Below are 113,488 nucleotides of genomic sequence, written 5' to 3'. Positions count from 1 at the left end.
AACAGTAACTGCCGGAAACGCATCGGGCGTAAATGATGGCGCTTGCGCATTGCTTATGGCTTCCGAAGCGGGAGTTAGGCAACATTCCTTAACTCCAAAAGCACGCGTTGTTGCTATAGCAGCAGCAGGCGTCGCTCCTAGAATTATGGGCTTTGGCCCATCTCCAGCAGTCAAGAAGGTATTGAGTAAGGCCGGGTTAAAGCTCAGTCAGATGGATGTTATTGAATTGAATGAAGCATTTGCATCTCAGGCCTTGGCCGTGACACGAGATCTCGGCCTTCCTGATAACGCTGCCCATGTTAATCCAAATGGAGGTGCAATTTCTCTCGGACACCCCTTAGGAGCATCGGGTGCGAGATTGGTTACTACATCAATGTATCAACTCATTCGCACTAATGGTAAGTACGCACTTTGCACTATGTGTATTGGTGTGGGCCAGGGCATTGCATTAATTATTGAAAGAGTTTAGGAGCTTTAATGAGCATTGCACATATTAATGGAATTGATGTTTTTTACTTGACCGATGGCGATCCACATAAGCCAGTAATTATTTTTTCAAATTCCTTAGGAACCGATCACTCTATGTGGGATGGGCAGTTAGAAATTTTGAGGCGCGATTTCTACCTCATTCGATATGACACTAGAGGACATGGATTAACTGCCACCCCAAAGGGACCGTACACGATAGAGCAGTTAGCAAATGATGTATTGGGTCTGCTTGACTACCTCAGTATTGATAAAGCAATGTTTTGTGGAATATCCATGGGTGGTCTCATTGGCCAATGGTTGGCCATCCATGCGCCACAGAGAATAGAAGCTTTGGTGATTGCCAATACAGCGCCAAAAATTGGTACAGAGGCCGCATGGATTGAAAGGGCTGCACTGGTCAGAAAGCAGGGGCTAAGCATAATTGCCGAATCTGCGCCTTCGAGATGGTTTTCACCAGAGTTCTTTGGGCTATATCCGAAAGCAGTGAATGAATTGCTAGTGAATTTAAAAAATATGAATCCAGAAGGGTATGCCAGCTGCTGTGAAGCGCTTGCAGTAGAGGACCTCAGGGAGAGTATTTCAAAGATCACCATTCCAACACTCAATATTTCTGGCACTAAAGATCCAGTTACCACTTTGAGCGATGCCCAATATATTCAGTCTCAAATTCAACATTCACAACTAAGCGAAATCTCTGCATCTCATATTTCAAACATTGAGGCAGAAGATGAATTTAACAATGTATTAAAGAAATTTTTTGCAAACTTACCAAAAAAAGAATTGGAGATACAAAATCATGAGTCAAATTGATGTTCATAAACTAATAGATGAGGCGAAATTTAGTAAATTCCATTGGGGTCTACTATTTTGGTGTGGTCTTATCATTATCTTTGATGGTTATGACCTTGTAATCTACGGTGTCGTTTTGCCCAAGCTAATGGCTGAATGGCAGTTATCACCAATGCAGGCCGGTACATTGGGTAGCTATGCATTATTTGGCATGATGTTTGGAGCCATGTTCTTTGGGCCGCTTTCGGATAAGATCGGCAGAAAGAAAACCATTGCAATGTGTGTCACATTGTTTAGCCTATTTACCTTTATTAACGGGTTTGCTGAAAACTTAACCCAGTTTGGTATTTGTAGATTTATTGCTGGTCTTGGTATTGGCGGTGTAATGCCAAACGTGGTTGCATTGATGACCGAGTATTCTCCAAAGAAAATTCGCAGTCTACTCGTGACAATTATGTTTAGCGGCTATTCTGTTGGAGGGATGTTATCTGCCGGAGTGGGAATTTTCTTGATTCCTACCTATGGCTGGCCTTCAGTTTTTTTCGTTGCCATTATTCCATTCTTGCTGCTACCAATCATTCTTTACTATCTGCCTGAGTCACCTGGCTTTTTGATTAAATCGAATCGGAACTCTGATGCTGGAAAAATATTAAAAAAAATTGCCCCAGAGCGCGGCACCTTGCTTTCTAGCGAATATATCTATCCATTAGGTAAGGCCTCTAGCTCTGTACCTTTGGTGTCATTGTTTAAAGATGGTCGCGTGTTAAGTACTTTAATGTTCTGGACTTCATTCTTTATGTGCCTATTAATGGTTTACGCCTTGGGATCTTGGCTGCCAAAGCTAATGAACAAAGCTGGCTATGAGATGGGTTCAAGCCTAATGTTCTTGATGGTGCTAAACATTGGCGCTATCTTTGGAGCGGTTGGAGGTGGTTGGCTGGCTGATAAGTTTCACCCGCGAAAGGTACTTACCATTTTCTTTATTTGTGCTGCCGCTTCAATTAGCCTCTTAGGTGTCAAGAGCCCATTCATTGTGTTGAATCTCTTAGTTACAATAGCAGGTGCAACCACAATTGGCTCTCAAATCTTACTCTATGCCTATGTTGCGCAATACTACCCATTAAAAATTCGTTCCACTGGTATTGGTTGGGCCTCAGGAATTGGTCGCGTTGGTGCCATTTTGGGTCCAGTACTAGGTGGCACATTACTAAGTCTGAGCTTGCCATTGGAATTTAATTTCTACGCATTTGCCATACCTGGCGCTATTGCTTGTATTGCAATATCTCTGGCCGGCAGAAAGGGTCACGATGGCAAATAAAGCCAAATTCAGTTTCTCCACCATAGCTCTAGGAATAGTATTGGTGCTTCTGTGCTCTGGGGTAGCGAGTGCACAGGAGTGGCCTAATAAGTCCATTAAATGGATTGTGCCATTCCCACCTGGTGGAGCAATGGACGTTATCGCTCGTGCATTAGCGGATAAGTCTTCCAAGTCTTTAGGTCAGCCCATCATCGTAGAAAACAAACCAGGCGCCGGTGGAAATATTGGTTCAGAGTTGGTTGCACGTGCCGAGCCTGATGGCTATACCTTATTAATTACTTCTATTGGGATGGCAACTAATAAATTTTTGTACCCCAAATTGACCTATGACCCAGTCAAGGATTTCTCACCCGTCAGTTTAATTGCAATTGTTCCTAATGTATTGGTGACTAATTCAACTCAGCCTAATGTCAAAAATGTTTCAGACGTGATCGCTAATGCTAAGGCAGAGCCTGGAAAACTCAACTATGCCTCCGCTGGTAATGGCACTTCAATTCATTTGGCTGGAGAAGTGTTTACTTCTATGGCGAAAATAGACATGCAACACATTCCCTACAAAGGTAGCGGTCCCGCGGTAACGGATCTGATTGGAGGGCAAGTGAACTATATGTTTGATAGCATTACTTCAGCTAAACCTCATATAGCATCAGGTAAGCTAAGGCCACTTGGTTTAACTACCTCAAAGCGCTCAAAGTCTTTACCTGGCGTACCCACGATTGCAGAATCTGGATTGCCGGGATATGACGTCACTCCGTGGTTTGCAGTTTTCGTACCAGCAAATACTCCAAAGGCAGTTGTACAAAAATTAAATACCACATTAATTGCGAGTATGGGCTCTCCGGAGGTGAAGGAGAGGTTTGAAAACAATGGCGCAGAGCCCATTGGATCCTCTCCTGAGGAAATGAGTCGATATTTAAGTAAAGAAATTGATCGCTGGGGTAAGGTAATCACCTTAAATAATATTAAGGCGGACTAGATGAAGTATTAGGTGGTTGTAAAAATGGAGTGAGTGCTAGGTTACTTTTGCAATGCCATCTGCGAGATTTGATTCAATAAAAACTCTAATATGCTTTAGTAATGGAGGGTCTGAGCGATTTGCGATGGTAACGAATCCAAATCTAGCTGTTGCATTAAGATTTGGCGTAATTTTTAACTCATGTAAATTAATTGCTGCCCGCCGAATGGCTAAAAGCACCACATCACTCTTATTGGCTATATCCACTAAGCTCGATATTTCGCTGCATTTAATGTTAATCAGCTTTTCTAAGTTTGCATTTACCCCGTATCGATCTATGAGAATGCGCTCCACTTCATCGCTAAGCGGGGTAGAGGCTACGGGATATTTTTCTAAATCCTTAATGCTAACTTTTTTCATTTGAGCCAGTGGATGATCTGGTCGACACATGAAGGCGCCTGGTGTTTCATAAATAATTTCAGACTTCAGGTCTATTGCGGGCTTTAAAGATCTGGAGTCAATCACTAAAGCATCTAATTTTCTGGATCTTAATGATTCCACCAGCATGTCCGTTGTGCCGCGCACGACTTCAATGTGAAGGTGAGGGTAATTAATCGCAATATGTTGAAGAAGAGGAGTCATGAGGATGGCTCCTGGCCCAGATCCCATTCCTATTCTCAACTTGCCGGTCAAGCCTTTTGTGAAACTCTTGTTAGTACTTTTTAACTCTTTGGCTAAATCTAGCATAACCTGAGCGCGATCGAAAATCTCCTCGCCTAAGACGGTTAGAGCACTATGTCTTCCTTGTCGGTCAAATAATTTCCCCCCTAATTCTTCTTCGAGAGATTGGATGCTTCTGGTTAGGGCGGGTTGGGTTAAAAATAGATTCTCAGCAGATTTAACGAAAGAACCTGTTTTTGCCAGTTCAACCATGTGTTTTAGCTGTGTAAGGGTCATTTTTAAGGATTTATAACTATTACTTTAATTAATACATTTTAGTATAAGAATGCATTAGACATTAATAATTCTTATACCTAGAATGACTTAACTTATCTAGTGGGGTGTGCCATGTTGAATGTTCTTAAAATTGCCGGTTTGCTAATTTCTAGTCTAGTTTTGATGGGCAGCGCAAATGCTGATGTCTATCCAAATAGACCTGTTAGCCTATTGGTTCCCTATCCTGCAGGTGGAGTTTCCGATGTTATTGCGAGGATCGTGAGTCCCGCTCTCGCCAAAAAAATGGGCCAACCCGTGATTGTTGAGAATATTGGCGGGGCTAGCGGCGGAATTGCTGCTCAAAAACTTTTAAATAGTCCTGCTGATGGATATTTAGTGATGCAGGGCTCCCCGAATGAATTAATTCTTGGGCCTCTAGCTAACTCAGCAATTAAATTTAAAAGCGAAGATTTTCGATTGGTTCAAATGATTGGCTCTGCGCAAATTGCCTTTTTAGTACGAGGTGATATGCCGGTTAAAGATGTCGATTCATTTTTGGCATTTGCAAAGAAATCTGCACAAGAAGGCAAGCCATTATCTTATGCAAGTGTAGGCCCAGGTTCTTTTTATCACCTCTTGGGCGAACAATTATCTAAGACAACGAATATTCCGATGACCCATGTTCCTTATAAGGGGGCGGGTCCTGCGTTACAAGATCTTATGGGTGGACAGATTGATTTCTTCTTGGCTCCCTATGGCAAGTCTTTTGATGAGTTAGGTAAGCAAGGAAGAATTAAAGTGCTCGCTATGCTGAACTCCAAGAGATTGGATAGCGTCAAAAATTATCCAGCCATTACGGAAAGCAAAGGCCTTAAAGAATTTGTTTATTCAATCTGGACGGGCTACTTTGTAAAGAAGGAAACTCCAGATGCCATCGTTCAGACTCTAAATACTGCTATTTCAGAAGTGCTTGAAGAGCCCACCGTTAAGGCGGGCCTTGATGCCAATAGCTTATTGATTGCAAAACCACTTTCATTAAATGATTTAACGAAGATTTATGGCGATGGTACGGCTCAGTTCAGAGCGATTGCTAAATCAATCAATCTTCAGCCTCAGTAACGTATTTCAAAAAAATCTTAATTCCAATGAATGCAATGAATGATCAAGCGCTTGAAGAATTCATCTCTATTAGAAGAGATATTCACCGGCACCCAGAGTTGGCATTTGAAGAGCTTCGTACAGCGAAGCTTGTAGCTGAAAAGCTTAAAGAGTTTGGCTATGAGGTATTTGAGGGCATTGGTGGAACTGGGGTTGTCGGCGTTCTGAGATGCGGCGAAAGCCAGATTTCCGTTGGTCTTCGTGCTGACATGGACGCATTGCCAATTGAAGAGAAAAGTGGCGCTTCTTGGAGCAGTAAAAATCACGGCGTGATGCATGCTTGTGGACACGATGGTCATACAGCCATGCTATTAGCAGCTGCAAAAGACATTGCCAAGAATAAAGATTTTGATGGCACCGTGAACTTAATATTTCAGCCTGCTGAAGAAGGTGGTGGCGGTGCGTTGCGAATGATTGAGGATGGCTTATTTGACCGCTTTCCTTGTGACTCCATCTTTGCCATTCACAATATGCCAGGCTATCCGGTAGGGCACTTTGTATTTCGAGATGGTTCTGCTATGTCCTCAAGCGACTATGTCTCGATCAAAATTCAGGGTGTTGGTGGTCATGGTGGTTTGCCACACAAGGCAAGCGATCCAATCGTTGCTGCGTCATCTATCGTCATGGCGTTGCAAACGATTGTTTCAAGAAATACTGATCCGCAGCAAGCAGCTGTTATTACGGTTGGAGCGTTTAATGCTGGTCATGCAAATAACGTGATTCCATCCCAAGCAAATCTAGAGCTGAGTGTCCGCGCTTTAGACCCTAAGGTTAGGGCGGATCTTGAGCGTCGCATTAAAGGACTTGTCCTTGCCCAAGCGGAGAGCTTTGGCTTAACTGCAGAGATTGAATGGAAAAAGGGATATGCCGTTTTAGTGAACTCTTCTGCTGAAACAGAGTTTGCTAGAAATGTTGCCGCTGGAATATTTGGTGAAGAAGGGATTACGCGTCAAGGACCGGCTCTTACAGGGAGTGAAGATTTTGCATTCATGCTAGAGCGTGTTCCCGGATCCTACTTATTTATAGGGAATGGCGATACACCAGGATCTTGCATGGTGCATAACCCGGCATATGACTTTAATGATGGAAATATTACAGTTGGAGCGCGTTTTTGGAGTGAGCTAGTTAAGCAATTTTTGAAAAATTAGTCCTGAGATCTTATTTCACTATACATACCTTTTAAGTATGAAATAGATACCAAATGAGTCTTGGACTAATCAAAAACTCTTATTTAGAGTTGATTTATCCGAAAGTAATACGTAACAGATATAGCTAATTCGGTGGAGCTTCGAAAGATTAATGTGCAGTTTCGGGGTGAATTAGCGAAACCTTATTAAAGAATTGGCAGTAAAGGTATTGAAATCACTCTCGGGAGAGATTGCATAGAAGTTATATGCAACGCCGAAGGAGCAACCGCCCCGGAAACTCTCAGGCAAATGAACCGAAGTGATTATGTGAACTCTGAAAAGATATTGAGGATTCGTCAATCAGTATCACCAAACGAGCAAGCAGATATGAATTATCTGTGAATCTCTTAGGTCTAAAACAGAGGGGGCCTCTCTGGCTTTTGCTGAAGGGAAATCTTGACATTTTAGATTTGCAAGAAGTAGTTCAATTAGGAGAAAGTAAGAAATGAAAAAGTCGCTATTATCGATTGCAGCCCTAACAGCTGTTGCTGGTGCAGCTCAAGCGCAATCCAATGTAACTATTTATGGTATTTTGGATGCTGCTTACATCAATCAAAAGTCAGATGGCTCTGGTGAGTCAACAACAGCAAAAGCTTCCAATAGCATTATTGGGCAATCAGCTGAATCACCAAGTCGTTTAGGGTTCAAAGGTACAGAAGATCTAGGTGGCGGTATGTCCGCATTCTTCACCTTTGAAACAGGTTTGCAACCATCTAATGAAAATGCATCTACTTGGAATAACCGTCAATCTTTCGTTGGTTTGAAGAAAAATGGTTTAGGTAACTTTGCTGTGGGTACTCAGTACACACAAGTGTTTAATGCGCTGGCTGCAAGTGACGTTGGTCAAGCAAATACCATGATTGGTAGTGCTGTATATCCATCATCATCAATTGGTCAGCTTGGAAATCCTGGTGCCGCTCCTTTTGCTGCTGCAGGTGGACCAGGCAATACATCTGATGGCTTAACTGTCCGCACTTCAAATACATTAACTGTTCAATCAGATAGCTTCAGCGGCGCAACCCTGGGTGCTATGTATGTCCAGAATGGCACAAGTGTTTCTCCTACAAATACAACATCAACAACAGTAAACCACACTGGTTGGGGCGTTAAGGCTGACTATACTTGGGACAAGTTATATGTAGTTGCTGCAGTTAATCGTTTGAAGTCATACGATCTTGTACCAGGCCTTAGTTTGACTAACCCAGCTCCTTCGGGCTGGACAAAAACAGCTGGTGGTGTAAATACACAAGACAACCAAGCATATGCCGCAGTTACCTATGACTTTGGCATCTTGAAGGCTTACTTACAATATGTAAATCGTAAAGATACAAGCACAGTGAGCACTAATTACTATGCTCAGCGCCGTGCACAACAGATCGGTGTTCGTTCTTACATTACACCAACGATCGAAGGATGGGCCAATATCGGTAATGGTCGCGTAACTTCATTCGGCGCAAGCAACCCATCTGCTAATTTTGTAGCGTGGCAAGCTGGCTTGAACTACTATTTATCTAAGCGTACAAATCTCTATGGTATCTATGGTTCAAACAATTTAAGCTCGGCTGCTCCTGTAAATCCAGCTCTAAATGCATCTGCATTTGCTTTGGGTGTTCGCCATACTTTCTGATTTAGTTAGAATTTGAATTATTAAGTGTAGTAGAGGTAAGTATCCCTACCATGGCAACATGGTAGGGATTGCAAATAGTATAGTTTTTGTAATATCGGGAGAGATTGCATAGAAGTTATATGCAACGCCGAAGGAGCAACCGCCCCGGAAACTCTCAGGCAAATGAACCGATATTGCTTATAAACTCTGAAGAGTTGTTGGCTTAGTCAGCCAATACACCGAAGGAGCAAGCAGTCATTTAAGGCTGCGAATCTCTCAGGTCCAGAACAGAGGGGGCTTCTATGGCGTATGCCTAAGAATAACCTCGACGTTTTAAGGATCTTGAAATGAAATCATTTGTCATCATTGGTGGCGGCATCACAGGCGTCACAACTGCATACGTATTAGCAAAGCGCGGATTCGACGTCACTTTAATTGAGCGTCATCGTTATGCGGGTATGGAAACCTCATTTGCAAATGGCGGCCAATTATCTGCCTCGAATGCAGAGGTATGGACACATTGGTCAACCATCATGAAGGGAATGAAGTGGGTATTTAAAAAAGATGCACCACTCCTTATTAACCTCAAGCCAGATTGGCACAAAGCTTCATGGTTCGCTGAGTTCATTGCCTCAATTCCAAACTATAAAAGCAACACCGTTAAAACAACCCATATGGCTATAGAGGCGCGCAAGCATTTGTTTGCTTGGGCTAAGCAGGAAGGTATTGATTTCGATCTAAAGCGCGAAGGAATACTGCATATATATAGAGACAAGGCTGGGTTTGATCATGCAGGCAATGTCTCAAACATGTTGAATGAGGGTGGTTTAGGGCGCGTTGCTTTAACACCTCAGGAGATGAAAGAGGTAGAGCCAACCTTAGCTGGAAAATACTATGGTGGCTATTACACAGAAAGTGATTCAACAGGCGATATTCATAAATTTACCTTTGGCCTATCTGAGGCTGCCGCAGGATTAGGTGTTAAAACTATTTATGAGCATGAAGTAAGTTCTGTTCAGTCTGATGGTAATCGTGTGAATTTAACGCTTACTAAAGACGGCATATCTAATGAACTCGTATTTGATAATGTTGTTGTTTGTGCGGGTGTTGGCAGTCGCAATATTGCATCCCAATTAGGTGATCGAGTCAATGTTTACCCGGTAAAAGGATACTCAATTACAGTTAATTTAACTGACAAAGCTAGTCAAGATGGTGCGCCAAATGTAAGCCTTTTAGATGATGAAACAAAATTGGTTACTAGTCGTCTTGGAGTAGATCGCTTCAGGGTTGCGGGCACCGCAGAATTTAACGGCATCAATCGCGATATTCGTTCTGATCGCATTAAGCCACTAGTAGATTGGGTTAATCAGTGTTTCCCTGAAGTGAGCACGCGTTCAGTAGTTCCTTGGGCTGGTTTACGCCCAATGATGCCAAATATGATGCCTAAGGTAGGCAAGGGAAATAAGGACAATGTCTATTACAACACTGGTCATGGACACTTAGGCTGGACTCTATCTGCATGTACTGCTGAAATGATTGGCGACCTTATCCAGTACGGAGAAAGTGCAAACAAAGCAACAGTTATTCCTGGATTTCAATTTTCATAAGACTTTATGCATTAAATCCCCAACTTTTGAAAGTAGTTGGTAGTAGTTAAAAGCCTCCTTCGGGTGGCTTTTTTTCGTTAGCTGCCCCTCGCTATATAAGCGTTACTTTAAGTAACGCTTATCAATCTTCAAAGAAGAACTTTGGAACAACGAAGTGCTAGATGGTTGCTCCAAAATTCTTGTGGTTTTCGAAACCAAAGAGTGAGCTAGCTCTTCTAGTAAATGAGTGAATTTGCTTACACATTTGCTTACACACCGACACTGACCACCCGCAGAGCCCCTGTTTATATGGTTCTATCATGGGCTTCTGCTCTCATAAGAAAGAAGCCCTAGGGGTCTTGTAGTTAAGACCTCAATAGATTCAAGAGGTTAGTGGTGAATTTGGTGGTTAAAATTCACTACACACCACTTACACACCAGGGCATTTTTCATGGTGTGTAGTAAATGCGGTTTTTATGTGGTTTTAAGTAGTAAAACATCCCTCAAAAGGTGTGTAGTAAAAACAGTTTTAGGGCCTATAGCTCAGTTGGTTAGAGCAGAGGACTCATAGCGAAAGTTGTACCTTATGTTTGGAAACTGCATAAGGGATGGTGTCAAATTCGGAGAAAGCTAAGTTCAGTAATGAATACGCTAACGCCGAGCGAAGCTTAGTAAGAAATTACTTTGAACGTGTAGAGACTAGACGGCACCCATCTAAGTTCAGATGTTAAGTTTGAATATGATGAAGGCATAGTCCAGGGAGTAGCGAAAGCTACACAAACCGGAATCCTTTGGTCCCAGGTTCAAGTCCTGGTGGGCCCACCAATGAAATCAAGGTACGTACCGGACACATGCTTTACGTCCGGTACCGACCACATGGTTTACACATTTACCAATCACATCCCCAATACTTTGGGACCAAATGGGTTTTCTAGGGCTTGTACCCTTGAAGACTCCATATCAAAGTAAGCCATATCGTAATCCATAAAGCTCACTAACCACACGTCTTCATCGACTTGTCGCAGGCCCACGTCATGACCAGCGAACACAGTACTAAAGTGAATCTTCTTGCCATCAAGACAGATGCGCCCACAGTTGGTCACGGTCACTGTTTTGTCGTGGAAGGGGTAACTCACATCGGGCAGCCCTTCGTATTTTCGGGTCGAGGGGGTATAGAGCTGTGCCGGTTTTTTCATCTCCAGTGCTTGATGGGGCCGCTCATAGTTGTACTCATAGATAAAGTCTTCGAACTTATCTTGCTGTTGCAAAAGTGTTTTGGCAGGGGGTTTAGTCGTCGCTTGCTTGAGCGTTAAATGCATGCGTTCATGGCGACCATTTTGCTGAGGATTGCCGGGCTTGATGCGCTCAATACCAATGCCTAAGCGCAACCACCATACCGATAGACTACTTAAACCATAGAGCGCATTAGCGCAGGCAAAGGGCACGCCGTTGTCTGAGCGGATGGAGCCTGGCAGCCCATACTCTTTAAAGAGTTGCTCAAAGACCGTAAAAGCCTGCGCTTCACGAGTACTCTCCAAACCTTCACAGCAAATCAAAAAGCGAGAGGCATAGTCCGTTACGGTTAAGGGATAGCAGTACCGCTTATTACCGAGCATAAATTCGCCCTTGTAATCCACGCACCATAGGGCATTGGGCTCTTTGAGATCGGATAAGTTGGTCCCGGTAAGCTTGGGATGGCGGCGCATCCGTTTCTTCTTCACTAGACCATGGCGATCGAGAACGGCATGTACCGTACTCTTGGCAGGCAGTGCCAGTTCTGGATAGTGGGTGTGCAATCGTTCTCGTAATTTAGGAGCGCCCCAGGTCGGGAACTCCTTTTTGAGGTTCACGATCAGTTGCTCGACCTGGAAGGGCAGCCGATTGGCTTGCCTAAAGGGCCTTCTTGATCGATCCGTAAAGGCTTCTAAACCACTGTCTTTATAACGATCAATGATTTTATGGCCAGTGACTCTGGAGATTCCAAACTCCTGGCACAGGGTAGTAATTTTCTCGCCATCGAGGTAACGCGACACAAATTTGAGCTTTTCATCCATCTTCGTACTTTCATTCCACGGCATAGAGTGGTCCCTCCTATGCCAAAAACTGTAAAGTATGTGTCCGGTATAAAGTGTTAACTATGTGTCGAGTCGTACACAAACCCTCATCAGAAATAGTGGGGGTTTGCTATCCCTTGAGGAAAATCACCAACTTTCTGGACTAATGGGTATATTAGTCGTTTTACAAACTAACACGAGAGTTCTTAATGCATCTTATAAGGTTGCCTTTAATTTGTATTGTCTTTCTAGTGAGTGGATGGGCTAATGCGCAAAGTTATCCTGATCGACCTATAAGGATAATTGTTGGATATGCTCCAGGTGGCGGCACAGATCTGGTCGCAAGAGCAATAGGACCCTCTCTTGGTAAGGTTTTGGGGCAGCCTGTAATCATTGAGAATAAGCCCGGGGCTGGAGGTTCGGCTGCAGCTTCCTATGTAGCGAAAGCTAAACCAGATGGATATACATTGCTAATTTCTAGTGCGAGTAGTGTATTAATTTACCCGGCCCTTAACTCAAAAGCAGACTATCGACTATCAGAGTTGGCGCCCATTTCACAGATCACCATAGCTCCCTTAGTGCTAGCAGTAAATAAAGATTTGGGAGTCAAATCCATATCTCAGTTAATTGAGCTTGCTAGGTCATCGCCAGGAAAGCTCAACTTTTCAAGTTCTGGAATTGGGTCAGGCCCCCATTTTGCGGGAGTACTATTTAATGAGGTTGCTAATGTAAAAATGACACATATTCCTTTTAAGAGTGGGTCGTCTGCCGTAGTCTCTGTAGTTGGTGGAGAGTCTCAACTAACATTTGCAACTACACCAACAGTGATGCAGTTGATCCGCTCTGGACAGTTGCTTGGTCTTGCGGTAACAAGTAAGGAACCTTCTCCATTAATGCCGGGTTTACTCGGAATGAAGTCAGCTGGTTTGCCTAATTATGAAATCTATCAATGGAATGGTATTTTTTCTCCTGCAGGTACACCCCAAGAAATTATTAATAAAATTTATTCTGCTTTAAAAGTTGTCATGGCTGATTCTTCAGTTAGGCGCTCGCTGGAAGCGGAAGGTACTGAGGCTCTAGTATCCAGCTCGCCAGCAGCATTTGAAGCATTTCTAAAAAAAGATGCTGGATTTTGGAGCCGACTGATTGTTGCGGGTGGAGTCAAGGCTTTTGATTAATTAAACTAATTTATAAAGAGAAGAGCGATGCAGGCATTTGATGGAATCCGCATTCTTGATGTGACCAGAGTTTTGGCCGGTCCTTATGCTTCATACCAATTGGCATTATTGGGCGCAGATGTTATTAAAATTGAGCCGGTAGTTAAAGGTGAGTCTACGCGTTGGCGCTCTGAAGGCGACGCTCAATTGGGTAACATGGGGATGTCCCCATCATTCTTAACTCAAGGAGCAAATAAGCGATCCTTGACACTTAACCTCGATAGTAAAGAGGGCCAGGAGATTTTTCTAAAACTAGCTGCTACTGCAGATGTCATTGTGCAAAATTTACGCACAGGCTCAATGGAAAAAAGAAATCTTGGCTACGAGCAAGTTTGCAAGGTAAGGCCAGATATTATTTACTGCTCTATGACCGGCTATGGAAGAACAGGACCAAAGGCGCGCTACCCCGCATATGACAGCGTGATACAAGCGGCAGCAGGATTTATGAGTATTACTGGCACCCCTGAAAGTGGGCCTCTAAAGTCAGGACCACCTGTGGTGGATTATGCAATGGGTCTGGCAGGCGCATATGCCATATCCGCAGCACTTTTTCAGCGCTCGCGTAATGGTAAGGGACAGCATATTGATATTTCAATGTTAGATAGTTGTATGGCTTTAATGTCTAGCATCTTAACTACGTATGTGAATACTGGAAATCCACCTACCCTTAGGGGAAATGAGGCCCCAAGTAGATCTCCTGCTTCAACAACATTTAAAACTGCAGATGGCTTACTTGCTATTGCTATTAATGAGCAACATCAATTCGTCCATTTACTTGAAGCTATTGGGCTAGGTGCGATGCTGAGTGATGAGCGCTTTAAAGATGCTGCAAGCCGAAGAGATCATACTGAAATATTGCGCGCTGCAATTCAGGGGGCATTATTTAAGGATTCTGCATGTAATTGGGAGTCAATCATTAATAATGCTGGCGTACCAGCTGCTGAGGTATTAACTATTCCAAGGGTAATGGAAAGTGCCCAAGTTATAGACAGACAATTTTTTGGTGAGTTCTCACGGGATGACAGTGGTTTGGGTCGAAATATTCGAGTACCAAAATCTGCATTTCAGTTTCAATCTGATGGACCAATGTTAAATAAAGTTCCACCACGAGTTGGCGAGAATGTAGATGAATTACTCGGAGAGTTAGGGTTCACACCTGAAAATATTGCTGAGATGAAAGCTAGAGGGGTGGTTTGAATTTTAGGAGAACTTCATAAGCTCTCAGGTTTTAGCAATGAGCTCAAGTCCTAATGGGTCAACTAAAAAATACCAACCTTAAGGTTGGTATTTTTTTGAGTGATATCTTCAATAAGTATTGCTGGAGTGTGGTCGAGTGAACTTGTCCGCTTAAGTTTAAGAGTAACTCTTGCCTGGTCTGTTGCACTGCATTAATTAATCAGACGAATTATTTAGTGTTAAATTGACGTTTGCCTATAGCTAGAGAAAAAAGAGCAATTCGCAGATAGGTTCAAGTGATATATCAAAGTTTATTCATAGAAACAATTTAATAGTGATTCGCGATAGGAGATTTTATGAGTCAAAAGCCAATTATTGGCTTAATGCTAGGTGATGTAACTGGCATTGGTCCCGAGGTTGCAGTGAAACTTCTTGCAGACTCATCTGCGCACGAGCAAGCTCGAATCTTGGTGGTAGGAGATTTAAGGGTTCTTGAGGTTGGTATGAGCGATTCTAAAATTCAGCTGACTGTTAATGTTGTTGAAAATGTAGATGAGATCGACTGGTCAAAGCCAGGAATTCAAATGCTCGATTTGAAAAATATCGATCCTGCCGTTATCCCACGTGGTGAGACATCGATTGAGTCAGGCCGGCTTACTGGTGAAACGCTTAAGGTTATGACTGATTTAGTGCATGACGGAAAGATAGATGCTGTTTGTTTTGCCCCTCTCAATAAAGGTGCGCTCAATAAGGGTGGCTGGAAGTATCGAGATGAGCATGAAATGTTTGCCAAATGGAATGGCCATGAAGGCTATTACGGCGAAGTTAACTTAATTAAATTATTTTGCACATTCCGAGTTACTTCACATGTCAGCCTTCGTCAGGCGGTTGATCTAGTCATTCCAGAGAGAATTGAGGGGGCGCTCAGATTGGCTCATGAAACTATGCGTGGTCTAGGAAAGGCAAATCCGCGTATCGGTGTTGCTGCTTTAAATCCACATAATGGCGAAGGTGGTTTATTTGGCAGTGAAGAGATTGAGATTATTCGGCCTACTCTAGAGCGCTTACGCCAAGAAAATCTTCCTTGTGAAGGCCCATTTCCATCAGATACCGTTTTTTTGAAAGCGCGTGCAGGCGATTTTGATGCGGTGGTGATCATGTATCACGACCAAGGCCAAATTGCGACAAAGTTACTTGGCTTCTCAGAGGGGGTAACTTTGACGGGCGGTTTGAAAACTTTGTATACAACCCCATCCCATGGAACTGCATACGATATTGTAGGCAAAGGTGTTGCAAACGTTGGAGCTATGAAAAGAGCATTTGATGTGATTGCTAACCTTGCGACAGCAAGAAAGAATCAATAAGAAGAACTTCATATGTCTAGAAAAAAAATACACACCCCTACTGATGTCGAATCTTTAGAGTTTGATGAACTCATTCCTTACACCCAAAAGTTAATGGAAGGCTTTAAGCCATTTAAGCTTCCAGGCGATGGAGTCAATATTAATGGCGTTATTGGGGGTAGCGGACCACCTTTACTATTAATACATGGCAATCCACTAACGCATGTAACTTGGCATAAGGTGGCGCCAACCTTGGCTAAACACTACACGGTAGTAGCTATCGACCTTCGAGGTTATGGCGATAGTGATAAACCGTTGGGCGGTGGAGATCACTCTGCATACTCATTTCGCACTATGGCAAATGATGCTGTCATGGTGATGAATCAGCTTGGGTTTGACCAATTTCCAGTAGTGGGTCATGACAGGGGAGCTCGGGTTGGTTTCAGGATGTGTTTAGATCATCCCGAAAAAGTCACTAAATTTATTCCCTTAGATATTGTGCCTACACATGAGGTGCTTAATAACGTAACTATGGGATGGGGACTTGAGTCCTACCACTGGTTTTTTATGGCGCAAAAAGAACCTTTCCCTGAAAAGTTAATATGTAGCGATTTAAATTATTACATCAATTACAAATTAAATAAAAAAGGGGTTGGTTTAAAAATCTTTACACCTGAGGCGCTTGCTGAGTATGCTCGATGCACAACCCCGGAGCAAATTCATGCTATTTGTGAGGACTACCGTGCGACGGTCTCCATCGATCTGGAAATGGATACCGCAGATCTAGGTAATAAAAAGATTGCCTGTCCCGTAATGGTTCTATGGGGAAGTAATAGCCATTGTGGGCGACACTTTAAGCCGATTGCTGCTTGGGGAAAATGGGCTGATGAGCTCGAGGGTACTGATATTCCTACTGGGCATTACCCGCAAGAAGAGCGACCAGATTTGATTTATAAAGCCATTCGATCTTTTATTGGATAAGTTATTAATCGCATCACTTAAAGCCAATATGCTCATTAGACTCTTGCTTGTTTTCTTCCTCTATTGTTTTGCCTTGCATGTTGATGCGCAGGAAGTTTATCCAAGCAAACCCATTCGCTTATATGTCGGCTTTGCACCTGGAGGTGGTACAGATATTGCAGCAAGAATCATTTCGCCTTATCTCTCTAAGGAGTTGGGCCAGCCAGTAGTGATTGAAAACAAGCCCGGTGTAGGTGGTAATATTGCTACAGAAATTATTTCTAAATCGCCGCCGGATGGGTATTTGATTATGCTCAGTTCGGTGGGCCCTCTGGCCTATAGCCCTCATATTTTTAAGCTTGGGTATGACCCATTAAAAGATTTAACCCCGATAGGATTAGGTGTGACCTCCGGTAATGCATTAATCATTAACCCTCAGCAGTTAAAGGCAAAAACATTGGCCGACTATGTGGCTATTGCTGAAAAAACACCAGGTGGATTAGCATATGGCAGTTCAGGTGCTGGAAGCGGCGGGCATTTGGCCGGAGAGTTATTTGCAGCAACAGCAAAAATTAATTTAGTTCATATTGGTTATCGTGGCGGCGGCCCTGCTATTAATGATTTGCTCGGCGGTACTGTTCCTTCCCTCTTTGCAACAATCATTACGGCTAAGCAATTAGTCGAGTCTGGCAAGGTAACTGCATTGGCTGTGACAAGTCATTCTCGCTCTAAAGCATTGCCCAACGTTCCAACCATTGCTGAGTTAGGGTATCCAGGTTACGAGGCTGCAAACTGGTACGCATTTATTGCACCCCCAAAGACACCCGCAGCAATAGTAAATAAACTCAATAATGCAATCAATAAAGCACTTAGAGATCCTCAAATAAAAGAGCGTTTGTTACAACAAGGGCTGGATCCAACACCATCTAGCCCTGAGGAGATGGCAGTGTATCTCAAAAAGGAATACACACTTTGGGGTGGCGTGATCGCTAAGGCTGGTATTAAGGTTGATAACTAATTTTCAGCATGACCTTGTAGGTTAGATATTTCTAAAAAATGGGTGCAACAATTATGGTTCATCGGTACTACCCCTTTTTATTATTGACATTTTCATTACTATTTTCAACAGTTAATGTGTTGGCCGCTGAATTTCCTATAAAGCCAATAAAGATCATTGTTCCTTTTTCGCCGGGCGGTGGTTCAGATGTCATCACCAGATTATTAGCGGAAAAAATGGCTGCAGATTTGGGCGTTTCTGTGCTGGTAGAAAACAAGCCAGGAGCTTCCAGCATTATTGGTACCGATGCAATGGCAAAGTCTCCGCCGGATGGCTATACGATTTTGATGACCAATCGTGCCATCACAGTAAATCCATGGTTATTTAAGCTGCCATACGATACCGCAAAACTAACCCCAGTTACTCAGCTAGTAAGCTCCCCTTTATTGTTAGTATCCAGTACCTCAGCTCCCTTTACTAATCTTAAAGAACTGATTGCTTACGCGAAGGCAAATCCAAAAAAAGTCAGTATTGGAAATTCTGGGGTTGGTCAATTACCTCATTTGGCTGCTGTTTTATTTGAGAAATCTAGTGGTTCTGAAATCACGATGGTTAATTACAAGGGTAGCGGGAGCTCGGTTACTGATCTTATCGGAGGTCAAATTGATCTTTCATTTGGGACTGTTCCATCCTTTATGCAGCAAATTAAAAATAAGACGCTTATCCCTCTTGGGGTTTCAAGCTTGACTCGTAATGCAGCTTTACCATCCACTCCAAGTATTAGCGAGATTCTTCCTGGATTTGAGTTATTAAGTTGGTTTGGATTTTTTGCCCCTCCAAATACTCCTAAGCCGGTTGTAGATCGGTTGTATCAGGCGATCAATAAAGCCTTTATAAATCCTGAATTAAAAACCAGATTAAATGATGAGGGCTTGGAAATCACAGCTTTAAAGCCTGAGGCCTTCAGCAAAGTATTTATGGCAGACCTTGCTTATTGGCAAAAATTTGTTAAAGAAAATAATATAAAAGTTGAGTAATTACTATTTCAAATTTTTTCTCATCACTGCCTGTAAATCTAATTCGCATGATTGCTTGAGTTAAACCGCCTACTAAAAGTATCTAAATTAGAGAAATGAATTTACGTTTTACTCAATTTAGCACCCCAATGTATTGGAGTGCATTGCTTATATTAAGCATCTTACTTTCATTCTGTTTAAATCTAGGTCATTTTCCTGCTGCAATTTTGCTAGCTTGTATGTTTTCTGCTATTTTGTTATCCACTCATGGGGCGAAGTTGTTTATTCCAAAGTGGTATTTTGCGTTAGCCCAGGGCGTTATCGGTTGCTTAATGGCTCGTAGTCTACAGCCGCAGGCGCTTAATGCCCTTGTACATTATTGGCCTATTTTCGTGATCGTATCCTTAGCTGTATTTTCAGCTAGCGTGGGATTGGGGTGGCTCTTGATGCGTCGAGGTATTTTTCCTGGCAGTACCGCTGTTTGGGGCTTAGCTCCTGGAGCCGCCGCCGCAATGGTGATGATGGCAGAGTCTTATGGGGCGGACGTACGATTGGTAGCTTTCATGCAATACCTACGTGTGGCTATGGTTACCACAATCGCAGCAATCATTGCCCACTTTTACACGTCAATGGGAGTGATGCAAGTATCAATCCCAACTCATTGGTTTGTAGAGGATGGCTTAAACTTGGCAAAAACCTTGATTATTGCAGTAGGTATTTCGACAGCGGCATATAAGTTGGCTATACCAGGTGGCTCAATGTTCTTACCCATGATGCTAGCAACTGCATTGCAGTATTTTGGTTTGCTTGTCATTGAGTTGCCATTTTTATTATTAACTGCCACCTATGCGATCATCGGGTGGAGTATTGGATTGCGTTTTAATAGCGCTATTTTGAAGCATGCATGGCAATCATTACCCCAAGTATTGATTGCGATCAGCGCTTTAATAATATTGAGTGGATTGATTGCTATTGGATTATGGCGTTTGGCAGATTACGACTTATTTACCTCCTATTTAGCATCAAGCCCAGGTGGTGCAGATTCAATTGCAGTCATCGCAGCTACAACTACTGTAGATACTAGTTTTGTAATGTCTATGCAGTTATCTAGGTTTTTATTTGTTTTAATATTTGGCCCCATTGTTGCAAAATTTGTAGCGACCAAAATGGCATAAATTTGCGACATTTAATCAGTTCTGACCCTTAACTTCCAAATACGCTCCTTTGGTCCCAGGTTCAAGTCCTGGTGGGCCCACCAGAAAAGCAAACCCTCATCAGTAATGGTGGGGGTTTTGTTTTTGGGTAACCTTTCCAGGGTTAAGAGCTTGCTTTGGAGTAGGGGGATTAATCCAACGCAATGGTAAATTTAGTGCCACAATAAAACTTATCACTTTCATTGGGATATACCGTGCTTGATTCGCTGATATATAGCCGCATTCAATTTGGTGCAAACATTTCCTTTCATATTTTATTCCCGACAATTTCAATTGCATTGGGCTGGTTCCTCTTTTATTTCAAGATTCAACACAACAGAACTGGATTGGATTTCTGGCAAGAGGCATACCAATTCTGGATAAAAATCTTTGCCCTGACTTTTGCTTTGGGTGTCGTGAGTGGTATCACGATGAGTTTTCAGTTTGGTACAAACTGGCCCGGCTATATGGAAACAGTTGGTAATATTGCTGGCCCATTATTGGCTTACGAAGTCTTAACAGCGTTTTTTCTGGAGGCAACTTTCTTGGGCGTCATGCTCTTTGGTGCAAAGCGTGTTTCGCAACGGGTGCATACGTTGGCTACCTTTCTAGTAGCCTTTGGTACTAGTCTTTCTGCTTTCTGGATTATTGTTTTAAATTCATGGATGCAAACCCCTCAGGGGTTCATCATGATTGATGGCAGGGCACATGCCGCTGATTGGATGGCCATCATCTTCAATCCATCAATGCCTTATCGCCTTGGGCATATGTTATTAGCCTCCTTTCTGACGGTGTCATTTTTCTTGGCTGGTATTTCTGCTTACCGTTATCTACGTAATGGCCGCTCGCAAGCCAATGTGGTTGTGATGAAATTGGCTCTTACTATCGCAGCGGTTTTAATACCGCTACAAATCATGCTTGGAGACCAGCATGGCCTTAACTCCCTTGAATACCAGCCAGCAAAGCTAGCCGCTATGGAGGGTATTTGGAAGGGCGGCTCTGGAGTACCTGCAGTGATCTTTGCGGTACCTAACCAACAAACTCATGCCAATGACTATGAGATCAGCATTCCTAAGTTGGCATCGTTGTATTTAACCCATAGCTGGGATGGCGAGGTCAAGGGGTTAAATGAATTCGGAGACAAGATTCCTCCTGTTGCGCCTGTATTTTTTGCCTTTCGGATTATGGTTGGCGTTGGCGTCTTAATGCTCTTCTTTTCATGGTTAGGTCGTTGGATGTTGCGTCAAAATCGACCTCTACCAAAGTTGATGGCTAAGGGCTTAGTGTTGATGACCTTTTCGGGTTGGGTTGCGGTCTTGGCTGGTTGGTATGTAACTGAAATTGGGCGTCAACCATATTTAGTTACTGGAGTGCTCACAACCGCACAAGCCGCAACCACTTTGCCAACAAGTATGGTCTTTTCTACCCTCTTTGCTTATTTAATTCTTTATGTGGGTTTATTGTCCGCTTATATTTGGGTTGTTTTTTATCTCGCTCGTCAGGCCGACGATAAAGATAATTCAACTGCACTGCTTGAGAAAAAATCTAAATCCTCATGGAGCCCCTTTAGGACCTAAGCTATGACATCCATTGACCTCACCCAGGCATCAATCTGGCTCCCACTCTTTTTCTTTGTGGCTATGGGCATTGCTATGCTGTCTTACGTGGTACTCGATGGCTACGACCTAGGAATTGGAATGCTGCTTAATCGAGCTTCAGATCATAATAAAGACATGATGATTGCATCGATTGGACCATTTTGGGATGCCAATGAAACATGGATCGTATTAGGTGTTGGTTTATTGTTAGTTGCGTTTCCTCTAGCCCATGGGGTAATCCTGACGGAGCTCTATTTACCTGTGGCAGCAATGTTAATTGGATTAATTTTGCGAGGAGTCTCATTTGACTTTAGAGTTAAGGTCAATATTGAGCAAAAGCCACTTTGGAACTTATTGTTTTATATCGGCAGCCTAATTGCTTCTGTCTCTCAGGGCATCATGATCGGTCGGCTGATTGTGGGTTTTGATTCAGGAATTCTGGGTTGGGTCTTTTCGCTGCTAGTTGGGATCTGTTTGCCAGCAGGTTACATTCTTCTCGGGTCAACGTGGTTGATCTTAAAAACTGAGGGACAACTTCAGCAGCAATCTTTTCGATGGGCTAAAACCAGTTTATGGCTTACTGGATTTGGAATTGCGTTAGTCTCTGCTGCCACGCCGTACTTCAGTCCTGAAATCATGCATAAATGGTTTGCTTGGCCACAAATTCTGTGGCTCTCCCCAATTCCCATTGCGACCGCCATACTGTTTTTCCTTGCCAACCAGTTTATTTGCGCAATAGAAAAAGGCTCTAGTAAGAGGGAGTGGTTGCCATTTGCCTGTGTCGTCGCTATTTTTTGGTTAGCATTCTTTGGTATCGCTTATAGCATCTTCCCATACGTCATTATTGGGAGGATGACCTTGTGGCAGGCTGCCGCCGCAACAGAATCGCTCTGGTTTATTTTTTGGGGTGCAATCATTGTGCTGCCAACAATCCTTGGGTACACACTTTTTTCATATCGAATTTTTAAGGGCAAGGCTACTCCGCTTACTTACTATTAGTGCGTCAGTGCTCTGCTTATATGACTCAATTCTGAGTCTTCCCAAGCAATCCTTTAGTCTTTGGTTAAGCGCTAGTGGACTCTCTAGAAAAATAAACCCTCATCAGCAATGGTGGGGATTTTTTAACTCTTTTGGATTAGCTGTTCAAATGCATTGATGAATGACTCAGGGGGCTGAGCCCCTTGCAAAAGGTATTGATCGTTAAGAATGATTGATGGCACTGAGCTGATACCTGCGTTGATATATAGAGCTTCTGCTGCGCGGACTTCATTAGCAAATTCCTTGCTCGTCAGTACCTCTTGGGCCCTGTCCTGATCTAGACCAGAACGAGTTACTGCATCTAGTAGGTTTTTCTGATCATCCAAATTAACGGCTAAGCAAAAGTAAGTATTGAGCAATTCTTTTTTGAGAATAGCTTGTTTTTCAAGTCCAAACTCTTGTCCTGTCCAATGCAAAAGACGGTGAGCATCAAATGTGTTGTAAACCCTTTTGCGACCCTCTGGATGAAACTTAAATCCTGCTTCCGACGCTTTGAGCCGAATATTGGCCTGGTTGGCTTTGACTTGCTCTACAGTTAAGCCATATTTTTCAGTGAGATGTTCAATCGCATCTTGACCGCCCAAAGGCATATTGGGATTGAGCTCGAAAGGGTGAAGGTGCACTTCAAAATTCGCTTTGTCGCTTAACTGGGTAATTGCTTGATTGAGATTACCTAGACCTACAGCACACCATGGGCAGGCTATATCGGATACATAATCTATTTTGATGGTTGGTTTCATAAAACTTATTCTACAGAAGCCCATCACTTTTTAAGGCGATAGCCTGTTTTAAATATCCAAATGACTACCGCAACCGATATCACTAAAAAAGCGATGGTCATCGCAAGGCTAACCAAAAGCGGAACATCTTCTATTCCGTAAAAGCTCCAACGAAAGCTACTAATCAAATAGACAACCGGGTTGAGTAAAGCGACTTTTTGCCAGAAAGAAGGCAAGACAGAAATTGAATAGAAGCTTCCACCCAAGAAAGTTAAGGGTGTAATGATGAGTAAAGGCACTACCTGAAGTTTTTCAAAGCCATCAGCCCATACCCCAATAATAAAACCGATCATGCTAAAAGTGATCGAGGTGATTACTAGATAGAACAGCATCCAAAAAGGGTGATCGATTTGAAGTGGGACAAAAAAAGCGGACGTCAAAAGAATGATCAGTCCCAAAATGATGGATTTGCTCGCAGCAGCACCAACATAGCCAATGACAATTTCTAGGGGTGATATCGGTGCAGAAAGTATTTCATAAATGGTTCCGCTAAATTTTGGGAAGTAGATTCCAAAAGAGGCATTAGAAATGCTTTGAGTCAACAGCGAGAGCATGATGAGACCGGGCACAATAAATGCGCCATAAGAAATGCCTTCCATCTCCGTAATGCGTGAGCCTATCGCTGAGCCAAAAACAATAAAATAAAGGGAAGTAGAAATAACAGGGGCAACAATGCTCTGCATTAAGGTGCGACGAGTTCGAGCCATTTCAAACTGATAAATAGCCCGAATACCATAGTAATTAAGCTTCATGGGTAGTGGCCTCTGAATTTATAAGATTGACAAAGATTTCTTCAAGAGAGCTTTGCTTCGTGTGCAAGTCTTTGAAAATGATTCCTAGCTTAGCTACATTTTGGAGTAGCTGTGCGATATTAATTTCTCCATCCTTGGAGTCAAACCGGTAGGTGAGCTCATAACCATCTTCCGAAAGACTTAGTCCTGTTAATTCAAGCTCCTTTGGAATGCGCTGTAATGGATTTTGCAATTCAAGAGTGAGCTCTTTTTTACCTAACTTATTCATTAAGGCCAATTTATTGTCTACCATAATCAGTTCGCCGCTACGAATGATTCCGATGCGGTCTGCCATCTCCTCAGCTTCTTCAATATAGTGGGTTGTGAGAATGACGGTGGTGCCATTGTCCTTCAGAATTTTGACTAAGTTCCACATATCCTTTCTGAGGCTAACATCAACACCAGCAGTAGGTTCATCTAGAAAAAGGACGCTGGGTTCGTGAGAGAGGGCTTTGGCAATCATGACTCTGCGTTTCATGCCACCAGATAGGGTCATAATTTTGTTATTACGTTTATCCCACAGAGATAGGTCTTTCAGAATTTTCTCGATCAGAGCTGGATTGGGCGCTTTTCCATAAAGACCACGACTAAAAGTAACGGTATTCCAGACGGTTTCAAAAGAGTCGGTTGAGAGCTCCTGGGGAACGAGGCCAATTAACTCCCTTGCCTCGCGGTAATCACCAATGATATTTTTGCCACCAACTAAAACCTGACCACTGCTAGGGCTGACAATGCCACAAATAATGCTGATTAAAGTTGTTTTTCCTGCGCCATTTTGACCGAGTAGCGCAAAGATTTCGCCTTTAGATATCTCTAAATTGATATTTTTTAAAGCCTCAAAGCCAGATTGATAGGTTTTGTAAAGATGAGAAATCGAGAGGATATTGTTCATATTGGGCATTCCTAATTGAGATTTGCGGCACTGGACTCAATAATATTCAGGGCTTGAATGAGCCGAGCTTTTTGCGTTCCAAAGTTCAGTCTGACAAATTGATTTTGGCCAAATTGCTGACCAGGAGAGGTGGCTAAGCCAGCATCTAGAAAAAGCTGATGGGGGTTCTGATGATCAAGCTTGCTACAGTCAATCCATGCTAGATAGCTTCCCTCCATATTGCCAATACTTAACCCATCAATACTAGCAATCTTGCTACGAATTAAATCTCGATTGTCTCTCAGGTACTGAATTAACTCTAGCCTCCAAGGCTCACCATCTTTGATTGCTGCCATTGTTGCGGTATAGGCTAATAAAGATGGAGGGGCAATCGTTTCATGAAGGCCAACTTGTATTGCATTACGTAGGACCGGGTTCTCCGCTACGGCCCAAGCAAGACCTATTCCTGGAAAATTAAAAGTCTTATTTAAAGACATTAAGGTTATGGTTTTATTGGAAATCTCTTTGCTAATGCTAGCAAGCGGAATGTGTTTTTTATTTTCATCTAGTACGAGGCCTGCATGGATTTCGTCTGAGCAAATCCATAAATTATTCTGAATACAAAAATCCCCGAATTCTTTTAGCTCCTCTTTAGTAAATACGGTAGAGCCTGGATTTTGGGGATTGCAGAAGAGGGCTAGCTTTGCCCGATTGGTATTGAGATTTTTTAATTCATTGCTGGGCAGTACCCAGCGATCATCCTTCAGTTGAAGCTGCATTTCTTGAAATGATCGCTTAGCACTAGAGCAAGCAAGTCGCAGGTGATGGTAAATGGGGTTAGGTATCAGTACTTGCTCATCGGCTTTTGTTAGCTGCTGGACGGCTGTATAAAGTCCAGAGACAACGCTAGGGAGGATCACAATCCAATCAGGATCTACTTGCCATTGGTATTGCTCTTCAAGGTAGTCCGCAATCATCGTATTCATTTGATGAGGGCTATGGGTGTAGCCGTAAATACCCTCTTTGACTCTATTGCTCAGCGCTTCAATGACACAGGGCGGAGATTTAAAGTCCATGTCTGCCACCCACAAAGGCAACACCGCTTTGCTGTTAAAGCTATCCCAGCGAATAGAATCCGTATTTAGACGATTTGTAGGAGTATCAAAATCAAATACCATCTTTAGCCAGTCTCAATCCTGTCATTTGCCAGCGTGTATGGGTAGGAAAGAAATTACGATAAGTTGTTCTAGAGTGACCCGAAGTTGTGTACGCGGAGCTTCCTCTTAAAACCATTTGATTCACCATGAATTTACCGTTGTACTCTCCAGCAATGCCACTCCAAGGTTGATAGCCTGGATAAGCTGAGTAGTTGCTGCTTGTCCATTGCCAGACAGCTCCAAATAAGTCATTCACTAAATCTGCTTGATGTTCTGCAACAGACTCCCATTCAAATTCGGTGGGTAGGCGGGAATTGGCATAGCCATCCAGGTTTTTACTTGCCCAACGTGCGAAGGCTTCAGCTTCAAAATAGCTGATATTGCTAACTGGCTTTGCAGTATCTAAAGGGGAATTGCCATTAAGAGAAAAGCGCCAATATTGATTTTTAAGATCCCGATTCCAATATAAGGGTGCATTGATTTGTTCAGCTTGGACCCATGACCAGCCTGCATCTAGCCACCATTTAGCATCCTGGTAGCCGCCGTCTTCGATAAAATTTAGCCACTGCGCATTGGTTATGAGCTCGCTAGCCAGGGAATATATTTGGTTATAAGTGCTGTGACGCGGTGATTCGTTATCAAAATGAAAGCCATCACCCTCGAAGCCGACCTCTACAAGACCGGGTATGCCTTTAACCCATTTAGCATCAGCCCGAGAGGACTGTAGATCTAAGTGGTTTGATGAATACGCTGGTAATAAGGAGTTTTGAAACAAGAGATGCTGAATATCAGTTAGTAACAGTTCTTGATGTTGTTGTTCATGATGAATTCCCATCTGGACTAACGACTGGAGTTCTGAGGATGTGTTGCTCTGCAGAAGGGCGGTAATTCTATTCTCAATATTGGTGCGCCAATCTAGCACTTCTTTTAAGGAAGGTCTGGTTAGTAGCCCGCGGTGTTTGCGAGGGTGTTTGTCGCCCACACCGTTGTAGTAGCTGTTAAAGAGAATGGCAAATTGCGGATTCCAGTATTGAAAGTCATTTTCAAAGGGCTTGAGAATCATGACCTCATAAAACCAGGTGACATGGGCTAAATGCCACTTTGCAGGGCTTGCATCTTCCATTGACTGTGCCTGGCAGTCCTCTGGGCTTAGGGGTGCAATGAGTTCGACAGAATGCTTTCTGGAGCGAAGAAATTGATCAAGAAGTGAGGCTGTAGAAATCATTTTTTAATGTTTTAGCAAGCGTAAATCACTGCGAAATAGTCTTTAGGATCCGTCCAGATTTGAGTCTTATCGAAGCCGGCACTTTTTAGCAATTGCTTGATCGATTCAATAGTGTACTTATGAGAATTTTCAGTGTGTATGAGATCACCCTTTTTAAATTCCCTAGAATTTCCCGGCCACGTAACGATCAAGTCTTCTAGGGCTTCAAGATAGAGCTCAACCCTATTTTGGACATGATTAATTTGAACTTTATGGCGAAATTGGTCAACCCTGAAATTAGATCCTAGAAGTGAGTTAATGGACCTGAGGATATTGAGGTTGAAAGCGGCCGTAACTTTCAGGGGGTCATCATATGCCGCCATCAGAACAGCGTCTTCCTTCATTAAATCAACGCCAATTAATATCCCACCCTCATTGGCTTGACTCTTGATTTGACGTAGCAGCTCAAGCGCTTCGGAATTAAGAAAATTACCAATACTAGAGCCAGGATAAAAGAAGGTTCTGTTAGAAGTAGCAATAGATCTGGGGATTAAAAGTTGCCTGGAAAAATCCATGCCAATACATTGCATGTTGATATGAGGGTATTTTCCCTGAAGTTTATTGACTGCCTCTTGTAGAAACTCTTCAGAAAAATCGATCGCAAGATAACTTGAGGGTTTTAGCGAGTTAAAAAAGGATTCTGCTTTTTGGCAATTTCCAGCACCCAAATCAATCAAATTACCGCCGACTCCTACTGCATCAGCAATTTGATGTTGGTATTGTGTGAAGATGCTCTTTTCAGTATTGGTTGGATAGTATTCCGGCAATAAGGTTATCGCTGTAAAGAGATGCGAGCCCAAGGGGTCATATAAAAACTTTGGAGAAATAGAAGGCGATTGCGAGAGAAGACCCATTTCGATCTCAGGAGTAAAGTCGTGATCAATGATTGGGGTATCTTCTGAAATAGTAGGTGTTTGCATGAATGATTTATTACATTAAAGGCATTAAGGCGCTTACTCTTTATACAGCATAAAAAATAGATTTGCTTTATGCTAAATCCTTACAAGGAGATGTTATGAAGGCTATTTGGAATAATGAAGTTTTAGCTAATTCAGATGAGACTATTGTGGTAGAGGGTAATCACTATTTTCCGTCTTCCAGTTTGAATATGCAATTTTTCAAGGAGTCAGACAAACATACTGTTTGTTCCTGGAAAGGTACCGCTAGTTATTACGACGTAGAGGTCAATGGCCAATCAAATAAAGATGCAGCTTGGTACTACCCAGAGCCCAAATCAGCCGCAAACAATATTGCTGGATATGTTGCTTTTTGGAAGGGTGTACAGGTAGTCGGCTAAAAACTTGGACTTGGGTAGATTTGTTGTGAGATGTGTTTCCCGTTCTTATCCACTTTGACTAAAACCATATCTCCAACATTAATTACCTTTCCTGTGTAGGCCTGTATATTGACGTGGTGGGTTACTAAAATCAGAGGTGTCTTGGGATTTTCATTTAGCTGAGTTTGAATTAGTTTTTCTAGAGCTTGGGTTTGTTGCTTTTCAAGACGCATATCGTCAAAGAAGGACGCTAGCGCTGGAGAGGTGGTAACTGCACCTTTGTTTAATAATTTTGCAGTATCAAGGCAGCGGCACCAGACGCTACTGATGATGTTTGCAGAGTTAATTCCCTGACTGCTCAGCCACTGTCCTAGGATGATTGCCTGCTTTCTGCCTTTATCACCTAAATTCCTTTGAGTCGAGCACTTGTCCAATTGATAGCCCGCAGGATCCCCATATCCTGGAGCATCAGCATGACGCATGAGCAAGACATGCTGTCCGTCATTTAGTGCGTTCGCAAGATTTGCTTTTGCGGGAAAGGCAAATAGACCGACCAAAAAGCCTACTAATAAAGTGGTAATTATGTTCCGTAATTTCATGGCTTTATGTGTTTAAAGTGGTTCAGTACATTAAAGATTTTTAAATAATACAGAGTTCATAGGCTTGAGCTAATAGCTAAGCACAAGCGGTTTATTTGTGTCACACTGAAAAAGCTATTTCACCATAACAAAAATGAAGGAGTCATCTATGAAACTCAGTAAAAAGCAGCTCTTGCTCACTCTATCTGTAACCGGTTTATTCTCGCTGGTTGCTTGCCAATCGATGGAGCAGGGTGCCGGTCAAAAAGCGAGCTCCACACTAGATTCAAAATCTGGCTCACAAGCTAAAGGTGAAGTCACTCTTGTTTGGCAAGGCCATGATGTATTGATTAACGGAAAATTCTCTGGCTTGAAACCAAATTCAGAGCAAGGTTTTCATGTTCATGAAAAGGGAGATTGCTCTGCTCCTGATGCTACAAGTGCTGGCGGACACTTCAATCCTGAAATTAAAATGCATGGCGTGCCTGACAGTGGTATGAACCATGCAGGAGATTTGCCAAATATTAAATCTGATGCAAATGGCAATGCTACGTATTCTGCTAAGTTGCATGGTTTTGCAGTAAACACTGGGCCAACTGGAATTATTGGTCGTTCTGTTGTAGTGCACAGAGACCCTGACGACTATAAATCTCAACCTGCTGGCAACTCTGGCCCTCGCATTGCCTGCGGCTTGATTCAGTAGTAGGCAAAGATGCGGACACCAGTTTTTGCGCTGATTAAAGTTTTTAATCTAGTCACTCAGATGTTTGGGGTGACTAGATGAGGCTTATTAACAAGATTCGTGAGTTTTATGATGAGATTGTCAGTTTCATCAGAGCAAATCTACGCTGAAGTTCTGGGACTTCTAAAGCGATTCAAGGTTGAAGAATCTACTGAGAGTCTCACGCCGAGAGATCCTGATCCTGCACGTACAGGTAATTTTCGCAGGCCAATATCTATTGCCTTAATTTCGGAATAACTTGCACATGCCTCAACGATGCGGGTGATGAGTCTTTCTTGGGTTTCATAATGACCATCGCCTGCAAGTCTATCAATTTCAATGACTAGAGGATCGTAATCAAAAACATTTGCCATAAGGTCTTGTGATACCAGAACCAGTTTTGCATCAATCCAAAGCGTTAAATCTAAAACATGTTCTTTGGGAATGATTGCGCCTGGCCCATATGTGCCAATTTGAGTTTGGAGTTTAAGATCGCGTAATTCAATCGATGCTAAAGACATTTCTAGGCCTTATTCATTAGATGAGGTTGTATGGATACTAATTTCATTTGCTAATTTAAAACCGCTCAACCAAGCGCCCTCTACCCTACCGCCATGAAGCCAATCCCCACAAAGGCCCAGTTGAATGTTGTCAAAAACTGTAAAACCAGGATTTGTCCCCAAGTAGCCGCTCGCATAGCGCCAGCGATGAATAGAGAGCTGCGCATTTTGGCAATCCAAGCCCAGTCCCTTAGCGCATTCCAGAATGCGTTTTCCAGCCTCGTCCTTATCTAGCTCAATCCATTGTTGGCTCCACTGCGGATTGGCATGAATGGTCCAGGTCTCTAAACCTTCACGTCCCAGTTTTGAATTATTCCTGGCGATCCAGTTGATCATTTGGCCATTGATAAAAGCAGCATCAAAAGGGATGTTTTGCTTTTCCGCAAAAGAGGCCATTACCGTCCAGCATCCAAATATATCGACCTTATTTTTTTCTGCGATGGATGGATCTACCAAATTGGTGAGAGTAAAAGTTTGAGGCGCAGGCAGTGCCAATATTAGGTAATCAAATTGCTGTTCTATATTTCCTGTCTCTAGGCTGCGCAGACACCATTGGTTATTTTGACGAAAAATACTATTAATGGTTTTGCCAAATTCGATAGATAGATTCTTTGCTAAATATTTACCAGGAGAATTCATGCTGGGAATGCCTACATAGCGATTCTCGCTTGAAGAACTTTCTCTCCACTGGCTGTCATCATAGGCTTTTAAGCGCGGATGCCATTCTGCTGCTACGCCAGCGCTGATCCAAGTGTTGAGTTCCTGAATAAAAAGAGGATCTCTCGCTGTGAAATATTGGGCGCCATGATCTGCGGACCAGTTGTCGCCATTGCGAGTGCTCATGCGACCACTCGGACCTCGACTTTTTTCAAACAATTGGACTTGAAAACCGAGTGCTTTTAGCTCAGTAGCGCAGCTCAATCCAGAAATTCCGGCGCCGATGATTGCAATAGAGGTCTCTTTTGACTGATGCTTACTCATTGCTGCTAGTGATTTTTCTAAAGGTTAAATTGATGCGAGGCGCATGAATGGTTTTGGTTTTGAGTAGCGCATGCTTCCAAAATTCTTGAGTTGGCGCACGCATGATGAGGGCGCTGCCATTTTCTAGGTAAAGAGGAACGGTGGTCTTATCCTCCTTATGCCTAAAGGCAAACTTACGTGGTGCACCAAGACTTAGTGAGGCAATAGGTGCGCTTGCATCAAGCTCTTTTTCATCATCACTATGCCAACCCATGCCATCGTCTCCATCATGATAGAAATTGAGTAGGCAAGAATTAAATTCTGATTGGGCAAGCTCTTCTAAATGTCTTTTTAGAGCCAGTAATTCCGTAGTCCATGCCTGAGCTTGCTTTAATACTCCAGAGTAGGTGTAAGCGCAATTTGGATCACCAATCCAAGCTACCTTACGACGAGTAACTACTAACTTGCCAAACATCATGAGCCGATCTGCTTCCCATTGGAGTGACTTTTGTAGCTGATTCATTAAGAGGGCGCTTTCTGGCCCGCTGATCAATTTTGGGTAGTAATGAACAAGCCCATCCTTAGGTAATAGATTTTGATCCCAAAGATCTGAGTCGATGTTGAATAAGGAGTCTTGAATCATTGAAGGGTGAGAAGGGCACAAGCACTAAATGAATAAAAACCCTAGAATATCCTCAAATCTACTTTTATGAATTTAGGGCACCATGAACCAATATCGCTATGCATCCTGCAGTACGCTGAATATTCAGTTCAAGAAGGTTTTGGTATGAAGACTCCCGATAAACGCTGTTGTGGATCCGGTGTTTGCATCATTAATGATGCAGGGGAATGCTGGTGCGGGCAAGTCTGGGATGGTGAAAAAATGGCCGCTCCTAGCTTAAATCTAAAGTCGAAGACTTCCCAAGATCAGAACCTGAGCCCTGAGAAGCCTGAGCCTGAGCCTGAGCCTGAGCCTGAGCTATAGCGCTTTACTTCAAATAAGCAAAATCTAGTGGGATAAAGGCTTCTCGCTTGTTCACGATAACTAGAGTAAAAGATAGATAAACACAGCCAGTTGAAAAAGATTAATACCAACGCTAGCACCATGCAGCCAATGAAACTGCTTGGTCTGTCCAGTGTCTTTAGCATGGTTGATTTTCTCCGTGAGATAGAAGAGCGTAAATGCAAAAAATGCAGCGCAGATAGCAAGCAAAATTTTGCTTATTAAGTCAGGGGCAGTAAAAACACAAATGATGGTGATAGTGCCTAAGCTGGCGTAATATTTAGGAAAAAAGTTTCTAACGTATTTGCTAGACCATTCGACGGGAAGCACTTTAAAAACTGTAGGCGCTACAACGACTGTGAAAAATAGCATGATGCCAACCATGCCAGATATGAAGTAACTCGTAATCATGATTATTTTCTGGGTTAATTATCCGTACACTCTACGAAGTGAGTGGGCGGCCACCCCATCTCTAAGAGCCTCACGTACTGGTATTGCAATGAAATCGATGCTCTTTTTTACCGCCAAGCGCTCAAGATAGCTAGGAATTGGTTTTTCAATCAAAGGGTATGCCCAGTTAGGTAGATTCAAAATGCCGGCGCGACTAATTAGCTTAATAAAGGGTTTGGCGGCGAGATTACTTGGAAAGTTTTCTAATAATGCGAGAATGCTTCGCGCGCGCTCTCCAAAATAAAGCTCTGGAATATAGCTTTCGATTGCATCGTTTGTACCGGCATAAGTGATTGGTAAATCTTCAGCGCCCATCCTTTTCCCAATAGAGCTCATCTCTAAAAAGTATTGGTCTTTATCTTGAGGGCTAAGACTTTCTTTTCGATAGTCTTCATAGGCACTCATAAAGCTGCGAGTCTCAGTGAGATGTACCCAGGAAAGTAAATGCGGATCTGTAGCAGAGTAAGCCTTACCAAATTCATCAAAGCCTGTAATTTTTGTATGGATTAGGTTTACTTTTTCAATAATCTTATTTGCCATTTCTACAGAGCCGTAGGTGGTGGCGGCTATAAAAAATGCCGTTCTTCCTAACCTACCCTTTAGGTCTTCTCTAAAGCTAGAGTGATCCCAGACGCCTGCTAAAGCTTGTGGATGTAGCGCTTGTAAGATGAGCGAACTAATACCGCCAATCATCATGGAGATAAAGTCTGCATGCACTTTCCAGGCAACTGATTCAGGACCAAATAAACCTCGATCTCCTTTGGGTACAAGGAACGCTACAGGAGGGCCACCTCCGCCAACCATCTCCCGTATCGTTTTGCGAATAAGCTCATCTAGCATGGCATTAATGCATCATGAGGTTTCTTAAATCGTCATCCTCAATGATTTCGGTAATAAGATCGAGTCTGATTCTGGGATTAGTTTGTGCCAATAGATGATTCTTTTGGGCCAATGAGATTGGCAGAAGCTCGGCAAGACGATTAGAAACCCAGCCACAATCATCAACTTTAAAAGGCTTCTTAAAAGGCGCCTCTCCCAATAGGTTTTCGCTTTGAATGACCGAGATGATTTCATCAAGTAGCTCAGCAACTTTTTGATGCTCTTGAGGAATCGGAATGAGAGGGTCGTTTTCTAAAAGCTCAATTTCACCCATCCAAAGTCCATTAAGCTCCTGTTTGCTATTGATGAGCTTGAAGCGTTGTGTCCCAAATGACCTAGTCATATAGAGCGCTGGCTGGACAGGATCAAAGTCTTCAATTTGAGCCAGCGTGCCAATTTGGGAAAAAGATAGGGACACATCTTCTTCGTTTGCATCTGAATTTTTGATAATGCTCACTACGCCGAATTCAGTTTTTTCTCGTAAGCATTGCTTAATCATATCGAGGTAGCGGGCCTCAAAGATCTTTAGGGCAATCACACCATCTGGGAAAAGTACGGTACCTAGTGGAAATAAAGGAATTTTTCGGGGTGTTAAGGTGGAATATGTCATCTATTGAATGTAATGGATTTGCCCTATCTTTGCTGATGTGGAATGAGGGCTAAATACCCCCACTGTTTTTTCTTCTGGCCAGCAACAAACCGCATTTACGTATACATTTGAGGCTTAATACTTGGAGACTCAAATGATTCAAAAACTGCGTATCAAGCTTGCACGCTGGATTCTAGGAAAACATTGCGCTTGCTATCAAATGGGTTATCACAATCTGGTCGATTTTCAACAGCGTAGTGCCGACCAGATCGCCAAAGCTCAAGAGCGCAATAAGATTCAATAAAGATTGTTTATTCTCTAGTCGTCGACATGAGTAAAAATCGTTGGCAAATGCGAAGAAATTGCGCGCTGACACCAAAGCAACTGCTTCAGTTCTATATTGTTTTGGTCTGCCTTTCGCTGATCGTAGCAGTTGGTTTCTTTTTAGCTGGGGTGTGGGTTATCCCAATTTTTACGACGCTAGAATTAAGTGCGGTAACAGTTGGTTTTTTAATCTACTGCAGACATGCCTTAGATTGCGAAACAATTGAAATTGAAGGTAAACGTCTTTTAGTCAAGAAATTTATTGGCTATAAAGAGACTATTTACGAATTTAATACTCAGTGGGCAAAAATCGAGCCACCAATTGAGAATTCAAAAGTATTCCATATTAGCCAATCCAGCTTACGGGTTGAGCTCGGTCAGTTTGTAAGGTATGAGCAGCAGCTGGCTTTGATATCCTCTGTGAGGCTGCATTTAGGGTGACTGGGCCTCACCCAGTCTCCATGCCATTAGAGCGCTAGAAAAAATTTGGGCACCTAGTAATAACAACGTGAGGCTATTTAATATTACAAAGTAGCTTGCAAAAGGCGAGAACATGACTGGCATTCCATCCTGTAGCGCCGTTTCTCTCAAGTAATCCATGCGCGGTATCAGTAAAAAATTGGTAATTGTAATGAAAACCATCAACATCAGTGATGGCAAGCGAACCGCCTTCAGCCGGGATATGCCTCTTTTAATCAAGAGGTTGGAGACGCTCAAGATGACAAATGTGCATCCCAAAAAATAATACGAGAGATGTTGCATCAAGAGATGGGCAATCATGCCCGCCACCTGAGGGTCCTCCATCACAAGATAAGCACTCAGACCTCCAAGAGCCTGAGCAATGATCCCGCCAGCCACCAAATAAGCAAGTAAGTTCAGTAGGCGGAGTGAGCGGAGGTATGGGCTTTTGAGAACTTCAACCATGGGGTAAAAAGGGTTAATTAGTGCGCTGCAGCAGAAAGCTGAAATCAGTTTCATACTAGCTCCAATCTAACTTTTATGCCAAAAACACCATGGAAGTCACTAAAGCAGTCAAAGTAGCACTGAATACCCTAGTTGATATTGCAAGGCACTCGACCAATGGCCAACTAGTGCCCGTTCCAGAAATAGCCCAAAGACTGCAAATGTCGATCAGTCGTATCGAGTTATTGCTTCGACCTCTTCGAGAATCGGGGCTGGTCATTGGCATTAAAGGGCGAACTGGCGGTTATCAACTCTTAAAAGACCCTCGCACCATTACGATTAAAGACATTGTTTTGGCGATGAATCGCATTAAGAAAAGAAAAGTAGAGGTATCTGATATTGCAAAAGATCTTTATCAGTCGCTAGAGACTTACATGATGAATTGCATTTCAAACGTCACTTTAGCTTCCGCTATTAAGGACTATATTCCATGCTTTAGTGAGGCACAAACTGCACCTGAAAGAAAATCTTATTTTCCTGCTAAGGCTGAGGTGAAGGTCAAGCAAGAAAAAAAACCCAAAGGAGAGATCCAAAAAGTGGTGAAGGGCGCATTTAAAAAGATAGAAGAAGTTCCCCGCGGACCTAATTCTATTTTTAGCTTTGCTGACTATCTCAATAGAAACTCACCAGCAAACTGAGTTTATAAAGTTATTTGACGTGGATATTAATGAGGTCACGTACCCTGATTTAGCTTTTGTAGATATTGAAACTACCGGGTCTCATTTTGATCGCGATCGCATTACAGAGATTGGAATAAAAACCCTAGCCAGCAATCAAATCCAGGTATGGGAGCAGTTAATCAACCCGCAAACCTTTATTCCGCAAAATATCCAAAGGCTGACTGGCATCTCTCCGCAGATGGTTGAGAATCAGCCAAGCTTTGATCAGGTTGCGCCAGAATTAAAACGGGAGCTTGAAGGAAAGATATTCATTGCTCACAATGCCAGGTTTGATTACGGCTTTATCAAAGCTTCTTTTAAAAGAATCGGTATAGACTTCAAGCCTAAAGTGTTATGTACAGTCAAACTCTCAAGATTGCTCTTTCCAGAGCAGCCTCGCCATAATCTAGATACCATCATTAATGCCCATCAGCTTCAGGTGAGCGCCCGTCATCGTGCACTAGGCGATGCAGACTTATTGCTTCAGTTTTGGCGAGTATGCGAATCGAAGTTTGGGAAAGAGAAGCTCAACGAGGTCATTCATCAACTTGTTGGGAATCCTAGTCTGCCGCCAAATATAGATAAGGAATTAATAGACTCCATTCCTGATGCGCCTGGCTGCTATATCTTTTATGGTGATAACAAGACCCCCTTGTATATCGGTAAGAGTATTTCTTTACGTAGTAGGGTAATGGGCCACTTTCAAGGCGCATTAACGCAACGCAAGGAAATGAAGCTTTCTTTGCAAATCCGAGATATAGATTGGATTGAAACCAGTGGAGAGCTTGGCGCTCTTATTCTGGAGTCAAGGTTGATTAAAGAACGTATGCCTAGCATGAACATTAAGCTTCGGAGATCCAAGGATCTCTGTGGGTGGAGCTTGGTTCAAGATGAGTCTGGCGTATTGATGCCTACATTAGTAACGCATCAGCAATTAGCCCCTGGTTTGCAAGATAATTTATATGGTTTGTTTTATAGCAAACGAGAAGCACACTCTTACTTAAAGGCCATAGCGAAAAAGCATCATCTTTGTGAAGCATTGCTTGGCTTAGAGAAAAGGGTTGAAGGTAAATCATGTTTTGGTTATCAGCTAAAGCAATGTGGTGGTGCGTGCCTTAATCTCACACCAATTGCTTTGCACAACCTGCAACTAAAGACGGTATTAGAACTCTTTAAGGTGCAGGTATGGCCTTATTCTGGGCCCATCGCTATTCAAGAGGGCGGTGAGATGATTGTGATTGATAAATGGTGCTACCTAGGCACCGCTATTAATCAAAATGAGCTGTATGAGCTAGCGGAATCTGGCGATGCTGAGTTTGATCTTGATATTTACAAGATAGTTAAAAAGGCCTTGTCAGGGGCTTATAAGAAACAAGTGATTCATTTCTCAGCCCAATGAAATCAACGACTTAGTAAGAAACTCTTAGGTCACTTTTCCTTTTATGAAGGTAAGTCTGCCTTCGGATTTCGGTATAGTTCTATGAAGTGTATTTGACCTTAAATCCCATAGAAACTTTCATGAAATTAAGCCAAGTTCAGCATTTGATTTTGTCGCTATTTAAAAAGTGGGTGATATTAGCTACTTACTTTACTTTATGGTTTAGCGCGCTTACGTTTTATAACGAGGCTGCATTGCATTTGGAAGCATCAAGAGTCATTGGATATGGCGTAGCAATTATTCAAGCTTTACTGCTTTCCAAGTTTTTGGTTTCCGCTGAATACTTTCAGCCGGTAGGCTCTTTATATAAATCTAATATCTACTTAGCAGCAATACTTCGCACGACTTTTGACTCTATTTTTGTTCTGATATCGCGTATTTTTTCGGCTGGGTTAGAAGGCACTCTTAAGCATCAAGGTTTTGTTGAGTCTATGCTTAATTTTTGCCAGGGAGATGTTTTACATATCCTTTCTTTAGTCTGTTTGTATTGGCTTATTGTGCTGCCTTATGTAGGGTATTGCCTTTTGGAGCAAATAGCTGGCGAACAGAGTGTGCAGTCGTTCTTGATGTCAAACAGAAAATCGATTTAATTATTTCAGCTGTTCAATTTCGCAAGGAAAAATTATGTGTACAAGTTTTTTATTGAAGGCTAGTGATGGCGGGGCGGTATATGGTCGCTCAATGGAATTTGGAATGCCCCTCAACTCCCAGCTGATGATTAGCCCAAGGGGTTATCAATACCAGGGCATAGGTGTGGATGGAAAGGCTGGAACTGGCTTAAATTGGACATCTAAATATGCCGTTGCTGGAATGAATATTTTGGGGCTTCCCACTTATGCCGATGGCATGAATGAAAAAGGCTTAGTTGGTGGGTTGCTCAATGCGCCTTTTACCGCTCAATATCAAGATGTTTCTCAAGCGGACTCAGCAAATAGCATTAACTCTAGTCAAATATTATTATTCGCCTTAACAAACTTCGCTACCGTCGATGAAGTAAAAGCTGGCTTTGAGAAAATTTTTGTAAATCGCTCAACCGTTGCCGCATACAAGAATCAAACTCCACCGGTGCGAGTGCCTCTTCATGATGCTAATGGGAATAGCATTGTGATTGAATACATCAAAGGTAAATTAGTCATTACAGATAATCCAACACATGTTTGCACAAATGATCCTGTGTTGAGCGAGCAATTTATTAACATTGGTAACTATGCCAATTTAACGAACATTGAGCAAAAGCCCTTAGTTGTCAATGGGACTACATATCAGTCTCCTAGCTCAGGTAACGGCATGCATGGTTTACCGGGTGACTACTTGAGTCCAAGTCGATTTATTCGCGCGTTGTTTCTCTCGAAGTCAGTCCCAACTAGCTACAACACCGAGAAGATGGTCAATGCAGCCTGGCATATCACTGGAAGCTTTGATATTCCGCCAGGAGCAATTACCTTAACTGCAGATAATCCCTATGGCGGTGGCGTAGATGGTATTGAGATTACCGAATGGATGATTGTTGCCGACTCTAAAAATTTGATTTACACCGTCAAAATGTTTGAATCAACCAATGTCTATGCATTTGATCTGAAGAAAATCAATTCTGATGCTAAAGATCTGACGTATCTCAAGCTAGACAAGCCGCAGATGCCAATCCAAATGAATTGATAGAACAATAGGTCTGCTTTCATAATCCTTTGACCTCAAACTCAAGCCTCGGGATCAATGGGAAAAAAGCAACCTATCTGAACTTCATTCAAAATACTTGATAGTATTTAGTAGATTCAATAATAAAAACATCAGGTAGGAGACAAGAAATGCTGGGAACCAAGAAACTACTTACATTGCTGGCATTGGCTGGACTATTTTTATCTGCAAACCCGCTTTTTGCTCAGTCTGCTAACTTAAGTCAAGAGCAAGTCGTAAAGTTTGCTCAGCAGAGCTTTCCTGAGTATTTGCAATTGCTCAATATTCCTAGTGATGCTGCTGTACCAGCGGATATTCAAAAAACAGCAGAATTTATTGCGAGCGCATTTCAAAAGAGAGGATTCGCCACCGAGCTGCTTGAAAACCAAGGTAAGCCAATGGTTTATGCGGAGTTTAAGAAATCGGTGCCTGGAGCCAAAACGGTTTTGTTTTATATGCATATGGATAGTCAGCCTGTCGTTCCATCAGAATGGGCTCAAGCGGATCCCTGGAAACCGGTTATTAAAAGTAAGAACGCAGCAGGTAAGTGGGTAGAAGTTCCTCAGGATAAAATTTTTGCGCAGAATCTAGATCCGGAGCTCAGATTTTTTGGGCGTTCTACTTCTGATGATAAGGGGCCCATCATGATGTTTCTGGCTGCCTTTGATGCAATGAATACGCTTGGCATTCAGCCAGGCATCAATGTCAAAGTAATCATTGATAGCGAAGAAGAGAAGGGCTCCCCTTCAATTCGCGCAGTTGTGAATGCTCATCAAAAGTTGCTAAAAAGCGATGGCATTGTCATATTTGATGGTCCAACCCATGCAAGCAATCGGCCTACTTTAATTTTTGGTAATCGCGGTAATACTCGTACTACTCTTACGGTATATGGTCCGAAAGCGCCATTGCATAGTGGTCATTATGGCAATTACGTGCCGAACCCAGCGATGCGCTTGGCACAATTGCTCAGTTCAATGAAGGATGAGAACGGAAAAGTATTGGTTGCAGATTATTACGGCAACATTTCGCTTTCGCCAGAGGAGAAGGCAATACTTTTAGAAACCGGTGACGATGAGGCAGCAATTCGAGCGCGTGTAGGTATTGCCAAAGCAGAAACAGTAGGTGCAAATTATCAAGAGGCTTTGCAATATCCTTCGCTCAACATACGAGGGATGGCTTCTGCATCGATTGGCGCGAAGGCTTCAAATGTTGTTCCCCATCTCGCAATTGCTGAGCTAGATTTACGTACAACCCCAGAAACTCCGCCTACTTATTTATTTGGCAAAGTGACTGAGCATATTCAAAAACAGGGTTATCACCTAATTTCAGGTGAACCGACTGATGAAGAGCGTGCTAAATACGATAAATTAGCTACTTATAAAATGGGTACAGGGGGTAAGGCGGTTCGCACTCCAATGAATGATCCTCTTGGGGTGTGGGCCTATACCGCCATGAAGAATTCTCCACAGAATGCTGGCAAAACGCCCGTACGAATTCGAATGATGGGCGGAAGTGTTCCAACAGATAGCTTGGTTGAGGGATTAGCCGTACCCTTTGTCATCATGCCTTTAGTCAATGGGGATAATAATCAGCATAGTTTTGATGAGAACCTACGCATGGGTCATTATCTGGATGGCATTCAGACTGTGGTGGAGTTAGTTAAAACTCCTTAACACTTTGGGTGGGCCTGTCTACCCTTGTGCCCAGATGGATCCCTTCATGCAGGGGTTAAGGGTTATCCCTTTCTGTCTAAGATAGAAACATGCACCTAAATCACGTATAAATGAAGTTAAGTTATCGGGTCCTGCAGTTAGGAATGCCCTCTATTTTTAAATGAAAGAAAAGTAACACATGAAAATTAAAAAATTAGTAAGTTTACTTACGATTACATCACTAATTCTTGCGTCTGTCGGCAATGCAATTGCATGTACATCCCTGTTAATTACTGACCTTAACGGTAATGCCTATCATGGAAGAACTTTAGAATTTAGCAATATTATTCCGACCAATATGACGTATTTTCCCGCTGGAACGAAGATAGAGTCATTTACTCCAGCTGGTAAGACAGGCAAAACATTTAATACGAAATATGCACTGATTGGTATGGGAGCATCTTTGGTCCCAAATGCTAAGCAAGTGAGTTTTGCTGATGGCATGAATGATCAGGGTTTAAGTATGAAAACCAATTGGCTTAATACAACCACTGATGTCCCAGTAGGCAATGATGACTCTAAGATTTTGGCTGTAACGGATTTATATCCTTAGGTTCTTGGCAACTTTAAAACGGTCGCAGAATTAAAGGCATCTTTTGCTAAAAAAGAGGTAGATTTTTGGTTGCCAGTAGTAAAGGCTCTCAGTCCTAATCCATGGCCTCAGCACTACCACGTTGTCGATAAAACTGGCGATAACATCGTGATTGAATTTACCAACGGGAAAATGAATGTTTATGACAATCCTGTTGCCGTCATGACGAATGGACCTAATTTTCCATGGCATCTTGAAAATTTAAACAACTACACTTTTAATAACGTCAATAAGAACACTGGACAATTAGGTAAGCTCAAATTGGCTACACCAGATGCGGGTATTGCCCTTACTGCATTGCCTTCTTCAGAAACTTCACAAGGTCGCTTTGTGAAGGCAGCATTCTATGCAAACTATGTTCGCAAGGCAAAGACACCTGATGATGCGATGATTACTCTGGCTCACATCATGAATAACTTTGATCGCCCATATGATTTAACGATTGATACTGGCGGTGGTTCTGGTGATGGTGTTCGCAGTAAAGATGCTTCAAGCGAGGTGACAATCTGGACAACAATGAGTGATTTAAATCGCAATCAGTACTATGTTCGGAGTATTAATGGAATGAATTTTGCTGTAGTAGACTTAAATAAACTGAAGAATCTAAAGCAAGTTAAGTCCGTCTCTACGTATGATGTTGATAAATCAGTTGGTGATCTCTTTACTTTATTTAATAAGTAATTTGATTGATTGGAACGAATAAAGCCGCCTTTAGGTGGCTTTATTCTTTTAGAACTGCCCAATTTAAATAGAATGATGTGCTCTAAAGAAATGAAGAAAAACCGGCTTGTATTTTGTCGGAAATTTTCTGCTTACATCTGTGTCCTAGTCAGCGCCCAATTTTCAGGCGCAGCATTAGCGCAATCATCATCTGGCTCAATGAGCGATGCGGCCAAGGCTGGCCAAAATATGCAAAATACTTTGTATCCCCAGGTCCAGCTACCAATTTCATATAACTACAACCAAAGATTAGGCGCAAATAGCTTATCTCAACAGGCTGAGTTTTCATTTACGCCGATTATTCCCGTGACCCTTGACGATGATTTACAGCTCATCGTCAATCCCATGTTCACCTATAACCGAAATTCAAATGATCAACAGGTCACCAATCAAACGCAGCCCATGCAGCTAGCTACTTTTCTTGCGCCTGTATATAAAAATTCTTTTTATGCGGGTATTGGCCCCTATTTTCAATTGCCTGCAACGAATGCCAATAATGGCTCCATGCAAACTGGGCTTGGAGTCTCTGCGGGAGCATTCTTTACTCCGGAGCACTGGGTTATCGGAGCAGCACTCTCTAATGCTTGGGGCGTGGGCGGCAACATGTCAGGCGGTTCAGGAAATATGCTCAATGCCCAGCCGAAGATTTCTTACACTACCGATACAGCTTGGACATATAGCTTCTCGAGTCAAATTGCATATAACAATATGGCTAAAGCTCTAACCAACCAGTTAACATTGGGCGGTGGCAAGACAATGACTTTCTTTGGGTATCATGCCAGCTTACAGGCTGGCCCAACCTATATGGTGACTACAACGCCAACAAGCGCAAAAGGCTTTGGTGGATTTCTGGGTTTGACAGTGCTTCTTCCAAAGTAAATTTTTATACAGACAACTAACATGAAAAAAATAATCTCACTTGGCCTTTTTTTGCTGATCAATCTCATTTCGGTTGCGTATGCAGCTGAGATCAAAGTGGCTGCTGTTGAATTTAATCCCACCCCAAAAGATGTTGATGGGAATATTAAAAAGATAGTGGGCCTCATTACTACTGCCTCTGAGAGTGGTGCCAAATTAATGGTATTGCCTGAATTTGCGGTAACTAGTTTTGGATTTTCACCTGAGAATCCAAACAATTTTGATACGATCCCTGGAAGAGCTACTGCAGCTATCGAGAAAGTAACGCAAAAATACAATAACTACGTTGTTGTTGGAATGTATGAGCGAGATCCAGTAACAGGACTTATACATAATTCCGCGGCATTAGTGGGGCCTAAGGGACTGGTTGGGAAATATCGCAAGAACCAAATTCCTGAGGGTGACTACGACACTGCTGCGCCAGGCAACTTAGGTTTTCCAGTGTTTAATACTGATATTGGAAAGATTGCTATCTTGATTTGTTTTGATGATAGTCGCCTGCAATCGCTATTAATTCCGAATCTACGGGGCGCAGATATATTAGCAATGCCAATCGGCTCAGACATGATGCCTAAGTTTGAAAAAATGAGTAATGGCAACCATTCGACGATCTCTAATATTGCTGTATTGGCTGGCTGGACAGGAATGAATGTGGTTGCCAGCAATCAAACGGGTCTGATTAGCTTCCCTTCCATGGGCTTAGTGGACCAGTTCACTGGCGGCTCAACGATTTGGGATAACAATGGTAAGCAACTCAGTCAATCGAAGGTATCTACTTGGACTAAGCCATTACCACCAGAAACCATTTACGCAACGATAGATACTACAAAGAAGAGCGAACAAAAGGCATATTGGTTAAAGCATCGCCGTCCGGAGTTATATCAAGTCTATAACCTTTACAAAGCACCAGTTGATCCCGCTGCAAACAATACCCAAAATCAAATCTCTGCGCTCTTAGTTCAATATGAACCCGCCAATGGAAATGTAGGGGCAAATGCAAAGAAGGTAGATTCTTTAATCGAAAAGAATCATAACGTCTTTAATCTAGCCGTTTTACCCTTCAACTCCTTTTTGGGTAAAGTGAGTTTGAATAAAAATAATATTCAACAATATGCTGAGCCTATTGGTGGTAAGAGCTATACCCTAGCATCTGACTTGGCCAAAAAATATAAAACCTATCTCCTATTTTCTATGCCCGAAGTGAGTGATGGAAAATATTATGAGACAGCTATTCTGTTTGACTTCAATGGCAAGCAAGTCGGTTTGTATCGTAAGTCGCACCTGAACGATGAAGAGGGGTCCTGGGCAAGCGCCGGAAATGATCTTCCTGTATTTAATACTGCCGACCTTGGCAGAGTTGCCATCATGTTGAACGATGAGGTACGCATTCCAGAATTAACAGAGGTATATGCCTTAAACCGTGCGGATCTGATATTGATCCCTGCGGCCTATGATGGCAAGGTTTACGGTAGTGAAGTGAATATCCCCAAAGGCTTAGTCCCTGATGCCAGCAATCGGGGTATGAATATCTGGTTTGATATAGCCAAATATTCCCAGGCCTTTACCCTGGTAGCCAATTATCAGAACGAGTCTAGTAAAGAATTTATACGAAGTGCTGTCTACTCGCTGGTACCGGAAGAGGGTTACTACCCTCCCAATATAGCTCCCAATAAGGAAGTGGCCCATCAGGTTATGTTCACGACGCACACCAACAATACCCTATGGATAAATCAGCAGAGCCTAGTGGTTGGAAGAAGATATGACCTTGCAACACCGTTAACTTTGGACATGAAGGGCGAGTGCTTTAAGGAGTGGCAGACCAACTCAACAGCAAAGGGGTTGTGTAGTGGCAATTAGTCTTTTAGTGGTTTATCAAATTACTCGTTATGCTTTGTTAAGTTTCCTTATATTTGAATGTACTAAATGAATATCAACGCCGATTACAGTCAGAGGGTTGTGATTAATCACCATGACCTACCCTGGGTCCCCAGCCCCGAGTTGGGGATTGAGAGGCGCATGCTCGATCGGATGGGCGATGAGATAGCAAAGGCCACTTCTATCGTTCGCTACCAACCAGGATCCCAATTTAAATCGCACACCCATGAGTTTGGTGAGGAGATATTAGTGTTGGATGGGGTCTTTAGCGACGAGACTGGTGACTATCCTGCTGGTACTTACATCATGAATCCGCCGGGCTCTTCTCATGCCCCGCATAGCCAAACTGGCTGCACTCTCTTTGTGAAGCTACGCCATCTTGGTTCTGATCAAGTGGTGCGGGAGGTGTTGGATACCAAAACAGCGCCTTGGTTTCAGGGGATGGTTCCCGGCCTGAATGTAATGCCGCTCATGCAACAGGGCAGTGGTTCTACCTTAGTTCGATGGGCGCCACAAACTTACTTTAATCCCCACAGACATTTCGGTGGCGAAGAAATCTTTGTGGTGGGTGGGGTTTTTGAGGATGAGCATGGGCGCTACCCTGCTGGCTCTTGGATCAGAAGCCCACATATGAGTCAGCACCAGCCATTCAGCAAGGAAGGCTGCACCATCTTTGTGAAGACAGGGCATTTGCTGGATTAGTTCATGCAGTTTTTCTCCAGAATAAAGACAGAATACTAGCCATTTGGTTCGTATTGATCGGAATAGCCCGAGCTATACTACTAAAAGTAATAATCTTTACTTTATTCATTTACTGGAGAAAAAATGTCTTTATTCAAGCGTGTCACCCTTGCTGCTGTTGTTTTATTCACAGGAGCGCTGACAGCATGCGTTACGCAGCAGAGCTACAACTCACTCGATCAGGCTTATAGCCAATTACAACAAGCCTATCAAGGTGATGAAGTAGAAATTCGTCAACTGCAAGGTGAGCTGAAGATCACGATTAAAGACAAGATCTTATTTCCAGAAGGTGGATTTAAGCTGAACTCAAAGGCTGATCAAGTTTTGGCAAAGATGGCACCAACTCTTTCTGGCTTCAAAAATACAAAAGTAGTTGTACGTGGCTATACCGACAATGTTGCGATCGGACCTGAATTGCGTAAAGAAGGTATTTCTACAAATTTAGATTTGTCCTCAAAGCGTGCTGACAATGTAGTGGATTATTTGGTTCGTAAGGGCGTTGATCAAAACTTAATTTCCGCTCAGGGAATGGGTGAGACCAATCCGGTTGCCTCTAACTCAACACCAGATGGTAGATCACAAAATCGCCGTATTGAAGTTACCTTAGTTGGTCCAGGTAATTAATTCGCTACTCTATAAAGGATAAAAAATGAAACATTTATTAAAACTTTCTATTGCAAGTATTTTCGCAATGACGCTAGCGGCATGCGCTGGTACGGGTGATGTTAAAACCTCTTCGGCTGACTTTATCAAGGTAAATAACGGTATTTTGACTAGTAGCTATGGCAAGACTGTCTATACCTTTGACAAGGATCAAGCAGGTTCCGGTAAATCAGAATGCGTACTCACTTGTGCTGATAATTGGCCGCCTGTCTATGTTGAGCCAGGTATTAAGCTCTCCGGTGACTTTGCTTACATTAGTCGCAACGATGGACAGAAGCAGTTGACTTACAAAGGTAAGCCACTCTACTTCTTTGTAAAAGACAAAAATGCTGGTGATAAAACTGGTGATGGTGTTAACAACATCTGGCATGTAGTAACGCCTTAAGCGCTACTGAAAGTCGAATTACTAGGGAGTTAGTGAGAGAGCCCTCATCAGAAATGGTGAGGGCTTTATCTTTTGCAGGGATTGATACTAAAAGTTCTCAGTGGCACAGCTCATTTTTCCGGAATGAATTGCTTTTAAGAAAGTTGAATAATCCGCTTCATTTTGCTTGCTGTAGGCAATAGAGAAATCAACCAGCGCATCATCCAGTGCTTCAGATTTTCCGCAATAACCTGCAAGAACAGCGGGGTCTCCTGACCGTGAGTGCGCATTTGCAAGCGCCCAACCAAATAGTTTTGCAAAATCAGGAAATACTTTAGTGTTGATGCCGTCTTCGCCGATAGAAATTCCACCTTTCATATCACGCAATTGCCGGATATAGAATTCAAGCTCAGTTGTCTTGCCAAACCCTAAGAAAAGATCTGGGGCGCCTTGAATTAAGCATTGTCCGTGCACTACTCGCTCACCTTCGGAGCCAAATTGTGAGCTTGGAAAAAATGGCGCCAGAACAGATTTCTGCGCTTGTTTAGTTTGCAAAAAAAGTGGATCACTGACATCACGACCTTCGAAGTACAAAATCCAACACGAAGTTCCTACGCTGCCGACACCAGCAACTTTTCGTGCTGAATCAACCCATTTATAGCGTAACAACAGATTCTTACGATCTTCTGCTAAAGATTGCATATAAGAGTTCAGACCCTCATCATTGAGCTCCGATATTTTTCCGCCATGGATAGAGAGGGTCAGGTGCTCAATGAGTGGCGGTTGTTCAATTAGCCGCATGCCCGCAGAGGTCACTTCGGTTAATTTCCCAATAAGTCCCTGGCTATTATTTTTTCGTGCCTTATTGAGTAGTCTTTCTAAGTATTTTTGACTAGCTGGGTTTGCATGGCTTGTGGCAGCACTTAATAAGACTTTTTCATCAATATAACTACGCTTTAGGTCGATAAACGGAATGGCTGCGTATCGATGAAGATTATTTCGGTAGGCGGTGGAAATATTCCTGACAATCATTTCCCCATAAGCTTGATCTTGTCCTAGTAGCTGGGAGGCAATCATTGCGCTTGCAGCAAGGCGTTTTAGATCCCAGTCAAAGTTTCCGGGAAGTGTTTCATCAAAATCATTGATGCCAAAGACTAATTGATGCTCGGTAGTTGAAAAAAAACCAAAGTTGCTAACATGCATGTCACCACATAGTTGAACTTTAATGGGGGGACTTGGCAAATCCGCTAAGTCGTTAGCCATTATGGCTGCGCTACCTCTAAAGAATGCAAATGGATCAACTGCCATTCTTGCATGACGAATGGGGATGTATTTTGGAATACGGGTTTTGGCCTGTTCCAGCAAAATATCGACTGGAGAATGCCGATTGCTTGGAATTTTAAATTCGGCAAGCGAAGGTCGGCTTATCTGCTTTCTAATGGATTTTCCTAAATCAAAGCGCTCTTGTGGACTAAGATTTTTTTGAAGAAATGATTTATAGAGCTTACTAGTCATCATTTGATGATGCCATAAGTCTACAGAGTCATATAAACAATGGAGAATTCATTAAACTGTCATATATTTCTATTATTATGGAAATATGAAAAATACAGATGCAATTAATGCTTTTCTCGCTTTGGGCCAGGAATCGCGACTGAATGTGTTTCGGCTAATTGTTCAAAAAGGCGATATCGGACTATCCCCAGGCCAAATTATTGAAAAGTTGGGCATTCCTAATGCAACCTTAAGTTTTCACCTCAAAGAATTGCTCAACGCAAATTTGTTGCTGGTAGAGCGCCAAAGTCGTCATTTGATCTATCGACCCAATGCGCGACTAGTCAAGGATTTAAGCGGATTCTTGCTAGAGAACTGCTGTGACGGAAAATCCTGTTTGCCTATGACATCCACTAAGAAGGCTCATTCAAAATGAAGCAATACAACATCCTCTTTTTATGTACTCATAACTCTGCTCGTTCAGTGATTGGCGAAGCAATAGCGTCTACTCATCCAAGCGGTAAGTTTGTAGGGTATTCAGCAGGCTCCACTCCTGGCACCTCAGTAAATCCCTTTGCAAGAGAATTGGCGGTGGAGATGGCTTATGACGAAAAAAAACTGCGGTCTAAGTCTTGGGATGAGTTCGGATTGCCGGATGCGCCAAAGATGGATTTCATCATCACGGTATGCGATAACGCGGCTGGTGAGCAGTGCCCATTTTGGCCAGGTCAACCAGTGACTGCCCATTGGGGATTCCCCGATCCATCGCAGGTTCAGGGTAGCGATGAAGAAAAGAGGCGGGCGTTTAAAGAGGTGATGATTGGGCTGAGGAAACGGATTGATATTCTCGCAAGCATGCCATTGGAAAAACTAGATTCGTTAAGTCTAAAAGAGATACACGCTAAATCATGAGTCAAATTACACAAAAGCTTTCTTTCTTGGATCGATATTTAACAGTATGGATATTCGCTGCAATGGCAGTAGGTATTGGCTTGGGATATTTCGTGCCGAGTGTTGAGGGCTTTATTAATCAGTTCCAGTCGGGTACCACCAATATCCCGATAGCGATTGGTTTGATTCTGATGATGTATCCGCCCTTTGCTAAGGTGAAGTATGAAGAGTTGCCCGATGTCTTTAAAGACAAGCGCATCTTTGGGTTGGCATTCTTGCTCAACTGGATAGTGGCACCAACTTTAATGTTCTTCTTGGCAATTATCTTTGTGCCCGATCAACCTGAATATATGGCGGGCTTGATATTAATTGGTATTGCCCCATGTATAGCAATGGTGATCGTGTGGAACGACATTGCAAAGGGCTCTACTGAGTATGCAGCTGGCTTAGTGGCCTTTAATGCGCTATTTCAGGTTCTATTCTTTAGTGTGTACGCCTATTTCTTCTTAACAGTCTTGCCACCGTACTTTGGCCTAGCTGGATCCGTAGTCGGCATCACTATTGGTGAGATTGCCAAGACGGTGGCGATTTATCTGGGTATTCCTTGCGTGGCCGGATTCTTGACTCGCTTTTTGATGCTGAAATTCGTAAGTAAGGAGTGGTATCAAGATCGCTTTGTGCCAAAAATTGGCAAGATTACCTTGATTGCTTTGCTCTTTACGATTGTGGTGATGTTTAGTCTAAAAGGTAAGCTCATTCTTCAGTTGCCCATGGACGTCATCACCATTGCCATTCCTTTGTTGGTGTTCTTTGTGGTGATGTTTGCATTAACCTTTTATATCACCATCAAAATGGGCATCGAGTACAAGCGCTGCTGTACTTTATCTTTTACTGCCTCTAGCAATAACTTTGAATTGGCGATTGCGGTTGCTATTGCCGTCTTTGGAATTAATTCGGGGGCCGCTTTTGCCGCAGTGATTGGGCCTCTAGTTGAAGTCCCTATTATGGTTGGCTTAGTTTCAGTTGCCTTATGGATTAAAAAGAACGTTCTGAAGGCCTAGCCATCTGTAGGGGTCTCTAGACCACTACAGTCGTTGTAGCACTTACTTGTTACACGGCATTGGCATTGGGATGGATAATAGGCCCTACATTATCTATTCGCAGCATATTCGGAATTATCTTCATGGAAATTAAGGTTAACTTTCTCGACAAGCTTCGCCTTGAAGCTAAGTTCGATGACTTTACGGTGATTGCAGATCAGCCTATCCGCTACAAGGGTGACGGCTCTGCTCCCGGCCCCTTTGATTACTTCCTTGCCTCATCCGCCTTATGTGCGGCTTATTTTGTGAAGTTGTATTGCGAGACTCGCAATATTTCTACCGAAAACATTCGCCTCTCTCAAAACAATATTGTTGACCCTGAAAATCGGTATCAGCAGATTTTCAAAATTCAAGTAGAGCTACCAGAAGATATCTCTGCTACCGATCGCCAAGGTATTTTGCGTTCCATAGAGCGTTGTACGGTTAAAAAAGTAGTGCAAGCGGGTCCAGAGTTTGTGATTGAGGTGGTAGAGAATCTCGATGCTGATGCACAGGCTTTATTGTCTTTGAATCAAAGCACCGATACCAGCACCTATATTGCTGGAAAAGATCTACCGCTAGAGCAGACTATTGCCAATATGTCTGCCTTATTGGCGGGCCTGGGAATTAAAATTGAGATTGCTTCGTGGCGCAATATCATTCCTAATGTTTGGTCCTTGCACATTCGAGATGCACATTCCCCGATGTGCTTTACCAATGGCAAAGGTTCTACCAAGGAAAGTGCGCTAGCGTCGGCTTTGGGTGAATATATTGAGCGACTTAGTAATAACCACTTTTATGCAGGCGCATATTGGGGCGCAGATATTGCTAATGCGGTATTTGTGCACTACCCAAATGAACGCTGGTTTAAGCCTGGCCCGAAAGATACCTTACCTTCAGAAATTTTGGATGAATATTCTCTTGGTATCTATAACGCCGATGGTGAGTTGCGGGGTTCTCATTTAGTTGATACCAATTCTGGCAATACAGAGCGAGGCATTTGCTCCCTGCCTTATGTCCGCCACTCAGATGGTAAGACGGTCTACTTTCCATCCAACCTGATTGAAAATCTTTTTGTTAGCAATGGCATGAGCGCAGGCAATACCCTGGCTGAGGCTCAGGTGCAATGCTTATCGGAAATTTTTGAGCGTGCAGTCAAACGAGAAATTCTCGAAGGTGAAATCGCTTTACCGGACGTGCCACAGGAAGTGCTTGCGAAATATCCAGGCATTCTGGCGGGCATCCAGGGCTTAGAAGATCAGGGCTTTCCAGTGCTGGTGAAGGATGCCTCCTTGGGGGGCGTCTATCCAGTGATGTGCGTCACGCTGATGAACCCCCGTACTGGTGGCGTGTTTGCCTCTTTTGGTGCGCACCCAAGTCTAGAGGTAGCGCTAGAGCGGAGTTTGACTGAGTTATTACAAGGTCGCAGCTTAGAAGGTTTGAATGATTTACCACCGCCTACTTTTGCAAGTGAAGCAGTGACAGAGCCTAATAACTTTGTAGAGCACTTCATTGATTCGAGTGGGATTGTGTCATGGCGTTTCTTCAGCGCTAAATCTGATTATGACTTTGTCGAGTGGGATTTCACTAGCAAGGGTGAAGACTCTAATGCACAAGAAGCGAAGACCTTATTTGGTATTCTGGAGTCTATAGGTAAAGAGTCTTATATGGCGATATACGACCAGTTGGGTGCTATCGCTTGTCGTATCCTAGTGCCAGGCTATTCAGAGGTGTACCCAATCGAGGATTTGATTTGGGATAACACTAATAAAGCGCTCCTGTTCCGCAATGACATTCTGAATCTGACTGAGTTAGATGATGCCAGGCTCCAGGCGCTGCTAGAGCGTCTAGAAAATAATGAGCTCGATGACTATGGCGATATCGCCACTTTGATTGGTATTGAGTTTGATGAGAACACGACTTGGGGTCAACTCACTGTTCTAGAGTTAAAGCTGCTGATTCATCTAGCGTTAAAGCAATTTGATGAGGCACTGGAATTGGTAGGGGCCTTCTTGCAATATAACGACAACACAGTCGAGCGACGTTTGTTTTACCAAGCCCTGAGCGCAGTCTTAGAAATTACTCTGGATGATGACTTAGCGCTTGAAGATTACGTCTTGAACTTTCGCCGAATGTTTGGCGATGCTCGAATGGACGCTGTCTTGGGTTCAGTTGATGGTAGTGTTCGCTTCTATGGCTTAACGCCCACCAGCATGAATCTAGAGGGCCTAGATAGGCACCACCGCTTGATTGATAGCTATAGAAAATTGCACGTAGCTAGATCTAAGGTAGTGCCCGCGAAACCGTAGGCCTTACTCAAGGACGCTGCTTAAGCAGCCACTGCCTTCTCTACCTCAGGGACGGAAGAGCGAATCAGATAATCAAATGCACCTAAGGAGGCTTTAGCACCTTCGCCCATGGCGATAATAATTTGCTTATAAGGCACGGTTGTACAGTCGCCTGCAGCAAATACGCCGGGTAGGGATGTTTCTCCTTTAGCGTCAACGATGACTTCGCCATGCTTAGAAAGTTCAAGTGTGCCTTTCAACCAGTCGGTATTTGGCAAGAGTCCGATTTGCACGAAGATGCCTTCAAGTTCAATGGAATGCTCGACATTGGTGGTGCGATCTTGGTAGATCAAGCCATTTACTTTCGATCCATCACCTAATACTTGCTTGGTGAGTGCGCTCTTAATGACAGTAACATTATTTAAGCTTGCCATTTTTGCTTGCAATACAGCATCAGCACGCAATTTGCTATCAAACTCAATGAGGGTTACATGGCTTACGATACCGGCTAAATCAATCGCAGCCTCAACCCCTGAATTACCGCCGCCGATAACAGCAACACGCTTCCCTTTGAAGAGTGGACCATCACAGTGAGGGCAGTAAGCAACCCCTTTATTGCGATACTCTTGCTCGCCAGGAACATTCATTTCTCTCCAGCGAGCACCAGTGCTAATAACGACAGATTTGCTCTTCAGAACAGCGCCATTCGCTAATTCCACTTCAAGGCCATGATTGGTTTTACGCAAGGCTGTAGCGCGTTGCAAATTCATAATATCGACTTCATAGCTTTTCACGTGTTGCTCTAAGGCTTGTACGAGCTTAGGACCTTCAGTTTCTTTTACAGAAATAAAGTTCTCAATTCCGAGAGTGTCCATGACTTGACCGCCAAAACGTTCAGCCAGGATGCCAGTGCGAATCCCTTTGCGTGCTGCGTAGATTGCAGCAGAGGATCCTGCAGGGCCACCGCCTACGATTAACATATCAAATGCATCTTTAGCATTGAATTTTGCAGCATCTTTTGCTGGGCTATTAGTATCTAACTTGGCAATGATCTCTTCTACAGTAGTGCGTCCTTGGCCAAACACTTCCCCATTGAGGATGACTGTCGGAACTGCCATGATTTGGAATTCATCTACCAAGCCTTGGAATAGGGCACCATCAATCATTTCATGCTCAACATTGGGGTTGAGTGCTGCCATTAAATTGAGGGCCTGCACTACGTCCGGGCAGTTATGGCAAGACAAGGAGATAAAGGTCTGAAATTTCAGCTTACTATCAATTCCCCGAATCTGGTCAATGATGTCTTGTTCTACTTTTGGTGGATAGCCGCTTGCTTGCAAAATAGCCAAGATAAAAGAAGTCATCTCGTGGCCCATTGGCAGGCCGGCAAATGTAATGCGAGCCTCACCATCTGCTTTACCAACAGTAAAGCTAGGAATTCTTTTGGATGTGCCGTTGGTCAAAACAGTGATCTTGTCTGATTGCTCAGCAACTTCATTTAAGAGTTCGAGCATTTGCGCTGACTGCTCGCTGTTATCGAGGGAAGCAGTCAACATGATAGGGCTAACAATCTTCTCTAAATAAGCCTTTAGTTGAGTTTTGATATTACTGTCTAACACGATAAGTTCCTTGGTATTAATTTAGTGAGTCTATTGGGCAGGATCCGGTCCTCTCCAATAGACTCTCCGAAGAGAGTCCGATTGGTGATGAGAGATCGATTAGATCTTGCCTACGAGGTCCAAAGATGGAGTCAAAGTAGCTGCACCTTCTTTCCATTTAGCTGGGCAAACTTCGCCTGGGTGTGCTGCTGTGTATTGCGCAGCTTTGAGCTTACGCAATGTTTCAGAAATGTCACGAGCGATTTCATTAGAGTGAATTTCTGCAGTCTTGATCACGCCTTCTGGATTGATGATGAATGTGCCGCGCAATGCAAGGCCTTCTTCAGGAATGTGTACGCCAAATGCGTTTGTCAATGTATGGGTAGGATCGCCTACCAATGGGAACTTTGCTTTGCCTACAGCAGGTGAAGTCTCATGCCAAACTTTGTGTGAAAAATGAGTGTCGGTTGTAACGATATACACTTCAGCGCCCATCTTTTGGAATTCAGCATAGTTCTCAGCCGCATCTTCAATTTCTGTTGGGCAATTGAAGGTAAATGCTGCTGGCATAAAAATCAAAACTGACCAATGGCCTTTGAGGCTCTCGTCAGAAATGGTAACGAACTTGCCGTTATGGAAAGCCTGAGTTTGAAATGGTTGAACTGCTGTGTTGATGAGAGACATATTGTTCCTTTCGGGGGTGTAAATACATTAATAACGAAGTGCCAACTGAAGCTATTTTCGGGGTAAAGATATTATTTGTCTAATAAATAGATTTGATAATATTGATCGATATTTTCGATAAACAAATTGGAGTGAATTGCTTGATATATAGTAATTCTGCAAAGATGGCCTATTTGCTAAAACGATATATCCAGGCCAAGGTGATTTGGATTAATCGAAAGCGCCAGAGCTTTGGATCTGGGGCATCTTCAGGAGGCGTGAATTACTAAGTCATTGAAAGTAAAGATTTAAATACTTGACTAAATTACTTGACTTTTTGAGATCATTCAGATATAGTGTTACTTCTGGTCGGGACTTGTCCTGACCAAGGGGATGGAGCTAGAACCAATAGGCAATTGTCACGGATGCCCATCCCCTCAAAAGAAATTCGTAGTTAACCGCCAGAGACATACTGGTGAGACAGGGGTAGATCCCGCCAGCGGAATACTGGCAAACGTCGACTAAGCTGCATAGATAAGTGCTGCAGGGAGGTCCACCAAACCAATATCAACCTGATCTTTGCATCAGGTTTTTTGCATTTTGGGCGCCAGAAGAGATAAATACCCTGAGCTAGAATCATTGGAAGTTCAATCAACCTGGATACGTAATGCGAAAAATATTCTTTCTTGGATTATGTGCTTTCTTGGCATGCAATCAATTGGCAATGGCTGAAAAAGATAAGTGGGTTACTTCTTGGGTTGGTTCTATTCAGGGGCCTTACCCGGTTGGCAATCCATCGGCCCAACCCAACTTAAGCAAAGTCTTTCCTGCGCCTGAACTCGGCGCTAATGATCAATCTTTTCGACTGATGGTTCGTCCAGACATCTGGGGAGCACGTACCCGCATTCGACTTTCAAATGCACTTGGTACAAAGCCAGTGACTTTTGAAAATGTATATATAGGCTTACAACTCGGTAGCGCCGAGATTGTGAAGGGCACCAATCTTCCAGTCACTTTTGCAGGCAAGAAAACAATTACGATTGCCCCCGGCCAATCCGCTTGGAGTGATTCCGTATCTCTTCCGTTTGTAAAAAAACTAGGAGAGGCAAATCTAGAAGGTCGTAACCTTGCAGTGAGTTTTTATATACCAACTGCTAGCGGTCCTATGACTTGGCACGCAAAAGCGATCGCGACTTCCTATGCCACCGCGCCGAATGCGGGATCTAAAACAAGCGAAGAGGCTGAAGCGGCATTTCCGTATTCTGTAGCTTCCTGGTTCTTTCTAGATGCGGTCGACATGTCAGCCCCGGTTAGTACAAAGGTCATTATGGGTTTTGGGGATTCCATTACTGATGGAACTGCTTCAACTATGAATGGCGACGATCGTTGGCCAGATGTTTTGTCACGTAGACTGCATAAAGCCTATGGCAATAAGGTGGTTGTTTTAAACGCTGGCATTGGTGGAAATCAAGTCGCTGGTCCGGCTGAATATTCTCCTGCGAAACCATTTGCGGGCGGACCTGCATCTGGTATGCGGATTGAGAGAGATATCCTAAGTTTGTCAGGCGTTTCTACTGTAATTTGGCTAGAGGGTATTAACGATTTCAGTAAGAACGGCAATGCTAGCACTCAGACAGTCATTGATGGGATGACCGATGGGGTACGCCGCCTTAAGGCTTCTGGTATTCATGTTATTGGAGCGACCGTCACCAGCGCTTTGGGTAGCGCTAGTGCTGCCCATGGATTTCCGGAGCAAGATGAAAAGCGTAAAGCACTTAATCAATTTATCCGAACCTCACCCATCTTCTCTGGCTATATCGATTTTGATGAAGTCATATTAGATCCAGCGACAGGGCAAATGAAAGCCGAATTTGTTCCGGATAGCACTATCGGCGGTCCTGGAGATAAGTTGCATCCCAATCGGGTTGGTTATCAAGTCATGGGTAACTCTATTAACCTCAATCAGGTGGTAAATCCCAAAGGAAATTAGTCCTTGCGGATAAATAAAAAAGCCCAGAATAAAATTTCTGGGCTTTTTAGCTTTAGTGCGATGGCCTAATGTTTTTGAAGAATAGCAATCGAATCGATTGTCTTTTGGAATGAAGTAGGTTGAATCGCACTTGGTCCCGCAAAGGGATTGTCAAAGAGGACTAGGAGGAAAAACATGACTCCAAGCGAGCCGCCTTCTAGCGCCATCATGACGGCATGGATACGGATATTCTTTGTTTTGAAGAAGGCTGAAAACAAAGTCAGGAATAGGGCTGATAAAACGAGGGCTCCCCACATCGGTTTCCCTACAAATGAAACAGCATTTTCAATTCGATTTCTACGCAAGTCTCTATAGGTAGAGAATAAACGTAAGGTTTCAGTATGAATGGCAAGGCCTTCAAGATTAGCCGCCTGATGGTTATGAAAAATAGTATTGATACGCTCTAGTTTTTGAAAGTTTCCACATTCATTTTTTGGCTAGTCAGGTTTGGCCACTCTTGATCAATGACTGCTTGTGCGTAATTAATGATCTCTTCTTGGCCTACTTTCTTTACTGCGCTAGGATAAGCCTCTAGCATTTGGTACAGATCAAATAATGTGTGCGCTTCTTTTGAAACATTGTCGCTTACGGAATTATGGTTTTGCCAAGCAGCCACTGTGACAAAGGCAAATATGAAGCCCACTAAGGTAGGCATGGTATTGGCAAAAATAGTTCCAAATATGCCGTCATCACTCAAACTCAACCAAGTGCAATATTTCTGGACCAGGAATAAGCAAACTAAACTCAATGCAACTGAAGTCGCTAGCAGAATGGTGAGAAGGGATATTTCAGATAGGTTGGTCATGAGCGAGGCTAATTTTTTCTACTATTAATTTGGTCAATTTCATATTGATCAAGAGTATTAATAATTTCAAGTAACTCTTTTCGGTCTTTCTCGCTAAAATTTTCTTTAGGATTTCCGGCTTGAATTGCTAAATTTTTTTCCTCTAGATCTTTAATATATAGGGTGATACGCTTATCACGAACTCCTGTAAGCTGATATATCTTGAAATAGAGAACAGCAATATTGACGTTTTCATAATCAGCAGTGATGGCACCCAGACTTTTCGAAACTGGGGTAAGTGCATATTTAGCATCGGCAACCGTTGTGGCCCTGCGCAATAAAAATCGCATATGGTTAAGGCGATTAACAATTTCAAATTCACAAGCAACAATTTCTTTTTCTTTGGCAATGCTTGTTTCGTAATGATGTTGGGTGACTTGGTATAGCGCAGCACCACCACTTAAAAAAACAGAGGATAAAAACCAGATACCAAAATTACTATTTAATACTTCGCTGACTTTTGCCCACAAATCTTTACCAAGATTATGGACATCTTTTTTAGTAGCGCTTAAATCAGCGCTAAGCTTTTTATTGAGTTCTTGGCGATAGCGTTCTTCCGCTTCGATTAGGGCTTTCTTATCATCACTTAGCATGGTATTGGCTCAAATGGAAAGCACTAATATTAGCAAAGAATTGACTATGAGGGGGTTAGCCCCCTTCCTGTAATTGGCCTTGGCAGCACGAGTACTTAAAAGCTCAGTCTGACTACTGCCTCTTTCAAGGGCGCCCCAGGGATCACCGCCTTTTTAAAACCAATGAAGCTTGATAAATGGTTTAGTGAGCGCCATCAATAATCCATTGCATTAGCTCGGTTGCATTTGTCGGTGTTAATTTTTGATGGGCCTTAATTTTGGTGAACAATTTACCTTTTCGTAATTTTTCACCTTGAAGGCGCGCGGCATCTGGTTGATCTTTAAATTTGGCATATTTGGCTGCTAACTCTGGCCAGGGTGGGGCATCGTATTCCGTATCCGCATGGCAGCCCATGCACCCATTTCGGACTGCTAGTTGCCGGTTGGCATAAGAGACGCTCGTTAATAGTAAGAGGGTAATCAAGATGAAGATTTTTTTCACTTTCCCTGCCTTAATAAAGGTTTATTTTTTGAATGCGATCTTTTTAATGACTTTTTTCACCAGGGGATTTGCACAAGATGCCATGAGTGAATCAAGGTTCTTAAATAGGGTAATCGCCCTAGGCGCAAGAGAAACAAATTTGACACGATGATCTTTAGTGTCGGTAGTGAGGGCTAAAAAATGAGAAGTCTTTAATCTCATTAATGCCGCATGTAATGTTGCCTGAGATCCCAGTTCTCGTAAATTAAGAACATCAGAGACGCGCTGGTGGGGGCTGGAGTCATGCATCAAGACTGACTGCAGAATTTGCTGCTCTCGGTTAGGCAGTCCTCGCCATATCTTTTCTTTTCCGTTAATGAAGCAACTGTAGGAGTTATATGTCATAGATCATAGTAGTCTCTTAAAGTCGCTTCTGCTTGATATAGATCGTATAAATCGTACTTAAATGCGTAATCTGTTCAGTATTTGCAAGTAATTATGGGTAGGCAAAGAAAAACCCCAGCTATTTCTAGTTGGGGTTCATGTATTACTAATGAAATAATCGTATTACCAGATAATCCAATCACCTGTTTCCCATTCGGATTGGGTAATGAAGCCATTATTGTCTTTATCAAGAATTTTGAATTCTTGTTCGGTCATTCCTAGTTTTGTCGCTTCGGCTTTACTAATTTTTTTATCTTTATCGCTATCAATTGCATCAATCGATTTATTTTGAGCGCGATAGGCGCTTGCCTCCGCATTAGTGATTTGATTGTTGCCATCTTTATCAATCTTTTTGAAGGTGGCATCCGGCATTCCTGCCTTTTGGGCCTCATCTTTGCTCACAATCTGATCTTTGTTTGCATCCATCGAAGAAAATGAAGCCGCCTTGGGGACGGTGGATTGCGCTTGACCAATGGCCGGAATCATTGCGGCTGCAATCAATAAATAATTTAAGAATTTCACTATAAGTCTCCTTTAGGTCGAAAGTACGATTACAAATGCACTTTTCTAGTAGGTTTTAAATGGAATCTTTGTTCCTAATTCCACTATACCTCTTTTAGGGTAATGTCCAATAGGGAATACTCATAGCTCTGACCAGGGCGGGATAACCATGCGGTTTATTCGATAGAGAAATCTTCTGCCATGAGCCGAGCATACTCATTGGATAGAAAGAAGTCAGGCGCGTCATCCAATGCGGAGATAGTGGCCATATAAGTCGAATTGGAATAGATAAAAAACCGAATTTGATCGTAAGCAGCCAGTAAATTGGCTTGCTGGAGTGTGAGGGCAAGATTCTTGAGTGCAGATACTTGATGTAGGAAGGCGCCAAAGTTGCTGCCAAATTTTTTCTCGTAGAAGCTTTTATCGTAGATGAAGGCAGCCACCTTAAATAGGTGATTTTGTATAAATGTCGAGAATAGTCTTTCAATCACAAAAGGCTTCATGGTGATGTTTTGGTCCCGGTGATAGGACCCAGTGCCCGCATAGACTGCTCCAACTTCGCTTCCTTTCAATACTTCTTGGTCAAGAGTGCTGAGCGCCTTGTCAACGAACGAGAAGTATTCGGTCCAAAAGCGTGGTTTTGCAATAAAGTAATTGCAAAACGCAAAAGCGTTTTTATCCATTGGGGCAGTGATGGGCAATCCAAGCGATATTTCTAGGAATTGGATAATCCTTTCAAGTCCAGCATGGCCGCACTGTACGCCTTGCTGCCATACATTTAAATGCAATGCCTCAATACCAATCATGGGGTTAATAAAGACGCAATCAAACCCCTCGTTGAATTGATGATCCGCAAATCGAACAAAATCTTCCACTGAGATTAAAGACTTATTGGTAAATTTTCTAGAAACCAAGCCCCAGGGTTCGTGGGAATTTTCATTAGCAAGGGCTATTTGCTTAAAGAGTTCGTACTCACGTGTACTGTTATCAGTATTGTTTTCGACGTTCCAGGGAATGGCGATAGGTGAAAGTAACTTTCTTTCATCTTCCCCGAGATAGGATTGGTAGAGCTTTGACATAAGCGCCGCTATAAATATTGAGCTAAAAAGAGTGTACTCTAGCCAAATCAACTGAGAAATAACAGTGCTATGTTATTTCGATCAATATTTAATCTGGCTTTAAGTTTCTGGCCTTGATGGTTTGAGCCCAGAGTTCTGTTTCATGGTTTACAAATGCCTTGAAGGCCTCTGGTGAGCTACCTACCAATTCAATTCCACCGGAGCCAATCTTGTTTTGAATATCAGGCGTTTTAATTGCCTTATTCAAATCATTTGCTAACTTCTTCATATTGGCATCCGACATACTTTGATTGGCAAAGAGTCCATACCAAAGCGGTAATGAGTAGCCAGGGATAGCTGCTTCAGCAACGGTTGGGACATCAGGTAATGCAGGCGCGCGTTTGCTCGTGGTTACCGCTAGCGCTTTGACTTTACCCGCCTTAATATTAGCAAGGCTAACGGGTAATCCAGGCAAATACATTTGTACATCGCCTGCAATTAATGCATTAAGGGCAAGAGCCCCACTGGTAAATGGGACATGGGTCATCGTGACGCCTGCTTGAGCATTTAATAGCTCACCCGCCATATGATCTGCATTACCAATACCCGCAGAACTGAAGTTCAATTCATTCGGTCTTTGTTTTGCATACTCAATTAACTCTTTCAGATTCTTCACTGGAAGATTGTTGTTTACGATCACCACTAGGGGCATTGAGGTCACTTGGGTAACAGGCTTCAAATCTTTCTTAAGGTTGTAAGAGAGCTTAGGGTAAAAAGAGGCGCTGATCGTAATGGCATTTTGTGCGATCAAAATAGTGTGATCATCCTCAACTCCAGCTACATAGCCTGCCGCCACATTGCCAGCGGCGCCAGTTTTATTTTCGACAATCACTGATTGGCCCCATATCTCAGAAAGGGCTGGTGCTATGGATCTAGCAACGAGATCCATACTGCTTCCTGGCCCAAGCCCTGAAACAATTTTGACGGTCCGGTTAGGCCAAGGCGCAGATGTTTGAGCAAGTGCAAATTGCGCGCAGACGAGAAGGGTAACTAGCGATAAGAATTTTATTATTTTCATGAATATCTCCGGTAATTAGATTGCAAACGGCAAGAGTTTTTCTTGTCCTGATTCAATCGCAACTTGTTTTAGGCTCAGCATCGTGTCTTCTGGCAACAGGAGGCCTAGCTGCCTATTTTTGGCATCTGCTTGCGCTTCCATTTCACCTGGGAAATAGACTTGCTGATGACCTTCAGCTAGAGGCACATCTTTTAATGAGTGAATGTATTCATCAATACGCTCTTCAAATTCTGAGAGTGGTTGAAATGCAGAAACATTGAGTGAGATCACTAAGTGACACGCAGCACTTTTATTGACTGGATCATAGGGGCCATGCACCTGGTCTAAAAAAGCGCCACCAGAAAGAACGCCCGAGAGAATATCCACCATCACGCCCATCACATAACCTTTATGTCCAGCCATCGGCAAAATGAAGCCTTCGATTGCCGCTTGGGGGTCGGTAGTGGGTCGGCCTTTTTTATCAATAGCCCAATCATTTGGAATAGATTGACGGCGCTTTTGGGCAAGATAAATCTTGCCACGCGCTACACCTGAATTTGCCATGTCCATCACTACAGCGCCATGTTTACCTCCTGGCACTGCGATTGACCATGGATTGGTGCCAATTTTCTTTTGACGTCCACCCCAAGGTGCCATATTAGGGCCAGCATTACTCATCAAAATGGTGATGCAACCTTCTTTAGCCCCCATCCTGGTGAAGTACATGCAGGTGCCAAAGTGATTGGAATTTTTAACGGACACAATACCTACGCTGTGTTGTTTAGCGCGCCTTATAGATTCTTCAACGGCGCGTTTTGCAACAACTTGACCAACGCCATCACCACCATCGAGAATGGCAATCGCATTGGAGTCCACTACCAGGCTTGAATGGGTGATGGGTTTCATGGCGCCAGAGCGTAAGCGTGCGTAGTACCAGGAGAGTCTTAGTAGACCATGGGATGAATGTCCCCATAACTCAGATTGAACTAAGGTATCTGCGGCTAGGTAGGCATCCTCCTGAGGGACACCTTCACTTTCATAAACCGCTTGGGTAAAGCGAATCAGGTCTTCTGGTTTGATGTAATTATTTTGCATTGTCATGTTATTGGTGGGAGTAGAGAGCTAGTCCTGGGGTATCCATGTGCGCTCGCAAAATGCTCCCCGTTTCTGATTCCGTTATATATAGGTCTTGATTATTTTTCCCACCAAAGGCGAGGTTTGTTGTCATGTGGCCAGCACATGAATTAATTCTGAGAAGGGGTTCACCACGTGAGGAGAACTTCCAGACTGCACCCATGCCTGCATGGGCAACATAAATATTGCCAGCCTGGTCCACGGCAAGACCATCCGGTCCCGAGCCGCCCGACATTTGAATAAAGTTACCAACTCGGGTAATGGATCCATCTGGTAGCAACATTGCACGCCAGATGCTATTCGCACGAGTAGCAGCAATATAAAGAAGATTTTCTTCTGGGTTAAGCGCGATCCCATTAGGGCTTGGGACATTATTCATGAGGCAGTTCAATTTCCCCGTTGCATCTAGGCAGAACACTTTGCCGGAAGGATCATGCAAGCCAGATTGACCTTGGTCAGTGAAATAAAGGCTACCATTTTTACAGAACACTAAATCATTTAGTCCTTTAAAGGATTCAGTTTTGTAGCGTTCAATATAGGGGCTGATTTTGCCTGACTGAGGATCGAGAAGCATCAAACCATTTTTATGATCGGCTACAAAAATACGCCCATCTCGATGAATTTTTAAACCATTAGGCTCACCATCGTATTCTGCAATTAGCTTGACCTCACCTTGAGGATCAATTCTATAAATTAAGCCAAAAGCAATATCCACAATAAAGAGGTTGCCCTCGCGATCAAACGAAGGACCTTCAATATAGCTGTCGGTTTTAAGATTTCCCTTGCCGGCCAGAATGCGTTCTTGTGAAAGTTGTCCGGACTTGCGATATTGATCCGGAATACGTGCAAAAACCTCAGTGCCCATTTCAGGTGGCGCCTTAAACATGTTGTCTCCGCTTTTAATTTATAGTTAGTCAGATAAATAAAGATCTTACTTGTCAGCTCTTTATTAAACAAGGTAACAAGACGAATATGAGACTATTTTTCATTTCTTTATTGGCTGTAATCTTGCAGCTTACGACTCCAGTGCATGCAGCTGAGTACCCAAATCGTACGATCAAGATGATTATTCCGTTTGCACCAGGTGGCGGCTCTGATACTTTAGGTCGGGTATTGGCTGAGAAAATGGGTAATGAATTAGGGGCTTCAGTCATTGTGGAAAATAAACCCGGCGCCTCAAGCATTATTGGTACAGATGCTGTTGCCAAGGATGCCCCCGATGGCTACACCTTGCTGTTAACGAATAGTGCTATTACCAGCAATCCCACTTTTTTCAAATTACCATTTGATACGCAGAGCTTGAGTGCGATTACTAAAGTTGCTAATGCTCCCCAACTTTTGGTTGCTAATCCTGGTGCACCATTTAAAAATTTAAAAGAGTTATTAGCTTACGCGAAAGCCAATCCAGGCAAAGTCACTATCGGTACTGCTGGTGCAGGACAGATCTCGCACTTGGCTGCAGAGCTCTTGGAAAAGTTGAGTGGCACAGAGATGACGATGGTTCACTACAAAGGAAGTGGTGGTGCTTTAGCGGATTTACTGGGAGGTCAGATCAATATGTCTTTTGGAACTGCCCCTGGTTTGATGCAATTTATTCGCAGTGGCAAGGTTATTCCGATTGCCGTATCTAGTGGTCAAAGAATGTCAGCTTTGCCTAACGTACCCAGTATTGCAGAGGTGCTGCCGGGTTATGACATTAATAATTGGTTTGGGATCTTTGCCCCTCCACAAACACCAAAGCCGATTGTGGATCGAATTTATCAGGCGGTAAATAAAGCGCTGGCTAGTCCCGAGTTAAGTAAAAAATTTGGTGAGGAAGGCTTTGATATTGTTGCGATCCCACCCGACAAGTTTGAGAAATCCTTCAAACAAGAAATTGGATATTGGCAAAAGTTTGCAAAAGACAATAATCTAAAGATTGATTAAAAACTAATACCTACAGCGCGCATCACTTTTGTACTTAGTGAAGTACACGATGAGACTGGCATCTGATTTGTATTTTGTGTAGTAAATAGTCGCCCTGGCATCGCTTTTATATTTGGTAAAAAACCAGACTCCAGGATCGTTGTCGGATTTATACGCCGTCTCATACACAATGCAATTGGCATCGGATTGATATTGGGTGACATAGACCTTGGCATCAGCATCTGAGGCATAGTCTGTAATGTAGATTTGAGCTGCATCGCTTGAACAGGTGTATGCAATAGCGAGGACGGTACAACACTTGATCCAGGTTTTAAAGTGCTTCATTGCCAGCATCTCGATGTACTTTATAAAAATATTTAAGTGATGAGCTTTGGGTCTAACGCCCGAATCCGTTCATCAACATAGTATCCACCGTATTCGGTATAACGCAAATACTTGCGACTACATTGCTTGCATTCATATACATCTGAGCGGTTATAGGGATGAAACTCAATGGATATAGGGGCATTCTCCGACCAGATATTGGTGCCGTTCGGGTGATTCTCTTCCCAGCGCTCTGGTGCGCCTTCGATTCTGAGAGTGCCAATAGGTTTGAGGCAGTCAAGATCAAATGAGCCAGGAACCGTTTCCCAGCCAGAGCAGACAAGAGATGAGCATTTGGAGCATTCAGTTTTTGGCTGAGGCGAGCTTGCGATCTCAAGAAACTCACTGCGACTTAATTCTTTAAGCATTTCATTATCATTTTTTGGATATGCGATATATTGGCATTGGTATAGATCAAACTGTACCTCAAACTATTTTGTTCCTGCCCTGAGTAAGGTGTCTTATGAAACTGAAGTCAATTCTGGCTATCCTGTTAAGCGCAGTTGCTGTTACGAGCTACGCAGCCTATCCCGATAAATCCATTAAATTTTTAGTGCCTTGGCCTCCTGGCGGAGCAACCGATCAAGTGGCGCGTATCTTGGTTCAGCCGCTGACAAAAGAGCTTGGTGTTTCTGTCTTTGTGGAAAACAAAGGAGGTGCGGGTGGCAATATTGGTACCCAAGCCTTTATTCAAGATAAGCCAGATGGTTATTCCATCTTGATGGCAACAAGCTCTACCAATGCTGCTGGCCCCCATTTATTCTCTAACCAAGGCTTTGATGTTATTAAAGACTTCACACCGGTTGTTTTGGTTTGTACCATCCCAAATATCATGGTGGTGCCCGCATCATCTCCTTGGAACAGCATGAAGGATTTGCTGAATGACGCCAAACAAAATCCAGGTAAGTTTACGTATGGTTCTGCTGGCATTGGTGCTTCTCAGCATTTAGCTGGCGCACAATTTAAAACAGTGACTGGTCTAGACGTACGTCATGTGCCATACAAAGGTAGTGGCCCAGCTGCTTTAGATTTGATGGCAGGCCATATCGACATGATGCTAGATACAGGTTCGCTAAATAATATTAAGGCCGGTAAGTTAAAGGCCTTAGGCGTGGCTGCGGATAAACGTATTCCGGAGTTACCTAATGTGCCCACAATGAAAGAGCTTGGTGTGCCAATGGTCGCAAATGCTTGGTATGGTGTCATGCTGCCTGCGGGCGCTCCAAAAGACGTTACAGAAAAATTGAATGCCGCTTTTAATAAAGTACTTCATGATCCAGAGGTCCGTAAAAACTTGCAATCTATTGGCGCGCAAATTGATGGCGGATCCGTTGCAGAATTTACAAAATTCTCTCAATCTGAAGTCAAGCGCTATGAAGGCATTGTGAAGATGTCGGGAGCCCCGAAGGAGTAAGTTTTTTCCAGATGCCCCAAAGAACTCCAAGCCACCTACGGGTGGCTTTTTATTTTGGGTAAGATGTTCCTTAATTCTTCAGTATCGGAGTTTTAATGAGAATCTTATTGTTATTACTAATGACTTTGACGCTACATGTGCAGGCTGCAGTTTTGCGTCCCGAGGTTCAATTGGGTGCTGGCAAATTGCAAGGTGCCATTGAGGGCAATATGCAGGCTTTCAAAGGCATTCCGTATGCCGCTCCTCCAGTAGGTGAGCTGAGGTGGAGACCACCGCAGGCTGCTCAAGCCTGGACGGGTATGCGCGATGCTAGTCAGTTTGGTCCTGCCTGTCCGCAGCCATATATCAAAGGCTTAAATGATGGCATGGTTCCTGGTAGTGAGGATTGTTTAAACCTCAATGTGTTTACTCCAAAAACCGGTAAAAATTTACCAGTCATGGTGTGGATTCATGGGGGTGGTTTATTGGTTGATGCAGCCAAGGATGCGCAGTTCACGCCACTGAGTTTGATTAAGAATGGGGTGATTGTGGTGACCTTTGATTACCGCATGGGGACATTTGGTTTCTTTGCACCTAAAGCATTAATCGACGAGGCAAAGGCTAAAGGTGAGCCCGTTGGTAATTACGGCATCATGGACCAAATTGCTGTGCTTAAGTGGGTGAAGAATAATATTCAAGCATTTGGCGGTGATCCAAACAATGTCACTATTTTTGGTGAGTCTGCCGGTGGTCGGAGTGTTACTTGGTTAATGGCTTCTCCTGCCGCAAGAGGCCTCTTTCATAAAGCAATTGCCCAGAGTGCGCAGCAGACGCCCATCCGTGGAATGACAGAGGAGCGTTTTGGCTTGCTGCCTGAGCAAGACTTGGACGCGAGATATATAGAGACTCTTGGGGTTAATTCTCTTAAAGAATTAAGAGCACTTACCTCTGAAAAACTGATGCTGACTTCTGCTCAGTTTGAGCAAGGGGAGTTTGGTGGCGCAATGATTGATGGCCAGATATTAGTAGGCGATCCGCTCGAGTTATTTTCCAAAGGTAAACAGGCCAAGGTTCCATTCATGATCGGAACAAATTCTTGGGACTCTAGTTTCTTTGTACCTAGCCAACCTCCTTTAGACGCTTATCTTAAAAGAATGGGTCAAGATCCTAAAGTGATTGAGAAGTTATATGCCGGCGTTAAAGACAAATGCATCTTGAGTTCTGACGTGATGGGGGATGCTTGGTATCGCGCTAGCACTAAGATGCTAGCCGATAGCATGAACGGGGTAGCGCCGGGCTACGCTTACTATTTTGACTACCTTACCAAAAATATTCGCGCATCTCATCCAGGCGTACCCCATTCTTTTGAAATTACCTACGTTTTTGGAAGTTTAGATTTAATGCCGCAAGCACCAAAGCAAGCTGAATCAGGCTCTGATCAATGCGCGCTGATACAAAAGGCCTCTGCGGATACCAAACAAAGAGGAACCTGGTCTGCATACTGGTATCCAACAGTCGATAAGGCTAGTACTCAAGATTGGGCAATGTCAGACAAGATGTCTAAAAGTTGGACTGCCTTTGCCAAGACGGGTAATCCCAATGTCAGTGGGCAGACTCATTGGCCTATTTATAAGGCAAAAGACGATGTCATGCGCAATTTCTCCTACGATAAAGAGCTTATTCAAGGGATGCTGAAGGAGCGCGTGGATTATCAAGCTGCGTTCTTGAAGAAGATGTTTGGGATTTCAGTGGAAAGACCTTAGGTAATAGTCATTTATGCCTAAAGCTATTACTATGATGGTGTAAAAATTGAACAAGCTAAAACTAAATAGAAATCATGGATCAAATTGAAATTATTCGGGCAGTAAGTAATGTCATGGATGCCCTTGGCGTAGCAGTGGTGTCGCTGGGCATGCTTTGGGGATTATTTCTTTTCGCCAAAGATCTCTATACGCAAAACTCTAGCGAGGCTTATAAGGCGTTTCGCATTCAAATAGTCCGCTCACTCATATTGGGGTTGGAGGTTTTAGTAGCGGGCGACGTCATTCGAACCGTTGCGATTAGTCCAACCTTAATGAGTGTTGGCGTATTGGGCGCTATTGTGCTGATTCGATGCTTTCTGAGCTGGTCTCTTACTTTAGAGATCGATGGTCGCTGGCCTTGGCAGCCGCCGCCGAAAAATGAGTAAAGCGATAGCTGTCAAGATTAAAAAATAATAAAAATTATTCAGGAGACAACATGAAATTAGCTAGTCTAAGAACTGGCGATCGCGATGGAGCATTGGTCGTGGTTTCAAAAGATTTAGAGCGCGCAATACTGGTGCCACAGATTGCTACAACCATGCAAAAAGCCATTGAAAGTTGGGCTACTTCAGAGAGTCAATTAAGCCAAGTGTATGAGCAATTGAATGCCAATCAAATAGATGGTGCATTTAAATTAGATATTGCTAAATTGGAAAGTCCTTTTCCAAGAAGTTATCAATTTCTGGATGGCTCTGTGTACTTACATCACATGGAGAAAGCGCGCAAAGCAAGAGGCGCTGAAATGCCGCCAAATTACAAAACTGAACCGCTCATGTATCAAGGCCTTTCAGATCGTTTTTGCGGACCAACCGAAGTCATGGTATTTCCGGATGCTACCTTAGAGCCCGACTATGAAGCTGAGGTAGCGATTGTGGTGGACGACGTACCAATGGGCGTGTCTAAGTCAGAGGCTGGTAAGCATATTAAGTTAGTCATGCTGCTGAATGATTACACCCTACGGGCTTTAACCAAAACGGAGTTGCCTAAAGGATTTGGATTTATGCAGGCTAAACCCACAAGCTCTTTTTCACCAGTAGCTGTGACATTAGATGAGTTGGCCGAGATGTGGGATGGTGAAAAAATTCATCTAGATTTAATATCGGAAATCAATGGCAAGCGTATGGGTCAGCCTAATACTGGTAAAGATATGTTCTTCACTTACCTCGATTTAATAGGGCATGCTTGCCGTACGAGGTCTTTGAGTGCTGGGACCATTATTGGCGCTGGGTCGGTTACTAACCAGGATGAGCAGAGTGGTTTTGGCTGTGTTGCTGAAGCTCGCATCCATGAGCAAATGGTGCATGGAAGTTCCAGTACACCATTCTTGAGGAATGGGGATGAGGTCTATATAGATGCATTAGATTCTCAGGGTAATTCAATCTTTGGTGCTATTCGACAGAAAATTAAAACACCATGATGACAAAACTCATCTGCTCGCTCTTGATTTCTCTAGGATTGCTGCTTGGTTCTGTTCTTGCGCAAGGTACCTATCCTGATAAGCCCATTACTTTGATTCAGGGTTTTGGTACAGGAGGCAATTCAGATACTATCGCCAGAATTATTGCTCCAGGCCTTGCAAAAGAATTAGGTCAGCAAATTATTGTTGAGGCAAAAACGGGGGCGGGTGGCAATATTGCCAGTGCTGCAGTTGCAAAGTCGCTGCCTGATGGCTATACCTTAATACTCTTAACGGGTGGTCATGCAGTATCTGCGGCGGTGTATAGCAAGCTTACCTTTAATCCGGTCGATGATTTTGAGTGGATTTCTTTAGTAACGCAGTTTCCCTTTGCCGTTTCAGTATCTGCAGAAAGTAAATTTAAAACGCTTGCCGATGTTATTGCTGCCGCCAAAGCTGCCCCAGATACGATTTCTTATACCTCGGTTGGTATAGGCTCCACACAACATCTCTCGGGAGAATTATTTGCTTCGATGGCAGGGGTTCGGATGACTCACATTCCCTACAAGGGTGGTGCAGGTCCCTTGCAAGATATTCTTGGGGGTAGGGTAGATGTGATGTTTGATTCGATCACCGTCACTAAAGCCCAAATGGAAGCTGGCAAATTAAGAGCCCTGGGTGTGACTTCATTAAAGCCTTACAAACTATTACCAGGTGTGCCGCCTGTAGCGGATACGATTCCTGGATATGAGGTGACCTCCTGGACTGGGCTTGCTGCCCCCAAGGGAACGAGTCCTGAAATTCAAAAGCGTCTTCATACTGCACTCCTGAAGGTACTTGCTGATCCTGAAGTAATTTCTAAGTTAGAGAATACGGGCGGCTTAGTAACCCCCTCAAGCTCAGGTGCACAAATGAAGCAGTACGTTAGTGGCCAAATTGCCAAGTGGAGAAAAGTACTTGTCTCCGCTAATATTCCACAACAGTGAATTGGGGGCCGCATGCTCTGTAAACGACTTCACCACGCAGCATATCGATGCTTAGATGCAAAAGATACAGTCCAGTTTTATACCGACATACTAGGTTTGAAGTTTTCTCATGCAATGGGCGAAGACCATGTCCCATCGACGGGTGCATATAGCCCCCATATCCACATCTTTTTCCAATTAGAAGATGGTAGTTGCATTGCTTTTTTTGAATGCCCTAAAGATCCTGGCAACATGAAGGATCTGGAGTCGCCAGATTGGATTCAGCATTTCGCATTTAAGGTGGAAAGTATGGAGGTCTTGCTGAAAGCTAAGCAAGAATTGATGGATAAGGGAGTAGAGGTATTAGGTCCAACCAATCATGATGATTTCATTAGCTCCATCTACTTCTTTGATCCATCGGGCCATCGCTTGGAGTTAACGGCGGATACTTGTGATGCCTCGATGTACCCCATCTTCGAGGCTGAAGCTCCTAAAGTGCTTGAGTTATGGAATGAAACTCACGACTGGTCCCAAAGGGAAAAAATCTTTGGCACTAAGTCTGGATACAAGCGCTAATATATTGAATCGTTACCTTAACCCCTAGGAATCTCTATGTCACATGTTGCTCACCTCTCCTTACAAACTAAACCTGGCTCATTTCAGAAAGTCTGCGATCGTTATCACCAGTTTGCTGAGGAAGTTTTAGCAAGTCATCCAGATTTACATGATGTCATCATCGTTGGTAATCAGGCGCAGAATGTGATTGAGGGATTTGGTATTTGGGAAAATGCTGAGCAGGCCGCCTCACTTGAAGATACACAAGACTTTGCCAATTTCTTAGCCGATATAGAAGGCAATCTTGCTGCCCCTGTTGGTAGAAATGATTTGCTGGTGTTTTACCGTATGAATCCAAAGAGTTAAGCTCTTCACGATTCAATATAACCCTCGCTGATAGCTCCAATTTTTTTGGTGGGTTTGTCCATTGCTAGACTGTCATCTCTCATTGTATAAACTCTATACATGCGACTAATCAAGCTATCTAGCAAATGAATGACTTCCAATTTGATTTGCGAGCGTATCTAAATTCATTTTTGGATGTAGAGAGAACTGCTCTCAATGCTCAGCTTCTGGAAGAGTTGCTTGCGGGGATTGAAAAAGAAGTGCAATGCATGCAAGATTTTCTTAATGCATTAGTCAACACCAATATTTGGCAATCCTGGTACATTGAGCCAAATCCCTATAAGGCAATGATTGTGGCTGTGGGGTCAGAAATTGATCGTTTGGCCGCAGTTAATACTGAGCCTGCATTCCATTCCAAGAGACATATGATGGATGTTTGTTTGATGCTCTCTTGCTTGCTGGTGCGCGAAGCTGCTCAAGAGAGTCAGCAATTTAGTCAGGCATGGACAACTACTTCGACTGAGAAGTGGCAACTCCTGCTAGCCGCATCTGCCCATGATTTGGGGCATCCAGGTTTAATCAATGGCTCTCCCTATGAGTTAGAGCAGCAAAGCCTGGATTTATTAAAGGCGCTCTTGATGGGGTCTAGCAAAGATTCGATATTAAGCCAGGAAACTCTGGAATCCATTAGCCCCTGGATTTTGGCTACTGATCATGGTCAATACAAGGCTCTTTTAGAACGCCTGGACAATAAATCCCCTGAACATGTTGATTGTCTGGCAATGCTATTGGTAGAGGCAGACCTTGCCTCTAGCGTGCTTCCTTTGAGAGGTCAACTTCTCGCTGGGCGCCTCAGCGACGAATGGGCTAAGCCATATCCTGAAAAATCCATTGCTCTTCGAAATCAGGTGGGGTATCTTAGCTTCCTTACGAGTTTGCAGTTTGTCAGTCCTCAAGCTGCTTGCGCTGGTATCCCACAAATATTAAATAATTCCCTTACACAAATTCGCATTCAACTGTCATGAAGATTAATCACAATATTTTTACTTTACCAAAACCGCTCTTTTGGCTTTTGGCTATTTCGAATATCGCTTTTGCTTTTTGGCTTGAAAGTCGCTTCGGATCATTTTGGGCATGGAACATCACAGACTTAGCTGATAAGCATGCTGTCCGCCTTGAGGACATTCTGGCGGTTGGGCAGTTTGTTTTATTTGCCGTATCTGTGGATATGGGAATTAGGCACTTTGTAGCGCGCTTTAATCAAACCACACATGGCACACCAGTCCCTGCCATCTTAGTGCAGGCAGTCACAATTATTTGCTACAGCATTATTGGATTGTTTGGCTTCATTGCGATGTATGACCATTCGGCAGGTCAAATATTGGCCGCTTCGGGTGCGATTGGTTTCGGCATCGTTTACGTCATGCGTGAAGCTATTGCTGACGTGGTTGCTTGTATTCAGATTCAGTCTGACGGCTTAATTAGTATTGGCGATCAGATTCAAGTAAGAGGTGATGGTGGTGGGTATTATGAGATTGTGCAGATGGATCGCCGGATGGTGACCATTAAAACGGTCTTACAGTACACCGTTCGAGTGCCTAATCGTCGCTTTATTAATATGGATTACATCAACCTCTCTAAGCAGACTACGGAGATGGGCGCGCGCCGTATTTTGGAGCTCGACTTAGACTCTGGTAACGATGCCGATAGGGTCATTGAGCTGCTAAGTCAGGCCGCTGAATACACCATTAAAAATGATCCAAACTTTTTTCCTTGGTACCGTGCGTTTTTAGCCAAGATTAATAATGGCACTTACACCTTCTTCTTGGTATATGAGTGCAACCCCACTATTCCGCCGATTCGTTCAAACGGTATTGTGAATTTATCGATTGCCCGCTTCTTTAAGCTGGGCGGTATTAATATGAACTCAACGGTAGAGGTCTTTAAGTCGTCTGAAATTATTGATACAGTTAAGAATCGCCTCAAAGATGTGTATCGCTTAGGCATTCTTAAAGCATTGAGTGTGGAGCAGGTTATTCAATTAACGGATGCAGCTCAGATCGTGAATTGCCGCGCTAATCAACACCTCATTGAAAAAGGGCATACCGCAGACAGTATGTACATCTTGATTGAGGGTAGCTTGGAGGTAACCATACCGAAGGATGAGGAGGAGGTAGTGGTGGCATCAATTTGGCCTGGAGATTGCGTGGGCGAAATGTCCCTGCTTACAGGTGAACCGCGATCCGCAAATGTCCGTGCCAAGGTGAATTCCACTTTGCTTGAAATTACCAAGGCCAATATTGCCCCAATCTTTGAGACTCACCCCGAGTTAATAGAGGAAATCTCAGCAGTACTGGAGAAGCGTAAGGCTGCCAATCAAATACTATTGAACAAAACCATAGATGCTGATGAGGTTGAAAAGGACATTAAGGCTTTAGCCAAGAAAATCCTGAAATTCTTCTTTAATAAGGGTTAACCCTTAGTATTGTTGGGATAATCTCCTTTGCCTGAAATAAATGCTGGGTATATTCCCGGCATTTTTTTGCCCCGCCTCCCGCTACTAGGGCTTTGAGTGAGCTGGGCTGGAATGCTCATTTTTTGGGCGTAGAACCGCGATTCCCTGAGAAAATTTGTTAGTATCTAAGGCAAGCTGGTATTGGCTTTTGCCCCCTTTAAAACCAGCCTAAAAATAAATCCAATTGGACGACACAACATGAGCTTAACGAATTCTTTCGCTAAATTAAATCTACGCACTAAATTAGTGATCGGATTTACATCGGTAGTGACATTTGCGGTAATTATCTCGGCGACGGCTTTTTATGGCCTCAATCTCCTGCAAGAGAATGCCCAGAAGATATATGACAAAGATTTGATTGGGATTTCATTACTAAGGTCTTTGAATCGCGATATCAATGTGATTGGCAGAACAGTCAACCGCATGACTCTTGCAAGCAACTTTGGTGATGAAGCTGGTGTTCAAAAGGGTAAAGAGGCGGTTACTAAGGTTAAGGCTGAGCTCTTAGTAAATTATGAAAAGACTAAAGGCACAATCATTCGCCCTGAATTAAGAGCAAAGATCGATGCAGTAGGCGCAACAATTAATGATTTCTATGTGCAAGTCGACAGCATTATTGCTGCACTAGATAACAAAGGTGGCGCAGCAGCAGCTTACAAAATTATTAGCTCCAAGGAGTATCAAGACGGCCTCGCTAAGGTGATGGGTGAGATTAAAGAGATTTCTGCAGTGAAGATCGAGGGCGCTGCCAAGAATATGGAAGCAGCTAATGCTGCTGCCGATCATATGAAATGGTTGATTGGTGTTTTACTGCTTGCAGCTCTCATCCTATCTCTGATCATTGTTACCTTGGTTAATAAATCGATTAATGATCCAATTACGAATCTGAAGAATGCCTTGGCTGACTTGGCTGCTGAGCGCCTCGATACCAAGGTGCATAACACCGACTACACCAATGAAATCGGTCAAATGGCTAAAGCCGTGGCTGAGTTGCAGGTGAGCCTGCAACATGCTGCTAAGTTGGCAGAAGCAGAGCGTGAAAATAACCGCATTGCTGGCGAAACCACCAAAGAGATTGGCGGCATTATTGCTGCTGCAGCTGGTGGTGACTTTACTGCTGCTGTAAAAGTTGAAGGTAAAGAAGGTTTCTTCTTAGATATTTCTAAGCAAGTAAACCAGTTGATTGAAACATCACGTAATGCATTTAGAGCCATCTCTAAAAATGCGACTAGCTTATCCGCTGCATCTGAAGAGTTATCTGCTGTCAGTACGCAAATGAGTTCTAACGCTGAAGAGACAAATGCACAAGCTGGTTCTGCTTCCTCTGCAGCCACTCAAGTCAGCAGCAATATGCAAACGGTTGCTACTGGGGTCGAAGAGTTGAGCGTCAGTATTCGTGAGATTTCTTCTAACGCTATTGAAGCCTCTGCTGTTGCAACCCAGGCCGTCAACGAAGCTAGACTCACTGGCGATACCATGACTAAGCTTGGTATTAGTAGCCAAGAAATTGGTAGCGTACTGAAAGTTATTTCATCCATTGCTGAGCAAACAAACTTGTTGGCCTTGAACGCGACGATTGAAGCGGCGCGTGCTGGCGAATTAGGTAAGGGATTTGCAGTTGTAGCCAACGAAGTAAAAGAATTGGCTGGACAAACTTCTCGCGCTACTGAGGAAATCGGCGGCAATATCGCCAATATCCAGCGGGATGTGCAGGGTGCGATTGATTCGATCGCCGCAATCTCTGGAATTATTAATAAGATTAACGATATTTCCGGAATTATTGCGAGTGCTGTTGAAGAGCAGGCTGCTACTGCCAACGAAATTGGCCGCACAGTTGCAGAGGCCGCTACAGGCAGTACAGAAATTGCCCGAAATATTGATTCCGTTTCAATGGTATCGAGAAACACGACAGAAGGCGCTAATAACTGCCAGCAAGCCGCTCAGGATCTTTCCAGGATGGCTTCTGAGTTGCAAAGCATGGTGAACAAGTTCAAGGTCGAAGGCTGAGATCGGAAGATAGATACCTAGGTCAATCTCTCCAATAGAGATATGGACAATAACGATCAAATCCTAGATGAGTTTCTGCTCGAGGCTGGTGAAATATTTGACCAGCTCGACATTGATTTCGTTCAGCTCGAGCAAACCCCTGAAGATAAAAAGCTGTTAGGTAATATCTTTAGGGCGATGCACACCCTAAAAGGAAGTAGTGGGTTCTTCGCATTTCATCGCCTGGAAAAAGTGGCGCATGCCGGTGAATCTCTATTGAGTAAATTGCGTGATGGAGTCTTCACCTTAAATGAAGAGATGACCGATATTCTTTTGGAGACGTCCGATCGTTTGCGCGCAATCGTAGATGGCGTACAAAAGCAGCGTCGTGAGCCAGAAGGCGACGACTCAGCACTTATTCAGAATTTAAAGTTTTTGACTGATGGTGGTTCTGGTATCACTAAGAGTGCACCAGCGCCATCTACTCCTTCCGCCCCTCCGGCTGCCTCTGCAGTAGAAGCAGTGATTGAGCCAGCCCCACAGGTTCTCCCTGAAAAAATTCTAGAAGCAGGTATTGCCGATCTAGAGCAAGATATTTTAGAAGTAGTCAAAGAGGTATCTATTGATGCAGCAGTCAATGAGGCCGAGAGTTCTAAAGAGTTGGCTGCTCCAGTAAAAGTCAGTGTTGAGTTGCTAGATAAGCTCATGAACTTAGTGAGTGAAATGGTTTTGGCACGTAATCGCCTGTTGTCATTTGCCAGAACGAGTGGTGACTTAGCATTCAATAACACCGTCAGACGGATCGATACTGTTACTCTTGAGTTGCAAGAGCGCATGATGAAAACGCGCATGCAGCCGATTAGTCAGGTCTGGTCAAAGTTCCCACGCCTGGTACGTGATATTGCTCAAGATTGCGGTAAAAAAGTGGAGCTAGTACAGATTGGTGCTGAAACAGAGCTCGACCGTACTTTATTAGAAGGTATTCGTGATCCACTAGTGCACATCATTCGCAATAGCGTTGACCATGGTATTGAACTGCCTGCTGAACGTATTGCAAAAGGAAAGCCCGAACTCGGTACAGTGAAGTTACGCGCTTTCCATGAGAATGGCATGGTAGTCATCGAGATTGCCGATGATGGTGCCGGTATCAATATTCCCTTGGTTAAACAGAAGGCAATACAGCTAGGCTTAGTCACTCCTGAGCGGGCTGCAAAGTTAACTGAGCGCGAAATTATTGATTTTATTTATTTGCCTGGTTTTTCTACTAAGGCTGAAATCACCAATTTATCAGGTCGTGGCGTTGGTATGGATGTGGTGCGAACCAACATTCAGGAGATTGGCGGAACCGTTGACATTGCTACTTCTGCACAAGGTACGCGCTTACGTTTGAGTATTCCTCTAACGCTGGCGATCATGCCAGCCGTATTTGTCCGTTGCAAGCAATATAGCTACGCTATTCCTCAGGTTAACGTGATCGAAATGCTTCGTTATGAGCCGCGTGAGGGCGTGCCAGGCGTTGAGGATTTCTATGGCGTTCCGGTTTTCCGTTTGCGCGATAAGCTAATCCCTTTGGTTTTCCTCAATTATGAATTGAAGGTGGATGATGTAATGCCACCGGTTGATCAGACTTTGAATATTGTGATTGTGCAAGCGGCCGGTATTCGCTTTGGTCTCGTAGTAGACGAAGTCTTGTACATGCAAGAGGTTGTCGTGAAGTCTGTTGGACCTTTACTAAAGGGCACCCCTGTTTATAGCGGTAGTACGATCCTTGGCGATGGACGTGTAGCCCTGATTTTTGATATCAATGCTATTGCTGTTCGCTCTGGAATTATTTCTAAGCTTACTGATAATCAATTTGAGCAGGATATCTCTGCTGCATTGGGTGCGAATAACGATTCACAACAAATGTTGATGTTTGATTTGCTGGGTCTAGAGCGCATGGTGATTCCATTGGAAACTGTCGACCGCCTAGAAATGATTTCGGCATCTCGCATAGACCGTCGAGGCAATGAAGCTGTTGTGCTCTATGGCAATAAGATTATGAGACTCATTTCTTTGGCACACTATGTAGAGGGTGCCACCCAGAAGAGTCTCTATGGCGATGAAACTGTGCCAGTTATCGTGCACTACCACCATGGTCAGCCAGTCGGCTTTATTGTCAAAAAAGTACATAACATTGTGAATGTGCCAACTCAGGTAGTGATGGTATCTCCGCCACAGCGAGGCATTATGGGTAGCGTGATCGTGAATGACTCTGTGATGAGTATTCTGAACGTTCAAGAAGTGCTTAATATGTCTGGTCTGGGTCCTCATCAGGAAGCGGGCTTGGCTGGTGATAGCTATGTAGATGCTGACGTCATCACCATGGATCGGGAGATGAAATGAACCGCGCCGGATCCTACGCCACTTTTTTTGTAGGCAATCTATTCTTTGGTATTCCAATTGCTGTTGGCGTTGAGGTAACAATGGGGCAAGAGATCACCCCTGTTCCTTTGGGCCCTAAGGAAGTTGCTGGGTTTTTTAATCTACGCGGGCACATTGTTACAGCGATTGATATGAGAACCCGTTTGAATATGTCAGTTGCCCCAAGCGGTACAGATTCACTCAGTATTTTCTTTCAAGATCAAGACCATTTGTTTGCGCTTCTGGTTGATCGGGTTGGAGACTTTACTGAAGTAACGGGCGATACCTTTGAGGAAACCCCAAGTAACCTTGACGCCAATGCTAGAGAGCTCATTGTGGGCGTTCATAAATTAGCCGATAAATTACTGTTGGTTTTAGATACCCACAAAATTGTTTCTGGTATCAATCTAGTTCAGAGTTAGTCTCTTAGCCTTTTTTAGGAAGTTGTGGATAAAGTACGCGTTCTGATTGTTGATGATTCTGCGGTAATGCGCAAAATTATTGCTAGTGCCCTACAAAAAGAGCCATCTATTGAGATTGCGGGTTTTGCTGCTAATGGACTGCAGGCGATCGAAGCCATTCAAACCTGTAATCCTGATGTCATGACCCTGGACATAGAGATGCCTGAGATGGATGGTCTGACGGCCCTTCGTGAGATCCGCAAAGAAAATAAATATTTACCCATCATTATGTTTAGCTCCTTGACGCATAAGGGAGCCCAAGCAGCTGTGATGGCCCTCACGGCGGGTGCAAGCGATTACGTAGGTAAGCCCGCAAATGCCACAGGCGGTATTGACGATGCTTTTAAAGTTCTGGAAACAGAGCTCATTCCTAAAATCATTGGTTTAGCTAAGCGTGTCAAATCTCGTAGGGAGCGAGAGGGGTTGAGCGCAAGTCCTCAAAAAACTGCCCCTTCTATAGTGGCTAAGCCACCCGTTATTCCTAAGCCTATTGCGCCAGTAAAGCCTATAGCTAGCTTGGCCTCAAAAATTAGTAAAGCAACTTCAGGTGTTCTGGCTAGGCCTGCCGAGGCGGTATGTATTGGCGTCTCCACCGGGGGTCCGGAAGCCTTGATGCAGGTATTTGGTGCTTTTAATGCACCCCTGAGTGTTCCTATTTTTATCGTTCAACATATGCCGGCAGACTTTACGGCATTACTAGCTGCGCGCTTAAGTACAACTGGGGTAATGACAGTTAAAGAAGCGCAAGAGGGTGAGATAGCCGAGCCTGGTGTAGCCTACATTGCTCCGGGCGGTTTTCATATGACTGTGTCACGGCCAGGAACAAAAACTATCATTCATTTAAATACCGAGCCCCCTGAAAATTCTTGCAGGCCTGCGGTTGATGTCTTGTTTAGAACGGCTGCAGAGGTTTATGGCAATCATCTGCTTGCTGTGATGTTGACAGGTATGGGTTATGACGGCCTCAAAGGATCCCAAGTCATCAAAGAAAAGGGTGGTCAAGTGATTGCACAGGATGAGGCTACGAGCGTGATTTGGGGGATGCCTGGCGCAGTCGTCCAAGCCGGCTTAGCCGATGGTGTTTTGCCGATTGACAAGATCACTGATGAAATTATTTTCCGAACCCGCAAAGTTCCAGCTAGTCGCTAGTATGTCTAAAGAATATCTACCGCAGTTTTATGTGATGTTAGAACAGCAGGTAGGAATTGCATTGGATGACACCAAGCAATATTTGTTGGAATCCCGCTTGATGCCAATTGCGGCGAAAAATGGCTTCCCCGATGTGTATGCCTTAATTAAAGTTTTAACGCAGAGTCCGGTAGGTCCATTGCATTGGCAGTCATTTGAGGCTTTAACGACGAATGAGACTTCATTCTTTCGGGATAAGCATGTATTTGAAGCTTTACGTAAAACGATTCTTCCTGAGTTAATTGAAGGTCGCAAGAAAGATAAAACCTTACGTATCTGGAGCTCGGCTTGTTCCGCTGGTCAAGAGGTATATAGCCTAGCCATGATGCTGAAGGAAGATTTTCCGATGCTCAATGACTGGACAATCTATATCCAGGCTACGGATATCTCTGAATTAATCTTAGAGAAGGCGAAGTCTGGGATCTATAGCTCAATGGAGGCACACCGTGGCTTAGATGCGCATTACTTGCATAAGTATTTTGATCATAGTGAAAGTGGCTCTTACCAAGTAAAGCCCGCCATTCGAAAAATGGTGAATTTTTCGCACCATAATTTAGTGGGAGCTTGGCCTTTTTATCCCAAGTTTGATTTGATCATGCTTAGAAATGTACTCATTTATTTCAAGCAAGACGCAAAAGATAAAGTCTTAGAAAAGATGCAGCAGCAATTGAATGGTAATGACAGCGTATTGATTTTAGGTGCCGCTGAATCCATCTATCTCAATGATCTGTACAAACTCGTTGCGCTCGACAAGATCTCTTATTACAAACCCAATACCTCCGTTAAGGTCTGATATGGAAAACCAAAGTACGACTACTGCGACAGCGGCGATTGAGATTGATCCGGTATTTGCCGCATTTTCGGTGCTCGTAGTGGATGACAGTAGAACCCTACGCAAGATATTAATTCGAGAACTGAACTCTCTAGGCTTTCATAATATTTTAGAAGCTGCTGATGGCCTTGAGGCAATTGAGGTAGTGAAGACCAAGCCGGTTGATTTGATGCTCTTGGACATGGAGATGCCTGAGTTAGATGGTTTGGGTGTTTTATCTCAGTTAAAGTCAGATGACGCCTATAAGGCCTTACCCATCATTGTGATTTCTGGTGCAGATCAATTTGAAAAAACCATTAAGTGTATTGAGATCGGTGCAGAAGATTACTTACCAAAACCATTTGACCCAATTCTATTGCGAGCCCGCATTTTTTCTTCTTTAGAGAAAAAACGCTTACGTGATTTGGACCGTAAGCACTTAGAAATGCTTAATCAAGAGAAGCAATTGCTAGAAGTTGAGCAAATGAAGACTGAGAAGTTGATGCTCAATATTTTGCCAAGACCTATTGCTGAGCGATTGAAGCGTGGAGAAAAGAATATTTCTGGAAGCTATCCAGACGTTACTATCTTATTTAGTGATTTGGTAGGTTTTACCAAAATGTCATCGAAGACCACAGCAACTGAGTTGGTTAAATTATTAAATGACTTATTCACACGTTTTGACGTTCGTGCAGAAGCATTGGGTTTGGAAAAAATTAAGACGATTGGTGATGCCTATATGGCCGTGGGCGGACTTCCGATTCCTCGCCCTGATCATGCCGCTCTATGCGCTGAAATGGCATTGGGAATGTTTGAGGATTTAAAGAATTTCAATCAAGAAAATAATGCTGAATTGAATATGCGGATTGGCATGAACTCTGGACCAGTAGTTGCCGGGGTGATTGGGTTTACGAAGTTCTCTTATGACCTATGGGGTAATACCGTTAATACGGCTAGTCGAATGGAGTCAACATCCCAGCATGGGCGTGTACAGGTTTCACCAAGCACTTATGAGGCCTTAAAAGACGCCTACGACTTCGAAGATGCAGGGCTAATGGAGTGCAAGGGCTTGGGCGAGATACGCACCCATTTGCTAGTTGGAAAAAAGGGCTAGTCCACCAATAGAAGCTGTTTTATTATTTTTAAATCGTAAATTGAAGGGTTTTAATTCATGTCTGAACATGTCAATAGTCAAGCGCATAAACCAGACCATGCTGGGCATTTAGAAGTCTTTGTTGAAAAGTTAATCTATAGAAGTCGCTGGATATTAGCCATCTTTTATCTCATCTTAGTAGCTACTCTTGCATTGGTGGCCATTAAGTTTCTTAAAGAGTTTGCACATTTCGCTATGATTTTTTGGAATGCATCGGAAGCGGAATTTGTCACTGGAGTTTTAGAGATTGTCGATAAGACCTTACTTGGAAACCTCCTTATCCTCATCATCTTTTCTGGCTACGAAAACTTTGTTTCCATTATTGGCGCAGCTAAACATAGCGCTGATCGACCTAAGTGGATGGGTGAAGTAGATTTTGCAGGATTGAAATTAAAACTTATTGGATCCATTGTTGCTCTGTCAGGAATCAATCTCTTGGCGGCCTTCTTAGAAATTGACACAACTAATAAAGAAAATCTGGGCTGGATGGTGGGTATTCATTTAACGTTTGTAGTGACTGGCTTGATTTTTGCACTATCTGAAAAGTATATGGTTCATGATCATCATTGAAGTGTGAATATTGATTTAAGCTTTAGTTTTAGAAACCCTCTCTAGTGATAGTGAGGGTTTGTTATTTAGGTGCTTCTAAGCACCTATTTCTTGTTGGGCAACTCGAGCACTAATTTATAAGCCACTGAGTACTTATAGATATTGCTGACGTATTGCACGGTCTCATTCCCAATTCGTTCTGCGGCAATGCGCTCAACATTATCAAACCAGACATTCGGATTAAGACCCCGCTTACCAGCCTCAACGCGTAATTGCTGAATTCTAGCGGGGCCAGCGTTATAGGCAGCAAAGGCGAATAAGACTTTATTTAAATCCGTCATCTGCTCCTTGCTGTAATACTGATCAATGAGGTAGCGAATATATTTAATGCCACCATTGATGTTGTTGTTGACCTGGTCGATATCGCCAACCTTTAGCTCTTTGCCTGTTGCAGGCATGATTTGCATAACGCCGATAGCACCCACCTTGCTTTTCTTATTTTGGTCTAGGTGCGATTCTTGGTAGCCCTGGGCAGTCATTAGCAGCCAGTCAATTTGGTATTGGGCGCTGTATTTCTGGAATATATTTGCTAGAGCATGGAACTTTTTGAGCTCAGTAGGGTCGGTTGCATTTTTTACCCACTTTACAGACTTGAGATAAGTTTGTATTTTTTGATTGCCAAAACTGCTTCCCATCTTATTTTTATCGGTAAACGCATCCAGCGCCTTCTTTAGTTCTGGAGAATTTTTACGAAATCCAAAAGCAATATCGCCACCTTTGCTTAATACCAGGTTCTCATGAACACGTATGTTGGGGAAAATCTTCTTCCAAAAGTCTGCCAAGTAAAAATCACTGACTGTAATGGGAACTAGATTAGCATTCTCCATTTCCAGAATATCTTCTGTTTCAAAGATTCCAGGCGCATTTTGAATAATGACGGGTGGTTTTTTTTGTTTCAGTAATTCAACATTGAGTCGCTTAAGATTTTCTGCATAGCTAGTAGCGGGGTTAACAAATACAGTTTTCCCTGATAAATCTTCTATGCTGTTTAAATTAGGCCCCTGTGCTGATGTGACAATGACTTCTCTTACGCCGCTCACTATTGGGGTTGAAAATTCAATCAACTTTTTTCGCTCTGGAGTAACGGTAAGATCAGCCGCAATAATGTCCCCTTTGCCGGCTACTAAATCTGCAATGAGGCGATCGCGTGCAGTGGGTACAAAAATAAAATGAATTTTGAGATGTTTGCTAGCAACCTGCTTATTGAGATCCTGCTCAAATGCCGTCATCATGTCGTACATGAGGCCGCGTTGTTGGCCGCCTTTATCTAGAAAATAAAGTGTTTTGTTATAGGGCAATAGGACGCGCACAATTCTCCGTTTGATCATCCCATCTAAATCGCCTTTCCAAACGATTCTTTGGGCATCAATGGTGATTGGCTGATTGGGATTTGGTGAGGCAGTCTGGGCATGGACAGCCCATGACAATAGCAAACAGAGTCCCAAAACAGTCTTTTTAATCATTCCCCATTCCATCCCAATTTCCCTGACGCATTACTTGCTTTTGATTGTTTCTCTTTTTATCAACGATTTGGCAGGTCGTAGATTAGGTTAATTGTCATTACCAATAGGGTAGTGTTGAAGACAAACGCAATCCAACCCTGAATCATGGCTAAGTAACGCATTTTAAAACTAGCAATGTTGACGTCTGCAGTTTGGCACGTCATTCCCAGCACCATCGAAAAATATAAGAAGTCAAAATAGACTGGCTTTAAGGTTGCAGGAAAGAGTAGGGGCGGTTCTTTGGTGCGCCCATATTCCTGGTAATAGACATGGGCATAGTGCAATGCGAATGCGGTATGTATTAGAAACCAAGAGCTAATGTAGGTCAAAAGGACTAAACCAATTTGCATCAAGGTATTCCCAATGAGCAAAGATTTAGCTTGATTCATGATCATCACAATGACAACAATGCTGGTAATGGCCCCAAACATGGTGATGAGCAATATAAATGGCGCTCCATCGTCTTCTTTTTGAGAGAGGCTAGCGATATTTTCTTGGGTAGAAAAATACATCATGATGAGCGTTGAGAAGACATAAAGGCTACTAGCAATAATCCAAGATAAAGCCAGCCTTATCAAAGGCGAGGGAACCTCGGATAGTAAGAAAAAGGCTGCTAAGCCAACTAAAATTACCACCAACAGACGATGAGTAGAGCTGATGAGGTGCCAGTGTTGAGACCAGTGGGTTGCTTTCATAGTAGCCTTAGTATGCCCTTTAATGAAGGGCATTATCGCAAATACCCGGCCTATACCTATGTAGCACCCATATTTGAGATAATGACTAATAAATTATCGTAGGAGTATGCGTTGAATAAGAAGAAAATTGGTTGGCTTGCGGTATTGGGGCTATTGTTGTTGATCGCTTCTTGCGTAGCGGCTTACAACATTACAAAACTTCCAGAGAAAAATGTGAGCTTGCCCTCAACCCCGAATTACTCTGCTTAAGAAATGCGCTTAGCCCATCCATTGGCTAACGGGCGCAGCTGCATCTTGCAAGGGCTGGGAAATAATATCCACTAAAGCAGGTTCTCCACATTCAATAGCCGCTTTTAGGACTGCCTCAAGTTTGAGTGGATCATCAACAGTCCATGAGCGCACGCCATAAGCCTCTGCTACCTTGGCATGATTCGTGCGATTAAAGTCTACTGAGAAGTAGCGCTGATCGTATCCCGCTTTTTGGCTTGCTTTAATCCAGCCATAGACTGAGTTAGAAATCACAATCATTAGCACAGGTAATTTATAACGCGTGATTGTCTCTAGTTCGCCAACGGTAAATCCAAAACTACCATCTCCCATTACTGCAACGCATCTGGACTGAGGTCTGCCTACAGCGGCGCCAATTGCCGCAGACATGGCAAAGCCTAGGGCGCCATGAGCACGGTTGGTAATAAAGTGTCTGCCCGGAATATCGCTCATGAAATATGCGGAGAAGTAAGGGCACGGAGTCCCGGGATCTGCGCATACGATGGCATCTTTTGGTAAAAGCTTATTGAGGGTATGAACGATTTTTTCTGGAAGAATCGGCGCCTCATTACTATTGGCTAATTTGAGGAAAGATTCAAATTTCACGCTCTTTGCTTTAGCAACAACTGCCTTACCATCTACACAGTTACTGGTGCGCGATTGAAGGTTGCTGACTAAATAGCTATATAACTGCTCTAGAGTTAATTTGGCATCTCCAACTAAGCCAACCGCAGTAGGGTAGTTTGCGCCAATGGTTTCGGGATCGATATCGAGATGAACAATAGGAATAGATTTATTGGGGTAGCGCCAATTTTCAGTGGTAGTTGAGCCAGCACGACATGTAATAAAGAAGACCATGTCAGCACTATTGACGACATCTCTGGTGGCCATGACCCCACCATTTGCGCCAACAACACCAGCATTCAGGGGGTGAGTACCCGCTAAACTACCTTGACCGCTCACAGTGGTGCACACTGGGATATTGAGTAATTGCGCAATGCTCTCAAGAACCTGCTCAGCACCTGAATTGATGACACCACCACCACAGATCAAGACTGGACACTGAGCAGCGAGCAACAGTCTTGCAGCTTTTTCGATATCAGCGCTATTGGCAACGTAACGCTGGGCTGGATATTGGCAATGTTCTTTTTGAGCCCAAATATCACTCTGAGCAACATCGTGTTTTTGTACATCATGCGGTAGGCAGATATGAGTGCTGCCAGGCTTTCCTGTAGTCATGGCACGGAATGCATTTCTGACTGCAGAAGGAATTTGTTCCGCCAAATCGATAGTGGTATTCCATTTGGTCAGTGGCGCATATAAGGCCTGCTGATCTAGTTCTGTCAGCGGAAATTTTCCCCGTGAGGTGACGGGGACATCAGAGGTAATGCCAAGTACTGGTATCGAAGATTCATTAGCCTCTACTAATCCAGGCAATAGATAGGTAGCGCCACCGCCACTGGGCCCTTCGCATACGCCAACTTTATGGGTCACTCTTGCATAAGCATCGGCCATATAGCCAGCACTGCGTTCATCTCGAGTAAGAATATGCTGCATGCCGTGATCTAGTCTGGCTAAGGCATCATAAAAGGGCAGGCTGGTATCGCCGCATAATCCAAAAATATGTTTTACCTCGTACTGCTCCAGCATCCGGACCAGAGCCTCCGCACCATTCAACTTATCACTCATATCAATCTTCTAAATTCAGTTTTGTTGCTTTAACAAATTGTTGCCAACGTTCAAATTCTCTTTTGGTGTATTTATCTAGAGCGGGACCATCACTTGCCTGAACATCAAATCCCCCTTGGGATAATTTTGTTTTGACTTCGGGGTCATTGAGAACCGCTTGAAAGTCAGCAGTTAATTTTTTCACTGTTGCTGCCGGAGTTTCTGCTGGTGCAAAGGCGCCAATCCACGAGTAAGCCTCAAAGCCTGGATAGCCAGACTCTGCAACCGTCGGTGTTTTTGGAAGCTCTGGGAGACGCTGCGCGCCAGTCACTGCTAGCGGCTTGAGTTTATCTGCCTGTATTTGACCTTTGAGCGCGGCATAACTTAATAGTGTCATGCTCGCGGTATTGCTAACTACGGCAGCAATGGCCGGACCGCCACCGCTGTAGGGTACATGGAGAACAAAGATGCCCGCTTTTCGTTTAATGTCTTCCATCGCTAGTTGATTGAGTGATCCAACACCAGTAGATGCATAGCTATATAAGCCAGGGCTTTTTTTAGCGGCCGCAATAAATTCCGCTAAGTTATTACCAGGTACTGAAGGGTTGGCAGCAATGACTAAGGGGAAGCGAACCAATAAGCTAACTCCAACAAAATCTTTGAAGGTGTCATAGGGCAGCTTTGGTTTAACAATCGGGTTGATGGAGTGATTGTCAAAGCTAATCAGCAGGGTGTTTCCGTCTGGCGCTGATCTGGCAACATGCTGGGTAGCAATTTGACTGGCTGCTCCAGGGCGATTTTCAATAATGACAGGCCTGCCAATTCTTTCAGCTAGTTTTGTCTGAATGGTTCTGGCGGTAATGTCGGTGCTTCCACCTGGGGGAAAGGGTACGACTAAAGTGAGTGGCTTATCGCTTTGAGAGAACGCTGCACCGGACATGGCAAGTGTTGTCAAAGCTAGCGCAAGATATTTAGAAAATAGGTTGTTAGTGATTTTCACAGGTAAGCCCCTAGAAATGGGTAAGAAAATGTTGATCGATAATGAAGTCTACAGGATCTGCTTGGCCTTTCTGAAGGAGCGCGCTCACTAGATAGCTTCCTTCAGAAGTATTTTGAATTTGTATGCAGAGTTCAATGTTTGGCAAGATGATGCGCGTGGAATCTTTACTTTCGACGCAATGATTTATATCGAGATTTAAGAGTTTCATAAAACTGGCCGCCGTTTTTTGAATATCAGAGCTTGCGATATTGATCTGTTTTAACGAGTCCACTGCATTTGCATGCGTGAGCCATAGCTTTTGCCATACATACTCTGGAGTGAGGTGTTCGCAAAAGTAGATCCGTAGTCCGGGAATCGGCTGCTCTGCAAATCGCACTGTTTTGAATTCGACGAGTACCGTATTTCCCATAAATTCACCTTCACGGGATAGGTCTTGTACAGGATTGACAGCAAACCCGGATGCTTTTAATTGCTCATAGCAAGCCTGCGCATCAGTCGTTCTAAACACTAGTGCATCCAAATCTATAGCTTGATTGGCAATTTCAGCTCTTTGAACTTGCTTGCCTTTTTCCCAGCCTAATAATTCAAGATAGCTAGAGTCCAGCATGATGAGTCGATTGCTGGATCCAAGGTTATGGTGAGCAAGAGGGGTAAGGTGAAATCCCTCGCCCTGAAAAAGGGCGCCAAGCTCATCCAGCCTATCTCTTCCCATAATCACTAGGTGATCAAATAGGTATTCTTTGGGGCGGGCTGAGCTCACGGAAGATGAAATAGGTATATCAAAAAATTATCATATACGATATTGGAAAAGCTAATGGAGACAACATGAAATTTCTGAAAATTCGACTATCTATATCCAGGATTGCCTTGTTGGCGACCTATTGTTTTCTTGGGATATTGGGAGCGCATGCTCAAGGTATTAAAGATTACCCCAATAAATCCATCACGATGATTGTTCCCTTTCCACCTGGAGGGGCAACTGATTCGCTATCTAGAATTTTTGCGCAAAAACTGTCGAGTAATTTAGGTCAATCCGTCATTGTGGAAAATCATCCTGGCGCTGGCGGCACGATCGGTGCTGCACTAGCTTCACGCGCATTGCCCGACGGCTACACATTACTATTTACAACTAGTAGCACCCATTCTGTTGCACCCAGTTTTCCCAGAAAACTGCCCTATGATTCGGTGACAGATTTCACTCCGATTGGTGGGGTAGCCGTTAATCCAGCGATCTTAACGGTGACTAAAACTTTGCCAATTAAAACGGTAAAGGACTTGGTGCTCTATGCCAAAGCCCATCCTGGGCAGTTGAACTATGCCTCTAGCGGTGTTGGTACGGTTATCCAATTAAATGCTGAGGCTATTAAAGCGCAGGCTGGAATAGACATGACCCATGTTCCTTATAAAGGTTCTGCATTAGCAATGCCCGATCTGGTTTCTGGAAAGGTGCATGTGTTATTTGACTCTATTGTCTCTAGTCTTCAGCCAGTCAAGGATGGCAAGATGACCGCTTTGGCAGTCGGTGGTTCCAAGCGGTCTGCACAGTTGCCGGATGTTCCAACGGTAGCAGAGGCTGGCAAAGAATTTGGTCTAGGTCAGTTTGAGTCTACAACTTGGTTTGGCTTATATGGGCCTAAAAATATGTCACCTGAGTTGGTAGCAAAATTGAATGCTGCAGTCAATAAAGTCATTGAATCTCCCGATGTGATTGAGCGTTTTGCCCAACTTGGATCTGATCCAACACCTGGGACTCCCGAAAAATTTTCTGCCATGGTTGCAAGAGAGCGGGCGCGTTGGACAGCCCTCATTAAACAAGCGCAGATTAATCCTGACTAAAAGAAAAACAGAAAAGTATCTATGAAATTTAATTGGAACAATCCTTACCCTACGATTCGTGTACCAGTGATGGGGCGCAATGTTGTATCGACATCCCATCCGTTTGCCGCACAAGCTGGCCTAAAAATTATTCAACAAGGTGGCAATGCCATTGATGCAGCGATTGCAGCTGCTGCAGCCTTAATGATTGTTGAGCCTGTATCGAATGGACTGGGGAGTGATTGTTTTGCCATTGTTTGGGATGGTAAAGAATTGCATGGCTTAAATTCTTCAGGGGTTGCGCCACAGGCTTGGAATCCCGAGTACTTTTCTAAAAAATATGGCACCGATGCAAATGGTTTGGCTGATAGACCTAAACGTGGCTGGGATTCTGTAACGGTCCCTGGGGCCTTAGCTGGTTGGGAAGAGCTACATCGGCGCTTCGGTTCATTGCCGCTAGGTGATTTATTGCAGCCAGCGATTGAGATCGCCGAAAGAGGCTATGCGATGGCGCCAGTGGTTGCCCATAAATGGGCTGCTGCTATACCTGAGTTACGTGATCAACCAGGATTTGCTCAGGCATTTATGCCTCACGGGCGCGCTCCCGAAATTGGCGAGATCTTTCGTTTTGAGGCTGCCGCGAAGACCTTTAAGAAAATAGCGAAGTCAGGTATTCGTGAATTTTATGAAGGGGAGATTGCGCAATCGATTGCCAGTTATGCCAATAGTAATGGCGGCGCAATGACACTCGGTGATCTCGCTGCTTATCGCCCTGACTGGGTTGGAACCATCAAGCAAGATATTAAAGCTGCGGATGGAAAAACCTACTCAATGCATGAGATTCCACCAAATGGTCAAGGTATAGGCGCTCTGATTGCTCTAGGAATTTTGCAGAACTTTGATCTCGCGAGTTTGCCCTTAGATGGGGTGCAGAGTCAGCACCTGCAAATCGAAGCCATGAAATTGGCATTTGCAGATGTTTATAAATATGTGGCTGATCCGCGTTCAATGGAAGTAATTCCTGAGCAGATGCTCGATCCAGATTATCTTGCGCAGCGCGCAAAACTCATTAATCCCAATAAGGCAACCCATTTTAATTTTGGCTTACCGCAATCGGGTGGAACTATTTACTTATCTGCAACAGATGAGCAAGGCCGCATGATTTCCTTTATCCAAAGTAATTACATGGGATTTGGTTCAGGAGTGGTTGTTCCGGATTGGGGTGTGAGTTTACAAAATAGAGGATTTGGATTCTCAATGGATCCTCAGTCCGCTAACGTCGTTGCAGGTGGTAAGCGCCCATTTCACACGATTATTCCAGCCTTTTTGACACGTCAAGAAGGCGATATAAACGTACCACAAATGAGTTTTGGTGTGATGGGTGGCGATATGCAACCTCAAGGCCATCTACAAACGGTTTTGCGCATGCTGTCATATCGTCAGCAACCACAAGCTGCTTGTGATGCGCCGCGCTGGAAAGTAAATCGCGACTTCAGTCTTGATGTCGAAGCGAATATGAATGCTGACACCGTTCAAGGATTGTCAGACTTAGGTCATACCTTGAAAAAGATTGACGATCCTTACATGGATTTTGGCGCAGGCCAATTCATCTGGAGGTTGTCAGACGATATTGAGGATGGGTATATTGCTGCAAGCGATCCACGTCGCGATGGTCAGGCGGCTGTGTATTAATCTATGCGCCGTATCCGCTTTTTCATTTTTTGCTTAGTTTTATTACCGGGCTTAGTCATTGCCCAAACCATATTTCCTGATAGACCCGTCAAAATCATTGTTCCATACACGGCATCTGGTGTAGCGGATTTGATAGCCCGCGAGCTTGCAACTCGCTTAAGCAATAAGTGGAATCAACCGGTGGTGGTTGAAAATCGCGCGGGAGCAGGCGCAACCTTGGGAATGGATTATGTTGCGAAGTCAGAGGCTAACGGCTACACCTTGGCATTCTCGGCTGTTAGTCCTATTACTCTAAGCCCCTTAGTGATATCAGTTCCCTATGACCCACTCAAAGATTTTGTCGCTGTTGCTGAAGTAATGTACTCACCGGTATATTTTCTAGCCACGCCAAAGCTGGGTGTAAAAAGTTTTGAAGAGGTGATCACGGCGATTAAGGTAAAGCCGGGCTCAATTTCGATAGCAAGCTCAGGGTATGGAACTGTAGGACACCTTATGGTGGAGCAGCTCCAAAAGAAATCAGGCGGGAAATTTACCCACATTCCCTACAAGGGAAGTGGCGGACAGGTATTAACCGATGCCATGGGCGGTCAATTCGACATTCTCTTAATCAATCCCACGGCCAATGTTAATAATTTGATAGAGCAACAAAAGTTCCGGGTATTGGCAGTGAGTGCTCCCCAGCGCATGGCTTCGCAATCGCAGACTAAAACCTTGCAGGAATTTGGTTATCCAGAGGCTAACTTGGTTTCTTTGTTTGGCTTTTTTGCCCCCAAACGCACCCCAGACGACATTGTTATCAAGCTCAATACCCAAATCAATCAAGTCTTGAGTGACCTGTCCGTACAAGAGGGTATCAGGAAGTCTCAAAATGTCCCCGTTATTGGCACGCCAGGTGAATTTTCTAGAAAGATTCAAAGGGATTACTTGGAAAATGCAAAGATCGTCAAAGAAGCCAATATTACCGCTGAATAAGTGATGCATTCAGGCTTGTGTCCTGCAAAGAGTTGTTTAAACTGCTCAGATAATCGTAGTAACTAAATAAAAATACATTTGGAGATATATGCGACTGTTTAGCTATCGAAATAAAAATAATGAAAAAGGGATCGGCGTTCTTTGTGCGAAGGATTCACAGCAGTTTGTGGATTTGTGCGCCACGGATTCCAGTATTCCCAATACGCTCTTAGGCCTCATTGAGCTTGATGCCAGCATGTCTAAGGCAAAACAAGCTCTCAATAACCCTAAAGCAGTTATTAAAAATGTAGCCAATATTCAGTTTGATACTTTAATTGATCGCCCTGGAAAAATTGTCTGCATGGGCCTGAACTATGCTGACCATGCAAAAGAGGGTGGTAATGCAAGACCAGAGTACCCCAGCTTTTTTATGAGAGGACCAAGTTCTTTAGCCGCACATATGTCTCCGCTCATTCGTCCAAAGGTTTCGGATAAGTTGGACTACGAGGCTGAGCTCGCATTTGTAGTGGGTAAAAGAGGTCGCAATCTCACCAAAGAAAATGCCTTGGAATGCTTGGCTGGATACAGCGTCTTTAATGATGGCAGTATTCGGGACTATCAACGTAAAACAACTCAATGGACGATTGGTAAAAACTTTGATCAGATAGGTGGATTTGGGCCTTGGCTTGTGACCCCTGATGAGTTACCCGTAGGCGCGCATGGCTTGCAAATTCAGTCACGCTTAAATGGCAATGTGATGCAAAACGCAAATACTAAAGATTTCTTATGGGGGATTGTTGAAACCATTGTGCTGATTACGGAGTGCATGACTCTAGAGCCTGGCGATGTTGTTATTACCGGAACTCCTGCCGGTGTGGGATATGCCAGAACACCGCCAGTCTTTATGAAGCCAGGTGATATTTGCGAAATTGAAGTTGAAGGTGTTGGTATTCTGAAAAACACTATTCAGGACGAATAAAAAATATCGATTGATTGACAGCAATCCATAGGAGTGATGATGAAAGACAATAAAAATGTAAACCGCCGCGATGCCATTAAGCTTGGTCTCGGCGCCACTATATTAGGTGCCGCGGGCATGAGCCAGGCGCATGAGAAGGTGATGAAAACGCCATTCCCACTAGAGCAGGTCTTCATACCGATTGCTGGCAGCGATCAAGAGTTTCCGGTGCGTCGCATCTATTGCATTGGACGCAACTATGCTGCTCATGCGAGAGAGATGGGATCGGATCCAACCCGTGAGCCACCATTCTTCTTTCAAAAACCAACGGATGCCATTCAGTTTGTAGCGCCTAACAAGCTGGTAGATCATCCTTATCCAAGCTTAACCAAGAATTACCATTACGAAGTGGAATTGGTAGCAGCTCTGAATAAGGGTGGCAAGAATATTCCCGTGGATAAGGCCTTGGATCTGGTTTATGGATATGCCTTGGGCCTTGATATGACCCGCAGGGATTTACAGCGTTTTATGGGCGATCAAAAGAAGCCTTGGGAGATCGGTAAATCATTTGATCACTCTGCTCCTATTGGTCCTATCTTTTTGGTTGGCAAGACAGGGCACTTTACTCAGGGCAATATTGAGCTCTCCGTTAATGGTGTTGTTAAGCAAAAAGCAGATTTAAGCCAAATGATTTGGTCTGTTGCTGAGCAAATCTCTAAGCTCTCTGAAGCCAATGAATTATTCCCTGGCGATATTATTTATTCTGGAACTCCGGAGAATGTTGGTCCGGTAGTTAAGGGTGATGTCATCCGCTGCCAAATCAATGGACTGCCTGATCTATCCATCAAGATCGTTTAATGTATTAGCGGGCCCTAGAGGCCCGCTAATTTCATTCCAATAGAGGATCGATTAAGGCCGAATAACTCTAGCTGGATTCTCTTCGTAGGGCGGAGAGTAGATCACTAGAAGTTTCACAGGTTCATCACTAATCACGGTAAAAACGTGCATTGCATCCGCTGGAAAAAAGCAAGCATCTCCGGGTCCCATTTCGCAGACTTCACCATTCACCTCTGCTCTGGCTCGACCTTCTAGCATGTAGCAGACCTGTTCAATCCCTGGGTGGGCATGAGGTAGGGCGCCTTTACCTTTTTCAATCGTGCCATGAAGCACTTCAAGCTGTTTAGCGCCAACAGTCTCAGTGCCAATGATGCGGCGGTTGACTGTGCCAAGGTGATTAGCTGGATGGTAGCCTTCGACTTCACCTGCTTTAACAAAGTAACGGGATTTGATAGCGCTCATAACTTCACTCTCTAAATTAAATTAATAGGATTTTGGCAGGCCCAATACTTTCTCTGCAATAAAGCAAAGAATGAGTTGTGGACTTACAGGGGCAAGACGTGGAATCCAGGATTCGCGTAGATAACGTTCTACGTGATATTCCTTTGCATAGCCCATGCCACCATGCGTCAGGATGGCGTTCTCACAGGCATGAAAGCATGCTTCTGCAGCAAGATACTTTGCAGCGTTGGCTTCCGCCGCACATGATGCTTTTTCATCATACAAACTGGCTGCTTTAAATACCATCAGGTTGGCAGCCTCTAGTTCCATCCAAGATTTTGCTAGTGGATGTTGGATCCCTTGGTTCTGACCAATAGGCCTGTCAAACACAATCCGCTCCTTGGCGTAGAGTGCCCCTCTGGCTAGTGCTATCTGTCCAAGACCAATAGCTTCTGCTGCAATCAAAATGCGCTCTGGATTGAGGCCATGCAGGATATACGAAAAGCCTTTACCTTCTTCGCCAATCAGATCTTGCATAGGAATCTTGAGTTTATCGATAAAGACCTCATTGGAGTCTACGCACTTACGCCCCATTTTTTCAATTTCTCGAACTTCAATACAGGCACGATCCAGGTCGGTGTAAAACAATGACAAACCTTCAGTGCCCTTCGCATCTTCAATAGGGGTAGTGCGAGCCAATAATAAAATTTTGTTCGCTACTTGGGCAGTAGAGATCCAGATCTTTTGACCACTTACGATGTAATGATCCCCTTGCTTTTCCGCTTTAGTAGAGAGCTTCAGGGTATTGAGACCGGCATTAGGCTCTGTGACGCCAAAGCAGGCGCGATCTTTACCGGCTATTAGAGGAGGGAGCCAACGCTTCTTTTGCTCATCAGACCCAAAGACCACCACTGGGTGCAAGCCAAAAATATTCATATGGACAGCGGAAGCGCCAGATAAGCCTGCACCACTTCCAGAGATAGTACGCATCATCAAAGCTGCTTCAGTAATGCCTAGGCCTGCACCACCATATTCCGTTGGCATAGCTATACCCAACCATCCTGCATCAGCCAGTGCTTTATGAAAGTCAAATGGAAAATTGCCCAGCTGATCTTTTTTAAGCCAATACTCGGCATCAAATGGTTTGCAGAGTTTTTCTATTGCGTCTTGAATCTGTAATTGCTCTGGCGTGAATTGGAAGTTCATTTTTTAGTGCCTGTGCGAATTAATGTCTCGATAGCATCTTCCGCATAGCCAAGCCCTCTCAAAATCTCAGCGGTATGTTGTCCAAGTGCAGGTGCTGGACTTAAATCTTCCTTGGCTGGCGTTTCTGACCAAGATACTGGACTTTTCATCACCCGAATTTGACCTTCGCTCGGATGATTCTCGGTATATATAAAGGATTTACTTTTAAGATGCTCGTCATTAATCAGATCATCAATCGAATTCATGGATTGATTGGGCAAATCAAATTGATCTAGAAGCTTGTGCCATTGCGCAGTAGTCTTAGTCCTCATAATGGACTCAACCTCTTGATATACCTGGTCAATATTATTGGCGCGATTGACGTGAGTGCAAAAGATTTCTTCTTTGAGGCGCTCCGGTTGACCAATCGCTTCAAAGAAGCTTTTCCAATGTTTATCGTTGTAGATCAAAATAGAGATGTAGCCATCTTGAGTAGCGTAGGGTTTGCGAGAAGGCGACAGAAGGCGTGCGTATCCCGACTTGCCAATCGGCGGAATAAAGGATTCGCCACCAAGATGATCGCCCAAAATAAACTGAGTAATGGATTCAAACATGGGAACAATGATGTGCTGCCCCTTTCCTGTTTTTTCTCGGGCATATAGAGCTGAGGTCACTGCATACACGGAGTGAAGTCCAGTGACTCTATCACCCAAGGTAGTTGGTGCATAACGTGGCTCATGAATTCCATACTGCTGCATGAGCCAAGGTACGCCAGCAGCCCCCTGAATCAAATCATCGTAAGCTGGTTTATCTGCATAAGGGCCATCTAAGCCAAAGCCTGAGCAAGAGACATAAATGATCTTATCGTTTACCTTTTTCAAGTCCTCATAGCCTAAGCCAAGTCTATCTAGCGCTTGAGGTCTGATATTGGAGATAAAAACATCGACTGTTTTGGCAATATCAACCGCTGCTTGTTTTGAGGCGGGATCTTTTAAGTCCAAAACAATACTTTTTTTACCGCGGTTTGCCTGTAAAAAGATGTGACCCATCTTAGGGTTTCGCATAGGGCCTACATCACGCATATTGTCTCCATCAGGAGTTTCAATTTTGATGATTTCAGCGCCCATGGATGCCAAAATTTGGGTCGCAAATGGACCGAGGATTACTGCAGTTAAGTCTAAGACGCGAACGCCTGCTAATGGGCCCATCACATTCCTTAATGAATCACTAATTAATTGAGTTCAGATTTAATGCCTGATTGAATTATCAACTTGCCCCAGTAAGCCATTTGATCGCTGACATACTGAGCAAAATCTTGGGGATTTTTAGATGGCCAAACCACAAAGCCTAATTGCGCTAGCTTGGCCTGTACTTCTTTATCTTTCACTGCTTCCTGAATGGCCGCATTGATCTTATCAACAATTGGCTTAGGCAAGTTTGCTGGACCAAAGACGCCATTCCAGGAGACAAGATCAAAGCCTTGAATGGTTTTAGCAATCGGTGGCACATTGGGAAGTTGGGCATAAGGACGATTACCGGTTAAACCAATCGCACGAACCTTGCCTGCTTTAATCATCGCCATTCCAGAGCCAGTATCAGCGACATAGACTTGGATTTGATTGCCAATGAGATCTGTTAGCGCTTGTGGGCTCGATTTATATGGAATTTGTGTCATGCTCGTTTTGGTTAAGTGCATGATGGTTTCTGTGGTGACCAATGAAGTGCTATTGGGAGTGCCATAGGAGAGCTTGCCCGGATTTGCTTTGGCATAGTCAATCAACTCTTGCACAGTCTTTACAGGTAGGTCGTTATTCACAGTAAGCACAAATGGCAATTCACCAACGCGGGCAATGGGTGTGAAGTCTTTAATAGGATCGTATTTGAGATTCTGAAATAACCAAGGATTTGCTGAGTGCGAAGTATTGGTAGTCATCAGTAGGGTGTAACCATCAGGTTTAGCTGAGGCAACCAGTTGGGCGCCAATTTGAGCGCTGGCCCCAGGTTTGTTATCAACAATGACTGGTTGACCTAAGATAGAGCCCATTTTTGTCGCCATGATGCGGGCGACTCCATCGGTACCGCTGCCTGGAGCAAATGGAACTACTAGGGTGATATTAGAAGATGGATAGCTTTGGGCGGCACAATTCAATGAGCTTGCTGCCAGAGTTAGTGCGAGTAGTTTGAGTAATTTATGCATCTTGGTCTCCGATTAATTGTTTTGCGGTAATGGCTCGTCCAACGCGTGAAGCATTGTTTTTGCTAGTCGCTTTTGTAATGTATTGGCCTATTTTGACAGCAGCATCAAAGTTAATACCAGTTTCTATTCCTAGGCCTTTGAGCATATATAAAACATCTTCAGTGGCAACATTACCAGTCGCCCCTTTGGCGTAGGGGCAGCCGCCTAGGCCGGCGATAGAGGAATGAAAAATACTGACCCCTATTTCCATAGCGGCATAGATATTGGCAAGGGATTGCCCATAGGTGTCATGAAAATGGCCAGAAAATTGATGGCTTGGAGCAAAGGCAAAGATCGTTTCAAAGACCGACTGAATTTGACCTGGCGTTGCAACGCCAATGGTGTCGGCAATATCAATCTCATCGCAACCTAAGTCCATCATGCGCTTCACCACTTCTGCAACATGGGCTGGCTCTACAGTGCCTTGATAAGGGCAGCCAAAGGAGCATGAAATACTGCCGCGAATACGAATACCGTCTTGCTTGGCTGCTTTGGCAACTGGTATAAAACGTTCAACAGATTCCGCAATACTGCAGTTGATATTCTTTTGAGCAAATGCTTCAGAAGCTGCAGAGAAGATGACAATCTCATCCGCTTTAGCTGCCAGAGCTCCCTCGTAGCCTCTTAAGTTTGGCGTAAGCACAGAATAAATAGTGCCAGGCCTTCTGGTGATAGCCGCCATCACTTCATCGCTGCCTGCCATCTGCGGAATCCACTTTGGTGAAACAAAGGACGCTGCTTCAATATTTGGAAATCCTGCATTGGATAGTTGATTGATGAGCTCTACTTTGACATCAATAGGTACAAATTCTTTTTCATTTTGCAGTCCATCTCTAGGTCCTACTTCAACAATTTTGACTTTCTTTGGCAGACTAGAGGATGTCTTCATTTGCTTTTCTCAAGAAAGGCTTTCATGCGTGACTGTGCTTCATCGCTGGTACGGATGGTGGCAATGCGCTCTACCGTATCCTCTAGTAGGTCTGGAGTAATGGCTTGTTGAGAGATATCGCGAACAATTTTTTTGCAGGCCATGACCGCCATGGGACCATTACTCATTATGGCTTGGCAGACTTCATCGACTTTGCTATCGAGTGCATCAGGATCTACTAATTCATGAACAAATCCCATTTCTTTGCCATGGGCGGCAGTAAATACTTCAGCCGTTACAAAATATCGACGTGAGGCTTGCTCACCCAGCGCTCTAATAACATAAGGCGCAATCGTTGCTGGTAGTAAACCCAATTTGGCTTCAGAGATGCAGAAGCGAACTTGATTAGAGGCGATCAAAATATCGCAAACAGATGCTAGACCTACACCGCCTGCATAAGCATCACCCTGTACCTTGGCAATTACTGGTTTTGGGCAGGAATAGATGGTGTTAAGCATTAAAGCCATCTTTCGAGAATCAGCGATGTTTTCAGCTTTGGTGAAGTTGGCCATGCTCTTCATCCAATTTAAGTCCGCCCCTGCACAAAAACTTTTGCCATTAGCCTGGAGCACAATCACTCGACAATCATCTGCGCTACCGAGTTTCGCAAAAACGTCTTGGAGTTCGCCGATCAAGCCTTCGTTAAAGGCATTGCGTACTTCGGGACGGTTCAGGGTGACATACACAATGCCATCGCCATGAACGGTTAAGTATTGATAAGCAGCCGGTTGAGTCATAGCCAATTTCGGTCTCCAGTTTCTATATTTTTCTTTAATTTACTGGAAACTGGAGTTAGGGGTGGGAAATGGGGGGTGAACCCCCAGAGAAGCGGGTTCCTGCTTACTTGGAGACTAAGTCCATCCCCCTATTTTTGATGGGATCAATCGCCTTAGCCGAGCTTAAGTACTGAATCAGTTTTTGCGCTGATTCTCGTTGTGTAGAGCCAGCAACAATCGCAGCCGAAAAAGTCTGAATCAATTGAAGTTCATTTGGAATGCGACCCACATAGTCAACCCCTGCCACATTCACAATTTCGCTGCTAGGTTGAATCGTAACATTCACCTCTTTTGCAGCCAGAAGTGTTGTAGCTTGACTACCACGCTCTGTCACTGTGACGGTAATTTGATCGGCAAGTCCCAGACTTGGAAATAATTCTTTTGTGAGATAGATCCCGCTAGTGCTGCCGGGAACCACGATGCGCTTCGCTTTTATTAAAGCCTCTTTAAATGCTTGAGTAGTGCTTAGGTCGGGTTTAGGAGTGCCAGCGGGAACGCCTAGTCCTAAAGGTGCCATGGCCAAATCTACATCGCTACCTGGAATAATTTTTCCTGCAGCCATGAGTTCAGTCAGCCCTTCGCGAGAAAGAATCACGACATCTGCAGTCATGCCACTTCCCAGTTGAGCCTTAATCGTTTTTGGGCCAGAACCCTGTGAGGCTCCAGATTTGGTGGTGACCGTGATCCCCGTCATCTTTTGAAATTCAGGAAGCATTGCATTGTAGGGGCCATTAAATCCCCCGGAGATCATGACTTCAAGTTGTGCCATAGTGCTTGTGCTAATGAGAAAAGGGATTAAAAAACCGAGAAAAAATTTCAAGCTGGATTCTTATTTATTTTGCTTGATAAATTTCTGAGCGCGTTTACCAGTATCCACTTCCGTTGTATAGACACTGCCGTCAGAATCTACCGCAATGTTATGAACCCAGTGGAACTCACCAGCATTGCGCCCACTGCGACCAAATGAACCAAGCTTCTGACCATTCTCTCGCAGCACTACGGTGACCTCATTATTGGTGCCATCAGCAATGAGAAGATATTTTTGGCTTGCATCCGATGGAATTAAATCCCAAACTGAGCCGGAGCCTTTGGTATCCGTTTCGTAAGACATCTCGCGAATAAATTTACCGCTTTTTTCAAATACCTGAATGCGATTATTGGCGCGATCACAAACAAATAGAGTGTTGTCCTTCATTAAGCGCGCGCAGTGCACGGGATTGGCAAAGTGAGGTGAGCTAGGGTTAAAGTTGGCCGCCTTCTCATCGCTTGGAGGATTGCCATAGGCACCCCAGTGCCGCTTATAAGCGCCTGTATTGGAATCAAATACAGCTATCCGCTTATTAAGGTAGCCATCAGCAACATAAATTTCATTGGCAACAGGATCAACGTTCATGTGTGCAGGGCGCCCCAGTTGTACGGTGCTATTGCTGCCCTGGCTTTCGCCCGGAGAGCCAATTTGCAGGAGGAATTTTCCATCTTGGGTGAATTTCAAAATCATATGGTCGGTAGCGGCATTCCCGCCGATCCAAACATATCCATTGGGGTCTATATAAATGCCATGCTCATTTTTGGGCCAGTCGTAGCCGTTGCCTGGGCCTCCCCATGCTTGTAAAAGATTGCCTTTTTTATCAAACTCCAGCACTGGTGGGGCAGGAATGCAGCATTTTGATCGTTTTGGATTTAGTGTTGCGCCTTTTTCATCCCCTGTAATTGTTAGCGGACGATGAATGACCCAAATGTGATCATTTTTATCAGTAGCAACGCCGGATACCTGTCCCAAAATCCAATTATTTGGAAGTGACTTGGGCCAAGAGGCATCGACTTTATATTGAGGCACTTTGCTCGTGCTTGCGTTTTGCGCAAATACACTTGTACTGACAACTATGTAGATAGCGAGCAATACAACCCGAATAATAGTATTCATCTTGATCTCCATTTTTATTTTTTATAAATCTTCTGATGGCTGAAGATTAGCGCAAAACGAATGGCAAAAACACTAATTTCGGGTAATCCCTTAAGCTGGGTGGTACTGCGAATTTAATAACCCCATGCTATGCTCAATCCGCAGTATCTAAAACAAGAAATAAAAAATTGACGGAGACAGAATGAAAGTAATTACTATGGCTCGCTTGGCTGGATTCACTTCATCCATCTTGGTGCTGTTGACATCTGCTGCAATTGCGCAGACTAGCCCACTTAATCTCAAGGTCACTTCCTTGGGAGACAAGGTGCTCAATGGTCCACTCGTGATAGAAAAGCAAGGAAGCTTTTTTGTTGGCGGTCAAGATATTGAGTCCAGCACTTTATCTACGCTTCCTGCATACGCGCAATCTGGCACGATTACCGTTGACCAAATGTATGCGCGTTATCAAACACCAGTAAAAGCCAAGAACACCTCGATTGTCATGATTCATGGCTGCTGTTTAACAGGTAAGACTTGGGAGTCCACGCCAGATGGACGCATGGGTTGGGATGAGTACTTCGTAAAACGTGGTTATCCAACCTATGTCATTGATCAGTCTGGCAGAGGTCGCTCAGCAGTCAATGCAACTGCGTTGAACGCCGCCAAGATGGGTAAAGAAGCCCCTGAGAAATTGCCGGTTGTATTTGCCGCAAGTCATGAATCTGCCTGGCAAATCTTTCGCTTTGGTAGCGAGTATCCAAAAGTTTACGATGGGCAGAAATTTCCCATCGCTGCGCAAAACGGTTTATGGCAGCAAATGGTTTCCGATTGGTTGTTTTCAATGCCTACTCCAAACCCTACTGTTCCAAATTTATCTCAGCTATCGAAGCAGCTAAAGAAAACGGTTCTTATTAGCCACTCTCAGTCTGGTATTTATCCATTCCAGACTGCACAACTGAGCAATGAAGGGATTGCTGGAATTATTGCGGTAGAGCCTTCAGCTTGTCCTGATGCTAATAGCGATATGACACCCTATACCAAGATGCCAATCATGGTGATGTACGGCGACTACATGGAGATTTCTCCACGATGGGCACCTAGGTTAAAAGCTTGTCGTGCTTTTGTTGAAAAAGCCAATCAAGCAGGCGGCAAGGTTGAGCTCCTTTTGTTGCCAGAAGTTGGCATCATGGGCAACTCTCACATGATCATGCAAGATAGCAATAGTATTCAGATTGCTGATATCTTGGGCTCATGGATTGAGCAGCGCATTAAAAACTAAGCTATCTGAAGTCTGATTGATTTAAAAGCCACCCTCGGGTGGCTTTTTTTATTCCCTCTTTTGCTATTTGCTGTAATTGGTTAATATGATTAAATTCGTATTTAAATTTTTTCACCCCAAGAGATTATTCCAATGTTAGTCAGCGAATCATTCCGCCTTTATCTCATGACCACTGGCTTATTGCTTTGGTTTTTACTGGCCATCATGCTTGTGATGGTGGAGGTTGGTTGGAGGGTTGGGGCTTACTTTTCCAGTAAATATGGGGTTAAAAAAATTGATGCAAGCGATACTTTTTTAGCTTCCATCTTTGGATTATTGGCTTTATTAATAGCCCTAACTTTTTCCGGTGCTTCGGATCGTTTTGATAAAAGGCGCGATCTCATTGTGCAAGAGGTGAGTGCTATTGGAACCGCCTATCAATCGGTTGATCTTTTAGCAAAAAAGGATCAACCTCAAATTAGAGAGATTTTCAAAAGGTATGTTGATTCTCGAATTAACTTATACAAAAGTAATGACACTCTGATCGAGATACATTTAGAAAAAAAAGTTGAAGCACATAACGCCATTGGAGATGAGATCTGGAAAGCGGTTGTTCGCGCTGTTGAAGATACTGCTTATCCTCAAAAATTAGTTGCCGCTCAGATCTTGCCGCAATTGTCTGAAATGTTTACTGCCTCAGAGAATCAACGTCTAACAAGCAAATTTCATCCGCCTCCAATCATCATTCGGGCACTCGCAGGCCTCGCTTTTATTGGCTCTTTGATTGCGGGGTACAACATGGGCATTGAGAAAAGCAGGGATTGGTTGTTGACAATTATTTTTGTCTTATTAATGTCCGGGACGATCTACGTCATCATGGGGCTGGAGTACCCTCGGCTTGGAAAAGATAAGTTAGAAAACTTTGATGTGGAATTGGTTGTCCTCAGAAAATCCCTTTAAATTTCCTTTTCTACTGGTATTTCTCTATAGCAAGCGTCTATAACGAGAGTAGATTGGTGATTATGTTCATCAATAGGGGGCGTTATGAGTAAAAATCCGTTTGAGCTTAATGGCATGCCGGGGCAGGAAAAGGTCATGCAAGCAACAAAAGATGCCAGCGCTGTGGCAATGGAGAGTGCGCAAGCGATTAATCTCATTAACCAACAAGCTGCTCAAGAATTGGCTACACGCATACAGAAGCGCGTGGCTGAGCTCATGAAAACACAGGATCCAAAAAGCGCATTTGATTATGTGCATGCAGAGGTATTGCAGGATGCCGCTAAGGAAGTGACCGCCTATCAGCAAAAGCTCATGAAAGTTCTCAATCAAAGCAATAAAGAGCTTGCTGAAATTGCAGAGTCCATGATTGAAGAATCAAAAGTGGATCTCATTCACTTTGTAAATGACGCTACTAATAATGCACCTATGGGTAGCGAGGCTTATGTTTCTGTATTTAAAACCTCATTCAATACCGCCCTACAAAATTTTGAACTCATTCGTGCCGCAATGGCGGATTCATTCTCCAATTTTGAAAAGAGTGTAGAAAACGTGACCAATCTCGCTTCAAGCCAGGCCACAGGTAAAAAGAAGTCCTAGTAAGTTTTTTGAAATAGCAGTGCGGTCATGATGGTTTGAAAATGGATATCCACGGTGGATTCAATTTCTTTACCATAGCCGCCTGCCATTGAGATCGCCACGGGTAGGTTTCTAGTTTGGGCAAACTCAAATACAAGCGCATCTCGCATGCGCAAACCTTCTTTGCTAATATTCAGGCGCCCTAGACGATCGCCTTCATGCGGGTCAGCTCCCGCTAAGTAGATAATAAAGTCCGCTGTAAATCTGGACTCCAGTTGATTTAGGCAATTCCCTAGTTCTTGTAAATATTGCGAGTCATCACATCCATCGGGTAAGCCAAGATCAAGATCGCTTGTTTCTTTCTTAAAAGGGAAGTTATTTTCACCATGCATAGAGAGAGTAAATATCGATGCATCATGCTGGAGTACGGAAGCAGTGCCATTGCCTTGATGAACATCTAAATCAATAATGGCAATCTTAAGCTTAGGATGAAGTTCTTTTTGGAGTGTGCGAGCCGCGATTGCGGAATCATTAAAGACACAGAACCCACTACCAGCATCTCGGTAGGCATGGTGAGTGCCGCCGGCGAGGTTTACTGCTATTCCTTCGGTTAAGGCTGTTTTACAAGCTGCTACGGTAGCCCCTGCAGATCTGCGGGAGCGCTCAACCATTTTTTCACTCCAAGGAAAGCCAATTTCTCCTTGTTCGCTTGGGCTGAGTTTTCCCTCCATGATCTTGATGAGATATAGAGGATCATGGGCATACAGAATCTGGGTATCGTTCGCTGCTGGAGCTTCAATTAATTCAATTGAATCCTCTTTGCTAACCAAGTCTCTTAGTCTGGAATACTTTTCCATGGGAAAGCGATGCCCTGCAGGTAGGGGCAAAACAAAATGATCGGTATAAAAGGCTTTCAATCTTGACTGGAGTATTGCTCAAGAATATTGAGCGGAACAAGCTCGAGGGCTTTGATATTGGTACTTTCAAGTTTAATCATGGGTGCACAGTTTTTTTGAGCCGCTTCAATCCAGCGATTAAGGCAAAGACACCATTGATCGCCAGCAACTAGGCCTGGGAATTGGTATTCTGGTCTAGGGGTGATGAGGTCATTCCCTTTTGCCATGCTAAATTGCAAAAACTCATCGCTGACGATGGCGCAAACCAGATGGCTGCCAATATCCTCATCATTGGTTTTACAGCAGCCATCACGAAAATAGCCTGTCAGGGGCTCAAAAGAGCAGGGAACCAAAGGTTGCCCTAAAACGTTTAACGCTACATCCTTTTGCATAAAAAACTTTCTTCAAGAGTGATCCTGCCAGTTTATTGAATAAGGCTTAAACTTGCTTAAGGCTAGGTTATTAACAAGCCTCTGCCGCGATCACTGCAGGACTGACGATGAAATATTTCCTTGTAACCCTTTGTTCTTTTGCTTGCTTGTTAAGTGCAGCTAGTCTTGCGCGAGAACCAATTCATATTGAGTCTATATTAAGCCCAGCAAAACTTCAGGGTAGTGGTAAGTTAACGTGGTGGGGGCTAGATGTGTATGATGCTGCTCTTTATCGCGCCGGTAATTTAAGCTCCCCAGAATTTGCCTTAGATTTGCGCTATCAAAAATCATTTACTGGCCTATCTATTGCCAATAGAACCACTGAAGAAATGAAAAAAATGGGTGTGCCTGAAATGCAGGCAGTACTGTGGGGCCGAGAGTTAGCGAGTTTCTTGCCTAATGTTGAATCTGGGCAAACCTTGACTGCGATCTATAGCCCTAAGCAAGGAACCTTGTTTTACTATGATGGAAAACAGATTGCCCAAGTTAAAGGGGCTGATTTTTCAAAAGCATTTTTTGGTATTTGGTTTGACTCTAAGACGAGTGCACCAAAGCTGCGTTCTGAATTACTTGGGCAAAATTGTCCGCCCCCACTTATAAGTGAAGGTTGTTAAAAAGATGAGATACATATTAAATTCCATAGCCCTTCTTTGTATTGGCTTGATATTAAGCGCTTGTGCGGGCCAGAAAATTTCTCAATATGCCAATGAGAAACCTACTTTAGACCTCAGTGAATATTTTTCAGGAACAATTGATGCCTATGGAATATTTACTGACCGTAGTGGTGAGGTGAAGAAACGCTTCACAGTTTTGATTCAAGCAAACTGGTCAATGGTTGACGGTAAAAAAACAGGCATCTTAGATGAAAGCTTTGAATACTCTGATGGCACTAAGCAAAAACGTATTTGGAGGCTTACAGAAGTATCTCCCGGTAAATATTTGGGTAGAGCTGATGATGTTGTAGGGGATGCTCAGGGTGAGGCTGCAGGTAATGCCCTCAATTGGGCATACACCTTGGCCTTACCGGTTGATGGCACAGTCTATAACGTGCAATTTGATGATTGGATGTATCTGGTCAATTCTAAGGTCATGCTCAATAAGGCCAAGATGAGTAAGTTCGGCATTGAGTTGGGTGAGGTCACCCTGAGCTTTTATAAGCGTTAAACGGAAGTTGGCAATTTGTGTCACACTTTCTGGTGTGGGGTCGTTCAGCCCTTTTTTGGGTATCTGAACTGCGATTATTCTCTAATAAAAATAGATAAGGTGACATGTGACAACAGCTCGAGTCGTTAGTCTTGCAGAACTTGGTAGTGCAGACGTAATTAAATTAATCGATAAAGAATTGCCAGCACCCGCCAAAGGCGAAGTGCAAATTCGTCAAACTGCCATTGGATTTAATTTCATTGACGTATACCAGCGCTCTGGCGTTTATCCACTAGAAATGCCAACTGGCCTTGGCCATGAAGCCGTAGGTGTGGTTGAGGCTTTGGGTGATGGCGTTTCCGGACTTAAGTTAGGTGATCGCGTAATGTATATGAATGCCGGTATTGGTGCGTATGCTAGTGCACGAAATGTACCCGCTGATAAGTTAGTTCCTGTGCCTGACAATGTTTCTGATGAAGTTGCAGCAGCGGTTTTCTTTAAGGCAATGACGGCTCAATATCTCGTGCAAAAAACTTACAAAGTAAAAGCCGGTGATGTGGTTCTGATTCATGCAGCCGCAGGCGGTGTTGGTCAAATTTTGGCAGGTTGGGCAAAGGCCTTAGGCGCTTTTGTAGTGGGTACCGTTGGCTCGCAGGCTAAAGTTGCTGCAGCCAAAGCGGCGGGATGTGATGCGGTGGTTGATTATTCGAAGCCAAACTGGGTAGAAGAAGTGCTTAAAGCTACTGGTGGCAGAAAAGCCAATGTGGTTTATGACTCTGTCGCAAAAGAAACTTTCTTAGGTTCCTTAGATTGCACAGCACCCTTTGGAACGGTTGCGTTATTTGGTGCCGCATCTGGACCGGCTCCAGAGATTCAGCCTGAAATCTTGAATAAGAAGGGTTGTTTGTTTTTAACCAGACCTTCTATATTTCCACACAACGCTACCCCAGCACTCTTGCAAGAGAATGCCCGCGCAGTGTTTGATGCGATTTCAAAGGGATATGTCAAAGTGCAGATAGGGGCTAAGTTTCCTTTGGAGCAGGCTGCTGATGCCCATCGTGCTGCTGAAGGTAGAAAGGTATCTGGCGCTATTGTCATGATCCCATAAGCTATACGGCAGTAGGCAAAGAGAGGCCCCGTGTATGCGGGGCTTTTTTATTACTTACTCTGGATGTAATATGGAAGGATGAAAACACTTCTCAAATCTATTGCGCTTACAGCCTGCCTTTTAACCACTATTGTTTGGGCGCAAATTCCTGATACGCAACGTTCCCTGGGGATTTCTTATATCAGTGGCGGCGTGGGTGAAGGGGAATCAACCGCAATTTTGGCTGAAGCCAAGCAGTGGCCTTTATTGCTTGAGTTATCTCAGCTTGAGAATGGTAGAGGCGTTTGGATTTTTGGTAGCCAAATCAAGATTACAAACTCTAAGGGTGCTGTGATTTTTGATGCAAAGGCAGATGGTCCATACATGCTTGTCAATCTAGATGCTGGTGATTACGTCATTCAGGCTAGCTATCAAGGTGTTGAGCAAAAAAGAGCTATCTCCATCAAAGCTGCCCAGCCTCAAAAGATTTCGATCTTCTGGAAATAATCTAGTTTTATTGGTGCGCTGCCACATCAGCGCAGACTATCTTTCTAAGCTATAGTTTTAGGAAATCTATAACAACGGCTTGGGAGATCATCATATGGGCATTTATTTAATTAAAAATTTAGCGGCTGCAGCGATTGCATCGGCATGCTTATTGGGCGCCTCTTTTGGCATTCAGGCGCAAACGCAGACATCTAGTGGCGCTCAAGGCAAAACAGAGGTTCTTTGGCTGGGGCAGGCGGGCTTTCGAATCAAGACTCCCAACGGGAAAGTAATTTTGATTGACCCTTGGATTACTGGTGGTCCTAAGACTCCTCCAATGTATAAATCAGATCTCTCGGCTATCGGACCAGTTGATTTGCTGTTGGTAACCCACGCACACGTAGACCATATTGGTGACGCACCTGCACTGGCGAAAATGAATAGCACTAAGCTGTACGGTCCGGCAGACATGATCACGCCGCTCATTACTTTGGGCGCTTTGCCTGCAGAGCTCAGTCATCGCTTTAATAAGACTGGCCGCGTAACACCTTTGCCAGGAGTCAAAGTGACTGCAGTACAGGCGGAACACTCTTCGTTGTTGGTTTGGAAAAATCCAGCGACCGAGAAATTAGAGTCTCATCCTGCTGGTGAGGCCATGGGATATATCATTGAACTCGAGAACGGTTTCAAGATATGGCATATGGGTGATACAGGATTATTTGGCGATATGAAATTTATCAGCGAGCATTACAAGCCAGATTTAGTGATGGTGCCGATTGGAGGTAATTTCACAATGGCACCAGATGATGCTGCGTTTGCATTGCGCACTTGGATTAACCCAAAGATGGTTATTCCTATGCATTACAACTCCAACCCTCTAGCCAGCGGTACTGTGGCAGAATTTCAAGAGGCCATGAAGGGAAGCAAAATTAAGATAGTACCGATGACTGAAGGTCAAACCGTACAGTTCTAATGTCTATAAAAATAAAAGCCCCTGAATTACTTCAGGGGCTTTTTTATTCAGGTCTAACTAGATATTGCTTTGAGTTTAATAAATATCTGGCTCTGGTACTGGAGCGCCAAAGCTGGTCTCTAAGAAATCAAAATCGCAACCATCTTCAGCTTGAAGTATGTGACGACTAAACATCCAACCATAGCCCCGCTCATATTTAGGTTCAGGTGCCACCCACTTTGCTTTTCTGGCGGCCAGCTCTTCATCGCTAATTTCGAGCTGAATTTTTCTAGCATCCACATCTACAGTGATAAGGTCACCGGTTTTCACGAGTGCTAGTGGACCGCCAATATACGATTCTGGTGAGGCATGCAGAATGCAGGCGCCATAACTAGTGCCACTCATGCGAGCATCCGAGAGGCGCAACATATCTCTTACCCCTTGCTTTACAAGCTTCACGGGAATGGGGAGCATACCCCATTCAGGCATACCAGGACCACCTTTGGGTCCAGCGTTTCTCAGAACCAAAATATGATTTTCCGTGACATCTAAATTCTCATCTTCAATCGCTTTTTTCATTTCGGGATAGCTATCAAAAACCAATGCTGGCCCAGTATGCTTTAAGAATTTTTCAGCACAGGCGCTAGGCTTGATCACTGCTCCACCAGGGGCAATATTGCCACGCAAGACTGCGAGAGCCCCTTCTTTGTAAATTGGGTTATCCAAGGAGCGAATGACATCGGCGTTATAGACTTCCGCATTCTGAATATTTTCACCAATAGTCTTGCCGGTCACCGTCATGGCAGTGTGATCAAGATGATGTTTCATTTCTTTGAGCATTGCTGGCATTCCACCGGCGTAATAAAAATCCTCCATCAGATATTTATCGCCACTAGGTCTGATATTGGCAATCACGGGAACTTTTCTGCTGGCAGTATCAAAGTCATCCAGTGTTACCGTGCAATCTTTTCCTGCGCGACGTGACATAGCAATTAGATGAATGATGGCATTGGTGCTACAGCCCATAGCCATTGCAGCTGCAATGGCATTTAAGAAATTGGTTTTGCTTAAAATGCATACTGGGGTTAAATCCTCCCAAACCATCTCCACAATTCTTCTGCCGCAAGCTGCTGCCATGCGTGGGTGGCTTGCGTCTGGAGCGGGAATACTAGAAGCGCCTGGCAAACTCAAGCCCAATGCTTCAGTGATCCCCATCATGGTTGCTGCAGTACCCATGGTCATACAAGTACCGTGACTACGTGCAATACCGCCTTCGACTTCTAGCCATTGGGCTTCGGAGATATTGCCGGCGCGGCGCTCATCCCAATATTTCCAGGCATCTGATCCGGACCCTAAGATTTGCCCTTTCCAATTACCTCGGAGCATTGGTCCGGCAGGAAGATAAATAAACGGGAGTCCTGCGGAGAGTGCACCCATGACTAAGCCTGGGGTAGTTTTATCGCAGCCACCCATTAATACCGCTCCATCAACTGGATGAGAGCGTATGAGTTCTTCAGTTTCCATGGCCAACATATTGCGATAAAGCATGGTGGTCGGTTTGACATATTGCTCCGCCAAGGAAATGGCTGGTAACTCGATTGGGAAACCGCCCGCTTGCAAGATGCCACGCTTGACATCTTCAACACGTTGCTTGAAATGGGTATGACAAGGGTTAATATCAGACCAAGTATTGACGATTGCAATGACAGGTTTTCCCGACCAGTCCTCAGGACCATATCCCATTTGCATGGCGCGTGAGCGATGTCCAAATGAGCGCAAATCATCTGGCTCAAACCAGCGTGCACTACGGAGGGATTCTTTAGTCTTTTTTGGCATAAGAGTCTGGGTTTAGGTTTGCAAGCTTCCTATATTAGTGCCTGCTTGGGGTAAAGGGTATATCAGTACTTGTTTTCTGGAGGCCGCTTATTTAATCTTGTGTCTGGAGACTATTGCTGTACATAAATTCATAAGGATCATTCAATGACCAAGCGTTCTTTTATTGCCCGAGTGTTGTTTGTCTGTGGCCTCTTAAGTACATGCTGCATCCCAGCAATTGCCCAGTCGGACTACCCTAATAAGCCTGTCAAAATTATTGTGCCATTCCCACCCGGAGGCACGACAGACATCATGGCCAGAATTTCTGCGGAACAATTGACAAAGATTTTCAAACAGGCCTTTGTCATTGAAAACATCTCAGGCGGGGGAGGGGTCATCGGTGCCGAGAGGGGTGCTAATGCAGCACCTGATGGATACACCTTGGTAATGACAGGCGTTGGTCAAAATGCTGTGGCGCATGGTCTAGATCCAAATGTCAAATACGATTCATTAAAGGATTTCGTCCATATTTCATTGATTGATTTAGGTCCCAATGTGTTGGTGGTCAATCCCGATCGCCCATTTAAAACCTTGAAAGATATTGTGGATTACGCCAGAGCCAATCCTGGCAAGCTCGATTATGGCTACACCTACGCCTCTTCTGGGCACATGGCAATGGAGTTGCTAAGACAGGCAACTTCAACTTGTGCTGATGTGAAGAAAAAACTCAACTGCAATCCTTTGCCATTAGTCGGTATTCCGTATCGCGGGGGCGGCCCTTTAATGAACGCGATATTAGCTAATGAGATTCCGATTGAGTTCATCAATCAAGATGCAGCACTGCCTTATGTTCAAGCTGGAAAATTACGACCTATAGCAGTGAGTAGTTTGCAACGTAATCCTTTGTATCCCAATGTGCCAACCGTTGCAGAGAGTGGTTATCCAGGATTCCAGGCATTATCTTGGGCCGGCATTAGTGCACCTAAGGGCACACCGAAGCCAGTAATCGATAAGCTGGAGGCAGCCATGGTTCAGGCCTTGCAAACGCCTGAGGTAAAACAACGGTTGGAGTCGGTGGGCTTTGTAGTGCCAACGCCGGGTTCAGCCGCTTATGTCAGTTTTTTAAAGTCTGAGCTGGACCAGTGGGTCACGTTGATCAAAAAATCTGGGATCAAACCAGAGTAGTAAGTAACTGATTTAAATAAGTATTTTATTTTATGAAGAAGTGGCTTGCAATTAGTCCGTATTAGTACTATATTAGTTCTAACTAGTACATTAAAGAACCATGAACGCATTCCTACCCACCCTAAGAGAGCTGGCTCTCACCTATCAGGCGTTTGAACGTTATTCGGCGCCGGATATGAAATCAATGGGACTGACTACTACCCAGTTTGATGTGATTGCCACGCTGGGTAATCAGCCTCCTATGACATGTAAGGAATTGGGCGAGAAAACACTGGTGACTAAAGGAACATTAACCGGTGTGTTGGAACGCCTACAGACTAAAGGCATTCTTGAGCGTAGGATTAATTGCGAAGATGCGCGCTGTCAAATGATTGCCTTAACCAAAGAAGGGCAGAAATTATTTGAGACTATTTTTCCAAAACATCTTTTGCATTTAGAAAAAGCGTTTGGAAAGTTGAGTACTGAGCAGTTAGCAGGAATCAATCAGTCTTTAGTGGTACTAAAAAACATTTTTACAAATTAACAATTAATTAAATTTGGTGGATTCAACTACGAAGTGCAACTTTGAACAACTAGTTAAGGAGGCTAAGGATGTTTTAGTATCCAAAGCTTCTAGACCTGCAAGTCAAAGTAGCCATGACCTATCAACACCTTAGCCAAACTGA

General features: G+C 43.8%; 117 protein-coding genes, 1 pseudogene and 2 riboswitches (1 of these 120 cut by a window edge). Of the genes and pseudogenes, 71 read left to right on the top strand and 47 right to left on the bottom strand.

What is annotated here, in order from left to right; all coding sequences use genetic code 11:
- The 4 genes in view from pcaF to ICN47_RS09155 are tightly spaced (at most 8 nt apart) and all read left to right on the top strand, a layout consistent with a single transcriptional unit that may run on beyond the window.
- Positions 1-469: the final stretch of a 3-oxoadipyl-CoA thiolase gene (gene pcaF, locus ICN47_RS09170; RefSeq protein ID WP_216219632.1), read on the top strand. The gene continues 740 nt to the left of window position 1, outside the view; the window shows 469 of its 1,209 coding nt (coding positions 741-1,209); the start codon falls outside the window, past its left edge; the stop codon is at positions 467-469.
- Positions 470-477: 8 nt separating this feature from the next.
- Positions 478-1,299: a 3-oxoadipate enol-lactonase gene (gene pcaD, locus ICN47_RS09165; RefSeq protein ID WP_216219631.1), complete on the top strand. Its 822-nt coding sequence runs from the start codon at positions 478-480 to the stop codon at positions 1,297-1,299.
- Positions 1,286-2,596, top strand: a complete 1,311-nt coding sequence (locus tag ICN47_RS09160) for an aromatic acid/H+ symport family MFS transporter (RefSeq protein ID WP_216219630.1) — start codon at positions 1,286-1,288, stop codon at positions 2,594-2,596. The genes pcaD and ICN47_RS09160 overlap by 14 nt, the downstream gene beginning before the upstream one ends.
- Positions 2,586-3,572 (top strand): tripartite tricarboxylate transporter substrate binding protein, encoded by a 987-nt coding sequence (locus ICN47_RS09155; RefSeq protein WP_216219629.1) that lies wholly within the window; start codon positions 2,586-2,588, stop codon positions 3,570-3,572. The genes ICN47_RS09160 and ICN47_RS09155 overlap by 11 nt, the downstream gene beginning before the upstream one ends.
- Before the next feature lie 36 nt (positions 3,573-3,608).
- Here the strand turns inward: ICN47_RS09155 and ICN47_RS09150 are convergent, their stop codons facing one another.
- Entirely contained in the window at positions 3,609-4,508 is a 900-nt protein-coding gene (locus ICN47_RS09150; protein WP_216219628.1) for a LysR family transcriptional regulator, read from the bottom strand.
- Positions 4,509-4,619: 111 nt separating this feature from the next.
- On the opposite strand from ICN47_RS09150, the gene ICN47_RS09145 reads away from it, so the two are divergent.
- The 4 genes from ICN47_RS09145 to ICN47_RS09130 all read left to right on the top strand — a co-directional run bounded on the left by ICN47_RS09145 (position 4,620) and on the right by ICN47_RS09130 (position 10,045).
- Positions 4,620-5,606, top strand: a complete 987-nt coding sequence (locus ICN47_RS09145) for a tripartite tricarboxylate transporter substrate binding protein (RefSeq protein WP_216219627.1) — start codon at positions 4,620-4,622, stop codon at positions 5,604-5,606.
- Positions 5,607-5,632: 26 nt separating this feature from the next.
- Positions 5,633-6,793, top strand: a complete 1,161-nt coding sequence (locus tag ICN47_RS09140; protein WP_216219626.1) for a M20 aminoacylase family protein — start codon at positions 5,633-5,635, stop codon at positions 6,791-6,793.
- A gap of 210 nt (positions 6,794-7,003) precedes the next feature.
- Positions 7,004-7,099: riboswitch (glycine riboswitch) on the top strand.
- A gap of 178 nt (positions 7,100-7,277) precedes the next feature.
- Entirely contained in the window at positions 7,278-8,459 is a 1,182-nt protein-coding gene (locus ICN47_RS09135; protein ID WP_216219625.1) for a porin, read from the top strand.
- Positions 8,460-8,544: 85 nt separating this feature from the next.
- Positions 8,545-8,639: riboswitch (glycine riboswitch) on the top strand.
- A gap of 146 nt (positions 8,640-8,785) precedes the next feature.
- Positions 8,786-10,045, top strand: coding sequence for a D-amino acid dehydrogenase (locus tag ICN47_RS09130; RefSeq protein ID WP_216219624.1), 1,260 nt, complete (start codon positions 8,786-8,788; stop codon positions 10,043-10,045).
- 875 nt (positions 10,046-10,920) lie between these two features.
- Here the strand turns inward: ICN47_RS09130 and ICN47_RS09125 are convergent.
- Positions 10,921-12,102, bottom strand: coding sequence for an integrase core domain-containing protein (locus tag ICN47_RS09125; RefSeq protein WP_216219623.1), 1,182 nt, complete (start codon positions 12,100-12,102; stop codon positions 10,921-10,923).
- Positions 12,103-12,287: 185 nt separating this feature from the next.
- Between ICN47_RS09125 and ICN47_RS09120 the strand changes: the two genes are divergently transcribed.
- The 9 genes from ICN47_RS09120 (at position 12,288) to ICN47_RS09080 (ending at position 22,577) form a co-directional block, all read left to right on the top strand.
- Positions 12,288-13,256, top strand: a complete 969-nt coding sequence (locus ICN47_RS09120) for a tripartite tricarboxylate transporter substrate binding protein (protein WP_216219622.1) — start codon at positions 12,288-12,290, stop codon at positions 13,254-13,256.
- Positions 13,257-13,283: 27 nt separating this feature from the next.
- The gene (locus tag ICN47_RS09115; protein ID WP_216219621.1) at positions 13,284-14,492 is read left to right on the top strand and encodes a CaiB/BaiF CoA-transferase family protein; all 1,209 of its coding nucleotides are present in this window, start codon (positions 13,284-13,286) and stop codon (positions 14,490-14,492) included.
- A gap of 335 nt (positions 14,493-14,827) precedes the next feature.
- Positions 14,828-15,835, top strand: a complete 1,008-nt coding sequence (locus tag ICN47_RS09110) for a 4-hydroxythreonine-4-phosphate dehydrogenase PdxA (protein WP_216219620.1) — start codon at positions 14,828-14,830, stop codon at positions 15,833-15,835.
- Positions 15,836-15,847: 12 nt separating this feature from the next.
- Positions 15,848-16,795 (top strand): alpha/beta fold hydrolase, encoded by a 948-nt coding sequence (locus tag ICN47_RS09105; protein WP_255538982.1) that lies wholly within the window; start codon positions 15,848-15,850, stop codon positions 16,793-16,795.
- Positions 16,796-16,823: 28 nt separating this feature from the next.
- The gene (locus ICN47_RS09100; RefSeq protein ID WP_216219619.1) at positions 16,824-17,792 is read left to right on the top strand and encodes a tripartite tricarboxylate transporter substrate binding protein; all 969 of its coding nucleotides are present in this window, start codon (positions 16,824-16,826) and stop codon (positions 17,790-17,792) included.
- Between the two features lie 38 nt (positions 17,793-17,830).
- Positions 17,831-18,808, top strand: a complete 978-nt coding sequence (locus tag ICN47_RS09095) for a tripartite tricarboxylate transporter substrate binding protein (RefSeq protein WP_216219618.1) — start codon at positions 17,831-17,833, stop codon at positions 18,806-18,808.
- A 95-nt stretch (positions 18,809-18,903) separates the two neighbouring features.
- A complete protein-coding gene (locus ICN47_RS09090) occupies positions 18,904-19,962 on the top strand; it encodes an AbrB family transcriptional regulator (protein ID WP_216219617.1) in 1,059 nt (352 codons plus the stop codon).
- A 233-nt stretch (positions 19,963-20,195) separates the two neighbouring features.
- A complete protein-coding gene (locus tag ICN47_RS09085) occupies positions 20,196-21,557 on the top strand; it encodes a cytochrome ubiquinol oxidase subunit I (protein WP_216219616.1) in 1,362 nt (453 codons plus the stop codon).
- 3 nt (positions 21,558-21,560) lie between these two features.
- Positions 21,561-22,577, top strand: coding sequence for a cytochrome d ubiquinol oxidase subunit II (locus ICN47_RS09080; RefSeq protein WP_216219615.1), 1,017 nt, complete (start codon positions 21,561-21,563; stop codon positions 22,575-22,577).
- A 122-nt stretch (positions 22,578-22,699) separates the two neighbouring features.
- On the opposite strand, the gene ICN47_RS09075 is transcribed toward ICN47_RS09080, so the two are convergent.
- From ICN47_RS09075 to egtD, 6 genes are read right to left on the bottom strand one after another with little or no spacing between them, the layout of a single operon-like run.
- A complete protein-coding gene (locus ICN47_RS09075) occupies positions 22,700-23,356 on the bottom strand; it encodes a DsbA family oxidoreductase (protein ID WP_216219614.1) in 657 nt (218 codons plus the stop codon).
- A 23-nt stretch (positions 23,357-23,379) separates the two neighbouring features.
- Entirely contained in the window at positions 23,380-24,147 is a 768-nt protein-coding gene (locus tag ICN47_RS09070; RefSeq protein ID WP_216219613.1) for an ABC transporter permease, read from the bottom strand.
- Entirely contained in the window at positions 24,137-25,078 is a 942-nt protein-coding gene (locus tag ICN47_RS09065) for an ABC transporter ATP-binding protein (RefSeq protein WP_216219612.1), read from the bottom strand. The genes ICN47_RS09070 and ICN47_RS09065 overlap by 11 nt, the downstream gene beginning before the upstream one ends.
- Before the next feature lie 11 nt (positions 25,079-25,089).
- The gene (locus tag ICN47_RS09060) at positions 25,090-26,235 is read right to left on the bottom strand and encodes a MalY/PatB family protein (RefSeq protein WP_216219611.1); all 1,146 of its coding nucleotides are present in this window, start codon (positions 26,233-26,235) and stop codon (positions 25,090-25,092) included.
- Positions 26,225-27,439 (bottom strand): ergothioneine biosynthesis protein EgtB, encoded by a 1,215-nt coding sequence (gene egtB / locus ICN47_RS09055; RefSeq protein ID WP_216219610.1) that lies wholly within the window; start codon positions 27,437-27,439, stop codon positions 26,225-26,227. Before egtB ends, ICN47_RS09060 begins: the two co-directional genes overlap by 11 nt.
- An 11-nt stretch (positions 27,440-27,450) precedes the next feature.
- Positions 27,451-28,398: an L-histidine N(alpha)-methyltransferase gene (gene egtD, locus ICN47_RS09050; RefSeq protein WP_216219609.1), complete on the bottom strand. Its 948-nt coding sequence runs from the start codon at positions 28,396-28,398 to the stop codon at positions 27,451-27,453.
- A gap of 95 nt (positions 28,399-28,493) precedes the next feature.
- Between egtD and ICN47_RS09045 the strand changes: the two genes are divergently transcribed.
- On the top strand, positions 28,494-28,775 hold the full coding sequence (locus tag ICN47_RS09045; protein WP_216219608.1) for a DUF427 domain-containing protein: 282 nt from the start codon (positions 28,494-28,496) through the stop codon (positions 28,773-28,775).
- Here ICN47_RS09045 and ICN47_RS09040 read toward each other — a convergent pair.
- On the bottom strand, positions 28,772-29,353 hold the full coding sequence (locus ICN47_RS09040) for a histidine phosphatase family protein (protein ID WP_216219607.1): 582 nt from the start codon (positions 29,351-29,353) through the stop codon (positions 28,772-28,774). The two genes, ICN47_RS09045 and ICN47_RS09040, sit on opposite strands and share 4 nt — an antisense overlap.
- 148 nt (positions 29,354-29,501) lie before the next feature.
- On the opposite strand from ICN47_RS09040, the gene ICN47_RS09035 reads away from it, so the two are divergent.
- Positions 29,502-30,035, top strand: coding sequence for a superoxide dismutase family protein (locus ICN47_RS09035; protein WP_216219606.1), 534 nt, complete (start codon positions 29,502-29,504; stop codon positions 30,033-30,035).
- Between the two features lie 140 nt (positions 30,036-30,175).
- Here the strand turns inward: ICN47_RS09035 and ICN47_RS09030 are convergent, their stop codons facing one another.
- From ICN47_RS09030 to ICN47_RS09020, 3 genes are read right to left on the bottom strand one after another with little or no spacing between them, the layout of a single operon-like run.
- Positions 30,176-30,574 carry a dihydroneopterin aldolase gene (locus ICN47_RS09030; protein WP_216219605.1) on the bottom strand — a complete coding sequence of 133 codons (399 nt, stop codon included), beginning with the start codon at positions 30,572-30,574 and terminating at the stop codon, positions 30,176-30,178.
- A 9-nt stretch (positions 30,575-30,583) separates the two neighbouring features.
- The gene (locus ICN47_RS09025) at positions 30,584-31,594 is read right to left on the bottom strand and encodes an NAD(P)/FAD-dependent oxidoreductase (protein WP_216219604.1); all 1,011 of its coding nucleotides are present in this window, start codon (positions 31,592-31,594) and stop codon (positions 30,584-30,586) included.
- Entirely contained in the window at positions 31,587-32,216 is a 630-nt protein-coding gene (locus ICN47_RS09020; protein ID WP_216219603.1) for an alpha-ketoglutarate-dependent dioxygenase AlkB, read from the bottom strand. The genes ICN47_RS09025 and ICN47_RS09020 overlap by 8 nt, the downstream gene beginning before the upstream one ends.
- Positions 32,217-32,282: 66 nt before the next feature.
- Here ICN47_RS09020 and ICN47_RS09015 point away from each other — a divergent pair, with 66 nt between their 5' ends.
- Entirely contained in the window at positions 32,283-32,558 is a 276-nt protein-coding gene (locus ICN47_RS09015; RefSeq protein WP_255538981.1) for a hypothetical protein, read from the top strand.
- Positions 32,559-32,618: 60 nt separating this feature from the next.
- On the opposite strand, the gene ICN47_RS09010 is transcribed toward ICN47_RS09015, so the two are convergent.
- The 3 genes from ICN47_RS09010 to ICN47_RS09000 are packed head-to-tail and all read right to left on the bottom strand — an operon-like array spanning position 32,619 to position 34,515.
- Positions 32,619-32,987 (bottom strand): DUF4149 domain-containing protein, encoded by a 369-nt coding sequence (locus ICN47_RS09010; RefSeq protein ID WP_216219602.1) that lies wholly within the window; start codon positions 32,985-32,987, stop codon positions 32,619-32,621.
- Positions 32,988-33,005: 18 nt separating this feature from the next.
- Positions 33,006-33,866, bottom strand: coding sequence for an oxygenase MpaB family protein (locus ICN47_RS09005; protein ID WP_216219601.1), 861 nt, complete (start codon positions 33,864-33,866; stop codon positions 33,006-33,008).
- 4 nt (positions 33,867-33,870) lie between these two features.
- On the bottom strand, positions 33,871-34,515 hold the full coding sequence (locus ICN47_RS09000; protein WP_216219600.1) for an LON peptidase substrate-binding domain-containing protein: 645 nt from the start codon (positions 34,513-34,515) through the stop codon (positions 33,871-33,873).
- A 133-nt stretch (positions 34,516-34,648) separates the two neighbouring features.
- Between ICN47_RS09000 and ICN47_RS08995 the strand changes: the two genes are divergently transcribed.
- The gene (locus tag ICN47_RS08995) at positions 34,649-34,798 is read left to right on the top strand and encodes a hypothetical protein (RefSeq protein WP_216219599.1); all 150 of its coding nucleotides are present in this window, start codon (positions 34,649-34,651) and stop codon (positions 34,796-34,798) included.
- 26 nt (positions 34,799-34,824) lie between these two features.
- Complete coding sequence (locus ICN47_RS08990; RefSeq protein ID WP_216219598.1) at positions 34,825-35,259, top strand: DUF2244 domain-containing protein; 435 nt, start codon at positions 34,825-34,827, stop codon at positions 35,257-35,259.
- Here the strand turns inward: ICN47_RS08990 and ICN47_RS08985 are convergent.
- Positions 35,251-35,796: a DUF4149 domain-containing protein gene (locus ICN47_RS08985; protein ID WP_216219597.1), complete on the bottom strand. Its 546-nt coding sequence runs from the start codon at positions 35,794-35,796 to the stop codon at positions 35,251-35,253. The two genes, ICN47_RS08990 and ICN47_RS08985, sit on opposite strands and share 9 nt — an antisense overlap.
- A 35-nt stretch (positions 35,797-35,831) precedes the next feature.
- Between ICN47_RS08985 and ICN47_RS08980 the strand changes: the two genes are divergently transcribed.
- From ICN47_RS08980 to ICN47_RS08930, 11 genes and pseudogenes are all read left to right on the top strand, one after another.
- Positions 35,832-36,419: an Rrf2 family transcriptional regulator gene (locus tag ICN47_RS08980; protein ID WP_216219596.1), complete on the top strand. Its 588-nt coding sequence runs from the start codon at positions 35,832-35,834 to the stop codon at positions 36,417-36,419.
- Between the two features lie 19 nt (positions 36,420-36,438).
- Positions 36,439-37,839 carry an exonuclease domain-containing protein gene (locus tag ICN47_RS08975; RefSeq protein ID WP_216219595.1) on the top strand — a complete coding sequence of 467 codons (1,401 nt, stop codon included), beginning with the start codon at positions 36,439-36,441 and terminating at the stop codon, positions 37,837-37,839.
- Between the two features lie 119 nt (positions 37,840-37,958).
- Positions 37,959-38,468: a hypothetical protein gene (locus tag ICN47_RS08970; protein ID WP_216219594.1), complete on the top strand. Its 510-nt coding sequence runs from the start codon at positions 37,959-37,961 to the stop codon at positions 38,466-38,468.
- Between the two features lie 34 nt (positions 38,469-38,502).
- Complete coding sequence (locus tag ICN47_RS08965; RefSeq protein ID WP_216219593.1) at positions 38,503-39,534, top strand: linear amide C-N hydrolase; 1,032 nt, start codon at positions 38,503-38,505, stop codon at positions 39,532-39,534.
- A 149-nt stretch (positions 39,535-39,683) separates the two neighbouring features.
- A complete protein-coding gene (locus ICN47_RS08960; RefSeq protein ID WP_216219592.1) occupies positions 39,684-41,225 on the top strand; it encodes a M20/M25/M40 family metallo-hydrolase in 1,542 nt (513 codons plus the stop codon).
- A 178-nt stretch (positions 41,226-41,403) separates the two neighbouring features.
- Positions 41,404-42,537 (top strand): annotated as a pseudogene (locus tag ICN47_RS08955) (linear amide C-N hydrolase).
- Positions 42,538-42,627: 90 nt separating this feature from the next.
- The gene (locus ICN47_RS08950; RefSeq protein ID WP_216219591.1) at positions 42,628-43,455 is read left to right on the top strand and encodes a hypothetical protein; all 828 of its coding nucleotides are present in this window, start codon (positions 42,628-42,630) and stop codon (positions 43,453-43,455) included.
- 21 nt (positions 43,456-43,476) lie between these two features.
- On the top strand, positions 43,477-45,351 hold the full coding sequence (locus tag ICN47_RS08945) for a carbon-nitrogen hydrolase family protein (RefSeq protein WP_216219590.1): 1,875 nt from the start codon (positions 43,477-43,479) through the stop codon (positions 45,349-45,351).
- Positions 45,352-45,417: 66 nt separating this feature from the next.
- The gene (locus tag ICN47_RS08940; protein WP_216219589.1) at positions 45,418-46,071 is read left to right on the top strand and encodes a cupin domain-containing protein; all 654 of its coding nucleotides are present in this window, start codon (positions 45,418-45,420) and stop codon (positions 46,069-46,071) included.
- Between the two features lie 123 nt (positions 46,072-46,194).
- The gene (locus ICN47_RS08935; protein WP_216219588.1) at positions 46,195-46,734 is read left to right on the top strand and encodes an OmpA family protein; all 540 of its coding nucleotides are present in this window, start codon (positions 46,195-46,197) and stop codon (positions 46,732-46,734) included.
- 25 nt (positions 46,735-46,759) lie between these two features.
- The gene (locus tag ICN47_RS08930) at positions 46,760-47,158 is read left to right on the top strand and encodes a hypothetical protein (RefSeq protein ID WP_216219587.1); all 399 of its coding nucleotides are present in this window, start codon (positions 46,760-46,762) and stop codon (positions 47,156-47,158) included.
- 87 nt (positions 47,159-47,245) lie between these two features.
- Here the strand turns inward: ICN47_RS08930 and ICN47_RS08925 are convergent, their stop codons facing one another.
- Positions 47,246-48,655 carry a DUF2252 domain-containing protein gene (locus ICN47_RS08925; protein ID WP_216219586.1) on the bottom strand — a complete coding sequence of 470 codons (1,410 nt, stop codon included), beginning with the start codon at positions 48,653-48,655 and terminating at the stop codon, positions 47,246-47,248.
- An 82-nt stretch (positions 48,656-48,737) separates the two neighbouring features.
- On the opposite strand from ICN47_RS08925, the gene ICN47_RS08920 reads away from it, so the two are divergent.
- From ICN47_RS08920 to ICN47_RS08905, 4 genes are all read left to right on the top strand, one after another.
- Positions 48,738-49,067 carry a helix-turn-helix transcriptional regulator gene (locus ICN47_RS08920; RefSeq protein ID WP_216219585.1) on the top strand — a complete coding sequence of 110 codons (330 nt, stop codon included), beginning with the start codon at positions 48,738-48,740 and terminating at the stop codon, positions 49,065-49,067.
- Positions 49,064-49,543 carry an arsenate reductase ArsC gene (locus ICN47_RS08915; protein ID WP_216219584.1) on the top strand — a complete coding sequence of 160 codons (480 nt, stop codon included), beginning with the start codon at positions 49,064-49,066 and terminating at the stop codon, positions 49,541-49,543. Before ICN47_RS08920 ends, ICN47_RS08915 begins: the two co-directional genes overlap by 4 nt.
- The gene (gene arsB, locus ICN47_RS08910; protein WP_216219583.1) at positions 49,540-50,583 is read left to right on the top strand and encodes an ACR3 family arsenite efflux transporter; all 1,044 of its coding nucleotides are present in this window, start codon (positions 49,540-49,542) and stop codon (positions 50,581-50,583) included. The genes ICN47_RS08915 and arsB overlap by 4 nt, the downstream gene beginning before the upstream one ends.
- A gap of 122 nt (positions 50,584-50,705) precedes the next feature.
- A complete protein-coding gene (locus tag ICN47_RS08905) occupies positions 50,706-52,910 on the top strand; it encodes an OsmC domain/YcaO domain-containing protein (protein ID WP_216219582.1) in 2,205 nt (734 codons plus the stop codon).
- 20 nt (positions 52,911-52,930) lie between these two features.
- On the opposite strand, the gene ahpF is transcribed toward ICN47_RS08905, so the two are convergent.
- A complete protein-coding gene (gene ahpF, locus ICN47_RS08900; RefSeq protein WP_216219581.1) occupies positions 52,931-54,508 on the bottom strand; it encodes an alkyl hydroperoxide reductase subunit F in 1,578 nt (525 codons plus the stop codon).
- Between the two features lie 99 nt (positions 54,509-54,607).
- Positions 54,608-55,171 (bottom strand): alkyl hydroperoxide reductase subunit C, encoded by a 564-nt coding sequence (gene ahpC / locus ICN47_RS08895; RefSeq protein ID WP_216219580.1) that lies wholly within the window; start codon positions 55,169-55,171, stop codon positions 54,608-54,610.
- 646 nt (positions 55,172-55,817) lie between these two features.
- Between ahpC and ICN47_RS08890 the strand changes: the two genes are divergently transcribed.
- Positions 55,818-57,140: a GDSL-type esterase/lipase family protein gene (locus ICN47_RS08890; RefSeq protein ID WP_216219579.1), complete on the top strand. Its 1,323-nt coding sequence runs from the start codon at positions 55,818-55,820 to the stop codon at positions 57,138-57,140.
- Between the two features lie 65 nt (positions 57,141-57,205).
- Here ICN47_RS08890 and ICN47_RS08885 read toward each other — a convergent pair whose 3' ends face one another.
- From ICN47_RS08885 to ICN47_RS08840, 10 genes are all read right to left on the bottom strand, one after another.
- Positions 57,206-57,484 carry a hypothetical protein gene (locus ICN47_RS08885; protein ID WP_370626301.1) on the bottom strand — a complete coding sequence of 93 codons (279 nt, stop codon included), beginning with the start codon at positions 57,482-57,484 and terminating at the stop codon, positions 57,206-57,208.
- Between the two features lie 98 nt (positions 57,485-57,582).
- Positions 57,583-57,984, bottom strand: coding sequence for a DUF4239 domain-containing protein (locus tag ICN47_RS08880; protein ID WP_216219578.1), 402 nt, complete (start codon positions 57,982-57,984; stop codon positions 57,583-57,585).
- An 8-nt stretch (positions 57,985-57,992) separates the two neighbouring features.
- Positions 57,993-58,616: a hypothetical protein gene (locus tag ICN47_RS08875; RefSeq protein ID WP_216219577.1), complete on the bottom strand. Its 624-nt coding sequence runs from the start codon at positions 58,614-58,616 to the stop codon at positions 57,993-57,995.
- Between the two features lie 181 nt (positions 58,617-58,797).
- Positions 58,798-59,097, bottom strand: coding sequence for a hypothetical protein (locus ICN47_RS08870; protein WP_216219576.1), 300 nt, complete (start codon positions 59,095-59,097; stop codon positions 58,798-58,800).
- A gap of 21 nt (positions 59,098-59,118) precedes the next feature.
- On the bottom strand, positions 59,119-59,481 hold the full coding sequence (locus tag ICN47_RS08865; protein ID WP_216219575.1) for a hypothetical protein: 363 nt from the start codon (positions 59,479-59,481) through the stop codon (positions 59,119-59,121).
- A gap of 162 nt (positions 59,482-59,643) precedes the next feature.
- On the bottom strand, positions 59,644-60,042 hold the full coding sequence (locus ICN47_RS13090; protein ID WP_216219574.1) for a hypothetical protein: 399 nt from the start codon (positions 60,040-60,042) through the stop codon (positions 59,644-59,646).
- Between the two features lie 155 nt (positions 60,043-60,197).
- Positions 60,198-61,100, bottom strand: coding sequence for a hypothetical protein (locus tag ICN47_RS08855; RefSeq protein WP_216219573.1), 903 nt, complete (start codon positions 61,098-61,100; stop codon positions 60,198-60,200).
- Positions 61,101-61,188: 88 nt separating this feature from the next.
- Positions 61,189-62,157: a tripartite tricarboxylate transporter substrate binding protein gene (locus ICN47_RS08850; RefSeq protein ID WP_216219572.1), complete on the bottom strand. Its 969-nt coding sequence runs from the start codon at positions 62,155-62,157 to the stop codon at positions 61,189-61,191.
- Positions 62,158-62,172: 15 nt separating this feature from the next.
- Positions 62,173-63,237 (bottom strand): Ldh family oxidoreductase, encoded by a 1,065-nt coding sequence (locus tag ICN47_RS08845; protein ID WP_216219571.1) that lies wholly within the window; start codon positions 63,235-63,237, stop codon positions 62,173-62,175.
- 1 nt (position 63,238) lies between these two features.
- A complete protein-coding gene (locus ICN47_RS08840) occupies positions 63,239-64,156 on the bottom strand; it encodes an SMP-30/gluconolactonase/LRE family protein (protein ID WP_216219570.1) in 918 nt (305 codons plus the stop codon).
- Between the two features lie 86 nt (positions 64,157-64,242).
- Here ICN47_RS08840 and ICN47_RS08835 point away from each other — a divergent pair, with 86 nt between their 5' ends.
- Positions 64,243-65,196, top strand: coding sequence for a tripartite tricarboxylate transporter substrate binding protein (locus ICN47_RS08835; protein ID WP_216219569.1), 954 nt, complete (start codon positions 64,243-64,245; stop codon positions 65,194-65,196).
- A gap of 3 nt (positions 65,197-65,199) precedes the next feature.
- Here the strand turns inward: ICN47_RS08835 and ICN47_RS08830 are convergent, their stop codons facing one another.
- Both ICN47_RS08830 and ICN47_RS08825 read right to left on the bottom strand, forming a co-directional pair.
- Complete coding sequence (locus ICN47_RS08830; RefSeq protein WP_216219568.1) at positions 65,200-65,520, bottom strand: DUF6150 family protein; 321 nt, start codon at positions 65,518-65,520, stop codon at positions 65,200-65,202.
- A gap of 32 nt (positions 65,521-65,552) precedes the next feature.
- The gene (locus tag ICN47_RS08825) at positions 65,553-65,927 is read right to left on the bottom strand and encodes a hypothetical protein (RefSeq protein ID WP_216219567.1); all 375 of its coding nucleotides are present in this window, start codon (positions 65,925-65,927) and stop codon (positions 65,553-65,555) included.
- 95 nt (positions 65,928-66,022) lie between these two features.
- Here ICN47_RS08825 and ICN47_RS08820 point away from each other — a divergent pair, with 95 nt between their 5' ends.
- From ICN47_RS08820 to ICN47_RS08745, 16 genes are all read left to right on the top strand, one after another.
- Positions 66,023-66,973, top strand: coding sequence for a tripartite tricarboxylate transporter substrate binding protein (locus ICN47_RS08820; RefSeq protein ID WP_216219566.1), 951 nt, complete (start codon positions 66,023-66,025; stop codon positions 66,971-66,973).
- 95 nt (positions 66,974-67,068) lie between these two features.
- The gene (locus tag ICN47_RS08815) at positions 67,069-68,715 is read left to right on the top strand and encodes a carboxylesterase/lipase family protein (protein ID WP_216219565.1); all 1,647 of its coding nucleotides are present in this window, start codon (positions 67,069-67,071) and stop codon (positions 68,713-68,715) included.
- Positions 68,716-68,789: 74 nt separating this feature from the next.
- Positions 68,790-69,140, top strand: a complete 351-nt coding sequence (locus tag ICN47_RS08810) for a DUF1622 domain-containing protein (protein ID WP_216219564.1) — start codon at positions 68,790-68,792, stop codon at positions 69,138-69,140.
- A gap of 50 nt (positions 69,141-69,190) precedes the next feature.
- Positions 69,191-70,171 carry a fumarylacetoacetate hydrolase family protein gene (locus tag ICN47_RS08805; protein ID WP_216219563.1) on the top strand — a complete coding sequence of 327 codons (981 nt, stop codon included), beginning with the start codon at positions 69,191-69,193 and terminating at the stop codon, positions 70,169-70,171.
- A complete protein-coding gene (locus ICN47_RS08800) occupies positions 70,168-71,136 on the top strand; it encodes a tripartite tricarboxylate transporter substrate binding protein (protein WP_216219562.1) in 969 nt (322 codons plus the stop codon). The genes ICN47_RS08805 and ICN47_RS08800 overlap by 4 nt, the downstream gene beginning before the upstream one ends.
- A gap of 12 nt (positions 71,137-71,148) precedes the next feature.
- Positions 71,149-71,691: a VOC family protein gene (locus ICN47_RS08795; RefSeq protein WP_216219561.1), complete on the top strand. Its 543-nt coding sequence runs from the start codon at positions 71,149-71,151 to the stop codon at positions 71,689-71,691.
- A 36-nt stretch (positions 71,692-71,727) separates the two neighbouring features.
- Complete coding sequence (locus ICN47_RS08790; RefSeq protein WP_216219560.1) at positions 71,728-72,036, top strand: hypothetical protein; 309 nt, start codon at positions 71,728-71,730, stop codon at positions 72,034-72,036.
- A gap of 125 nt (positions 72,037-72,161) precedes the next feature.
- Positions 72,162-73,040 carry a 3',5'-cyclic nucleotide phosphodiesterase gene (locus ICN47_RS08785; RefSeq protein WP_216219559.1) on the top strand — a complete coding sequence of 293 codons (879 nt, stop codon included), beginning with the start codon at positions 72,162-72,164 and terminating at the stop codon, positions 73,038-73,040.
- Positions 73,037-74,491 carry a mechanosensitive ion channel family protein gene (locus ICN47_RS08780; protein ID WP_216219558.1) on the top strand — a complete coding sequence of 485 codons (1,455 nt, stop codon included), beginning with the start codon at positions 73,037-73,039 and terminating at the stop codon, positions 74,489-74,491. Before ICN47_RS08785 ends, ICN47_RS08780 begins: the two co-directional genes overlap by 4 nt.
- A gap of 237 nt (positions 74,492-74,728) precedes the next feature.
- On the top strand, positions 74,729-76,537 hold the full coding sequence (locus ICN47_RS08775) for a methyl-accepting chemotaxis protein (RefSeq protein WP_216219557.1): 1,809 nt from the start codon (positions 74,729-74,731) through the stop codon (positions 76,535-76,537).
- Between the two features lie 42 nt (positions 76,538-76,579).
- On the top strand, positions 76,580-78,901 hold the full coding sequence (locus ICN47_RS08770; protein ID WP_216219556.1) for a chemotaxis protein CheA: 2,322 nt from the start codon (positions 76,580-76,582) through the stop codon (positions 78,899-78,901).
- Positions 78,898-79,341, top strand: a complete 444-nt coding sequence (locus ICN47_RS08765; protein WP_216219555.1) for a chemotaxis protein CheW — start codon at positions 78,898-78,900, stop codon at positions 79,339-79,341. The genes ICN47_RS08770 and ICN47_RS08765 overlap by 4 nt, the downstream gene beginning before the upstream one ends.
- A 24-nt stretch (positions 79,342-79,365) precedes the next feature.
- The gene (locus ICN47_RS08760) at positions 79,366-80,529 is read left to right on the top strand and encodes a chemotaxis response regulator protein-glutamate methylesterase (protein WP_216219554.1); all 1,164 of its coding nucleotides are present in this window, start codon (positions 79,366-79,368) and stop codon (positions 80,527-80,529) included.
- Positions 80,486-81,361 carry a protein-glutamate O-methyltransferase CheR gene (locus ICN47_RS08755; protein WP_216219553.1) on the top strand — a complete coding sequence of 292 codons (876 nt, stop codon included), beginning with the start codon at positions 80,486-80,488 and terminating at the stop codon, positions 81,359-81,361. Before ICN47_RS08760 ends, ICN47_RS08755 begins: the two co-directional genes overlap by 44 nt.
- A 1-nt stretch (position 81,362) precedes the next feature.
- A complete protein-coding gene (locus tag ICN47_RS08750; protein ID WP_216219552.1) occupies positions 81,363-82,493 on the top strand; it encodes an adenylate/guanylate cyclase domain-containing protein in 1,131 nt (376 codons plus the stop codon).
- Positions 82,494-82,550: 57 nt separating this feature from the next.
- Positions 82,551-83,102 (top strand): YqhA family protein, encoded by a 552-nt coding sequence (locus ICN47_RS08745; RefSeq protein ID WP_216219551.1) that lies wholly within the window; start codon positions 82,551-82,553, stop codon positions 83,100-83,102.
- An 83-nt stretch (positions 83,103-83,185) separates the two neighbouring features.
- On the opposite strand, the gene ICN47_RS08740 is transcribed toward ICN47_RS08745, so the two are convergent.
- Positions 83,186-84,604, bottom strand: a complete 1,419-nt coding sequence (locus ICN47_RS08740; RefSeq protein WP_255538979.1) for a transporter substrate-binding domain-containing protein — start codon at positions 84,602-84,604, stop codon at positions 83,186-83,188.
- A 59-nt stretch (positions 84,605-84,663) separates the two neighbouring features.
- On the bottom strand, positions 84,664-85,338 hold the full coding sequence (locus tag ICN47_RS08735; RefSeq protein ID WP_216219549.1) for a DUF1345 domain-containing protein: 675 nt from the start codon (positions 85,336-85,338) through the stop codon (positions 84,664-84,666).
- A gap of 111 nt (positions 85,339-85,449) precedes the next feature.
- On the opposite strand from ICN47_RS08735, the gene ICN47_RS08730 reads away from it, so the two are divergent.
- The gene (locus ICN47_RS08730) at positions 85,450-85,587 is read left to right on the top strand and encodes a hypothetical protein (protein ID WP_216219548.1); all 138 of its coding nucleotides are present in this window, start codon (positions 85,450-85,452) and stop codon (positions 85,585-85,587) included.
- A 9-nt stretch (positions 85,588-85,596) separates the two neighbouring features.
- Here the strand turns inward: ICN47_RS08730 and ICN47_RS08725 are convergent, their stop codons facing one another.
- From ICN47_RS08725 to ICN47_RS08715, 3 genes are all read right to left on the bottom strand, one after another.
- On the bottom strand, positions 85,597-87,294 hold the full coding sequence (locus ICN47_RS08725; RefSeq protein ID WP_216219547.1) for a thiamine pyrophosphate-binding protein: 1,698 nt from the start codon (positions 87,292-87,294) through the stop codon (positions 85,597-85,599).
- Between the two features lies 1 nt (position 87,295).
- Positions 87,296-88,213 (bottom strand): tripartite tricarboxylate transporter substrate binding protein, encoded by a 918-nt coding sequence (locus ICN47_RS08720; RefSeq protein WP_216219650.1) that lies wholly within the window; start codon positions 88,211-88,213, stop codon positions 87,296-87,298.
- A 70-nt stretch (positions 88,214-88,283) separates the two neighbouring features.
- Positions 88,284-89,033, bottom strand: a complete 750-nt coding sequence (locus tag ICN47_RS08715; protein WP_370626298.1) for a VOC family protein — start codon at positions 89,031-89,033, stop codon at positions 88,284-88,286.
- 65 nt (positions 89,034-89,098) lie between these two features.
- On the opposite strand from ICN47_RS08715, the gene ICN47_RS08710 reads away from it, so the two are divergent.
- The 5 genes from ICN47_RS08710 (at position 89,099) to ICN47_RS08690 (ending at position 94,547) form a co-directional block, all read left to right on the top strand.
- Entirely contained in the window at positions 89,099-90,109 is a 1,011-nt protein-coding gene (locus tag ICN47_RS08710; protein WP_216219546.1) for a tripartite tricarboxylate transporter substrate binding protein, read from the top strand.
- A 21-nt stretch (positions 90,110-90,130) separates the two neighbouring features.
- Positions 90,131-91,780 (top strand): gamma-glutamyltransferase family protein, encoded by a 1,650-nt coding sequence (locus ICN47_RS08705; RefSeq protein ID WP_216219545.1) that lies wholly within the window; start codon positions 90,131-90,133, stop codon positions 91,778-91,780.
- 3 nt (positions 91,781-91,783) lie between these two features.
- Positions 91,784-92,752, top strand: coding sequence for a tripartite tricarboxylate transporter substrate binding protein (locus ICN47_RS08700; protein ID WP_216219544.1), 969 nt, complete (start codon positions 91,784-91,786; stop codon positions 92,750-92,752).
- An 88-nt stretch (positions 92,753-92,840) separates the two neighbouring features.
- On the top strand, positions 92,841-93,710 hold the full coding sequence (locus ICN47_RS08695) for a fumarylacetoacetate hydrolase family protein (protein WP_216219543.1): 870 nt from the start codon (positions 92,841-92,843) through the stop codon (positions 93,708-93,710).
- A gap of 117 nt (positions 93,711-93,827) precedes the next feature.
- A complete protein-coding gene (locus ICN47_RS08690) occupies positions 93,828-94,547 on the top strand; it encodes a fumarylacetoacetate hydrolase family protein (protein WP_216219648.1) in 720 nt (239 codons plus the stop codon).
- A 51-nt stretch (positions 94,548-94,598) separates the two neighbouring features.
- On the opposite strand, the gene ICN47_RS08685 is transcribed toward ICN47_RS08690, so the two are convergent.
- The 8 genes from ICN47_RS08685 to ICN47_RS08650 form a co-directional block, all read right to left on the bottom strand.
- Positions 94,599-94,988: a cupin domain-containing protein gene (locus ICN47_RS08685; RefSeq protein WP_216219542.1), complete on the bottom strand. Its 390-nt coding sequence runs from the start codon at positions 94,986-94,988 to the stop codon at positions 94,599-94,601.
- 21 nt (positions 94,989-95,009) lie between these two features.
- Positions 95,010-96,173, bottom strand: coding sequence for an acyl-CoA dehydrogenase family protein (locus tag ICN47_RS08680; RefSeq protein WP_216219541.1), 1,164 nt, complete (start codon positions 96,171-96,173; stop codon positions 95,010-95,012).
- Positions 96,170-97,360, bottom strand: a complete 1,191-nt coding sequence (locus tag ICN47_RS08675; RefSeq protein WP_216219540.1) for a CaiB/BaiF CoA-transferase family protein — start codon at positions 97,358-97,360, stop codon at positions 96,170-96,172. The genes ICN47_RS08680 and ICN47_RS08675 overlap by 4 nt, the downstream gene beginning before the upstream one ends.
- A gap of 23 nt (positions 97,361-97,383) precedes the next feature.
- Positions 97,384-98,349, bottom strand: coding sequence for a tripartite tricarboxylate transporter substrate binding protein (locus ICN47_RS08670; protein WP_216219539.1), 966 nt, complete (start codon positions 98,347-98,349; stop codon positions 97,384-97,386).
- Positions 98,342-99,277, bottom strand: coding sequence for a hydroxymethylglutaryl-CoA lyase (locus ICN47_RS08665; protein WP_216219538.1), 936 nt, complete (start codon positions 99,275-99,277; stop codon positions 98,342-98,344). Before ICN47_RS08665 ends, ICN47_RS08670 begins: the two co-directional genes overlap by 8 nt.
- The gene (locus ICN47_RS08660) at positions 99,274-100,053 is read right to left on the bottom strand and encodes an enoyl-CoA hydratase/isomerase family protein (RefSeq protein WP_216219537.1); all 780 of its coding nucleotides are present in this window, start codon (positions 100,051-100,053) and stop codon (positions 99,274-99,276) included. Before ICN47_RS08660 ends, ICN47_RS08665 begins: the two co-directional genes overlap by 4 nt.
- A gap of 103 nt (positions 100,054-100,156) precedes the next feature.
- Positions 100,157-100,861 (bottom strand): extracellular solute-binding protein, encoded by a 705-nt coding sequence (locus ICN47_RS08655; RefSeq protein ID WP_216219536.1) that lies wholly within the window; start codon positions 100,859-100,861, stop codon positions 100,157-100,159.
- 60 nt (positions 100,862-100,921) lie between these two features.
- Positions 100,922-102,016 carry a hypothetical protein gene (locus tag ICN47_RS08650; protein WP_216219535.1) on the bottom strand — a complete coding sequence of 365 codons (1,095 nt, stop codon included), beginning with the start codon at positions 102,014-102,016 and terminating at the stop codon, positions 100,922-100,924.
- A 181-nt stretch (positions 102,017-102,197) separates the two neighbouring features.
- Between ICN47_RS08650 and ICN47_RS08645 the strand changes: the two genes are divergently transcribed.
- The 3 genes from ICN47_RS08645 (at position 102,198) to ICN47_RS08635 (ending at position 104,849) form a co-directional block, all read left to right on the top strand.
- The gene (locus tag ICN47_RS08645; RefSeq protein ID WP_216219534.1) at positions 102,198-103,274 is read left to right on the top strand and encodes an esterase; all 1,077 of its coding nucleotides are present in this window, start codon (positions 102,198-102,200) and stop codon (positions 103,272-103,274) included.
- Between the two features lie 132 nt (positions 103,275-103,406).
- Positions 103,407-104,213 (top strand): hypothetical protein, encoded by an 807-nt coding sequence (locus ICN47_RS08640; protein WP_216219533.1) that lies wholly within the window; start codon positions 103,407-103,409, stop codon positions 104,211-104,213.
- A gap of 84 nt (positions 104,214-104,297) precedes the next feature.
- Entirely contained in the window at positions 104,298-104,849 is a 552-nt protein-coding gene (locus tag ICN47_RS08635) for a phasin family protein (RefSeq protein ID WP_216219532.1), read from the top strand.
- Here ICN47_RS08635 and ICN47_RS08630 read toward each other — a convergent pair.
- Positions 104,846-105,745, bottom strand: coding sequence for a histone deacetylase (locus tag ICN47_RS08630; RefSeq protein ID WP_216219531.1), 900 nt, complete (start codon positions 105,743-105,745; stop codon positions 104,846-104,848). The two genes, ICN47_RS08635 and ICN47_RS08630, sit on opposite strands and share 4 nt — an antisense overlap.
- Entirely contained in the window at positions 105,742-106,116 is a 375-nt protein-coding gene (locus ICN47_RS08625; protein ID WP_216219530.1) for a DUF2237 family protein, read from the bottom strand. The genes ICN47_RS08630 and ICN47_RS08625 overlap by 4 nt, the downstream gene beginning before the upstream one ends.
- A gap of 107 nt (positions 106,117-106,223) precedes the next feature.
- On the opposite strand from ICN47_RS08625, the gene ICN47_RS08620 reads away from it, so the two are divergent.
- From ICN47_RS08620 to ICN47_RS08600, 5 genes are all read left to right on the top strand, one after another.
- Positions 106,224-106,769, top strand: a complete 546-nt coding sequence (locus ICN47_RS08620; RefSeq protein ID WP_255538978.1) for a chalcone isomerase family protein — start codon at positions 106,224-106,226, stop codon at positions 106,767-106,769.
- Between the two features lie 4 nt (positions 106,770-106,773).
- Positions 106,774-107,319, top strand: a complete 546-nt coding sequence (locus ICN47_RS08615) for a DUF3833 domain-containing protein (protein ID WP_216219529.1) — start codon at positions 106,774-106,776, stop codon at positions 107,317-107,319.
- Positions 107,320-107,425: 106 nt separating this feature from the next.
- Positions 107,426-108,406: a zinc-binding dehydrogenase gene (locus ICN47_RS08610; protein ID WP_216219528.1), complete on the top strand. Its 981-nt coding sequence runs from the start codon at positions 107,426-107,428 to the stop codon at positions 108,404-108,406.
- A gap of 78 nt (positions 108,407-108,484) precedes the next feature.
- A complete protein-coding gene (locus tag ICN47_RS08605) occupies positions 108,485-108,892 on the top strand; it encodes a carboxypeptidase-like regulatory domain-containing protein (RefSeq protein WP_216219527.1) in 408 nt (135 codons plus the stop codon).
- 94 nt (positions 108,893-108,986) lie between these two features.
- Positions 108,987-109,844: a metal-dependent hydrolase gene (locus ICN47_RS08600; RefSeq protein ID WP_216219526.1), complete on the top strand. Its 858-nt coding sequence runs from the start codon at positions 108,987-108,989 to the stop codon at positions 109,842-109,844.
- Between the two features lie 75 nt (positions 109,845-109,919).
- On the opposite strand, the gene araD is transcribed toward ICN47_RS08600, so the two are convergent.
- On the bottom strand, positions 109,920-111,659 hold the full coding sequence (araD, locus tag ICN47_RS08595; RefSeq protein ID WP_216219525.1) for an L-arabinonate dehydratase: 1,740 nt from the start codon (positions 111,657-111,659) through the stop codon (positions 109,920-109,922).
- A gap of 144 nt (positions 111,660-111,803) precedes the next feature.
- Between araD and ICN47_RS08590 the strand changes: the two genes are divergently transcribed.
- Together ICN47_RS08590 and ICN47_RS08585 are read left to right on the top strand one after the other, a co-directional pair.
- The gene (locus ICN47_RS08590; RefSeq protein WP_216219524.1) at positions 111,804-112,823 is read left to right on the top strand and encodes a tripartite tricarboxylate transporter substrate binding protein; all 1,020 of its coding nucleotides are present in this window, start codon (positions 111,804-111,806) and stop codon (positions 112,821-112,823) included.
- A 100-nt stretch (positions 112,824-112,923) separates the two neighbouring features.
- Entirely contained in the window at positions 112,924-113,346 is a 423-nt protein-coding gene (locus tag ICN47_RS08585; protein ID WP_216219523.1) for a MarR family winged helix-turn-helix transcriptional regulator, read from the top strand.
- Positions 113,347-113,488: the final 142 nt, after the last annotated feature.

It is taken from the genome of Polynucleobacter sp. AP-Latsch-80-C2, from assembly GCF_018882185.1.
In the GTDB taxonomy this organism is placed as follows: domain Bacteria; phylum Pseudomonadota; class Gammaproteobacteria; order Burkholderiales; family Burkholderiaceae; genus Polynucleobacter.
The sequence above is the reverse complement of the archived record's forward strand: the minus strand, read 5'-3'. Positions and strand labels throughout refer to the sequence as shown.

What these genes read in the sequence shown, in the direction of transcription:
- ICN47_RS09105 (WP_255538982.1), top strand. Translation starts at nt 15,848, where the DNA reads ATGTCTAGAAAAAAAATACACACCCCTACTGATGTCGAATCTTTAGAG.
- egtD (WP_216219609.1), bottom strand. Translation starts at nt 28,398, where the DNA reads ATGCAAACACCTACTATTTCAGAAGATACCCCAATCATTGATCACGAC.
- ICN47_RS09045 (WP_216219608.1), top strand. Translation starts at nt 28,494, where the DNA reads ATGAAGGCTATTTGGAATAATGAAGTTTTAGCTAATTCAGATGAGACT.
- ahpC (WP_216219580.1), bottom strand. Translation starts at nt 55,171, where the DNA reads ATGTCTCTCATCAACACAGCAGTTCAACCATTTCAAACTCAGGCTTTC.
- ICN47_RS08850 (WP_216219572.1), bottom strand. Translation starts at nt 62,157, where the DNA reads ATGAAAATAATAAAATTCTTATCGCTAGTTACCCTTCTCGTCTGCGCG.
- ICN47_RS09110 (WP_216219620.1), top strand. Translation starts at nt 14,828, where the DNA reads ATGAGTCAAAAGCCAATTATTGGCTTAATGCTAGGTGATGTAACTGGC.
- ICN47_RS09000 (WP_216219600.1), bottom strand. Translation starts at nt 34,515, where the DNA reads ATGACATATTCCACCTTAACACCCCGAAAAATTCCTTTATTTCCACTA.
- ICN47_RS09080 (WP_216219615.1), top strand. Translation starts at nt 21,561, where the DNA reads ATGACATCCATTGACCTCACCCAGGCATCAATCTGGCTCCCACTCTTT.
- ICN47_RS08985 (WP_216219597.1), bottom strand. Translation starts at nt 35,796, where the DNA reads ATGAAACTGATTTCAGCTTTCTGCTGCAGCGCACTAATTAACCCTTTT.
- ICN47_RS08720 (WP_216219650.1), bottom strand. Translation starts at nt 88,213, where the DNA reads ATGTCCGGTGCAGCGTTCTCTCAAAGCGATAAGCCACTCACTTTAGTC.
- ICN47_RS08820 (WP_216219566.1), top strand. Translation starts at nt 66,023, where the DNA reads ATGAAACTGAAGTCAATTCTGGCTATCCTGTTAAGCGCAGTTGCTGTT.
- ICN47_RS08785 (WP_216219559.1), top strand. Translation starts at nt 72,162, where the DNA reads ATGAATGACTTCCAATTTGATTTGCGAGCGTATCTAAATTCATTTTTG.
- ICN47_RS08930 (WP_216219587.1), top strand. Translation starts at nt 46,760, where the DNA reads ATGAAACATTTATTAAAACTTTCTATTGCAAGTATTTTCGCAATGACG.
- ICN47_RS08995 (WP_216219599.1), top strand. Translation starts at nt 34,649, where the DNA reads ATGATTCAAAAACTGCGTATCAAGCTTGCACGCTGGATTCTAGGAAAA.
- ICN47_RS08590 (WP_216219524.1), top strand. Translation starts at nt 111,804, where the DNA reads ATGACCAAGCGTTCTTTTATTGCCCGAGTGTTGTTTGTCTGTGGCCTC.
- ICN47_RS08690 (WP_216219648.1), top strand. Translation starts at nt 93,828, where the DNA reads ATGAGCCAGGCGCATGAGAAGGTGATGAAAACGCCATTCCCACTAGAG.
- ICN47_RS08915 (WP_216219584.1), top strand. Translation starts at nt 49,064, where the DNA reads ATGAAGCAATACAACATCCTCTTTTTATGTACTCATAACTCTGCTCGT.
- ICN47_RS08790 (WP_216219560.1), top strand. Translation starts at nt 71,728, where the DNA reads ATGTCACATGTTGCTCACCTCTCCTTACAAACTAAACCTGGCTCATTT.
- ICN47_RS08705 (WP_216219545.1), top strand. Translation starts at nt 90,131, where the DNA reads ATGAAATTTAATTGGAACAATCCTTACCCTACGATTCGTGTACCAGTG.
- ICN47_RS09150 (WP_216219628.1), bottom strand. Translation starts at nt 4,508, where the DNA reads ATGACCCTTACACAGCTAAAACACATGGTTGAACTGGCAAAAACAGGT.
- ICN47_RS08965 (WP_216219593.1), top strand. Translation starts at nt 38,503, where the DNA reads ATGTGTACAAGTTTTTTATTGAAGGCTAGTGATGGCGGGGCGGTATAT.
- ICN47_RS08800 (WP_216219562.1), top strand. Translation starts at nt 70,168, where the DNA reads ATGATGACAAAACTCATCTGCTCGCTCTTGATTTCTCTAGGATTGCTG.
- ICN47_RS08845 (WP_216219571.1), bottom strand. Translation starts at nt 63,237, where the DNA reads ATGACAATGCAAAATAATTACATCAAACCAGAAGACCTGATTCGCTTT.
- ICN47_RS08875 (WP_216219577.1), bottom strand. Translation starts at nt 58,616, where the DNA reads ATGCTAAGTGATGATAAGAAAGCCCTAATCGAAGCGGAAGAACGCTAT.
- ICN47_RS08920 (WP_216219585.1), top strand. Translation starts at nt 48,738, where the DNA reads ATGAAAAATACAGATGCAATTAATGCTTTTCTCGCTTTGGGCCAGGAA.
- egtB (WP_216219610.1), bottom strand. Translation starts at nt 27,439, where the DNA reads ATGATTTCTACAGCCTCACTTCTTGATCAATTTCTTCGCTCCAGAAAG.
- ICN47_RS08680 (WP_216219541.1), bottom strand. Translation starts at nt 96,173, where the DNA reads ATGAACTTCCAATTCACGCCAGAGCAATTACAGATTCAAGACGCAATA.
- ICN47_RS08735 (WP_216219549.1), bottom strand. Translation starts at nt 85,338, where the DNA reads ATGAAAGCAACCCACTGGTCTCAACACTGGCACCTCATCAGCTCTACT.
- ICN47_RS08890 (WP_216219579.1), top strand. Translation starts at nt 55,818, where the DNA reads ATGCGAAAAATATTCTTTCTTGGATTATGTGCTTTCTTGGCATGCAAT.
- ICN47_RS09135 (WP_216219625.1), top strand. Translation starts at nt 7,278, where the DNA reads ATGAAAAAGTCGCTATTATCGATTGCAGCCCTAACAGCTGTTGCTGGT.
- ICN47_RS08880 (WP_216219578.1), bottom strand. Translation starts at nt 57,984, where the DNA reads ATGACCAACCTATCTGAAATATCCCTTCTCACCATTCTGCTAGCGACT.
- ICN47_RS08755 (WP_216219553.1), top strand. Translation starts at nt 80,486, where the DNA reads ATGAAATTATTTTCCGAACCCGCAAAGTTCCAGCTAGTCGCTAGTATG.
- ICN47_RS09155 (WP_216219629.1), top strand. Translation starts at nt 2,586, where the DNA reads ATGGCAAATAAAGCCAAATTCAGTTTCTCCACCATAGCTCTAGGAATA.
- ICN47_RS08815 (WP_216219565.1), top strand. Translation starts at nt 67,069, where the DNA reads ATGAGAATCTTATTGTTATTACTAATGACTTTGACGCTACATGTGCAG.
- ICN47_RS09060 (WP_216219611.1), bottom strand. Translation starts at nt 26,235, where the DNA reads ATGGTATTTGATTTTGATACTCCTACAAATCGTCTAAATACGGATTCT.
- ICN47_RS08745 (WP_216219551.1), top strand. Translation starts at nt 82,551, where the DNA reads ATGTCTGAACATGTCAATAGTCAAGCGCATAAACCAGACCATGCTGGG.
- ICN47_RS09010 (WP_216219602.1), bottom strand. Translation starts at nt 32,987, where the DNA reads ATGATTACGAGTTACTTCATATCTGGCATGGTTGGCATCATGCTATTT.
- ICN47_RS08935 (WP_216219588.1), top strand. Translation starts at nt 46,195, where the DNA reads ATGTCTTTATTCAAGCGTGTCACCCTTGCTGCTGTTGTTTTATTCACA.
- ICN47_RS08750 (WP_216219552.1), top strand. Translation starts at nt 81,363, where the DNA reads ATGGAAAACCAAAGTACGACTACTGCGACAGCGGCGATTGAGATTGAT.
- ICN47_RS09120 (WP_216219622.1), top strand. Translation starts at nt 12,288, where the DNA reads ATGCATCTTATAAGGTTGCCTTTAATTTGTATTGTCTTTCTAGTGAGT.
- ICN47_RS08665 (WP_216219538.1), bottom strand. Translation starts at nt 99,277, where the DNA reads ATGAAGACATCCTCTAGTCTGCCAAAGAAAGTCAAAATTGTTGAAGTA.
- ICN47_RS08950 (WP_216219591.1), top strand. Translation starts at nt 42,628, where the DNA reads ATGAAGAAAAACCGGCTTGTATTTTGTCGGAAATTTTCTGCTTACATC.
- ICN47_RS08905 (WP_216219582.1), top strand. Translation starts at nt 50,706, where the DNA reads ATGGAAATTAAGGTTAACTTTCTCGACAAGCTTCGCCTTGAAGCTAAG.
- ICN47_RS08805 (WP_216219563.1), top strand. Translation starts at nt 69,191, where the DNA reads ATGAAATTAGCTAGTCTAAGAACTGGCGATCGCGATGGAGCATTGGTC.
- ICN47_RS08700 (WP_216219544.1), top strand. Translation starts at nt 91,784, where the DNA reads ATGCGCCGTATCCGCTTTTTCATTTTTTGCTTAGTTTTATTACCGGGC.
- ICN47_RS09065 (WP_216219612.1), bottom strand. Translation starts at nt 25,078, where the DNA reads ATGAACAATATCCTCTCGATTTCTCATCTTTACAAAACCTATCAATCT.
- ICN47_RS09075 (WP_216219614.1), bottom strand. Translation starts at nt 23,356, where the DNA reads ATGAAACCAACCATCAAAATAGATTATGTATCCGATATAGCCTGCCCA.
- ICN47_RS08620 (WP_255538978.1), top strand. Translation starts at nt 106,224, where the DNA reads ATGAAATATTTCCTTGTAACCCTTTGTTCTTTTGCTTGCTTGTTAAGT.
- ICN47_RS08835 (WP_216219569.1), top strand. Translation starts at nt 64,243, where the DNA reads ATGAGACTATTTTTCATTTCTTTATTGGCTGTAATCTTGCAGCTTACG.
- ICN47_RS08765 (WP_216219555.1), top strand. Translation starts at nt 78,898, where the DNA reads ATGAACCGCGCCGGATCCTACGCCACTTTTTTTGTAGGCAATCTATTC.
- ICN47_RS08830 (WP_216219568.1), bottom strand. Translation starts at nt 65,520, where the DNA reads ATGAAGCACTTTAAAACCTGGATCAAGTGTTGTACCGTCCTCGCTATT.
- ICN47_RS08710 (WP_216219546.1), top strand. Translation starts at nt 89,099, where the DNA reads ATGAAATTTCTGAAAATTCGACTATCTATATCCAGGATTGCCTTGTTG.
- ICN47_RS09115 (WP_216219621.1), top strand. Translation starts at nt 13,284, where the DNA reads ATGCAGGCATTTGATGGAATCCGCATTCTTGATGTGACCAGAGTTTTG.
- ICN47_RS08980 (WP_216219596.1), top strand. Translation starts at nt 35,832, where the DNA reads ATGGAAGTCACTAAAGCAGTCAAAGTAGCACTGAATACCCTAGTTGAT.
- ICN47_RS08615 (WP_216219529.1), top strand. Translation starts at nt 106,774, where the DNA reads ATGAGATACATATTAAATTCCATAGCCCTTCTTTGTATTGGCTTGATA.
- ICN47_RS08600 (WP_216219526.1), top strand. Translation starts at nt 108,987, where the DNA reads ATGGGCATTTATTTAATTAAAAATTTAGCGGCTGCAGCGATTGCATCG.
- ICN47_RS08780 (WP_216219558.1), top strand. Translation starts at nt 73,037, where the DNA reads ATGAAGATTAATCACAATATTTTTACTTTACCAAAACCGCTCTTTTGG.
- ICN47_RS09005 (WP_216219601.1), bottom strand. Translation starts at nt 33,866, where the DNA reads ATGCTAGATGAGCTTATTCGCAAAACGATACGGGAGATGGTTGGCGGA.
- ICN47_RS08960 (WP_216219592.1), top strand. Translation starts at nt 39,684, where the DNA reads ATGCTGGGAACCAAGAAACTACTTACATTGCTGGCATTGGCTGGACTA.
- ICN47_RS08635 (WP_216219532.1), top strand. Translation starts at nt 104,298, where the DNA reads ATGAGTAAAAATCCGTTTGAGCTTAATGGCATGCCGGGGCAGGAAAAG.
- ICN47_RS08695 (WP_216219543.1), top strand. Translation starts at nt 92,841, where the DNA reads ATGCGACTGTTTAGCTATCGAAATAAAAATAATGAAAAAGGGATCGGC.
- ICN47_RS08940 (WP_216219589.1), top strand. Translation starts at nt 45,418, where the DNA reads ATGAATATCAACGCCGATTACAGTCAGAGGGTTGTGATTAATCACCAT.
- ICN47_RS08810 (WP_216219564.1), top strand. Translation starts at nt 68,790, where the DNA reads ATGGATCAAATTGAAATTATTCGGGCAGTAAGTAATGTCATGGATGCC.
- ICN47_RS08770 (WP_216219556.1), top strand. Translation starts at nt 76,580, where the DNA reads ATGGACAATAACGATCAAATCCTAGATGAGTTTCTGCTCGAGGCTGGT.
- ICN47_RS09125 (WP_216219623.1), bottom strand. Translation starts at nt 12,102, where the DNA reads ATGCCGTGGAATGAAAGTACGAAGATGGATGAAAAGCTCAAATTTGTG.
- ICN47_RS08670 (WP_216219539.1), bottom strand. Translation starts at nt 98,349, where the DNA reads ATGCATAAATTACTCAAACTACTCGCACTAACTCTGGCAGCAAGCTCA.
- ICN47_RS09130 (WP_216219624.1), top strand. Translation starts at nt 8,786, where the DNA reads ATGAAATCATTTGTCATCATTGGTGGCGGCATCACAGGCGTCACAACT.
- ICN47_RS08865 (WP_216219575.1), bottom strand. Translation starts at nt 59,481, where the DNA reads ATGACATATAACTCCTACAGTTGCTTCATTAACGGAAAAGAAAAGATA.
- pcaD (WP_216219631.1), top strand. Translation starts at nt 478, where the DNA reads ATGAGCATTGCACATATTAATGGAATTGATGTTTTTTACTTGACCGAT.
- ICN47_RS09100 (WP_216219619.1), top strand. Translation starts at nt 16,824, where the DNA reads ATGCTCATTAGACTCTTGCTTGTTTTCTTCCTCTATTGTTTTGCCTTG.
- ICN47_RS09070 (WP_216219613.1), bottom strand. Translation starts at nt 24,147, where the DNA reads ATGAAGCTTAATTACTATGGTATTCGGGCTATTTATCAGTTTGAAATG.
- ICN47_RS08645 (WP_216219534.1), top strand. Translation starts at nt 102,198, where the DNA reads ATGAAAGTAATTACTATGGCTCGCTTGGCTGGATTCACTTCATCCATC.
- ICN47_RS09040 (WP_216219607.1), bottom strand. Translation starts at nt 29,353, where the DNA reads ATGAAATTACGGAACATAATTACCACTTTATTAGTAGGCTTTTTGGTC.
- ICN47_RS09015 (WP_255538981.1), top strand. Translation starts at nt 32,283, where the DNA reads ATGAATTTAGGGCACCATGAACCAATATCGCTATGCATCCTGCAGTAC.
- araD (WP_216219525.1), bottom strand. Translation starts at nt 111,659, where the DNA reads ATGCCAAAAAAGACTAAAGAATCCCTCCGTAGTGCACGCTGGTTTGAG.
- ICN47_RS09025 (WP_216219604.1), bottom strand. Translation starts at nt 31,594, where the DNA reads ATGAGTAAGCATCAGTCAAAAGAGACCTCTATTGCAATCATCGGCGCC.
- ICN47_RS08825 (WP_216219567.1), bottom strand. Translation starts at nt 65,927, where the DNA reads ATGCTTAAAGAATTAAGTCGCAGTGAGTTTCTTGAGATCGCAAGCTCG.
- ICN47_RS08625 (WP_216219530.1), bottom strand. Translation starts at nt 106,116, where the DNA reads ATGCAAAAGGATGTAGCGTTAAACGTTTTAGGGCAACCTTTGGTTCCC.
- ICN47_RS08685 (WP_216219542.1), bottom strand. Translation starts at nt 94,988, where the DNA reads ATGAGCGCTATCAAATCCCGTTACTTTGTTAAAGCAGGTGAAGTCGAA.
- ICN47_RS08640 (WP_216219533.1), top strand. Translation starts at nt 103,407, where the DNA reads ATGTTAGTCAGCGAATCATTCCGCCTTTATCTCATGACCACTGGCTTA.
- ICN47_RS09160 (WP_216219630.1), top strand. Translation starts at nt 1,286, where the DNA reads ATGAGTCAAATTGATGTTCATAAACTAATAGATGAGGCGAAATTTAGT.
- ICN47_RS08970 (WP_216219594.1), top strand. Translation starts at nt 37,959, where the DNA reads ATGAAATTAAGCCAAGTTCAGCATTTGATTTTGTCGCTATTTAAAAAG.
- ICN47_RS08795 (WP_216219561.1), top strand. Translation starts at nt 71,149, where the DNA reads ATGCTCTGTAAACGACTTCACCACGCAGCATATCGATGCTTAGATGCA.
- ICN47_RS08840 (WP_216219570.1), bottom strand. Translation starts at nt 64,156, where the DNA reads ATGTTTAAGGCGCCACCTGAAATGGGCACTGAGGTTTTTGCACGTATT.
- arsB (WP_216219583.1), top strand. Translation starts at nt 49,540, where the DNA reads ATGAGTCAAATTACACAAAAGCTTTCTTTCTTGGATCGATATTTAACA.
- ICN47_RS08925 (WP_216219586.1), bottom strand. Translation starts at nt 48,655, where the DNA reads ATGATGACTAGTAAGCTCTATAAATCATTTCTTCAAAAAAATCTTAGT.
- ICN47_RS08740 (WP_255538979.1), bottom strand. Translation starts at nt 84,604, where the DNA reads ATGATTAAAAAGACTGTTTTGGGACTCTGTTTGCTATTGTCATGGGCT.
- ICN47_RS08605 (WP_216219527.1), top strand. Translation starts at nt 108,485, where the DNA reads ATGAAAACACTTCTCAAATCTATTGCGCTTACAGCCTGCCTTTTAACC.
- ICN47_RS08855 (WP_216219573.1), bottom strand. Translation starts at nt 61,100, where the DNA reads ATGTCAAAGCTCTACCAATCCTATCTCGGGGAAGATGAAAGAAAGTTA.
- ICN47_RS08675 (WP_216219540.1), bottom strand. Translation starts at nt 97,360, where the DNA reads ATGGGCCCATTAGCAGGCGTTCGCGTCTTAGACTTAACTGCAGTAATC.
- ICN47_RS09020 (WP_216219603.1), bottom strand. Translation starts at nt 32,216, where the DNA reads ATGATTCAAGACTCCTTATTCAACATCGACTCAGATCTTTGGGATCAA.
- ICN47_RS08585 (WP_216219523.1), top strand. Translation starts at nt 112,924, where the DNA reads ATGAACGCATTCCTACCCACCCTAAGAGAGCTGGCTCTCACCTATCAG.
- ICN47_RS08725 (WP_216219547.1), bottom strand. Translation starts at nt 87,294, where the DNA reads ATGAGTGATAAGTTGAATGGTGCGGAGGCTCTGGTCCGGATGCTGGAG.
- ICN47_RS09095 (WP_216219618.1), top strand. Translation starts at nt 17,831, where the DNA reads ATGGGTGCAACAATTATGGTTCATCGGTACTACCCCTTTTTATTATTG.
- ICN47_RS08655 (WP_216219536.1), bottom strand. Translation starts at nt 100,861, where the DNA reads ATGGCACAACTTGAAGTCATGATCTCCGGGGGATTTAATGGCCCCTAC.
- ICN47_RS09035 (WP_216219606.1), top strand. Translation starts at nt 29,502, where the DNA reads ATGAAACTCAGTAAAAAGCAGCTCTTGCTCACTCTATCTGTAACCGGT.
- ICN47_RS09145 (WP_216219627.1), top strand. Translation starts at nt 4,620, where the DNA reads ATGTTGAATGTTCTTAAAATTGCCGGTTTGCTAATTTCTAGTCTAGTT.
- ICN47_RS08945 (WP_216219590.1), top strand. Translation starts at nt 43,477, where the DNA reads ATGAAAAAAATAATCTCACTTGGCCTTTTTTTGCTGATCAATCTCATT.
- ICN47_RS09030 (WP_216219605.1), bottom strand. Translation starts at nt 30,574, where the DNA reads ATGTCTTTAGCATCGATTGAATTACGCGATCTTAAACTCCAAACTCAA.
- ICN47_RS08650 (WP_216219535.1), bottom strand. Translation starts at nt 102,016, where the DNA reads ATGAATACTATTATTCGGGTTGTATTGCTCGCTATCTACATAGTTGTC.
- ICN47_RS08990 (WP_216219598.1), top strand. Translation starts at nt 34,825, where the DNA reads ATGAGTAAAAATCGTTGGCAAATGCGAAGAAATTGCGCGCTGACACCA.
- ICN47_RS08775 (WP_216219557.1), top strand. Translation starts at nt 74,729, where the DNA reads ATGAGCTTAACGAATTCTTTCGCTAAATTAAATCTACGCACTAAATTA.
- ICN47_RS09090 (WP_216219617.1), top strand. Translation starts at nt 18,904, where the DNA reads ATGAATTTACGTTTTACTCAATTTAGCACCCCAATGTATTGGAGTGCA.
- ICN47_RS08660 (WP_216219537.1), bottom strand. Translation starts at nt 100,053, where the DNA reads ATGACTCAACCGGCTGCTTATCAATACTTAACCGTTCATGGCGATGGC.
- ICN47_RS09140 (WP_216219626.1), top strand. Translation starts at nt 5,633, where the DNA reads ATGAATGCAATGAATGATCAAGCGCTTGAAGAATTCATCTCTATTAGA.